The sequence below is a fragment of the Galbitalea sp. SE-J8 genome, assembly GCF_030345695.1.
In the GTDB taxonomy this organism is placed as follows: Bacteria; Actinomycetota; Actinomycetes; order Actinomycetales; family Microbacteriaceae; genus JAUASV01.
This window is the reverse complement of sequence record NZ_JAUASV010000003.1, coordinates 1-113,438: the sequence shown is the minus strand read 5'-3', so window position 1 is coordinate 113,438 and position 113,438 is coordinate 1. Positions and strand designations below refer to the sequence as shown.

The window sequence follows — 113,438 nt, the reverse complement described above, 5'->3', positions numbered from 1 at the left end:
TCGTCGCGCGCGGTGCCCTCGCCGGGTTCCCCGCGTTCGCCGCCGCGGCCGATACCCTGGGATGAGGATCGGTCCGCACGTCCGGTCGGTAGCCGAAGGGACACCGGTGAGCTCGTCGCCCTCGCAGCAGGAGCCGCTCTCGTTCGCGGACGTGCCGCGCGGCGACCTCGACCGGGCGCTCGACGAGCTCGTCGCGCAGGCCCAGCTCGTGCTGCGCACCCAGGGCCGGCTGCGCGCGCTGCTGCGCGCCAACCAGGCCGTCGTCGAGCAGCTCGAGCTCACCGCGGTGCTGCGTCGCATCGTCGACGCCGCCGTCGAACTCGTCGGCGCGCAGTACGGCGCGCTCGGCGTCATCTCCCCGCTCGGCGGCCTGGAGGAGTTCCTGCACGTCGGGATGAGCGACGAGCTCGCGGAGCGCATCGGCCACCTGCCCGAGGGGCACGGGCTGCTCGGCGCCCTGATCGACGATCCGTCGCCCATCCGCATCCGGCACCTCGCCGAGGACCCGCGCTCGGTGGGCTTCCCCCGCGACCACCCGCCCATGGACAGCTTCCTCGGCGTTCCCGTGCGGGTCGGCGAGGAGGTCTTCGGCAACCTGTACCTCACGAACCGCATCGGCGGCCCGTTCACCCCGGAGGACGAGCAGCTCGTCGCCTCCCTCGCCGCCACCGCGGGGTTCGCCATCGAGAACGCGCGGCTGTTCGCGGAGACCGAGCGGCGCCGGGCCTGGGCCGCGGCCGCCGCCGACGTGACCGCGGCGATGCTCTCCGCGGAGCAGGACGACGCGCTCGCGATCCTCACCGAGCACGTGCTCGAGCTCGCCGAGGCGGATACGGTCGCGGTCATCGTCGACGACGGCGCCGACCTGCGCGTCGCGGCGTCCGCGGGAGCGGGTGCCGACCTGGCGGGCGCGCGCGTGCCGCGGCAGGGGTCCCTCGCCGCCGAGCTCATCGCGGACGCCCGTCCGGCCCTCGTCGACGACGCGTCCGGGCGCGCGCGGCCGCTCGGCGACGGGCGGGCGATCGGACCGGTGCTCGGCGTGCCGTTCCACGCGGCGGGCTCGCCCGACGGCGTGCTCGTCGTGGCGCGCGCGAGCGGGCGCGCCCGGTTCGCGCGATCCGACCTGGAGATGGCCACCGACTTCGCCGGGCGGGCGAGCATCGCGCTCGAGCTGCTGCGGGCGAAGGCCGCGCAGCAGTCGATGCTGCTCGCCGAGGACCGCGGCCGCATCGCCCGCGACCTGCACGACCACGTCATCCAGCAGCTGTTCGGCAGCGGGCTGGAGCTGCAGAGCATCGCCGGGTCGATCGAGTCGACCGAGATCGCGCGCCGCCTCGTGCCGGTCGTGGGGCGGCTCGACGACGCCATCGCGCAGATCCGCACGGTGATCTTCGCGCTCACGCCGCCCACCCGGTCGAGCCGGGACGGCATCCGTCACCGGCTCATCGAGCTCGCGAGCGAGCTCGCGTCGGCGCTGCCCGCGGCGCCCTCGGTGTCGTTCGCGGGGCCGGTGGACCTCGCGATCGCCGGGGACCTCGCCGACACCGTGCTCGCGGTCGCGCGCGAGGCGCTCACGAACGCGGCCAAGCACGCCCGGGCCGACCACACGGCGCTCTCGCTCACGGTGACCGACGACGCCGTCGTGCTCGAGATCGCCGACGACGGCGTCGGCATCCGCAGCGACCGGCGCAGCGGGCTCGCGAACCTCGAGGAGCGGGCGGTGCGCCGCGGCGGCTCGCTCACCGTGGCGACCGGGGAGTCCGGCACGACCCTGACCTGGATCGTGCCGATCACGGAGGAGGACCAGTGACCGAGCCCATCCGCGTGTTCCTCGTCGACGATCACGAGATCGTGCGCCGGGGCATCTCCGAGCTGCTCGACGCGACGCCCGACCTCGAGGTCGTCGGCGAGGCGTCGACCGCGGCACAGGCCGTGTCGCGCATCGTCGCGACCGCCCCGGACGTCGCGCTGCTCGACGTGCGGCTGCCCGACGGCAGCGGCATCGACGTGTGCCGCGAGGTGCGGTCGCGGCTGACCGACGTGCGCTGCCTCATGCTCACCGCCTACGACGACGAGGAGGCGATGTCGTCGGCGATCGTCGCGGGCGCCGCCGGATACGTGCTCAAGGACATCCGCGGCGAGACGCTGCTCGACTCGATCCGCCGCGTGGCCGCGGGCGCGAGCCTGATGAACCCGGTGCTCACGCGCCGGCTCGTGGAACGGATGCGCGCCGACGTGCCCGCCGACGCCCGCCTCGGCGCACTGAGCGCCCGCGAGCACCAGATCCTCGAGCTCGTGGCGCGCGGGCTGACCAACCGGCAGATCGGCGAGGAGCTGCGCATCGCCGAGAAGACGGTCAAGAACTACGTGTCGTCGATCCTCGCGAAGCTCGGTCTCGAGCGGCGCACCCAGGCGGCCGCGGTGCAGCTCGGCGGCCGGCTCGACCGCGGCCGCTGACCCGGCCGGCCGGCGCGCACGCCCGGGACGCGGGACCAATGGCCCCCTCGGCGATCGAGACGCTCGCGACGCTTGACGGGTGACCACGAACTCCTCCCCCAGCGCATCGTCCGTCGGCGCCCGCCGCCTCGCATCCGCGGACCAGTGGGACTCGCTCAAGCGCGCCTACCGGATGCGCACCGCGCACGCCCGCTCCACCCCGGCCTCGGCCGGCCAGTCGACGTCGATCGGCGCCGCGAGCGACGAGGGCCCCGACGCCGCGTAGTGCCGGACGTCGGGACGTCGTCAGCTCACGTAGCACTTCTTCGCGACGTTGTAGGCCGGGTCGCCGCCGAAGTTCGACGCGACGCACTGCACCGACCCGGTGAACGTGCCGTAGTTGAACGACCCGTCCGCCCCGAACGCCACGCTCCGCGTGCCGCTGAACGTGCACGTGCCGAACTCGTTCGCGCACTCCGTGTACCCGGCCGGACCGCCCGACCCGCCCGAGATCGTGAACGTCGCCGACGCGACCGCCGAGTCCGTCGCGCCCGACTTCAGCGCGATCGCCTTGATCGTCGTCGTCGATGTCACCGCGATCGGCCCCGAGTACAGTGTCGACGACGACGACGGCGTCGACCCGTCCGTCGTGTACCGGATGCTCGCCCCGCTCGTCGACGACGACAGCGACACCGACTGCGCCGACGAGAACGTGCCCCCCGCCGGACTGAACGTCGGCGCCGCCACCGTCACCGGCGCCGAGCTCTGGTAGAAGCACTTCTTCTGCCGGTTCGGCGCCGGGTCCGTGCCGCCGAAGCTGGACGCGGCGCACTGCACCGACCCGGTGAACGTGCCGTAGTCGAACGACCCGTCCGCCCCGAACGCCACGCTCCGCGTGCCGCTGAACGTGCACGTGCCGAACTCGCCCGCGCAGTAGGTGTAGCCGCTCGGCCCTCCCGTGGTGTCCGTCACGTCCAGGTAGGCGACGGCCAGCGGCGAGTCGGCCACGCCGGACCGCACGGTGATCGCCTTGACGGTCGCCGTCGACGACACGGTGAACGAGCCGGTGTAGGTCGGCGACGACGTCGTCGGCAGGGTGCCGTCGATCGTGTAGTGCACGGTTCCCCCGCTCGCGGGCGCGGAGATCGTCACGGTCTTGGGCTCCGAGTACGCGCCCGATCCGGGAGCGATCACCGGCTTGTCGGCGCGCGCAATGCTCGACGGCACGTAGAAGCAGCGCTTCTGCGTGCCCGGTGCCGGGTCGCCGCCGAAGGTGCGGTCGTCGCACCGGGTGCGCCGATCGAACACCGCCGAGTAGTACGAGCCGTTCGCGCCGTAGTACACCGTCGCGATCCCGGGGAACGCGCACACCGCGTCCTGGAACCCGCACGATGTCGACCCGGCCGGCCCGTCCGCGGCGGACAGGATGCGATACAGGCGCTGTGCGGTGCCCGAGGCCGTGAGCCCGGCGGCGAACGCCTTGGCCTTGATCACGCGTGTCGAGCTCACGGTGAGCGGGCCGCCGTACAGCGGAGAGCTCGCGGTCGGCGTCGTGCCGTCGATCGTGTACCGGATGCTCGCGCCGCTCGTCGCGGTGCTGATGGTCACCGTGCGACTGCCCGCATAGGTGCCCTGCGCGAGATCGAACTCGGGCAGATCGACCGTGCCGGCCACGTGCGCCGGGTTCACGAGCACGAGCGCGATCCCCGAGACGGACGGATCGGCGGTGCTCGTCGCACGGATCGCGATGCGACGGGGCTCGGTCACGGTCGGCGCCGTGAACGCTCCGGCGCTCGTCACGCTGCCGTTCCCGGACCCGACGACGCTCCAGTCGACGCCCCCGCTGACGTCGATGACGGATGCGCCCAGCTGCACCGTCGAGCCGCTCGTGGTGGTCGCGCTCGTCGGGCTGACCGCGATCTGCCCCTGCGGCGCGAGCGTCGTGTACACGATGACGTTCCGCTGCGCGCTCACGCCGCCGTCGGTGAAGCTCGATCCCGTGCTGAAGCTGCCGGATGCGGCGGGCAGCAGCGCGTTCGGCTCGGGGGTGACGTCCTCGTTGTACACGAAGCGGCGGAACGTCTTGCCGACCGCGGTGCCGGAGAAGCCGACCGTGAGCGCGCGCGCATCCGTGCCCTCGTTCGTCTCGACGACGACCGTGTAGTCGCCGCCGGGAGTCGTGAAGGCCGCCGCGCGCACGTCATCCGAGTCCGTGCTCGTGGAGACCACCTGGCTGTGCGCGGGGATGTAGCGCTCGAGCAGTCCCGCCTCGTAGTACCGCGGGTTGGGGCTCGCCGCGGTGAGCAGGGTGTCCCACAGCGTGTACGTGTCGTTGGTGTCGGTCTCCTCCTGCGGATCCTCGAGCCACACGCCGTTGAGCTGCCAGACGAGCGCGGCCGACAGCCCCTCGTTGGCGCCCTTGATGACGTAGTTCGCGTAGCCGGCATCCCACCAGCTGTCGTAGGTGCCCTGGAAGCCGAACTCGCTGAGCACGAGCGGTTTGGAGCCGACCGCGTCGCGGCGGCTCGAGATCTCGGTGCTCAGACTCGAGTAGGTGCCGCCGTAGACGTGGAAGCTGTACGCGTCGAAGACGTCGTCGGCGTGATCGGCCATGTACTGCGTCCACGGCAGCGAGTTCCACTCCTCGGGACCCCAGATCTTCACGAGGTTCCGCCGCCCGTCGGCGACGAGCCGGTTGTGCACCGCCCGCGCCATCGACGCGTAGTAGCCCACCTCGTCGCTCGGCGCGGCGAAGTCCCACGAGCCGTTCGGCTCGTTGTAGAACGTGAGGTAGGCGATGTTGCTGTAGCCGCGCACCGTGATGAGCTGGTCGAGCAGTGCCGACGCGCCCGCCGCGAAGTCGGAGAGGTCGGCGGGTGCGCTGATGTCCGGCGGCACCCCCGGCAGGTCGTACCAGCTCTGGATGTCGCGGCCGACCTTCCAGCCGTAGTTGAGCTCGATCTCGGTGCCGGCCGCCTGGAGCGCGTCGAGATACTGGTAGAACGCCTGCATCTTCGTGGTGGTCCACGAGTAGGTGCCCTTCGCCGTCTCGAACCAGTCCGGCTGGAACCAGAGCCGCGCCACCTTCGGCTTGAGCGTCTGGATGCGCTTCTGGTCCATCTGCCAGTACGCGTCGTCGTAGCCGAGCGACCGGTTGTTCGGCATGAGCGCCGACGGGATGATGTCGACCCCGACGCCGTAGAAGTCGGGATTGACCACCTGGCTCGGCTGCACCGTGATGGTGCTCGCGGTCGCCGCCGACGCGGGCTGCGCCGGCGCGACCGCGGGGATCAGCGCGCCGCCCAGGAGGCCGACCGCGAGCAGGTGAGCCCAGCGGATGTTCTTCATCGAACCACATCCTCACGCGATGGATCAGGAGCGAGACAACGTTGGACTCACTGCTGCCGAGACTGTAGGCGTCGAACCGGGACGGCGTCAAGAGGTCCGGCTAGCGGGCCGGCGGCTCGACTGTGTACGGTGAGGCAACGTTGTCTCACCGGAGGTCGTCGTGCCCCTTTCCCCGTCCGCCCACCGCGATAGCGACGATCTGGCGACCCGCCTGGCGTACGCGCACGACGCGTCGCACTTCCGGCTCGTGCCGGCGCGGGTCGTCATCGCCGAGGACGCCGAAGACGTCGCGCGGGTGCTGAGGGCGAGCGCGGCCGACGGCCGCGCCGTCACGTTCCGCTCCGGCGGCACGAGCCTGTCCGGCCAGGCGAGCGGGCGCGGGACCATCGTCGACGTGCGCCGCGAGTTCCGCCGCATCGTGATCTCCCCCGACGGCGCGCGCGTCACGGCCCAGCCCGGCGCGACCGTGCGCCAGGTCAACGCGCGGCTCGCGAAGCACGCCCGCCGGCTCGGGCCGGATCCGGCGAGCGAGATCGCCTGCACGGTGGGCGGCGTCATCGCCAACAACTCGAGCGGCATGGCGTGCGGCACGCACGCGAACGCCTACGCGACGCTCGACTCGATGGTCGTCGTGCTCGCGAGCGGCACGATCATCGACTCGGCGGCCGACGACGCCGACGAGACGCTCCGCCGCGCGGAGCCCGCGCTGCACGCCGGCCTCGCCGACCTGCGCGCGCGGCTGCTCGCGCGCCCCGACCTCGTCGCCGAGGTGCGGCGGCAGTACGCCATCAAGAACACCATGGGCTACGGCCTGAACGCCCTCCTCGACCACGAGCGCCCGGTCGACATCCTGACCCACCTCCTCGTCGGCAGCGAGGGCACCCTCGGCTTCGTGGCGAGCGTCACGTTCCGCACCGTGCCGGCGCCGTCGCACGTCGCGACCGCGCTCCTCGTCTTCCCCGACCTGCGCAGCGCGGCCGGGGCGCTGCCCGCGCTCGTCGCCACCGGGCTCACCACCGTCGAGCTCATGGACGCGACCTCGCTCCGCGTCGCCGGGCGCTCGGACGCGCCCGCCGCGATCGCCGACCTCGAGGTGCACGAGCACGCGGCCCTGCTCATCGAGCACCAGCGCGAGTCCGCCGACGAGCTCGCGCGCGCGGTCACCGCGACCGAGCGGATGCTGGGCGCGCTCCCGCTGACGCAGCCGGTGGCGTTCACCGCCGACCCGGCCGAGCGCGCCGCCCTCTGGCACACCAGGAAGGGCCTGTACGCGACGATCGCCGGCGCGCGGCCGAGCGGCACCACCGCGCTGCTCGAGGACATCGCCGTCCCCGCCGACCAGCTGCTCGCCACCTGCGAGGGGCTCGTCGGGCTGTTCGAGCGCCACGGCTACCGGGACGCCGTGGTGTTCGGGCACGCCAAGGACGGCAACCTGCACTTCATGCTGACCGAGCGATTCGACGACCCGCTCGAGGTCGAGCGCTACCGCGGGTTCACCGAGGACCTCGTCGACCTTGTCCTCGGCCACGGCGGCTCGCTCAAGGCGGAGCACGGCACCGGACGGGTGATGGCCCCGTTCGTGCGCCGGCAGTTCGGCGACGAGCTCTACGCGCTCATGCGCGAGATCAAGTCCCTCGTCGACCCCGCGGCCGTGCTCAACCCGGGCGTGCTGCTCGACGACGACCCGGAGTCGTACCTGCGCGATCTCGACACGGCGTCGACCGTCGAGCCCGAGGTCGACCGGTGCGTCGAGTGCGGCTACTGCGAACCGGGCTGCCCGAGTCGCGACCTCACGCTCACGCCGCGCCAGCGGATCGTGCTGCGCCGCGAGCGCGCCGCGGCCGAGGGTCGCGGCGATCAGGCGACGGTGCGCGCGATCGACGCCTCGTACCGCTACGACGGCGTCGACACCTGCGCGGTCGACGGCATGTGCGCGGTCGCCTGCCCCGTGGGCATCAACACGGGCGACCTGGTGCGCCGCCTGCGCCACACGGCGCAGAAGCCCCTGGAAGAGACGGCCTGGGACGCCGCGGCGCGCGGCTGGGGCGCGGTGGTGCCCACGGCATCCCTCGCCCTGACCGTCGCCGACCGCGCACCGGCGCCGCTCGTCACCGCGGTGACGGACGTCGCGCGGAGCGTGCTCGGCGCCGACACCGTGCCGCGCTACGACGCCGGCCTGCCGCCCGGCGGGCCGCGCCGGCGGCCGACGACCGCTCACGACGCCCGCGCCGACGCCGCGAGCGCCGTGCTGCTGCCGGCGTGCGTGGGCAGCATGTTCGGCACCGAGGACGACACGCCCGGCGCGAGCGCGGCACTGCGCGCCCTCGCCGACCGGGCCGGCGTCGCGCTCGTGATCCCCGACGACGTCGCCGGCCTGTGCTGCGGCACGCCGTGGAAGTCCAAGGGCCACGACCGCGGCTACGAGCGGATGTCGTCCCGGGTCCGCGCGTCGCTCGCGCGCGCATCCGGGGGCGGCGCCATCCCGATCCTCACGGATGCGGCCTCGTGCACCGAGGGCCTCGTGACCATGCACGAGCGCGCCGGGGACGACGACGCCCGCATCCTCGACGCGGTCGAGTTCGCCGCGACCGTGCTGCTGCCCCGCCTCACGGTGCGGCGGCGCCTCGGCTCGCTCGCCCTGCATCCGACCTGCTCGACCACGAGACTGGGCGCCGACGGGGCGCTGCGGGCGCTCGCCGCGGCGATCGCCGACGAGGTGCACGTGCCGGCCGACTGGGGCTGCTGCGCGTTCGCGGGCGATCGCGGCCTGCTGCACCCGGAGCTCACGGCGTCGGCGACCCGGGCCGAGGCCGCCGAGGTCGGGGAGCGGTCGTTCGACGCCTACGCGTCGGCGAACCGCACCTGCGAGATCGGGATGCGCCGGGCGGCGGGCTCGCCGTACCGGCACATCCTCGAGCTCCTCGACGAGGCGACGCGCCCCTGACCCGGCGTCAGACCGGTGCGACCGCTCGTCCCTCGGCGTGCGCGCGCAGGGCGGCCCGCGCCATCCGGTGGCTCGCGAGCGCCTCGCGCGGCGACGCGCACGCGAAGCGGTCGGCGAGCTCCCCCGCCCACTCGGCCAGGAACGAGGCCCACATCTGCAGGATCGCGTCCGAGAACCCGGTGCCGAAGATGCCCCCGGTCACGGTCGGCCAGGCCGACTGACTGCCCACCTCGATGCGCTGCCAGCTCTGCTCCGACCCCGAGCCCGGCACGTCGATCACGCGGAACAGCTCGACGCCGATCGGGTCGGCGGTGGAGAAGCGCACGCCGCCGTCGAGCCCCTCGACCTCGAACAGCCAGGTGTTCTTGTTCCCGGGAGCGATGCGCTTCGTCTCCACGTCGAGCACGAACTCGCCGAGCTCGTGCTCGACCGGCCCGCGGAGCGCCGCGTTGTCCCAGGTGTCGCACGGCACGAGCGTGCCGTCGGGGCCGGGACGCTCGGGCACGATGTCCTGCAGCGCAGCGCTCAGCACGCGCGGCGTCCAGCCGAGGCGCAACGGCAGGTGCCAGGCGTGCAGGCCGAGATCGTTCATCACCCCGGCCTCGCCGCAGAACCGGGCCTGACGCTTCCAGTTGATCGGCTTCGTCACGTCGAGGTCGCTCGAGTGCAGGAAGGCGCTGCGGGCGCGGATGATGCGCCCGACCGCCCCGGAGGCGAGGTAGCGGAGCGCCGCCTGCGCGCCGGGGAAGAACGGCATCTCGCTCGAGCAGCGCACGAAGGCGCCGGTGTCGTCGATCGCCTCGACGATGCGCTCGGCCGTGCCCTCGTCGATGCCGAACGGCTTCTCGGCGAGCAGCGCCTTGCCCGCCCGCACGGTGTCGACGTAGAGCTGCTCGTGCAGGTCGTGGCGCACCGCGACGTAGACGACGTCGACGCGGTCGTCGGCGAGCAGGTCGTGGTAGTCGGTGACGAGCGACTCGACCGAGCCGATCTGCTCGAACCAGGGCAGCACGGCCGGGTTCAGGTCGCACACCGCGCGCAGCCGCGGGCGCACCGGGTGGTCGACGAGGGCCGGCCAGCGCTCGAGGGCCGCGGCGATCTCGCGGCCCATCAGGCCGCCGCCGATGATGCCGATGCCGACCTCGCGCGCGCTCACGCGGCCGCCCCCTCGACGATCGCGAGCGCGGAGTCGACGCTCGCGCCCTCGTGCAGGATCGCGAGCAGGGCGCGGGTGATCGCGGTGGGCGACGGATGCTGGATGATGTTGCGCCCGTAGACGATGCCGCGCGCGCCCTGGTCGAGCACCGCGACGGTGCGCTCGAGCAGCGTGCGGTCGTCGACCCGGCCGCCGCCGCGCACGAGCACCGGGGTGTCGCCCGCGACCTCGATGACGCGGTGGTAGTCCTCGATGTCGTCCGTCGGGTCGGCCTTGATCAGGTCGGCGCCGAGCTCGCGCGCCTGGCGCACGAGCGTCGTGATCTTCGCGGTGTCGCCGTCGACGAGGTATCCCCCGGCGTCGCCGCCGCGCATCACGAGCGGCTCGATCATGAGCGGGATGCCGTAGCGCGTGGCCTCCCGGCGCAGCGCCATGATCGACAGGATGCCGGCCTCGCGCACCTCGGGACGGTCCGGCAGCTGCATGAGGTTCACGCACACGGCGACGGCGTCGAGGCGCACCGCCTCCTCGATGGCGTGCGGGAGGTGGTGGCTGAACAGGTGCGGGTCGAGCGGTCGTCCGTAGACGTTCGCGACGTCCGTCCGCAGCACGAGCGCGGGCTTGTCCTTGCCGGGCACGCGCTGCAGCAGCCGCGCCTGGCCGGCGGTGAGCTGGATCGCGTCGGGGCCGGCGGCCACGAGCGCCGCGACCACGGCATCCATGTTCTCGATCCCGGTGAGGAACGAGGGCTCCCCGAAGAAGCCGTGGTCGACGGCGACGTCGAGAGCGCGGCCGGATCGGGGATCGAAGAGTCTGTTGAGGCGGAACGGCGTCATTGCGGTGGGGTCCTTCGTCGTACGGAATCGGACCTCGGCGGCCGTTCGCGATCACGAACGGTTTGCCGCCGGGCCGAATCCACACTAATCTCACTGAGACAACGTTGTCCAGTGGAGGGAACGCCGTGACCATCGTCATCGTCGCAGGCCACGTCTGCCTCGACCTCGCGCCCGATCTGCGCGACTCGCCCGCCGCGCCGGACGAGTCGTACCTGCGCCCCGGCCACCTCATCGAGGTCGGATCGATGGGCTGCAGCGCCGGCGGATCGGTCGCCAACACCGGCCGCGAGCTGCAGCGCCTGGGCGTCGCGGTGACGGCGGTCGGGCGCGTCGGCGACGACGCGCTCGCCGCGAGCCTGCGCGACGTGCTCGACGCGGACGGCATCGACGCCTCCGGCCTCGCGGTCGACGCCGACTCGTCCACCTCGTACTCGATCGTCGTCGAGCCGCCGGGGCGGGATCGCACGTTCTGGCACCACATCGGCGCCAACGCGCGGTTCACGGGCGACGAGGTCGATCCGCGCGGCGCGGCGCTCGTGCACCTCGGGTACCCCTCGCTGCTTCCCGCCACGCTCGCCCACGGCGGCGCCCCGATCGCCCGGCTGTTCGAGCGCGCCCGCCGGGCCGGCGCCACGACCTCGCTCGACCTCGCCGTCGTCGACTCCGAGTCGTCGGCGGCGCGCACCGACTGGCGCGCACTGCTCGCGTCGATCGCCCCGGTCACCGACATCCTCAGCCCGAGCTTCGACGACCTGTCGTCGGCGCTGCGCCTCGGCGAGCCCTACTCGCCCGCCCGGGCGGAGGCGCTCGTCGACGAGCTGCTGGCGGCCGGCGTCGGCGTGGTCGCGATCTCGGCGGGGGCCGGCGGACTGCACCTGGGCGCCGCATCCGTCGAACGCCTGCTCGCCGCCGGGCCCGTGCTCGCCGGCCTCGCTCACGACTGGGCGGGGCGGCGCCTGCACCGCCCCGCGGTGAGCGCTCCCGACGCACGATCGACGAACGGCGCCGGGGACGCCTCCACGGCGGGGCTGCTCGCGGCGATGCTGCGCGGCGAGAGCGCCGAGCGCGCCATGCGGCTCGCGCAGGACAGCGCCCTGCACGCCATGGGCGCGGTGAGCGGGGTGTCGGCATGAGCGCGTCGACGACGGATGTCGTGCTGCTGCCCTCGAACCGCCCGCCCGAGCGCTTCTACCGCGGCGGGGCCGGCATCGCCCGGTTCCGCGGCGAGCCGGACGCGGGCGAGCGCGTGCCCGAGGACTGGGTGGCCTCGACGACGACCCTCGCGGGCGAGGCGCGCCTCGGGCTCACGACGCTGCCCGACGGGCGCACGCTCGCCGCGGCGGTCGCCCAGCAGCCGGAGCGCTGGCTCGGTCCCGAGCACGTGGCCGCGTTCGGCGCCGACACCCGGCTGCTCGTGAAGCTGCTCGACGCGGGCGAGCGACTGCCGGTGCACGCCCACCCGGACGACGCGTTCGCCGCCCGCACCCTCGGCCGCGCCCACGGCAAGGCGGAGGCCTGGTACCTGCTGAGCGGCGGCGAGATCCACCTCGGCCTCGAGCACGAGCTGCCGCGCGCCGAGCTGGAGGCGCTCGTCGCGGCGCAGGACACCGAGGCGCTCCTGGCGCGGCTGCACCGGCGCCGCGTCGACGCCGGTGACGTCGTGTTCGTGCCGCCGGGCGTGCTGCACGCGATCGGCGCCGGCATCCTGCTCGTCGAGCTGCAGCAGCCCGAGGACCTGTCGATCCTCGTGGAGTGGCGCGACTTCGCGCTCGACGGGGCGCGCGACGGTCACCTCGGTCTCGGCTTCGACGTCGCGCTCGACGCGATCGAGCTGCGCGCCCGGTCCGCTGCGGAGCTCGACGAGCTGGTGCGCCCGGCCGGCGAGGGCGGCTCGGTGCTTCCCGCGGCATCCAACCGGTATTTCCGGCTCGAGCACCGGATCGGCCCCGACCCGGTGCTCGAGCCGGGATTCGCGGTCGTCGTCGTGCTGCGGGGCGCGTTCCGCCTCGGCGACGACGGGCCCGCGCTGCCCGCCGGCAGCACGGCGCTCGTGCCGTGGAGCGCGGGCCCCGCCCGCCTCGTCGGCGACGGCGAGGTGCTCGTCTGCCGCCCGCCCGCACCGCGCTGACGCGGCCCGGCTCGGGCCCGCTCGATACGATGGGGCGGATCGCGACGGCGCGGTCGAGGGATCGAGGGGGCACGGATGGCGCGGAGCGAGCGACCGACCATGGTCGACGTCGCCGCCGACGCGGGCGTGAGCCTCAAGACCGTGTCCCGCGTGATCAACCTGGTGCCCACGGTCGATCCGGCGCTCGCGGAGCGGGTGCAGGCGTCCATGGAACGCCTCGGCTTCCGGCGCAACATGGTCGCCGCGAACCTGCGCGCCGGCAAGTCCGACCTCATCGGGCTCGTCACCGCCGACCTGTCGAACGCGTTCTACACCACCATCGCGAGCGGCGTCTCGCGCGTCGCGGTCGAGAACGGCTACCAGGTGATGATGGCGAGCTCGGAGGAGAGCGCCGACACCGAGCGCACCCTCGCGCTCGACCTGTGCCAGCGCCGCGCCGGGGGGCTCCTCGTGGTGCCGACCCGCGCCGATCACGCCTATCTCGCGGCCGAGATCCGGCTCGGCACGCCCGTCGTCTTCATCGACCGCCCGGCCGAGGGCCTCGAGGCGGATGCGGTGCTCATCGACAACCGCGGCGGCGCGGCCGCGGCGATCGCCGACCTCGTCGCCCGCGGACACCGCCGGATCGGCCTGCTGCTCGATGCGCTCGCGATCTTCACGATGACCGAGCGGCTCGAGGGGGCGCGGGCCGCGTTCGCCGAGGCCGGCCTCGAGGCCGACATCATCGTCACCGACCTGCACCGTCCCGCGCAGGCCGCGGAAGCGGCATCCGCGCTGCTCGCGTCGGCGGACCCGCCGACCGCGCTGTTCTGCGCCAACAACCGCATCACGGTCGGCGCGGTCGAGGCCATCCTGCGGGCTGGCTCCGCGGTGGACGTCGCGGGCTTCGACGACTTCGAGGTGTCGCACCTGCTGCCGTTCGAGGTGCTCATCGTCGACTACGACACCCGGGCTCTCGGCGAGCGCGCGGCCGAGCTGCTGCTGCGCCGGATGGACGGCGACGACTCGCCGCTCGAGCGCGTGCTGCTGCCCACCGAGCTCGTGCGACGCGGCGGCGCCCTGGTCTGACGCCGACGGCCTTGCTGCGGCACCCCGGGCTCGGCTACTGTGATCCGAGTCCTACGTTGTCTCGCCGGGTTCCCGGCCCTCGTCGGGCGAGCGCGGCGCGGCGCCCACTCGTTCGGCGGACGCGATCCGGGACGGGTGGAGACGAGGACGATGACGACCGTGCGCATCGACACGCGCCGCGTGCTGCACCGGGACTTCCTCGGGGTGGGCGTCGACGTCATCCCCGTCGCGCTCATGCCCGCCAATCGCGCGCACGGCTACACCGAGGCGCACTGGGAGGTCGATCGCGATCGCATCGCGCGGCTGAGGCCCGCCGTGGCCCGGGTGTGGTTCCAGACCGACTGGATCGAGACGAGCCCGGGCGGGTACGACGCCGAATCGCCGGCGATGCGCGCGCTCTACCCGTATCTCGACGCCCTGCGCGACGCGGGCACGGAGGTCGTGCTCAACGTCGGCTGGAAGGTCGGCCGGGCGATCCAGCCCTGGTTCGCCCTCCCGGGCACCGAGGCGCGCATCAGCGCCCCGGCCGACCTCGACGGCTTCGCGGCGCTCGCCTCGCACCTGGTCGGGGAGCTCGTCGCGACCCGCGGGTACGCGAACGTGCGGTTCCTGGCCTTCTACAACGAGCCGAACGGCGACTGGGACTTCGACGCACCCGGCGACCAGCAGGCGTACTACGCCGCCATGGTGCGCGCCGTGCACGACCGGCTCGTCGCCGACGGCCGGCGCGGCCTCGTCGGCCTGTGGGGACCCGAGGAGGTCGACGCACCCGAGTGGACGGCCCGCATGGACGAGCTCGCCGGCGACGTGTTCGACGCGTACAGCTTCCACGTCTACGGCGGCGACCACGACTCCCTCGCGGGCGAGATCGCCGCGCGGCGCGATGTCGCGTCCGGGCATCCGCTCGTGCTCAGCGAGTTCGGCTTCCCGGGCGAGGGCGACAGCGGCTTCGCGGGCGGCTACACCGGGCACGTGATGACGGCGGCCGCCGAGGGGCTGCGCGCCGCGCTCGTCTGGCAGCTCAACGGGGTGTGGACCGAGGACCCCGACGAGTCCGTCGACACGAACGGCGCGTACACGCTGTGGGACTCGTCGGCGATCGCCGACGCTCCCCGCCCGCGCTACTACGAGGTGGGCCTGCTCACGCGCTTCGTGCCGCGGCACAGCGACGTGCTCGCGACCGCCACCGACTCCCCCGCGGTGCGCGCCGCCGCGTTCCGGGGGCCCGACGGCGAGATCGCCATCGTCGTCGAGTCGGCGGGCGGGGACGGCGCGGACGGCATCCGCGTCGAGGTCGACGGCGCACGCCTGCCCCGGATGCGGCTGCTCACCCACACGGATGCCGTCGCGCCCGATCCCGCGGCGCTGCTGCCCCGCCCGGTCGCCCGGTTCGAGCCGGGCGCGGCGCTCGGTCACACCGCCGGCCCGGGACGCGTCGTCGCGGTCTACACGAGCGCGCCCGAGGTTCCGCAAGCGGCGGTCGAGCCGGCTCGCGCCGAGCTGTCCGCGGGGCAGACGCTCGCCTTCCACGCCGAGCTGTTCGGCGCCGACCTCCCCGGGGACGCGGGCGCGATCGACTGGTCGGTGCCGGCCGGGCCGCACGGCATCGACACCGGCCCCATCGACGGCGCCCCCATCGACACCGGCGCGACCGACACGGGCGCCATCGGGGCCGACGGCGTGTTCCGCGCTCCGCGCGTCGACGCTCCCGTCTCGCTCGCGATCCGCGCCGCAGCGGCCGCCGATCCGGAGCGCACGGGCGCCGCGATCGTGCGCATCCGTGCCGTCCCGGTCACGCGCGTCCTGCTCGTCGGCGCGGGGTTCTGGGCCGGCTACCAGCTCGACGCCTGGCTGCAGACCGGCGCGGTGCACTGCGTCGGCGTGTGCGACCCCGATCCCGGGGCGGCGGCGCTCGCGGCCCGCTGCGGCGCACCGGTCTTCGCGACGCTCGATGCGGCCATCGCGGCCCTCGGACCCGACGCGATCGACCTCGTCGACATCGTGACGCCGCCCTCGACCCACCGCGCGCTCATCGAGCGCGCCGTCGCCGCGGGGATCCCGGTGGCCTGCCAGAAACCGCTCGCCGACGACCTCGACGACGTGCGGGCCATCGGCGCCCTGGCCGCCGCAGCCCCGACGCCCGTGCTCGTGCACGAGAACTGGCGCTGGCAGCGGCCGATCCGCGCGCTCGCCGCCGAGCTGCCGAGCATCGGCGAGCCGTTCCGCGGCCTCATCCGCTACAACTCGAGCTTCCCGGTCTTCGCCAACCAGCCGGCGCTGCGCCGCGAGCCCCGGTTCATCCTGCTCGACATGGGCCCGCACCTGTTCGACGTCGCGCGATTCCTGCTCGGCGATCCGAGCGAGGTGTACGCCCGCACCGCGAGCGTCGCGCCCGGCATCGCCGGGGAGGACGTCGCGACGGTCGTGCTCGGCTACGCCTCGGGCCTGACCGTCACGGTCGAGCTGAGCTACGCGAGCCGCGGGATCGCCGACCGCTTCCCCGAGACGCTCATCACGATCGAGGGCGACGCGGGCACGGTCGAGCTCGGCCCCGACCACACGGTGACGCGCACGACCGCCGCGGGACGGGTGACCCGGCGGCATCCGCCCGGACGCTACGCGTGGAGCGTCGACCCGTACACGCTCGTGCAGGATGCGATCGTCGCGTGCAACGGCCACCTCGCCGCGGCCGCCGCCGGACTGACGGCCGCCGAGACCCCCGCGGCCGACAACGCCCGCACGCTCGAGCTCGTCTTCGCGGCGTACGAATCGGCGCGCACGGGCGCCCCCGTGGCCGTGAGCCCGGAGGCGGTCGGATCGTGACCCGCCCGAGCATCGACCTCGCGTTCTACGGGGACGACTTCACCGGGTCCACCGACGTCATGGACGCGGGACGCCGCCGTCGCGGGCGTGCCGGCCGAGCGCCACGCCGAGCAGCATCCGGAGCTCGCGCGCGCTCGACCGGTTCGCGTGAGCGACCGTCCGGGCGGCCGTCCGGGTCAGCGGTACCAGAGCGTCGCGTTCGGCGGGACGACGCCGGCGTCCATCCCCGGGGCGGAGCCGAGGATGCGCTCGCCGATCTCGACGCTCACGGCAGCGTCGCCGAAGTTCGTGAAGCACCGCCATCCGTTCGGGTGCGCGAAGTGCAGCGCGCCCTCCGGGGCGTCGAGCCAGGCGATGTCGCCGCTCGGGTCGAGCAGGGCGCGGCAGCGGATCGCGGCGCGGTAGAGGTTGAGCGTGCTCTCCGGGTCGGCGTCCTGCGTCGCGACGGCGAGGTCGCGGAACGCCTCCGGCAGCGGCAGCCACGGCGTCGCGGTGCTGAAGCCGAGGTGCTCGCCCGTCGCATCCCAGGGCAGCGGAACCCGGGCGCCGTCGCGGCCCTTCTGCGCCCCGTCCGTGCGCAGCCAGATCGGGTCGTGGAGCTGCTCGGGGGCGAGGTCGGACACCTCCGGCAGCGCCAGCTCGTCGCCCTGGTAGACGTACACCGATCCGGGCAGCGCGAGCATGAGCAGCGCCGCGGCGCGGGCGCGGGCCGTGCCGAGGGCGCGATCGGGCGCGGGGTCCGCTCCCCCGCCGAGCAGCCACGCGTCGAGGTCGATGCCCGCGGGCAGCGCGTACCGCGTGGTGTGGCGCACGATGTCGTGGTTGGACAGCACCCAGGTCGTGGTCGCGGCCGTGCGGCGGGCCGACTCGAGCCCGTTCTCGATGACGGCGCGGAACTGGCCGGCATCCCAGGCAGCGGTGGACAGCTCGAAGTTGAACGCCTGGCCGAGGCTCGTGCTCCGCGCGTAGCGCCACACCCGCGCGGGCGGCGCCCACGACTCCGCGACGGCCATCAGCGGCGGCGAGTAGCTGTCGAAGAGCTCCCGCCACTCCCGGTAGATGTCGTCGAGCTCGTCCCGGTCATAGAGCGGGTCGGTGCCGTCCAGCGGCAGCGCGCGGTCGAGGTTCGGCTGGCTCCGCAGCGGCTCGCTGAGGTCCTTCGCGAGGCCGTGGGCGACGTCGACGCGGAAGCCGTCGACCCCGAGGTCCCCCCAGAACCGGAGCGTGCGGATGAGGTCGGCCCGCACCTCGGGATTGCCCCAGTTCAGGTCGGGCTGCTCCGGCGCGAACAGGTGCAGGTACCACTGACCGTCGGGCAGCCGGGCCCAGGCGCTGCCGCCGAAGTGCGATCGCCAGTCGGACGGCGGCTCGGCGCCGTCCGGCCCGGTGCCGTCGCGGAAGACGTACCGATCGCGCTCCGGCGACCCGGCCGGCGCGGCGAGCGCCCGCTGGAACCACTCGTGCTGGTCCGAGGTGTGGTTGGGCACGATGTCCACGATGATCTTCAACCCGCGGGCGTGGGCGCCCTCGATGAGCGCGCGGATGCCGTCGGTCGTGCCCAGGCGCGGGTCGACGGCACGGTGGTCGCTCACGTCGTAGCCGCCGTCGGCGAGCGGCGACGGGTAGAACGGGCTCAGCCAGATCGCGTCCACGCCGAGCTCGACGAGGTAGTCGAGCCGGGAGCGGATGCCGTCGATGTCGCCGAGACCGTCGCCGTCGCTGTCCGCGAAGCTGCGCGGGTAGATCTGGTAGACGACGGCGTGCCGCCACCAGTCGTCGGAACGCGTGCGGTCGGGCGTGGGCGCGGGCATGGTGTGGGTCATCCCTTGACGGATCCTTGGAGGAGAGCGCGGACGAAGTGGCGTTGCAGCACGAGGAAGACGACGATCGTCGGGACCATGATCAGCAGCGCCCCCGCATTGAGGAGCACCAGGTCCGAGCCGTACTTGCCGACGAAGCTCTGCAGCGCGACCGACGCCGTGCGCTTGTCCGGGTCGCGCACGAGCACGATCGCCAGCAGGAACTGGTTCCAGGTCGACAGGAACAGCAGGAGCGAGAGCGACGCGACGGCGGGGATCGCGAGCGGCAGCTGGATGCGCGTGAACGCGGTCCAGGGACCGGCGCCGTCCATGTTCGCGGCCTCCGACAGCTCACCGGGGATGCCCGCGAAGTGCGCCCGCATCCAGAACACCGCGAACGGCATGTTGATGCCGATGAGCGGCAGGATGAGCGCGAAGTAGCTGTCGAGCAGTCCCATCCCGCGGATCTGGTAGTAGAGCGGGATGACGATGACCTCGACCGGGAGGGTGAGCCCGATGAGCAGCAGGACGTAGAAGATCCGGCCGCCCGGGATGCGCAGTTGGGCGATCGCGTAGCCGGCCATCGTGGAGATGAGCACGGCGACGGGCACCACGCCGAACACGTAGATCGCGCTCGAGCTCAGCAGGTTCACGAAGTTCACGGCGGTGAACGCCGCGGCGAAGTTCTCCCAGTGCGGGTGGCTGGGCCAGCTGATCCCCTCCGGGATGGTGCCCTGCGGCTGCAGCGCCGCCGACAGCATGCTCACGATGGGGAAGACGCAGAACAGCATCGCGGCGAGGAGCAGCGCGACCCCGGGGATGCGCGCGCCGATCGAGGTCTTCATGAGCGCTCCCGGAACAGACGTTGGATGGGGCCGACGACGATGAGCACGAGCAGCATGAGCACGATGGCGAGCGCGGAGGCCAGCCCGACCCGGTTCTGCGTGAAGCCGAGCAGGTAGATCTCGACGCCCGGCACGGTCGTCGCCTTGCCCGGACCGCCCTGCGTGGCGAGGAACACGACGTCGAAGCTCGCGAGCGCGGCGATCGTCGTGATCGTGATGCACACGCCGATCTCGGCGCGCAGACCCGGCAGAGTGACGGAGAACAGCTCGCGCCACCAGCCGGCGCCGTCCAGGCGCACCGCCTCGTAGAGCGACGCGTCGATCTTGCCGATGCCCGCGAGCAGCAGCACGGTGCACAGCCCGAGGCTCAGCCAGGTCCCGATGATGCCGACCGCGGGCAGCGCCCAGTCGAAGTCGCCGAGCCAGGGCCGGGCGACGTCGCCGAGCCCGACGAACCGCAGGAACTGGTTGAGCGCGCCGTCGTTCGAGTAGATCCAGGTCCAGGCGACGGCGGCACCGGCCGCGGGGATGATCTGCGGCAGGAACAGGAACACGCGGGCGGTGGCGCTCACCGCCCTCGACCGGATGTCGCGGATCAGGGTCGCCGTGACGAGCCCGCCCGCGACGGGGATCAGGCTGAAGAAGATGATGAACACGAACGAGTGGATGACGGCGGCCAGCAGGTCCGGATCGGTGAACACGCGCACGTAGTTGCCGATGCCGACCCAGGTCGACGCGCCGATGCCGTTCCAGTCGTAGAACGAGTACTGGATGGTCGAGGCCAGCGGGGCGAGCACGAAGACCGCGTACATGATCGCCGCGGGCAGCGCGAACAGCCAGCCGAGCCACCGGAGTCCGAGGCTGCGGCCCCGCCGCCGGCGGCCGGGCCGGGCAGAGCGCTGCTCTGCCCGGCCCGCCGCGGCGGCGGCGACGATCTCGGAGGCGTTGCCGTCGATGGTGCTCATCGTCCGAGTTCGTCCTCGTAGGCCTTCTGGATGTTCGCAAGGAACTGCTTCGGGGTGATCTGGTCGCCGAACAGCGACTGGGTCTGCGGCACCCACGCGGAGTTGTTGATGCCGCTCGTCGCGTTCTGCACGAACGGCACCAGTCCGCCGTCGGCCGAGACGGCGTCGAAGACGCTGACGAGCGACTCGGTCACCGAGCCGGACTCGGTCGGCACCGAGCTGCCGGTGCTCAGCGGGATGTTGCCGTTCGCGAGCACGATCTCGCGGGCGGCGTCGCTGCGCAGCCAGTTGAGGAACGCGGCGGCCTCGTTCGGGTGCGCGCTCCGCGCCGAGATGCCGATCGTCGCGCTGTTGTAGACGGCGGTCTTGACGCCGTCGGCGCCGTCGGTGGGCGGGGCGATGAACCCGTAGGAGTCGGGCGCGGCGGCCTTCGCGAGGATCGGGTTGGCCCAGCTGCCCTGCATCATGAAGAGCGCCTCGCCGTCGGCGAACCGGGAGTAGGACGCGTCCTGCGTGGTCGAGTTCACGTCGGCGTTGAAGTAGCCGGCGTCGATCCAGGCCTTCAGCTTCTCGGCGGCGGTGAGCGCCGCGGGCGTGTCGATGCTCGCGTCGTCCGCGCGGTACACCCAGTCCGAGACCGGCTCCGCGCCCGCGTAGGCGTCGAGGAGGTTCTGGAAGGCGGCCGTGCCGAGGCCGAGCTGGCCGGCGGCGATGATCGGCGTGATGCCGGCGGCCTTGGCCTTCGCGAGCGCGGCCTCGAACTCGTCGATCGTGGCCGGGAGGGTGGTCAGCCCGATCTGGTCGGCGAGCTTCTTGTTGTAGTACACGCCGCTGAAGACGAAGCCGTAGGGCACGCCGTACAGCGACCCGGAGCCCTGCTTCAGGTCGTCGGAGACGCGCGCCGCGGCGAGCTGCGTGCCGAGGTCGTCCCACCCGTAGGCCTTCTCGTAGCCGTCGAGGTCGAGGAAGAGCCCGTCGGTGACCTCGTCGACGATGGAGGTGCTCTGCGCGAGGTCGGGGGCGTTGTCGCTCGACAGCGTGCGCGGCAGGTTCTGCGCGTGCACGTTGTCGGGGTCGTAGCTGCCGGTGATCGTGATGTTCGGGAAGTCCTTCTCGAACCCGGCGATGAGGGCGTCGTCGACGCCCTGCAGTCCCTGCCCGTCGTACAGGGTCAGCTCGACCTTGTCGGCGCCGACGTCGGTGCTGACCGGAACGGATGTGGTCGGTGCGCCACCGGACGATCCGGGGGCGCACCCCGCGAGACCGAGGACGGACCCGATGGCGATCGCCGTGACGGCGATGGCGGGGATGGTTCTAGCCGACGTGCCAGCCGGCCCACGACGCTGTGGCATTGCATGTACTCCTTTGTGCCGCTCTCCCCCGGTGCGGACTCGCACCGGCTTGGAAACGCTTCCGCATCATCATCCGAATATCGCGCCGCGATGTCAAGAAAACGCCGTGAGCGGCAACGAAAACGCTTCCATTCGCATCCGAGCGCCGTGGGATCGGGTACTCTCCGGGTCATGTCCATGGCGCGCCCCCCCGTGAACATGTCCGACGTCGCGGCGCGCGCGGGCGTGGGGATGGCGACGGTATCGCGGGCGCTCAAGGGCGCGCCGGGCGTGTCCGAGGCGACGCGCGAGCGGGTGCGCGCGATCGCGCAGGAGATCGGCTACGTGGTCTCCCCCGAGGCGTCCCGGCTCGCCCGTGGCGAGACCGGCCGGATCGCCGTCGTCGTGTCGCACCTGTCGCGCTGGTTCTTCGCGGAGATGCTCGACGCGATCGAGACGACGCTCCGGGCGGCGGAGCTCGACATCCTGCTCTACCAGGTGCCGGATGCGCGCAGCAGGCACGCGTTCTTCGAGGAGCTGCCGGCGCGGCGCAAGGTCGACGCCGTCATCGTGGTCGGGCTCCCCGTCGACCCGCGCGAGCAGCGACAGCTCGAGTCGATGGGCGTGCACATCGTGGCCGCCGGCGGCCAGACCGCCGGCTTCCCGTACGTGCGCATCGACGACGAGGAGGCGTCGCGGCTCGCGATCGACCACCTCATCGCGCTCGGCCACACGCGCATCGGCATGATCGAGGCGATCAACCCGGACACGCCGGACTGGCCGGTCCGGCTCGGCCGGTCGGAGGGCTACCACGCCGCGGTCCGCGAGGCGGGCATCGACGACGATCCGGACCTCGTCGTGCGCGTGCCCTGGGGCGGGGAGTTCGGGGCGGAGGCGATGGGAGCGCTGCTCGGGCTGCGGCATCCGCCCACGGCGGTCTACGCCCACTCCGACGAGATCGCCCTCGGCGCGATGCGCACCCTGCGCCGCCTCGGCCTGGACGTGCCCGGCGACCTGTCGATCGTGGGCATCGACGACCACCCGCTCGCCGAGCTCTGCGACCTCACGACGATCGGCCAGTCCGTCGCCGAGCAGGGGCGGATCGCGGCACGGATGACGCTCGACCTCGTGCACGGACGCGCGGTCGAGAGCGCGACGATCCCGGTCGCGCTGATCGTGAGGCGCAGCACGCGGCGCCTCTGACCCCGTGACGACCGAGCCCCGCGACGATCCGTCGTCGCACGGGGTCGGGCGTTCACGCGGCGATCTCGAGCACCCAGTCCTCGGTCGTGGGGGTCGCGCCGAGGGCGTCGCCGTGCAGCGTCCACGTGCCGTCGGCGACGCGGATCGAGAACTCGCGGACGACGCTGCCGCTCCCCGGGTCGACCCATCGCGCCGCGTGCGCACCGCCGCGCAGTCCGGAGACGGTGAGCGCGCTCGTGCCGCGACCCTCGGGATCGGTCGCGGGCGAGGGCAGGTACAGCACGACGGTCCCGTCCGGCGCCTCGGCGGCGAACACGGCTGCGCCCGTCGCCCGCACGCGATCGGGCGACGGGCGCAGCGGCCAGCGGCCGCGGTCGACGAGCGCGCGCGCCGCGCTGCCCAGCTGCGCGGCGCCGGGATATCCGGCGGCCTGCCGCCAGTCCCCGCGACCCCAGCGGCGACCGAGGTCGTCCGGGGCGCCGCGGTCGAAGCCCCACAGCCCCTGCGCGCCGTATCCGTGCCCCGCGGCACCCGACAGCAGGTGCGTCCAGAACAGCGCGCGCTGCACGTCCTGCCAGCTCGACCCCATGATCCCCTCGTAGCAGACCTCGTCGTTGAGCACGGGCAGCTCCGGGTGCTCGGCGCGCACCCGCTCGAGCACGCCGAGACTCGGCGCGATCGAGGGCACGCCGGCGTGCGAGGTCTGCAGCATGACGAAGTCGAGCAGCCCGGCATCCACCATGTCGGTCGAGGCGAGGTGGCCGACGCCGGCAGACGGATGCACCGTGAGCGGCCGGTGGTACGGATCGGCAGAACGGATGTCGCGCATCACCCGCTGCCATCCCTCGCGCAGGCGCGCGATGCTCTCGGGCACGCCGGCGGAGCCGAGCAGCGAGTAGTGCGGCATGAGCGCCTCTCCCGCGGCGCACCACACCACGGGCAGGTGCGCGAACCGGGCGACGAGTGCGCGCCAGTGCGCGAGCATGGCGTCCAGTCCGATCGTCTCGAGGTGGTATCCCCACGCGCCGAGCACGCACGGCACGAGGCCCGCGTCGACGAGCATCCGCAGACGACGCTCGGCGACGTCGAGGTAGCCGGGGTTCGTCGAGCCGTCGGCCCGGAACACCGGCCCGCCGGCGTTGCCCTGCCGCACGTCGTCGAGATCCGCGTCGCTGCCGGGGCCGACGACGAGCTGCACGACGGTGAAGCCCTGCGCTGCCCGCTGCCGGGCGAGCCGCTCGACGTCGTCGTCGCCGATGAGGCCGCTCGCACCCCACCACCAGGTGTCGGAGAGCCACAGGAACGGCGACCCGTCGTCGCGCACGAAGCGGTCCCCCGCGACGCGCACCGCGCGGGCCGGAACGGGGCCGTCGGCTGAGCTCGTCATCGGTCCGATCGTAGTCGAAGACAACGTAGGTCTGGACAACGTTGTCTTCTCTCATTACGCTGACGAAACCGTCCCCGATGCACGAACAACGAGGTTTCACGCATGACGCTCGTCCCCCTGCCGATCCTGCCGTCGGACACCGGCCGCGACGCCGACGAGGCGCCGGCGCCCGGTGCCGACCCGTCCGCCCGAGACCGGCGCTCGCCCGGTCAAGACCTGCACCGCCGCGACCGGAGCCTTCGCGACCGGAGCCGCGGCCGCCGCCGCACGCACATCGGCGTGCGGGCCCCGCTCTGGTTCCTGTTCCCGGCCCTGGCGCTGTACGCCTTCATCGTCGTGCTGCCGACGCTGCGCGGCGGCTTCTTCGCGTTCACGGACTGGAACGGGATCGCGAGCACCTGGCAGTTCGTGGGCGTGGACAACTTCTTCCAGGTCTGGGACGACCGCCGTGCCCGGGCATCCGTCGTCAACACCGTGATCCTCGCGGCGATCGTCACGATCGTGCAGAACGTGATCGCGCTCGGCCTCGCGCTCGCGCTCAACAACACGCTCAAGTCGCGCTCCGCCCTGCGCGTGGTCTTCTTCGCGCCCGTCGTGCTCACGCCGCTCGTCGCGGGCTACATCTGGAGCTACCTGCTCGCGCCGAACGGTGCCGTGAACGCGTTCCTCGACGGCGTCGGCCTGCACGCGCTGTCCCACGACTGGCTCGGCGACCCGTCCACCGCGCTGCTGTCGGTGTGCGCGGCCGTCATCTGGCAGTTCTCCGGCTACGCGATGGTGATCTACCTCGCCGGGCTGCAGGCCATCCCGGAGGAGATCCTCGAGGCGGCCACGATCGACGGCGCCGGGTCGTGGCGACGGTTCGTGAGCGTCATCCTGCCCCTGCTCAACGGGGCGATCCTGATCAACGTCATGCTCTCGCTGATCGGCTCGCTCAAGCAGTTCGACCAGGTGATGGCGATGACGGGGGGCGGCCCGGGCACCGCGACGGAGACGATCTCGACCGCGATCCTCAAGAACGCCTTCAGCTCGGGCGACTACCCGGTCTCGATCGCCCTCGCCGTCGTGATGACGGTGCTCATCGCGGTGCTGGCCGGCGTCCAGTACCGGCTCACCGCTCGGAAGGTCAACTGATGAACATCTACACCTGGCGCTCCGGACTGCGCGAGGCCGGCACGGTCGCGGTCGCGATCCTGTTCCTCATCCCGCTGTTCGCGCTCGTGAACATGGCGATCAAGCCCGCGAACTCGGCGACGACCGCGTTCCAGATCGACCCGAACGTCACGTTCGCCAACTTCGCGACCGCGTGGACTCAGGGCGCCCTCGGCCCCGCGCTCGTGAACAGCTTCATCGTCGCGATCGTCACGGTCGCCGGCAGCGTCGTGCTCTCCGCCCTCGCGTCCTACCCGCTCGCGCGTTTCACCCGCCGCTGGTCGCGCTGGACGTACTACCTGTTCATCGGCGGCCTGCTCATCCCGACGCAGCTCGGCCTGCTGCCGCTGTACACGACCATGCGCGACCTCGGCCTGCTCGGGTCGCTCGCGTCCATCATCCTGATCGGCATCGGCGGGCAGCTGCCGTTCTCGGTGTTCCTCTACACGACGTTCATGCGGGAGATGCCGCAGGACTACGAGGAGGCCGCCCTCATCGACGGATGCGGCCCGGTGCGCGCGTTCATCAGCGTCGTGTTCCCGCTGCTCAAGGCCGTCACGGGCACCGTCGTGATCCTCGACGCGGTCGGGATCTGGAACGACTTCTTCACCCCGCTGCTGTTCCTGTCGGGCAGCGGCAACGCGACCGCACCCGTCGCGATCTACAACTTCCACGGCCAGTTCCACACCCAGTGGCCGCTCATCTTCGCGGCGCTGTGCATCACGGTGCTGCCGATCCTCGTCCTGTACTTCCTGCTGCAGAAATACATCATCAGGGGCTTCGCGGGCGGCCTGAAGGGCTGACCGTGCGACACGATCCCGGCGCGCAGAGAGGCCGCCGGCACCAAGAAAACAAAGGAGCGACCATGCAATCCATCCTCGGGCGAACCCGAGCGATCGCACTCATCGCAGTCCCGGCGCTGGCCCTCGGCCTGGCCGGATGTTCCACCGGCGGCGCGAGCGCGGATCCCAACACCCTCACCATCGCGAGCGGCCAGAAGTCGGCGGTCGCACCGCTGATCGCGGCGTTCGAGAAGGCCAACCCGGGCGTCACCGTCAAGCCCACCTACGTCGAGGACGACGCCGCGTACACCGAGCAGCTGCGCACCCAGCTCTCGGCCGGCACCGCGCCGGACGTCTTCAAGACCTGGCCCGGCGGCGGCAGCACGGGCGGCACCTGGGCGCTCGCCAAGGACGGCCTGCTCGCATCGCTCGACGACGAGCCCTGGGCCTCGGACGTTCCCGACGCGCTGCGCAACGTCTCGTCGTGGGACGGCACGCTCTACTCGCTGCCCGCGAACGGAGGCGGCATCGGCGCGATCTACAACGACCAGGCCGTCGCCGCCGCGGGCGCCACCATCCCCACCACGTGGAGCGAGGTGCTCGACTTCTGCGCGACGGCGAAGGCCGCGGGCAAGGTCGCGTACGTTCTCGGCAACAAGGACTCCTGGACCGCGCAGATGATCCCGTACGCCCTCACGGCGACGCTCGTGTACGGCCCGGACCCCACGTTCGGCGACGAGCAGGCCGCCGGCACGGCGACGTTCTCCGACTCGAAGTGGAAGGACGCGCTCGAGAAGGTGGACGAGCTCAAGTCCGCCGGATGCTTCAACGAGGGTCCGAACGGCACGGGCTTCGACCAGCAGATGCACATGCTCGGCTTCGGCGACGCGCTCGCGACGGTGCAGGTGAGCCAGGCGCTGCCGGTGGACGAGAACGTGGCCCCGAACACCACGTTCACGCTCGCGCCGTTCCCGGCCACGGACAACGCCGCGGACACCTACGTGCCGGTCGCCGCCGGGGTCAGCTTCGCGATCAACGCCAAGGCGAAGAACGCGAAGCTCGCGAAGAAGTTCATCGACTACGTCGCCTCTCCCGAGGGCCAGACGCTGTTCGCCAAGCTGTCGAACAGCACGTCGACGCTGCCGGCGGATCCCGGCGAGCCCAACGCGGTGCTCGATCCGATCATCAAGGCCCAGGCCGACGGGCACGGCACCTCGTACCCGGACCAGGCGTGGCCGAACACCAAGGTGCAGGAGGAGTACCTGATCTCGCTGCAGGAGTTCTACAACGGCGATCTGACCATCCCGGACTTCCTCAAGCGGCTCGACGACGCCTACGCGGCCGGCTGAGCGAACCGGGCCGAACGCCAGAACGCCCCCTCCCGCGGGAGGGGGCGTTCCGCCGCCCGGATCAGACGACGACGGGCACGGCGACGAGGTCGTTCGCGCTGCGCAGCACGCGCGACGAGCAGAACGCGTCCGGGTCGAGTCCCGCGGGCGCCGTCACGTGGAAGACCGCGCTCTCGCCGGGCACGATCGTGACGAGCGCGCGGTCGACCACGGCATCCGGATGCACCTTGTCGGCGAGGATCGTCACGTCCTTCGCGAGGGCGGATGCGGTCACCGTGACGAGGTAGCCGTCCGGCACGACGGCCGCGGTCGCCGCGGGGCCGCCGCGCAGCGCGAGCGCCGTGTCCTCGGCGAAGTAGCCGAGCGCCTCGAGACCGTCGTCCGCGCGGGCGAGCAGGAACTCGCCGCTCGCGTCGCCCGCCCCGAACGCCTCCGGCAGCGGGATGCGGACCAGCCCGCGCGGCTCGACGTCGACCGGGAAGCGCTCCTCCGCGAGCACGACGCCCTCGAGGCTCGTGCGCGCCACGGCGAACCCGGCGCGATAGCGCTCCCGGCTCTCGTTGTGCACCACGAGGTCGACGCCGTCGTCGCGCACCTGCAGCGTCGCGAGCCGGTCGGCGTAGACCCGGCGCAGCGCGTACCAGAGCGGCTTGCGGTGGCGCAGGTAGTCGACGGCCGCCCACGAGATCGACGGCCAGATGTCGTTGAGCTGCCAGACGATCGCGCCGCGGTTCTCGGGCGAGAGCGAGCGGAAGTACTCGATCGCGAAGCCGATCGCGCGTGCCTGGTTGAGCTGCGTCGCCCAGTGCCAGTCCTCGAAGTCCGCCGGATACGGCAGGTGCTCGCCGAGGCCGCGCTGCAGCTTGGCGTTGCCGTCGTCGGCCTTCTGGTGCACGAGCATGCTCGGCCCGAACGGGTCACGCGGCTCGTCGTGCACGGCGTACTCGAGGGTCGAGAACGTGGGCGGGCCCTGGAAGCCGAACTCCGAGACGAATCGCGGACGGTACCTCCGGTAGCCGGTGTAGTCGACCTGGTTCCAGACGTCCCAGATGTGCATGCTGCCGTGCCGGTCGTCGTTCGGATGCACGTAGCGGCTGAACGAGAACGGGCTGCCCTCGACATAGGGCGTGCCCGGGGCGAGCTCGGCGACGATCGCGGGGAACAGCTCCGTGTAGTAGCGCTCGCCCCAGCTCAGCCCGCCGAGCCGGCTGCGCCAGTTCCAGTCGACGTAGCCCCAGATGTTCTCGTTGCAGCCGTTCCACAGCACGAGGCTCGGATGCGCGGCGAGGCGCGTCACGGCCTCGCGCGCCTCCGCCTCGAACTCCGACCACAGCGGCTCGTCCTCGGAGTAGGCCGCGCACGCGGTGAGGAAGTCCTGCCAGACGAGCAGCCCGTGCTCGTCGCACAGCTCGTAGAACTCCTCGGACTCGTACATGCCGCCGCCCCAGACGCGCAGCAGGTTCAGGTTCGCCTCGACGGCGTCGGTGATGCTGCGGCGCAGGGTGTCCTTCGTGATGCGCGGGAAGAACGTGTCATCCGGGATCCAGTTCGCGCCCCGGATGTAGACGTCCTCGCCGTTGACGCGGATCGCGAACGCGCTGCCGATCTCGTCGGGCGAGAGGTCGAGCTCGACCGTGCGGAACCCGATCCGGCGCTCCCAGCGCGCCGCCGCATCCGCTCCGGACAGCTCGACCGTGAGCGGATAGAGCGGCTGCGCTCCGTGCGAGCGCGGCCACCAGAGCTCGGCGTCGCATCCGTCGAGCGCGACCGTGACGGATGCCGTGCCCGGCTCGACGCTCACCCGCTCGGACCGTCCGGCGGCCGCGACGTCGAGCGACACCGGATGCTCGGTCCCGGCCTGCCACTCGAGATCGATGTGCGCGTCGAGCCCGCGTGCCGCGCCGTCGATCCGGGTGATCGGCCGCACCGCCGCGATGCGCGCGCCCGACCAGCTCTCGATGCCGATGCGCCTCCAGATGCCGGCCGTCGCGACGTCGATGCCCCAGTCCCAGCCGAAGTTGCACGCCGTCTTGCGGATGGTGTTGAACGGGTGCGCGTAGGAGTGCGGACGCTCGCCGAGGATCGCCTCCTGCTCGCGCGCGTACCGGGTCGGCGAGCGGAAGGCGACGACGAGCTCGTTCGCGCCCTCGCGCAGCCGCTCGCGCACGTCGGTCCGGTAGCCGCGGTGCTGATTCGCCGTACGCGCGACCACGACGCCGTTGAGCGTGACGGTCGCGACCGTGTCGAGGCCCTCGGCGACGAGGTCGTGGCGGGCCGCGCCGTCATCCGTCCAGTCGAAGGTCGTGCGGTACTCCCAGTCGGCGTCGCCGATCCAGTGCAGTCGCGACTCGGCGTCGTCGACGTAGGGGTCCTCGATGAGCCCGGCGCGGAGCAGGTCGAGGTGCACGACCCCGGGAACGGCGGCCGGGAAGCCGTCGTGCAGGGTGCGGGCGATCGGCGGGGGCGGATCGCCCTCCGTCAGCCTCGCGGTCCACCCGTCGGTCAGTTCGCGGTACATCCTTGTCCTCTCGCCAGTCGGTGTCGGTGCGATGCGCGACGGCGTGGGCCGGACGACGACATCGGCACGGCCCAATATACGGGGACGAGTCTTACGTTGTCTCGCTCCCGCGTCGGGTGCCATACTCGAGCCATGTCGGCCCCCAGCCCGACCGCTGCCGCACTGCTGCGCGACGGTCTCGTCGCGCGCATCGACGCGCTCGCCGAGGTCGCCGAGCACCTCGACCCGGCGGGTCGGCGGATCGTGTCGGTGCGGCTCGCGGGCGGATGGGCGTTCGACGTGCTCCCCGACCGCGGGCTCGACATCGGCTCCGCCTGGTGGGGCCGCACGCCGATCGCGTGGCGCTCGCCGCTCGCCGTCGATCCCGGTGCGGGCAGCACCTGGGAGCACCGCTTCCTCGGCGGGCTGCTCGCCACGTGCGGCACGGAGAACATCGGCCCGGCCCGCGACGACGCGGGCGAGCACGGGAGCCACCACCTGACGCCCGCGACCGACGTGCGCGTCGTCCGCGAGATCGAGGGCGACGCGCTGCGGGTCCGCGTGCTCGGCCGCGTCGAGAGCACGCGCCTGTACGGGCGGCGCATCGTCGTCGAGCGCGAGATCAGCGCGCGCACGGACGACGCCGCGATCACGGTCCGCGACACCGTGCGCAACGCCGGGGCCGCGGCCGAGCCCGTGGCCCTGCTCTACCACGTCAACATCGGCGCACCCGTGCTGCACCCGGGCACGACCGTGGACGTCGCGGCCGAGCGCTCCGTGCAGCGCGAGCCCGTCGCATCCGTCGACTCCCCGGGCCGCATGCCCGAGCCGAGCGACGTCCCGGATGCGGCCGTGTTCGAGCACGTCGGCGTCGCGACGGCCGACGGCACGAGCCGGGTCGTCGTGCGACCGCCCGGCGCCGCGCCGGCGCTCGCCGTCGAGTGGTCGTCCGGCGCCCTGCCGAGGCTCTTCGAGTGGATGTGGCCGTCCCGCGGCGCGTGGGCGCTCGGCATCGAGCCCGCGAACGCGCCGCTGTTCGGCCCGGAGCGTGCGAGCGCTCACGCGGGCGCGCCCCCGCTCGCGGCGGGCGCCTCGATCGCGACGGAGCTGCGCATCAGCGCCCTCGAGTGAACGCTCTCGAGCGGATGCCCCCGGGGTGAGCGGCTAGCATCGGGCCGTGGAGCCCGAGCCCTCGCGACGACGCGTCCGGCCGGCCGAGGAGCGCGCCGCCAGCGGGCGGGCGCGGCCGAACATCGCCGACATCGCCCGCCTCGCGAACGTCTCGACGACGGCGGTGTCCTTCGCCCTGAACGACCGTCCGGGACTGTCCGACCAGACCCGGGACCGCATCCTCTCGATCGCCCGGCAGGCGAACTGGCAGCCGAGCCGCGCCGCGCGGGCCATGAGCACCGATCGCGCCGGCTCGATCGGGGTGATCACCCGGCGCCGGCTGCGCCAGCCGCTGTGGTCCAACAACTTCGGCGCCCACTTCCTCGCCGGGGTGCAGAACGAGCTCGCGCGACGCGACCTCGTGCTCACCCTGCACTCCGTGCCCACGCTCTCGGTGGAGTGCGAGGCCTACCGTCGCTGGCTCGGCGAGCGTCGCGTCGACGGCGTGCTCGTGATCGACCCGGTCGTCGACGACGAGCGCATCGCGCTGCTCGCCGACCTCGACCTGCCGGCGGTCGTCGTCGGCGACCTCCGCGCGACCGCGTCGGCGCTGAGCTGCGTGTGGACGGATGACGCCCGGGCGACCGAGCTCGCCTGCGGCCACCTGGCGGCCCTCGGCCACCGCGGGGTGATCCGGATCGGCGGCCCCGGGCGGCTGCTGCACTCGTCGGTGCGCAAGCGGGCGCTGTCGGACATCGCGCCCCGGTTCGGCCTCTCGGTGTCGCACGGCTCCATCACCGCTCGCGAGGACCCGGAGGCGGCGCTCCGCGCGCTGCTCGCCGCGCATCCGGGGGCGACCGCCGTGCTCGTGGAGGATCTCGACCTCGCCGCCCGCGTGATCGCGACGCTCGGCCGCCTCGGCCACCGGGTGCCCGACGACATCTCGGTGCTCTCCTGGGACGACGGGGACGTGGCGACCCTGATCACGCCGACGATCTCGGTGCTCTCGCGCGACCTCGTCGGCTACGGCACGGCGGCCGCGAGCGCCCTCGCCGAGCTCGCCTCGACCGGCGAGACGACCCGGTCGCCCGGAACCCGCACGCGCCTCGTGGCCCGGGCGTCCACGGCGAGCGCGCCGACGGCGAGGGCGTCCTCGACGGGCGCGGGCGTCCGCTGAGCCGCGAGCGGCACGCGTCGCGGGGATCGCCGCTGCGGATGCGCCGTGCCGAGACAACGCTGTCTTGACTCCTTAAGGCGTTAAGTCCCATACTCAGCGCGTCGGCCGATGAAGGCCGGCGATCCCCATCTGAAACACCGGGAGCATCAATGCAACGAAGCATGATCGCCGTCGCCACCTCGGGAGCGCTCATCGCGCTCGCCGCGTTCGCGTCGACGGCACAACCGCCGGACCATTCCGCGGCATCCAGTCACCCGTCCTCGTCCTCGTCCGCGCCGGCATCCTCGCCGTCGTCCTCGCACGGCCGGGATCCGCTCGACTCGCCACCGCAGGCCGATCAGCCATCCCCCTCGGACGGCGGCGCGCTCGCCCCCGCGGCGAAGGCGCCGGCCCCGGCCCCGGCATCCGCCCTCGCGTCCGGGGCGCCGAGCCCGCTGCACGTCAGCGGCAACCGGATCGTCGACGCCCAGGGACACACGGTCGTGCTGCGCGGCGTCGCCCGGCCGAGCATGGAGTGGATGTGCGGGCAGAACCGCGGGATCTCGGAGGGACCGCTCGACGACGCATCCGTGCAGGCCATGCTCGCGTGGGACGTCAACGTCGTGCGGCTGCACCTCAACGAGCACTGCTGGCTCGGCGCCGAGGACATCCTGCCGCAGTACTCCGGTCAGAACTACCGGTCGGTCGTCACGGACTACGTCGACAAGCTGCAGGCCGCGGGCCTGTACGTGATCCTCGACATGCACTGGAGCGCGCCGGGCTACATGCCCAGCAACACCCAGCAGAAGATGGCGGATGCCGATCACGCGCTCGACTTCTGGACCTCGGTCGCCACGACGTTCAAGGACTATCCGTCGCTCATCTTCGACCTGTTCAACGAGCCGCAGGGCATCAGCGACGACTGCTGGCTGAACGGATGCGCGGTCGAGGTCAAGGAGCACGCACCGAACGGCTGGCAGGCGGTCGGCATGCAGCAGCTCGTCAGCACCGTGCGCGCCACCGGCGCGACCCAGCCCGTGCTGCTGCAGTGCAACGGCTGGGGCAACCACTGCGCGGGCGTCGACAAGGACGGCGACTCGCGGGGCAACCCCAAGAAGGGCTGGCTCGGACACGTGCCGAACGACCCGCTGCACAACATCATCGCCGGAGCGCACCTGTACGACTACACGGCGTGCAATGTGAAGAAGTGCTGGAACGACGAGGTCGCCCCCGTCGCCAAGAAGTACCCGGTGATCATCGGCGAGATGGGTGAGACCGACTGCAACAGCGACTGGATCCCCGGCATGACCGACTGGGCCGACGCCCGCGGGATCAGCTACGTCGCGTATGCGTGGTACGTCGGCAGCTGCTCGGGGACACCCGCCCTCATCACCGACTGGAGCGGCACGCCGTCGCACTTCGGCGTCGGCTACTACGAGCACCTCACGGGCCTCGATCCGGCACCGGATCCCGTGAAGGCGCCCGTGATCTCGCCCGCCGGCGGCGCCGTCAGCGCTCCCGTGCAGGTCACGATCAGCACGACGACCCCGAACGCCACGATCCACTACACGCTCGACGGGTCGCAGCCCACCGCGGCGTCCCCGGTGTACGGCGGGGCGTTCACGGTGAGCGCGACGACGACGGTGAAGGCGCTGGCCACGGCGACCGGGCTCGACCCGTCGATCGTGTCGTCGGCGACGTACACGTTCGTCAATCCCGACGGCAGCCCGATCGGCTACACGCTGTGCGCGGGCGAGTTCGGCACGTGCACGTTCACCGGCACGCGATCGGTCGCGTTCGGCGCGAGCGGCGCGTACTTCTACGGCACGTTCACCGACTCGGTGGTCTGCATCGGGGACAGCTTCGGCGGCGACCCGGCGTTCAACGTGGCGAAGTCCTGCTACGTGGCCGACGCCCCCTGACGGCCACGGCGTCGTGGTCCCGGCAGCCGGCCGGGACCACGACGCCCGCTCGGGGTCTCGACCGATCAGCCGAGCTCGGCGAGCAGCGCCCGCGCGTCGTCCTCGCTCAGGCTGAACCCCGGGAAGCGGATCATCCGGGCGAGCGGGATCGGCCGGAACAGCGGCGCCTCCGCCGGGTCGGCGAGCAGGCGGGCGTAGCGGCCCGTGACGAGCTCGCGCACCCGGGGGCCGAGCACCGGATGCTGCCACCAGTCGCCGGCCGGGGAGTCGAGCGTGAGCGGGGGCGACACCCGCTCGCCCTCGAGCGATACCGTGCTCGCGAGCCGGATGTCGCGCGAGGACCGCCCCACGCGCACCTCGAACGCGCCGCCCTCGACGACCCAGCGGTCGACCGACGGATGCCAGTACGCGAACGCGCGCTCGTCGAGCTCGATCCGGACGCGTCGCGCCTCGCCGGGGGCGAGCTCGAGCTTCGCGAAGCCCGTGAGCTCCTGGTCGGGACGCGCGACGGCGGCATCCGGATCGGAGACGTAGACCTGTACGACCTCGCTGCCCACCCGCTCCCCGGTGTTGCGCACGGTCACCGCGACCACGACGGCGTCCTCGCCCGGGACGACGTGGACGGCGAGGTCCTCGTACGCGAAGTCCGTGTAGCCCAGGCCGTGTCCGAACGGGTAGGCGACCGGCATCCGGTGCGCGTCGTACCAGCGGTAGCCGACGAGCAGGCGCTCGCCGTAGCGCACGGTGCCGAGCTCGCCGGGGAAGTTGCCGACCGTCGGGTTGTCGGCGAGCGCGATCGGGATGGTCTCGGCGAGCCGGCCCGACGGGGAGTGCACGCCGACCAGCAGCTCCGCGAGCGCGCCGCCGCCGGCCTCGCCGAGCAGCCAGCCCTCGAGCACGGCGTCCGCGTGCCGCTGCCAGGGCTCGACCTCGACGACGCCGCCGTTGGAGAGCACGACGACCGTGCGCGCGGCGAGGCCCGCGATTCGCTCGAGCAGGGCGAGCTGGGCATCCGGCAGGCGCAGGTGCGAGCGGTCGAACGACTCCGACTCGTCGTCGGGGGGCAGCCCGAGGAAGAGCACCGCGACGTCGGCGCCGGTGGCCGCCTCGACGGCCTCCGCCACGAGCGCGTCGTCCGGCCCGGTCGCCCCGATCCCGTACCCGGGCGCGAAGCGCAGCTCCCGCCCGACGAGCCCGCGCAGCGCGTCCAGGGCGCTGTCGACCCGGATGGATGCGACCTGCGACGAGCCCGCGCCCTGGTAGCGCGGCGTGCGGGCGAACTCCCCGATCACGGCGACGGGGCCGCCCTGATCCGGGTCGATCGGCAGCGCGGAGCGCTCGTTCTTGAGCAGCACGGCGCCCTCGAGCGCCGCATCGTGCGCGACCCGGCGCTGCGCCTCGACGCCGATCGGCGGCTCGCGGTCGACGGATGCCGCGTCGGTGACGCGATCGACGAGACGGAGCACGCGCTCCACGCCCCGGTCCACGGCGTCGAGTCCGATCTCGCCCGCGTCGAGGGCGCGCCGCAGCGTCGCCGCGCCCGCGCCGCTCGAGGAGGGCATCTCGAGGTCGAGCCCGGCCGCGAGCGCGCGGTCGCGCCGGTAGACCGCGCCCCAGTCGGAGACGACGAGGCCGTCGAAGCCCCACTCGTCGCGCAGCACGCGGGTGAGCAGCCACGGGTCCTCCGACGCGAAGACGCCGTTGATCCGGTTGTACGAGCACATCACCGCCCACGGGCGGGCGGAGCGGATGGCGCGCTCGAACCCGGCGAGGTACAGCTCGCGCAGCGTGCGCGCGTCCGCCTCGACCGAGATCGACATCCGCTCGGTCTCCTGGTTGTTGGCGGCGAAATGCTTGATCGCCGTGCCCACGCCGCGGGACTGCACGCCGTCGATGAGCGCGCCCGCGAGCTCGCCGGTGAGCAACGGGTCCTCGGAGTAGTACTCGAAGTTGCGCCCGCACAACGGCGAGCGCTTGAGGTTGATGCCCGGACCGAGCAGCACGGCGACGCCCGCGGCGCGCGCCGCGTCGCCGAGCGCGGCGCCGACCGCGCGCGCGACGTCCCGGTTCCAGGTCGAGGCGACGGCGACGGCCGGTGGGAAGCACACCGCCGGCTCGCTGCCCTCGACCCCGAGGTGGTCCGCCTCGTCGAACTGCACGCGCAGCCCGTGCGGCCCGTCGGAGAGCATGATCGCCGGCACGCCCGCGCGGGCGATCGCGGCGGTGTGCCAGAGGTCCGCTCCGTCGAGCAGCTCGAGCTTCTCGTCGAGCGACAGCCGGTCACGCCCGGCCGCGTGCCCGCTCACTTCACGGATCCCGCGTAGAGCCCGCGGATGAAGTACCGCTGGGCGAACACGAACAGCACGAGGATCGGGAGGGACATGATCACGACGCCCGCCATGATGTTGCCCCACTGCGCGAGGTACTGCTGCTTGAACGCGATGACGCCGGTGGTCAGCGTGCGCCGGCCGGGGTCGGTCATGAGCAGCAGCGGCGTCAGGTAGTCGTTCCAGATCTGCACGCCCTGCAGGATCCAGAACGTCACGATCGCCGGCCGCGCGAGCGGCAGGAAGATGCGGCGGAACATCGTGAAGTAGCCGCATCCGTCGAGCACGGCCGCCTCGACGATCTCGGCGGGCACCTGGCGCATGAACGCGGTCATCAGGAACACCCCGAACGGGATGCACGAGGCGACGTAGACGAGGATGACGCCGACGTAGCTGTTGAACAGGCCGAGCGTGAGGATGAGGCGGAACTGCGGGATGAGCGCGAGCTGCATCGGCAGGAAGATGCCGATCGCGAGCACGACGTACACCCACGAGGCCACGCGGCTCGTGGCGCGCGCGATCGCGTACGCGGCGAGCGCCGCGAGGAGCGTCGCGATCGCCATGCTCACGACGGTGAGGAAGATCGAGTTGGCGAACAGCGTGGCGAAGTTGCCCTGCACCCACGAGGTCGCGTAGTTCTCCAGGGTCGGGTTCCTCGGCAGCCCGATCGGGTTGACGAGCACCTCCTTGTTCGACTTGAGGCTCGTGCCGACCATAACCACGACGGGTCCCAGCATGAGCAGCGAGACGGCCAGGAGCACGAGTTGCAGCGGCAGCCGCTTGAGCGCCCTCAGCCAGCGCCGAGCCCGGTACGGGGTGCCCATCGGCACCGTCGCCGCGGTCATCGGACGCCCGCGACGACGCGGCGCGAGCGTCGCGCGGGGCGATCGTCGCGCCCGAGCCGCGACTGCAGGATGGCGACCGGGATGAGCACGAGCACGACGAGGATCGACATGGCCGACGAGAGGCCGAACTGCCGGTTCGAGAACGCCTTGTCGAACGCGAGGGTCATGTAGAGCTCCGTCTGGTTGCCGGGCCCGCCTCCGGTCATGAGGTAGACGGTGTCGAACGCGCGCAGCGCGCCGTTGACGGCGAGCACGGTCACGAGCCCGAACGTCGGCGTCATGAGCGGGATGGTGATGCGACGGAGCATCGCGATCGGACCCGCGCCGTCGATGCGCGCCGCCTCGACGACCTCGGCCGGGATGGTGCCGAGTCCCGCGATGAAGATCACGATGCTGTAGCCGATGTTGCGCCAGAGGTCGACGACGATGACGCTCAGCAGCGCGAGGTTGTAGTCGCCGAGCCAGTCGTGCGCGAGGGAGCCGAGGCCGAGCCCGCGGAGCACGCCGTTGATGGTGCCCGAGTTGGGGTCGTACATGAACGACCAGGTGTACGCCACGGCGACCGAGCTGATCACGACCGGCAGGAAGAACGCCGCGCGGTAGAACGCGGCCCCTCGGATGGCGCGCTCGAGCAGCACGGCGAGCAGGAACGCGATCGCGATCTGCACGACGACGTAGAAGAAGGAGTAGACGAGCGTGTGCCCGAGCGCGCCCAGGATGTGCTTGTCACCGCTGAAGATGCGCGCGTAGTTGTCGAGCCCCACGAACTTCGGCACGCCCACGAACCCGCTGTAGTCGGTGAAGCTGTAGTACACGACGCTCGCCATCGGCACGATGGTGAAGACGGCGAACACCGCGAGCGCGGGTCCGGCGGCGAGCCAGAATCGCGCGCCGTCGGTGCCCGTCGAGGCGAGGCTGCGGGTTCGGGTGCGGCGCGCGCGCAGCGCCGCTGCGCCGGGTATGGCTGTCATCGGTGACACTCCTCGTGGACGAGCGGATCATGGGGTCGGCGCGCTCGCCGACCCCATGATCGCGGATGGTGCGGTGCTACTGCGCGTCGGCGACCGCGTCGTCGAGCGCGGAGAGCACATCCTTCGCCGAGCTCTTTCCGGCGAGCAGATCCTGCAGCTGGGCGGTGAGCACGTCGCCGACGCCCGGCAGCCAGGTGTCGTTCGGCGATCCGTAGAAGGTGCGTCCCGCGTAGGCAGCCTGCGCCTCGGCGAAGATCGGGTCGGAGTCCGGTGCGGCGACGCCGTCGACGACCGGGAAGGCCGCCACGCCAGTGAGCAGCTGCGGGTAGACGTCGCTCTCGAACAGGTACGCGGCGAACTCCTCGGCCGCCTTCGTGTGCCCCGGGGTCGGGTTCACGCCGAACAGGTACGGGAAGTCGCCCCACATCGACGGCTCCTTCGGGTTCTCGGTGGTCGGGAACACGAACGCGCCGACGTTGAGGTCGGTGGTGCGCACGTCCGGCAGCACCCACGGCGCCGGGAACATCGCCGCCGAGCCGTCGAGGAACGCGGCCTTCGCGGCATCCGCCGAGGTGCCGAGCGGGTCGGGCAGGTAGTACGGCTCGAGGTCCTTGACCAGCTGCACGCTGCTCTCCCAGCCGGCGTCGCCGGAGAACGTCTTGTCGCCCGCCATGATCTCCGCGCCGTTGTCGGGGTCGTTCGGCAGCACCTGCTGCGCGGTGGCGTGGAACAGGATGAACTGCAGCCACCAGCTGTCCTTGCCGGACATCGCGATCGGCGTGACGCCCGCGTCGAGCAGCTTCTTGGCGTCATCCGTCAACTCGGACAGCGTCAGGGGCGGTGCCTCAATGCCGGCCTTGGCGAAGAGGTCCTTGTTGTAGACGACGTGGTTGCCGCTCTTCGCGATCGGGAAGGCGTACGCCGAGCCGTCCTGCACCGCGTTCGGCGCCTTCTGGGCCGCGGGCTCGAGGGCGGTGAACCAGGACTGGTCGTCGAGCGGGGTGAGGTAGCCGCCCGCGACGTAGTCCGGGATGCTCGCCGGTCGGACGAGGTAGAAGTCCGGTCCGTCGGCTCCCGCCGACAGTCGCGTCTCGACGGTCTTGTCGTAGTCGTCGCTCGAGAACTGCTCGATGTTGACCGTGATGCCGGTCTTCTTCTCGAAGCCCGCGGCGATGGTCTTGAACGCCGCGCTCCACTCCGGGCCGTTGTCGGTGAGCAGGAAGCTCAGCGACTGGGGGGTGGCGGCGCTCTCGTCGTCTCCGGCGGGCGTGCTCGACGAGCACGCCGCGAGTCCGGTGGCGAGTGCGATAGCCGCCACGCCTGCTGTGGCTTTCATCCACGTGGCCATGGATCTCTCCTTCATATCTCCGTTGATAGGGGGGTCTTGCTCGGTCGGGCCGGTGCTCGCCCGAACGTCGCGGATCGAGTTCAATCGATTCAAGATATTGATAGCATGTACCCTCGCCGTGCACAAGACAACGATGGACTTGGATGGCCGGAACCCCGATAATAAGGCGAGCAAGGGGCTGTGCCCGGCCCGTCGCATCCGATTTAATCGATTGAACCAGTGCTCCAAACAGCGACCGCAAGGACGAGGTCATGACCGTCACCATCACCGACGTGCGCGTCGAGCGCGAGCCGCGCCCGACGGTCATCGACGACGCCCCGCGCATCTCCTGGACGCTCACCGGCCCGCGCGGCGTCGCCGTCGAGGAGGCGCGCGTGCTCGTGCGCCGGGGCGAGGACGTCGTGTGGACCGCGCTGGCCTCCGGGAGCGCGCGCTACGGCGCCGGCATCGACTGCCCGGGCACGGTGCTCGTCTCCGACGCGCTCTACGTCGTGGACGTCGAGGTCGTGACCGACGCGGGCAGCGCGCGCGCGTCGGGGGCGTTCCGCACCGGACTGCTCAAGGACGACGCCTGGGCGGGCGCCCGGTGGATCACGGCGCCGCCGGAGGCCCGCGCACAGGGCGCGCCCCGCTTCCGGATCGAGTTCGACGGCGGCGAGAACGCGGCGCCCGCGCGGCTGTTCCTCGCGGCGGGCGGCATCGCGCACGCCGAGCTCAACGGCGTGCCGCTCGGCGACGAAGTGCTCGGGCCCGGGTTCACGGCGTACGACCGACGGGTGCAGTACCTGTCCTGGGATCTCGCGCCCGCGCTGCGCCCCGGGCCGAACGCCCTCACCATCGAGCTCGGCCGCGGGTTCTACGGCCAGGCGGAGCCGACGGTGTGGGAGTGGGAGCGCTCGCCGTGGGCCGACGAGCCGTGCGTGCGATTCGTGATCCGCTCGGGCGAGGGCGAGGGCGAGGGCGATGCCGGGGCCGGGAGCGCCGTCGCGCGCGTGCTCGCCCGGTCGGATGCCGCGGTGCGGTGCGCGGTCGGGCCGACGGTCTACGACGACGTGTTCGGCGGTGAGAGCTGGGACGGCCGTCGCGAGCTGCCGCGCCCGGCCCACCCGGGCATCGACGACTCCGCCTGGTCCGCCGCGCTCGAGTGCGACGGACCGGCGGGGCGGCTCGTCGGCCGCCGGCAGCCGCCCGTGCGCGCGCTGGGCGAGCTCGAGGGACGCGTGCTGGGCGGCGACGGCGACGTCGTCATCCTCGACTTCGGACGCGTGATCGCCGGCACCGCGCGCGTGCGGGTGCGCGGGCCCGAGGGAGCGACGATCGCGCTGCACTACGGGGAGCGGATCGACGACGCGGGGCGCGTGGACGTCGCCGACGCCCACGGCTACTACAACGGCCGGTTCCAGGTCGACCGCCTGACCCTCTCGGGCGGCGACGACGACTGGCAGGCCCGGTTCGGCTGGAAGGGCTTCCGCTACGTCGAGGTGATCGGCTGGCCGGAGGGCGTGCCGCTCACCACCGGGTCGGTCGTGGCCGTCGTCGAGCACGCCGACCTGGAGCGCACGGGCGCGTTCACGACGAGCGACGCGCTGCTCAGCACGATCCACGAGCTCACCGTGCGCACCGCGCTCAACAACCTCGGGAGCATCCCGACGGACACGCCGAGCCTCGAGAAGAACGGCTGGACCGCCGACGGCATGCTCGGCACCGAGCTGTTCCTGCTCAACGTCGACGCCCACGAGCTGCTCGCGAAGTGGGTCGACGACATCGCGGACTCGCGTGACGCCGACGGCGTGCCGCACGTCATCGCCCCGCACGGCGGCTGGAGCTGGGACTGGTCCCCCGCGCCGACCTGGCACTCCGCCTACGTCTTCGTGCCGTGGTGGCTGTACCGGTACACGGGCGATGAGCGGGTGCTCCGCACGCACGCCGACGGCATCCTCGCCTACCTCGACGCCGAGTACGCCAGGTCCCCGGGCGGCATCGCCACGACGACCCTCGGCGACTGGGTGAGCCCCGAGACCCCGGCCGACGGGGGCAATCCGCCCGAGGACCTGCGGGTCTCCGCGACGGCGTACCTGCACGGCATGCTCGCCACGGCCGCGGCGGCGATGCGCGTGCTCGGGCGCGCGACGGATGCGGACGCGCTCGACGACCGGGCCCGCACGGTCGCCGCGGCGTTCCGGCGCGAGTTCTACGACTCGCGCGCCGCCGTGGTGCGCGGGGTCGGCGACAACGGCTACCGCCAGGCCCACAACGTGCTCGCGATCGCGCACGGCCTCATCCCCGAGGAGGATCGCGCGGCCGTCGCCGACGGCATCGCCCGCGACGTGCGCGCCCGCGACACGCACCTCAACACGGGCGCGCTCGCCACGAAGTACCTGCTGCCGGTGCTCACCGAGCACGGTCACGCCGATCTCGCCCTCGAGCTCGCGCAGCAGACGAGCTACCCGAGCTGGGGGCACTGGATCGCCCAGGGCGCCACGTCGCTGTGGGAGCACTGGCGCGCCGACGCCCGCTCGCAGAACCACTACTTCCTCGGCACGGTCGACGAGTGGCTGTTCGCGTCCGTCGCCGGGCTCGCGATCGACGACGTGGCCGACGGCGTCATCCGGATGCGCCCGCGCTTCATCGGCGCGCTGTCGAGCGCGCGAGCCCGTGCGCGCACGCCGTTCGGCCCGACGGCGATCGCCTGGGAGGTGCTCGGCGACGAGTGCACCCTGGTCGCCGAGGTGCCCCCCGGCGCGCGCGCCCTGCTCGACCTGCCGGTCGCGAGCGCGTCGCTCGTCACGGAGTCGGGCGGCCCGCTGGGCGCGGGCGCCGGGGTGGGCGTCATCCGTCCGGATCGCGGGGCGCTCGGCCTCGAGCTGGGCGGCGGACGATTCGAGTTCCGCTTCCCCGTCGACCGCGCGGAACGCGCCACAATGGACGCGATCGGAGGGGAGGCCGTGTGGCTCGAGTGACACTCCGCGACGTCGCGGAGCACGCCGGGGTGTCGACCGCGACGGTCTCGAACGCGCTCAACCGGCCCGAGCTGCTGCACCGCCGCACGCTCCAGCGCGTGCAGGCCGCGATCGAGCGCACCGGCTACGTCTCCGACGAGAGCGCGAAGCAGCTGCGCAAGGGCGTGGGCCGCGCGATCGGCCTCATCGTGTTCGACACCGGCAACCCGTTCTTCGCCGAGCTCGCCCGCGGAGCGGAGGATGCGGCGGCTCGCCGCGGTCTGTACGTGCTGCTCGCGAACAGTCGCGGCAACCCCGAGCGCGAGACGGAGTACATCCGGTTCATGGGGTCGCAGCGCGTGCGCGGCCTGATCGTCGCACCCGCGGGCGACATCTCGCGCGCCGCGCACGACTTCGCGGACCGCGACGCGCCGTTCGTCATGCTCGGCGAGGCCGAGCGCGAGGTGCCGTTCCCGACCATCTCGGGAGACGACACGCGCGGCGGCATGATGGCCGCCCGGCACCTGCTCGACCTCGGGCGCCGCCGCATCGCGTGGGTCGGCGGGCCGCTCACCGTGTCGCAGCTCGCCCACCGCCTGGCCGGGGCCCGCGCGGCGGTCGCCGAGGTGCCGGATGCCGCGCTCAGCCACGTGCCGACCGAGACCCAGGACATCGAGGCCGGCATCGCCGCGGGCGAGCGCCTGCTCGCGCTGCCCGCCGGGGAGCGACCGGATGCCGTCCAGGCCGGCACCGACCTGCTCGCGCTCGGCGTCATCCAGGCGCTGCAGCGCGACGGCCGCCTGCGCGTGCCGGAGGACGTCGCGGTGATCGGCTACGACGACATGCCGTTCGCGGCCTCGGTGTCCGTGCCGCTCTCGACCGTTCGGCACCCGACGAGCCTCATGGGCAAGACCGCGATCGACCTGCTGCTCGACGAGACGCCGGCCGAGGACACCGCCCGTCGCCACCTGGTGTTCCTGCCGGAGATCGTCGTGCGTGCGAGCACCGCCCCGCCCCCACCCGCCTGAGGCGACGCGGATCGCTCCTCCAGCGCCCGTCGAACGATGACCTGCGTCGCCTCACGGGGTCAGTCGGCACGCTCCAGCGCGAAGACCCCGTGCCCGAAGCCGTCGACCCGCACCCGGTCGCCGTCGATCGCGACGCCCGTGCCCGCGAGGCGCCGAACGCGGGCGCCGGCCACGCCCTCGACCGGCGCCTCGACCGCATCCCGGTGCGGGTTGAGCGCCACGAGGTGCGTGTCGCCGCGCAGGAAGACGAACGGGTAGCCGGCCGCGAGCACGGTGCGCGAGGCGGCCGGGCCGAGTGCGGCGGTCGCCCTCCGCAGCCGCACGAGCTCGCGCACGAAGCGCAGCAGCGAGCCCGGGTCGTCGATCTGCGCCGCGACCGTCGGCCGGTCCGCCCCGGGATCCTGCGGCAGGTACAGCCGCGACGGGTCGGCGGTCGAGAACCCGTCGTTCGGCAGGCCGGCGTCCCACTGCATCGGGGTGCGGCATCCGGCCCGGTTGAATCGCGGATCCCAGATGCTGCCCTCGCGGTCGGGCAGGCCCGTGAGGTAGCGCATCCCGATCTCGTCGCCGTAGTAGACCGACGGGATGGTGCCCCAGGTGAGCAGCAGGGTGAACGCGGCCCGCAGCTGGTCGCCGGTGCGGGGCCCGCACGCGAGCCGGGAGAAGTCGTGGTCCGAGGAGGGCAGCACGAGCGCCCGCTCGGGGCCGACGAGCGCCTCCCGCGCGTCCCAGCGCGCGAGGAACGTCTCGAGCGCGCGCGTGCCGGCGGCGACGTCGCCGTCCGGGTCGAAGTAGCACGGCTCGACCGCGTGCTGCCACGGCAGGATGCCGGCGCCGCCGTTGTTGAACAGCGCGCTGTGCTCGGGGTGGATGACGAGCGCGAAGTCGGCGTCGAAGTCCGCGCGCTGCCCGGCATCCGGTGTCTGCGCCTCGTCGCTCTCCGGGATCAGCACGGCGTCCGGATGCGCGGTGCGCAGCCACGCCCGGAGGTCGCGCCAGAGCGCCGTCGTCGCCGCGAGGTCCGGGTCGTCCTTGACGAGCGAGAACGCCATGTCGACCCGGAACCCGGCGACGCCGCGCTCGACCCAGAACCCGATGATCTCCCGCAGTGCTCGCCGGTTGGCCCGTGGGCCGGGCGCATCCGGCGGCTCCCGCCACGGCTCGTCGGGGTCGAGCCGGGCGTATCCGAAGTTGAGCGCCGGCTGCTCGTCGAAGAAGTTCTTGAGGTACCACCCGGGCCGCGGCCCCGGACTCGCCACGAGCCGGCGGCCGGGCCGGTCGGCCCAGATGTAGCGGTCGTCGGCCGGGTCGGCGGCCGAGGCCGCGAACCACGGGTGATCGATCGAGGTGTGGCCGGCGACGAGATCGAGCAGCACGCGGATGCCGCGGGCTCGCGCCTCGGCGATCAGCTCGACCATGTCGTCGTTGCTGCCGTAGCGCGGGGCGATCCGGAGGTAGTCGGACACGTCGTACCCCGCGTCGCGGAACGGCGAGCGGAAGCACGGGTTGAACCAGATGACGTCGACGCCGAGCCAGTGCAGGTAGTCGAGCCTCTCGATCACGCCGCGCAGGTCGCCGATGCCGTCGCCGTCGCCGTCGCTGAACGACTGCGGATAGATCTCGTAGATCACGGCATCCGTCAGCCAGGCGGGGGGTGTGGTCATGGGCACCAGTCTCTCCCGCGGGCCGGCGCCGCTACGCCGTCGGCTCGCTGCTCGGTCAGCACCGCGCGGACGGCGTCGATGATCCGCGTCGCGCGATCGTCCTCCCCCGTCTCGAGCCGGTTCGTGATGAAGGCGAGGCCGGTGCGGGTGCCGGGGTCCGCGAGGGCGACCTGGCCGCCGGCACCGTCGTGGCCGAACGAGCCCGCCGACAGGTAGCGCCGCGCCCCGGAGTCGAGCTGGAAGCCCATCCCGCGCCGCGACCACGGCGGCGGGCGCCCGAACACGGGCCGTCCGGCGCTCACCGGGACGGTCGCGAGGCGCACCGCGGCCTCGTCGAGCAGCCGCACGCCGTCCGTGTCCACGACGGTCGCGGACATCGTCTTCGCGAGCGCTCGCGCGGTGGCGATGCCCCCGGCGCCGGGCACCTCGGCCGCCCGGATGCGCGGGTCGTTGAACCCCGTCCCCGCGCCCACGAGCTCCACCGGGAACGCCCCGCCGAGCGTGAGCGAGCGCACGCCCCAGTCCGGCGCGTCGGGGGTGCGCTGCGCGGCCGACTCCTCCGCTGAGTCGGGCCGGGCGACCACGAGGTCCGCGACGCGGCCGGCGGCGTCAGCGGGCAGCCCGATCCAGATGTCCCCGTGCAGCGGCTCGGCGATGCGCGCGCGGAGGGCCTCGCCGACCGAGACCCCGGTCACCCGGCGGATCAGCTCGCCGGCCAGCCAGCCGAAGGTCAGCGCGTGGTACTCGTGCCCGCTCCCGGGAGGCCAGAGCGGCTCCTGGCGCGCGAGGAGCGCGGTCATGGCACCCCAGTCGGCCACCCGCTCGACGCTCACGTCCTCCCGCGGCGCCGAGAGGCCCACGCGGTGCGCGAGGATGTCGCTCACCCGCGCGTGCTCCTTGCCGGCCCGGGCGAACTCGGGCCAGTAGTCGGCGACGAGCGCGTCGTAGTCGAGCGACCCCTCGCTCACGAGCTGCGCCGCGAGCACCGCCACGAGGGCCTTCGTGCAGGAGAAGATCACGGATGCGGTGTCCCGCTCCCACGGCACACCGCCCGCCGCGTCGCGGGTGCCGCCCCAGAGGTCGACCACGGCCTCCCCGTCGACCCACACCGAGAGCGCCGCGCCGCACGGCGCCCGACCCTCGAGCGCGCCCCGGAACGCGTCCCCCACCGCCTCGAACCCGGCCGCGGTCCGTCCCGCGACACCGGCGGACGCCGCCGGGGCGGGGCGCTCGGGGCTCATCGACGCAGTCGCGTCGGCGGTGGCGCCGCGGTGAGGTCCAGGCCGGGGAGCTGCTCCGCGAGCGCGGTGGCCCAGCGGTAGCCGGAGTCGAGCGTGCGGCCCGCGATGTGCGGGGTGTGCAGCACGTTCGCGCGCCCGAGCAGCGGGTCGCCGAGCGGCACCGGCTCCACGTCGAACACGTCCGCGGCGAGCGCGAGCTCGTCGCCGACCACCCGGCGGCGGAGCTCCTCGACGTCGCAGATCGCGGCGCGCGTGGCGAGCACGACGAGCGATCCGTCGGGGATCGAGCGGATCAGCTCGGCCGTGACGAGCCCGCGCGTCGCGTCGGTGAGCGGCACCATCGGCACGAAGATCTCCGCGTCGAGCGGGAGCCGCTCGAGCCGCCACTCGCGCCGGGCACCCGACCGGTGGAACGCCGGCTCGGCCGCGAACGGGTCCCAGGCCGCGACCTCCGCGCCGAGCATCGACACGAAGCTCGCGTACCGGCTCGCGATGTTGCCGGCGCCGACGATGCGCACGCGCTTGCCGTCCACCGTGCCGCTCGTGAAGCGCAGGTCGTCGCTCAGCTGCTCGGCCTCGTACTCCCACGCGGGGCCGGGGCCCGCGAGCACGCCTCGCGCGCGGCGGGTGATCCCGCGCAGCGCGTCGATCGTCAGCCCGAGGGCGAACTCCGACACCGACTGCGCCCAGTAGCCCTCCGACGGATGCCCGAGCCGGCGGATGCCGCGCGCCGCCAGGAGCGCGTCGGTCGCCGGATCCGAGGCGTAGCCGGTGGCCGTGAACGCCTCGCGCAGGGCGGGATACCCGTCGAGCTCGGCGGCGCCCGGCCCGCCGCCGAGCCAGAACAGCCGCTCGACCGCTGCGGAGCCGGCCGGCACCGCTCCGTCCTCGACCCGGATGAGCTCGACCTCCGCGGCCGGCTCGAGCAGCTCCCGCAGCCGGTCGGCGCTCACCGGCCAGATCTCGTCGAACCGGGGGAAGACGACGATTCTCGTGGTCATCCGTGCTCCTTCGCGAACGCGCTCCAGCGCGCGTCGATCTCGTCATCGGTCAGGTCCGCGCCGCCCACCACGACGCCGTAGCCGAACTCGCGCGAGGCGCCCGCGGCGAGCTCCCACGGACCGGCGATGCTCGGCGAGGGCCCGACGCCGAGCTGGTGGTCGATGCGCCACGGCACGGGATGCTCGAGGTTCTGCGGGTGGTCGAGGAGCGCGACGCGCGCGACGCGTCCCGTCTCCGGCAGCGGCATCGTCACCGCCACCCAGCGCGCCCGGTTCGCGGGTCCCGCGCTGCCCTCGCTGTCGATCGCGGATCCGCCGGCCCCGGGCCGGAACGGCATCCGCAGGAACAGCCCGCCGTAGTCGTACCGTCCGAAGGCGAGCGCGCGGTCCGCGGTCAGGGTCCACGCCAGGCGCAGCTCGAGCCGGCCGTCGTCCGACCGCAGGCTCCAGTGCTGGCGGTCGCGGAACATCCGCTCGCCTCCCGGGTCGAGGTAGTCGGTCGCCACGCTCCACGACGCGCGGCCCGCCGCCTCGTCCGCGTCGAGCACGCGCGACGCGAACGAGCCGTCCGTGGCGGCGTTGCCGGGCGCGAGGCCCTCCGACCAGAAGCCCACGCCGTTGACGTCGTTGAGCCCGATGTACAGGCCGTGCTGCCACGGGTGGTGGCCGGGCCGGTCCTCGGTGACGCTGCCCGCGCCATCCGGAGCCTCGATCGGGTGCAGGTACGGGCGCCCGTCCGCCGGTGCGGTGTGCACGAGGATCGGGCGCGCGGCCCGAGCGGCGTGCACGGCGACACGGTGCTCGTCGCTCTCGATGCGCAGCTCAGACACGGACGGCTCCTCGGAAATCGGGCAGGCGGACCTCCCGGCCCGTGACGGACGACTCGTGGGCGGCGATGCCCGCCGCCGTCCAGTTGGCCGAGGCGTACACGTCCGGGAACGGCGGGCGATCGTCGCGGACGGCGCTCACGAACTCGTGCGCGAGGTGCGGATGCGACCCGCCGTGCCCGCTGCCCTGCGTGAACGAGAGGTGCTTGTGCTCGTCGGCGTCGTACACGCCGTGCGCCGTGAACTCGCCGATCTCGGCCGGCAGCAGGTGGGCGAAGTCGGGGATGTCGACCCGATCGCCGCGCTCGCCGACGAACACGACGGGGCGCTCGCGCTCGAGCTGCTGCCACTCGTAGCTGCGGAGCGACCCGTAGACGTCGAAGCTCTCGATGTACTCCCGCGCGACGTCGTACAGCGAGCGCGTGACCTCCATCGCGAGGTCGGAGTCGCGCAGCCGGAACAGCGCGGTCTGCACCGCGAACGGCGGACCGGCCGACCCGTCGTCGCGGCGCACCCGCCCCGATCCGAGGCAGACGACGCTCTCCGCCTCGGCCCGGGCGAGCGCGAGCAGCGGCGACACGGCGTGGGTCGCGTAGTGCATCGGCGGCAGGTCGCGCCAGTACGCCGGCCAGCCGGCCATCTCCTGCAGGTGGGCCCCGCGCAGGAACTGGATGCGCCCGAGCTCGCCGCTCTCGACGAGCGACCGGGCGTAGAGGAACTCCCGCGTGTAGACCGCGGTCTCCATCATCATGTAGCGCCGGCCGGAGCGCTGCACGGCGTCGACGATGCGGGCGATGTCCTCGAGCGTCGTCGCCATCGGCACGGTGCACGCGACGTGCTTTCCGGCCTCGAGCGCGGCGATCGCCTGCTCGGCGTGCGCCCCGATCGGCGAGTTGATGTGGATCGCGTCGATCTCGTCGTCCTCGAGCATGGCGGCGAGGCTCGGGTAGCGGCGCTCGACCCCGAAGTGGTCGGCGACGCGCGCGAGCTGCTCCTCGGAGCGCTGGCAGACCGCGACGAGCTCCGCATCGGGGTGGGCCTGGTAGATCGGGATGAACTCGGCGCCGAAGCCGAGCCCGACGATGCCGATCCGCACGGTGCGGGTCATGGTGTCCTTTCGATGGCTGACGGATGCTGCGGTGCGCGATCCGGACGGGCGGGCGGGCGTCATCCCTTGACCCCGCTGCTCGCGAGGCCGGAGATGAAGCGGCGCTGCAGGGCGAGGAACAGGAGCACGAGCGGCGCGAGCAGGATGACGCCGGCCGCGTTCACGAGTCCGTAGTTCTGGGCGTAGCCCTGGCTGAAGTTGAGGAACGCCGTCGCCACCGGGAAGAGCTCGGGGTCGCTCAGGAAGGTCACGCAGAACAGCAGCTCGGAGTACGCGCCGAGGCCCGACAGCAGGCCGACGGTGAGGAATCCGGGCAGCGAGAGCGGCAGCACGATCCGGGTCGCGACGCGCCACTCGGACGCTCCGTCGATGCGCGCCGCCTCATCCAGGCTCCTCGGGATGCCGATCAGGAACGTGCGCAGCAGCAGCACCGAGAACGGGGTGTTGAGCGCGACGTAGATCACGATGAGCCCGAACAGCGTGTCGATGAGCCCGAGCTGCACCCAGAGGAAGAACAGCGGCACGATGAACATCTGCACGGGCAGCGAGATGACGAAGTACAGGTAGTTCTCGATGCCGCGGCGCAGCGGCAGGTCGAGCCGGGCCATGGCGTAGGCCGCGGGCCCCGCGCACAGCCACGTGCCGGCGATCGTGCCGCTCACCACGACGACCGTGTTGAGCAGGCCGCGGCCCATGTTCCCCTGCACCCAGGCCTCGACGAAGTTCGCGAACTCGAACGAGGTCGGGAAGCCGAGCGGGTTCGCCCCGATCTCGTAGTTCGACTTGAGCGAGTTGAACACCATGACGAGCACGGGCAACGCCGCGAACAGGGCGAGCAGCACGAGCACGAGGTACGACACCGGGGTGCGCCGCGAGCCGCCGGGATGCACGCGCTCGCGCGCCGGGGCGTCGGTGTGGATGGCCATCAGGACTCGTCCTCCCGCCGGCGCAGCACCGCGAACACGATGAGCAGGATGCCGCTGAGCCCGCTCAGCGTGATCGCCATCGCGGAGCCGTACCCCGCCTCGAGCGACTGGAACGCGGTGCGGTTGATGAGCAGCGCCGCGAGGTCGCTCGAGCCGGCGGGGCCGCCGCCGGTGAGGATGAAGCCGTAGTCGAAGGCGAGCAGCGAGCCGAGGGCGATCATCGTGAGGGCGAAGATGATGGTCGGACGGATGCCGGGCAGGGTGACGTGGCGGAACTCCTGGAGGGCGTTCGCGCCGTCGATGCGCGCCGCCTCGTACAGGTTGCCGTCGATGCCGCCCATCGCCGCGAGGAAGAGCACGACGAGGAAGCCCCAGAAGTGCCAGTTGTCGACGAACATGACGCTGCCGAGGGAGAGCGCCGGGTCGCCGAGGAAGTACACGTCGTCGAGCCAGTCGATCCCGATCCGGTGCAGACCCGCGGCGACGCCGGTGTTCGGGTCGAGCAGGTTCTTCCAGATCTGCGCGTTGACGACGCTCACCATGATGTACGGCAGGAAGAACAGCACGCGGAACAGGGCCGCACCGCGCCGGATCCGCGACAGCATGAACGCCCCGGCCAGCCCCATCCCGAGCGGCACGGTGAGGAACACGACGAGGTAGATCGCGTTGTGCGTGAGCGCGTTCCAGAACCGGTCGTCGCCGGCGAGGCGCACGAAGTTGTCGACCCCGATGAACCGCGGCGCCGAGATGCCGTTCCAGTCCGTGAAGGCGTAGACGATGCTGCTCACGCCGGGACCGGCGATCACGAGCAGGTTCACGAGCAGCGCGGGTGCGACGAAGAGCACCGCGACGATCCGGGACCGCCGTCGCAGGCTCCCCCGGCGGGGCGCGCGGGGCGTCGCCGCCGCGGGGGGCGCGGGGCGGACGAGTGTCGAGGTCATCGCACCGCCGTGCCGAACACGGGCGGGATGGTGCCCGCGTCGTAGTCCTTCTGGAACGCGGCATCCATCCCGGCGCAGAACGTCGCCGCCGAGAGCTCGCCCGTGAACAGCTTGTCCATGTTGTCCCAGATGTAGGTCTCGGCGCCCGACCCCCACGAGGTCCACGTCACGTAGCCGACCATGCCGGCATCCGAGGCCTCGTTGATCGCCGTGTACTGGGCGGCGTAGCGCGGGTCGATGTCGGCGGGCACGTCGGAGGGCTCGAACCGGATCGGGATCGGGTTGCCGCCCGTCTTGGCGACCGCCTTCCACATGTTCGCGGTGTCGGACAGGTACCAGGCCAGGTAGTCCTGGGCGACGTCCACGTCGCCCGCCTTCGCGTTCACGGAGAGCGTGTTGCCGACCGAGAGCGGATACACGTCGCTCGGCACGTCGGGCGCGAGCGGCGGCAGGGCGACCCAGTCCCAGTCGGAGGAGTTGCCGTTCACGCCGAAGTACTCGGGCAGGCTGCCCATCTCCCAGCTGCCGGAGAGCAGCATCCCGGCCTTGCCGTCGGCGAAGTTCGCGTAGACCTGCGGGAACGACAGCGTGAAGTACTGCTTCGTGCCTCCCGCGAAGTAGCCGCGCTCGAAGTAGTCCTGCACGAGCTTCACGGTGTCGACGAACGCCGGATCGGTCCAGGCGATCTCGTCGTTCAGCGCCTGATTGATGCGCCGCGGGCCCGCGACCTCGTTGAAGAACGAGGACAGGATCCACTCGCCGACGCCCTCGTAGTCGGCGGCGCCGTTGCCGAACGGCACGACGCCCGCGTCGATCATCTCGTCCGCGAGCTTCTCGAGCGAGGCCCGATCGGTCGGCGGCTGCCAGCCGTGCTTCTCGAAGAGCGTCGTGTTGTAGTAGAGCACCATCGACTCGTAGCCGGACGGGATCGCCTGCAGCTTGCCGTCGATGTAGCTCATGTCGAACGCCCAGGGCAGGATGCTGTCCTTCCAGTGCTCGCGCTCGGCGAGCGGCCCGAGGTCGAGGAAGTAGCCGGCCTCGGCGTACGGGATCGCGCTCGTCGAGCCCGCGGTCTCGATGATGTCCGGCCCGCGACCAGCCGCGAGCGAGGTCTTCACCTTGGTGGTGAAGTTCTTGTCGGTCAGCGGCGTCGTGTGCACGGTGACGTCCGGGTGCTGCGCCTCGAACGGATCGACGTACAGGGTCTGGTACTCCTGCACCTTGTCGGGGTCGGTCGACTCGAGGCCGTACCAGAGGTTGAGCGTGCCCTTGCCGCCGGGCGCGGAGGAGCCGCACGCCGCCGTCATCGCGGCGATCGCGATCACGCTCGCGACGGCGGCTGCGCGTCGGCCCCGCGAGCGGGCACGGATGCGAGAAACTCCGGATACGGCCATGGTCAACTCCCTTGTTGCAACACCTGGCTACTCCCGACGACGCTACGGGCCTCGCGCGATGCGATCCATGCGTAATCCCGCAGCATCCCGACGCTTTCCGGCCGGCGCTCTTGCCCCGCGCCGCGGCCCGGCGGGGATAATCGCGACATGCCCCTCGCCGATGAGCGCACGCGCCACGTCGCGCTCGTCATCGAGACGTCGAACGCCTACGCGCGAGGGCTGCTCGGCGGCGTTCGTCAGTACCTGGCCACGAGGCCGCGCTGGTCGATCTACATCGGCGAGCACAGTCGCCAGGACACCGACCTGTCCTGGCTCGAGGGCTGGCACGGCGACGGGGTGATCGCGCGGATCGAGAACCAGCTGACCGCGCGGCAGGTTCGGCGGCTCGGCCTCCCCGTGGTCGACGTCAGCGCCGCCGGACTCGCGCCGGAGTTCCCGATCGTCGAGACCGACGACGACGCCATGGCGCGGCTGGCCGTCCAGCACTTCGCCGAGCGCGGCATCCGCACCTTCGCGTTCGTCGGCGAGTCCCGGTTCGCCTGGTCGACCAAGCGACGCAACGGTTTCCGCGCGCACGCCGCCGCACGCGGCGCGCAGCCGCACGAGTTCCTGCTGCGCGCGACGGGGACCGCGGCCGTCAACCGCCGCGACCTGGTCGAGTGGCTCCGCGAGCTGCCCAAGCCGGTGGGCGTGCTCGCGAGCTACGACATCCACGGCCAGGAGGTGCTCGAGGCGTGCAAGATCGCCGCGATCCAGGTGCCCGAGGAGGTCGCGGTGCTCGGCGTCGACAACGACGAGCTGCTCTGCACCCTGACCTCGCCGCCGATGTCGAGCATCCAGCCGGACACCGCGCGCACCGGGCGGATGGCCGCCGAGCTGCTCGACGAGATGATGGCGGGCCGCGGCCGGGCGCCGATGCTGCACCTGGTCGAGCCGCTCGGCGTCGTGACCCGGGAGTCGAGCGACCTGCTCGCGGTCGACGACGTCGACGTGGCGCGGGCGCTGCGCTTCATCCGCGAGAACGCGCACCGGCCGATCCCGGTCGGCGAGGTCGCGCGGCACGCGGGGCTCGCGCGGCGCACCCTGGACTACCGCTTCGCCGCGACGCTCGGCCGCACGGCGCACGACGAGATCGCCCGCGTGCGCATGGAACGCGTCGCCGACCTGCTGCTGCACACCGACTGGACGCTGCCGCGCGTCGCCGAGCACCTCGGCTTCGCGCACGCGGAGTACATGGGCATCGCGTTCCGTCGCCGCTTCGGCGTGCCCCCGGGCGAGTTCCGCAAGAGACGCCCCTGATCCCCGACCGGTGGACTCGAGAGGGTCAGGAGCTCGTCGGATGCCGCCAGTCGCCGATCGCGCGATCGAGCGCCGTCCGCATGACGGCCAGGTCCGGGCGCACCCCGGTCCACAGCTCGACGTTGCGCGCGGCCTGCTGGGCGAGCATCCCCCGTCCGTCGAGCGTGCGCGCGCCGCGCTCGGCGGCCGCGCGCAGGAACGGCGTCACCGGCGGATTCGGGATGACGTCGCACACCACGACGCCGGCCCGGATCGTCTCGAGATCGACCGCGAGGCGCTCGTCGATGCGCGGCGCGAGCCCGACCGAGGTCGCGTTGACCACGACCGTGGCGTCCGCCGCGACCGCGTGATCGCCGAGCCACGCCTCGGCCCGGGCCGTGGCCGTTGTGCCCTCGACGATGACGTCGGCCAGGGCACGGGCCTTCTCCACGTCGCGGTTCACGATCGTCACGCTCGCCGCGCCCGCGAGGGCGAGCTCGACCGCGATCGCCCTGCCCGCGCCGCCCGCGCCGAGCACGACGACCCGCTGGCCCGCGGGATCGACGATCTCCCGCAGCGCCGCGACGAACCCCTGCCCGTCGGTGTTCTCGCCGACCCAGGCGCCATCGCGCTCGACGGCGCAGTTCACCGCGCCGATGAGCCGCGCGGACTGCGCGAGCTCGTCGAGCAGCGGGATGACGGCCTGCTTGTGCGGAAGGGAGCAGTTGAACCCGAGCCAGCCCATCGCCTTCGCTCCCGCCACCGCCGCCGCGAGCCCCGCGGGCCGCACCTCGGCGTTGACGTAGCGCGCGAGGATGCCGTGGTGCGCGTACGCCGCCTCGACCATCGCGCCGGTCGGGTTGCCGCCCGCGGGCGACGAGAACGAGCCGGTCAGGGACGGCATGAGCGGAGTCGGCTCGACCATGCTCAGACCTCCCCGGGGGACGGCACCGGCACGGCCGTGAGCCAGGTCAGCTGGGACGCGTCCTCGACGATGAGCGGTTCGAGCGCCGCGTTGAACACGGCGCCGTAGTCGGCGGTGATGTGCTCCTGGAACGCCGCCTCGTCGCGGTACACCTCGTAGACGAAGAACCGCTCGGTCGCGCCCTCGACCCGGAACGGCTCGAACGCGACGTTGCCGGGCTCAGCCCGCACCCGCTCGGCGAAGCCCGCGAGCAGGGCGGCGACGGTGTCCCCGATGCCGTCCGCGGCCGTGAACTCCGCGTACAGGACCCTGCGCGATCGGCTCATGCGACCGCGGCGCCGGTCATGATCGCGACGGCATCCGTCATCGAGTGCGACTGCGGCGTGATCGTCGCGGCGCGCTTGCCGAGCCGCTGGATGTGGATGCGGTCCGCCACGTCGAAGACGTGCGGCATGTTGTGGCTAATCAGGATGACCGGGATGCCCTTGTCGCGCAGGTTGCGCACGAGCTGGAGCACCTGGTTCGACTCGCGCACGCCGAGCGCCGCCGTCGGCTCATCGAGCACGACGACCTTGGACCCGAACGCGGCGGCCCGCGCGACCGCGACCGCCTGCCGCTGGCCGCCGGAGAGGTTCTCCACCGGCACCGTGACATCCTGCAGCGTCGAGATGCCGAGCTCGGTGAGCTCCGCGCGCGCGTTGCGCCGCATCCCGGCGGTGTCGAGCACGCGGAACAGGCTGCCGAGCACGCCCGCCTTGCGGATCTCCCGGCCGAGGTAGAGGTTCGCGGCGACGTCGAGGGCCGGCGAGACGGCCAGGTTCTGGTAGACCGTCTCGATGCCGGCGGCGCGGGCGTCCTGCGGCCGCTTGAACGACACCGGCTCGCCGTCGAGGAACAGCTCGCCCTGGTCCGGGATCTCGGCGCCCGTGAGGCACTTGATCAGGGTCGACTTGCCGGCGCCGTTGTCGCCGATGATCGCGAGCACCTCGCCCGGGTAGAGCACGAGGCTCACGCCGTCGAGGCCGACGACGCGGCCGAACGTCTTCACGAGCCGCTTCGCCTCGAGGATCGGCTTGCGCGTCGCGGCGGGCGCCGCCGCCGCTGCGGGGTCGTTGAGGAGAGTCACTTGCGTACCTTTCGAATCCACTGGTCGACCGAGACGGCGACGATGACGAGCACGCCGACGGCGAGGGTCTGGTAGAGCACGTCGAGCCCGGCGAGCGAGAGCCCGTTGCGGAACACCCCGACGATGAGCGCACCGAGCAGGGTGCCCCACACCGTGCCGCGGCCGCCGAACAGGCTCGTGCCGCCGATCACCACGGCGGTGATCGAGTCGAGGTTGAGGTCGGCGCCCGCGTTCGGGCTCGCGGCGTTCGAGCGGCCGATCTGGATCCACGCGCCGAGGGCGAGGATGGCGCCGGCGGCCAGGTAGACGCTCATCAGCACGCGGTTGACGCTGATGCCCGCGAGGCGGGCGGCCTCCTTGTCGTCACCCACCGCGTAGACGTGCCGGCCCCACGCGGTCTTGCCGAGGATGAGGGCGATGACGACGTAGAGCGCGAGCATGAGGACGACGCCGAAGCTGATGCGCACCCCGGCCACGGTGAAGGTCGTGCCGGTCCAGGGCAGCAGCGAGGGCATGTCCGTGCCGCGCACGCTCGAACCGCCCGAGTAGAGCAGCGTGAGCGCGACGAACACGTTGAGCGTGCCGAGCGTCACGATGAACGGGGGGAGCCGCAGCCGGGTGACGAGCAGCCCGTTCACCGCGCCGGCGACGAGGCCGATCACGAGGCCGAGCGCGAGCGCGAGGAGCGCGGGCACCCCGTTCTGCGTCGCGGTCTGCGCGATGACCATCGAGGTGAGCACCATGACGGCGCCGACCGACAGGTCGATGCCGGCCGTGAGGATGACGAGGGTCTGGGCAACGGCGAGGGTGCCGACGACGGCGACCTGCTGCGTGATGAGGGAGAGGTTGGCCGGGTTCAGGAACCGGTCGTTGAGCAGCCCGAAGACGATGATCGCGATGAGGAGCACGACGGCCGGGCTGATCGCGGGAAAGCGATGCAGCACGCCGCGCACGCGGTCGATCGGGGTGCGGTGGTCGAGGAACTCGTTCGCGAGGTCGAGTTTCGAGGTGGCCGGGTTGGTGTCAACCGTTTTCTGGCTCACGAGATGCTTTCTGATCGAGGAGCGGTTGGGCGGGTCGGGGACGCCCCGGAGGACGTCCCCGACCCGGTGCCTGTCAGGAGATCACTTGCCCCAGCAGACGGAGGCGCCGTCGGCCGAGCTGATGCTGTCGAGGCCGTCGACCGGCTTGTCCGTCACGAGCGCCGAGCCCGTGTCGAAGAAGTCGAGTCCGGCGGACGTGGAGGGCTTCGTGCCGTCCTTGGCGAGCTTCTCGATCGCCTCGACGCCGAGCTGCGCCATCTTCACGGGGTACTGCTGCGCCGTGGCGCCGATGATGCCCTCGGAGACGTTCTTCACGCCGGCGCAGCCGCCGTCGATCGAGACGAGCAGCACGTCCTTCTCCTTGCCCGCGGCCTGGAGCGCCTGGTAGGCGCCGTATGCGGCGGGCTCGTTGATCGTGTACACCACGTTGATGTCCGGGTTCTTCGACAGGAGCGTCTCCATGGCGGTGCGGCCGCCGTCCTCGGCGCCCTGGGTCGCCTCGCTGCCGACGATCTCGTAGTCACCGCCGTCGTACGTCCCGGTCTTCGCCTCGTCGCCGTTCTTCTCGGGGTCGACGGTGTCGATGCCCATTCCGGTGAGGAAGCCCTGGTCGCGGTTGTAGTCGACGGAGACGACCTTGTCGTCGAACAGGTCGAGGAGCGCGATGACGGCCTTCTTGCCGCCGAGCTGCGCCTTGGTCCACTCGCCGATCGACTTGCCGGCCGCGAAGTTGTCCGTCGCGAACGTGATGTCGACTGCGTCGGTGGGGTCCGGGGCGGTGTCGAGCGCGATCACGTAGAGGCCGGCGTCGCGCGCCTTCTGGATCGCGTCGATGACCGCGGGGCCGCTCGGGGTGATGAGGATGCCCTTGTCGCCCTTCGAGATGGCGTTCTCGATGGCCTGGATCTGGGTGTCCTCGTCGCCGTCCTCCTTGCCCGCGGCGAGCGTGAGGTCGACGCCGGCCTTCTTGGCCGCGTCCTTGGCACCGTCCTCCATCGCGACGAAGTACGGGTTGGACGTCGTCTTCACGATGAGCGTGACGCCGACGGCATCCGGATCCGATCCGGCGTTGGAACCGGAACATCCGGCGATCCCGAGCGCGGCGAGCACGGCGATGGAGCCGGTCGCGATGACGCGAGTGAGTGCTGAACGATTCTTCATTGAAGGTCCTCTTGGCTAGGGGAACCGTGGTCCCCGACAACGGTGTCAAAAGCAGTCCTAGTGCGTTCACCCCGCTATAGTCAAGCCAGAACCCAGAAAGCGAGACCAAGCCGTGACACCGATGTCAAGCAGTTGGCCAGCGCCCGACCCCCACCGACGACCGACGATGCGCAATGTCGCGAGCCTCGCCGGGGTGGGTCTCAAGACCGTGTCGCGCGTCATCAACGGCGAGCCCAACGTCGCGCCCGCGACCATGGAGCGGGTGCGCGCCGCGGCGGCCCAGCTCAACTACCAGCCCGACCTGCACGCCGGAAACCTGCGGCGCACGAACCGGCGCAGCGGCACGCTCGGCCTACTTGTGGGCAACGTCGCCAACCCGTTCTCGGCGTCGGTGCACCGCGGCGTCGAGGACGTCGCGAGCCCGCTCGGCGTCGCGGTGTTCGCGTCGAGCCTCGACGACGATCCGGAGCGCGAGCGCTCCGCCGTCGAGGCGTTCCTGCGCCGGCGGGTCGACGGCCTCATCCTCACCTCGATCGACACGAGCCAGGCCTACCTCGGCATCGAGATCGACCGCGGCACCCCGGTGGTGTTCGTCGACCGGATGCCGTCGGGCCTCGACGCGGACACCGTCGTCACCGACAACGCCGAGGGCACGGCGCGGGCCGTGCAGCACCTCGCCGCCGCCGGGCACCGCCGCATCGCCTACCTCGGCGACCGGTCGGACATCTGGACGGCGCGCGAGCGCCGCCGGGGATTCATCGACGAGCTGCGGCGGCTCGGGCTGACCGCGCGCCCGGAATGGATCGTCGACGGGATGACGGATGAGGTGCGCGCGGCCGACGCCGTCACGCGGCTGCTCACGCTCGACGAGCCGCCGACCGCGATCTTCAGCGCGCAGAACCTCGTCACGGTGGGCGCGGTCGTGGCCATGCGGGCCCTCGGCGCGCTCGACCGGGTCGCGCTCGTCGGCTTCGACGACTTCCCGCTCGCCGACCTGCTCACCCCGGCCGTCACGGTCATCGCGCAGGACCCGCTCGAGATCGGCCGGGTCGCCGCGGGGCGCGTGTTCGCGCGGCTCGACGGCGACCGCGGCCCGGTGGGCACGCTCACCGTGCCCACGCGGCTGATCGTCCGCGGCTCCGGGGAGGTGCGTCCGCATGACTGAGTCGACGGTCGTCGTGATCGGCGACGCGCTCATCGACGTGGTGCGCGTCGGCGAGAAGGACAGCTCGTTCGTGGGCGGCTCGGCGCTCAACGTCGCCGTCGGCCTCGCCGTGCTCGGCGTGCCCGTCACGCTCATCGCGATGGTCGGCGACGACGAGCACGGCGCCACGATCCGCGCCTTCCTGGCCGGCTACGGCGTCGGGCTGATCGCGACGCCCGCGCCGCTCGGCACCTCGGTCGCGACGAGCGATCGACGGCACGGCGAGCCGCGCTACGAGTTCAACGAGGCGGCGCTCGGGCGGCGCGTCGAGTTCGGCGACGCCGCGCTCGCCGCCATCGCGGCCGCCGCGCTCGTCGTGGTGAGCGGGTTCCCGTTCGACGACGACGAGCAGGCCGCCGGCCTCGCGCTCGCCCTCGCCGGCCACGAGCACCGGCTGCTGGTCGACCCGAACCCGCGCAGCGCGCTGCTGCGCGACCGCGCTCGGTTCCGCCGCAACTTCGAGGACCTCGTGCACGGCGCCCTGCTCGTCAAGGTCGGCGACGACGACGCCGGACTGCTCTACGCCACCGGCCTGGCGCCGGTTCGCGCGCTCCTCCGCGAGCGCGGCCCGCGCGCCGTGCTCGCGACCGCGGGGGCGGCCGGGGCGAGTCTCACGCTCGCCGACGGCACGCTCGTCGAGGTCGGGGTGCCGGCATCCGATCGTCCGGTGGTCGACACGATGGGCGCGGGCGACGCGTGCCTCGCCACGGCGACCGCGCACATCGCCCGCAACGGCGACCCGACGGATGCCGCGGACGCCCGGCGCCTGCTGGAGCGCGCGATGCTCATCGCGGGCGAGACCTGCCGCTCGGTCGGCGCGCTGCTGCGTCTTCCGGCGGCCGGGGTGCCGGCGGACGGCGTGCCGGTGGACGGGGTCGCGGCGGACTGAGCCCCGTGGCACGACCGCCGGTGGTGCTCCGGGCGGCGCGGGTCGAGAATGGCGGCGTACGGCACCGGCCGGAGGGAGCGTCGCGTGGCACATCGGGTCCGTAGGACGATCGCGCTCGTCGCGCACGACAACAAGAAGCCGGAGCTCATCCGCTGGGCGGCGTTCAACCGCGAGACGCTCGCGGCGCACCACCTCGTGGCGACGGGCACGACCGGCACGCTGCTGCAGTTCGAGCTCGGCCTGCCGGTGGAGCGGCTGCTCAGCGGACCCGTCGGCGGCGATCAGCAGATCGGCGCCCGCATCGCGGAGGGCGCGATCGACCTCCTGGTCTTCCTCTGGGATCCGCTCGAGCCGCAGCCGCACGACCCGGACGTGAAGGCGCTGCTGCGCGTCGCGGCGGTGTGGAACACCGCCGTCGCGTGCACCATCTCGAGCGCCGACCTGATGATCTCGTCGCCGCTGCTCTCGGGCGACTACGAGCTGGTCAGGCCGAACTTCGGCGACCGCCCGACGGACGAGTTCCGCGACGACTCCTGATATACCGCGGGATCCTGCCCCGCGAGGCGACCGTCCGCGCGCCCGAGGGCGGACGAGTTCCGCGACGACTCCTGAACCGGCTCAGAACTCCTGATATACCGCGGGATCCTGCCTCGCGAGGCGACCGTCCGCGCGCCCGAGCGCGGTGATCGCCGCGACCTCGGCATCCGTGAGCGCGATGTCCGCGGCGGCCAGGTTCTCGCGCTGCCGCTCGTCGGAGGCCGCCTTCGGCAGCGGGATCGCCCCGCGCGCGACCGCCCACGCGAGCACGACCTGCCCGGGCGTGGCGCCGTGCGCGCTCGCGACGGCGGCGATCGCCGGTTGAGACAGGAGGTCGTTGCCGCGACCGAGCGGGCTCCACGCCTGGGTGAGGATGCCGCGCGCCGCGTCGAACGCGAGCTGCTCGGCCTGCGGGAAGTACGGGTGCAGCTCGATCTGGTTCACGGCCGGCAGCACGCCGGTGCGCTCGTCGAGCGCGTCGAGGTGCTCGGGCAAGAAGTTGCACACGCCGATGTCGCGCACGAGACCTCGGTCGCGCGCCGCGATGAGCGCCTCCCAGGCCTCGACGTAGCGGCCCTCCTTCGGGTTCGGCCAGTGGATGAGGTAGAGGTCGAGGTAGTCCAGTCCCGAGCGGAAGACGCTCTCCTCGATCGTCGCGATCGCCTCGGCGTAGGCGTGGTGACGCCCGGGCAGCTTCGAGCTCACGATGAGGCTCTCCCGGGGCACGCTCGATCGGCGCACGGCGGCCCCCACCGCGCCCTCGTTCTCGTAGCCGACCGCCGTGTCGAGCAGGGTGTACCCGGCGTCGATCGCGCGGGCGACGGCATCCGCGCCCTCGTCGCCGGTGAGGCGGTAGGTGCCGAACCCGATGACGGGCAGCTCGAGTCCGGTGTGGGCGGTGACGGTGGGCAGCATGGTCGGTTCCTTCGTGTTCGGGAGGGGGTGGCGGGTCAGCGGATGCCGCGGCGCGACGGACTCCAGACGTCGGTCTCGCTGCCGCTGCCGTACCAGTGGCCGTTGGGCAGCGTCTGCAGCTCGATGATCGAGCCCCACGGCGCGAGCACGTAGATGCTCGCGTTGCCCGGGGTGTCCTCGTGCCGGGAGTTCGGATGCGGCGCGTCGAGCGCGCGTCCGCCCGCGGCCGTCGCGCGCGCGAGCACGGCGTCCAGGTCGTCGACGAGCAGCGACACGTGGCCCCAGCCGAGGTCGGCGAGGCCCGCCGCGGGCTGCGGATCGGTGTGCTCGAGCTCGAACACCTCCAGGCCCGGTCCGGTGCCGATCCGGATCATGCGCTGGGCGACGATCGCCGCTCCGGGCGGCAGGCCGAGCGCCCGCTCGATGTCGGGGCCGCGCCGCGGCTCGTCGTCGCGGGTGAGCCCGTCGTAGGCGACGCGGGCGCCGAACGCGGCGCGCAGGAACGCGGTGGCCTGATCGAGGTCGGGCACCGTGAGACCGATGTGGTTCACGCCGCGCGGCAGACTCGGGTCGGCGGGCGCCGGCTCGTCGTCGAGCGCCGCGTCGATCGCGATGAGAGCGAGGCCGGTCTGCGGGTCGATGCGCTTGACGAGGTGCGCGGGCGACTCGACGAGGGTGACCTCCATGGTCGGGAACACCTCGATCGCCCTCAGGTGACCGGCGAGTGCGGTGCCGTCGCGCCGGCCGAGCACCACGTGGGCGTGCAGCGCGGGCCCGTCGGCCCCCATGGCGATGTCGCCCACGCAGGAGGCGAGCTCGACCTGCTCGGAGCAGGTCGAGTAGACGTAGTCGCCGACGGCCGGGTCGAAGTAGCCGAGGGTCGCGCCGCGCGCGGCGCCGATCGCCGTGATGCTCGCGGCCCGGATCCCGCGATCCGCCGCGAACGCGGTGATCTCGGCGAACGCCTCGTCGCCCTCGTCCATGACGAGCACGTAGCGGCGCAGTCCGCCGTCCTCGTGGAGCAGTGCCGACTTCACCCGGCTCTCCGCTCCGCGGCGGCCACGACCGGGGCGGCGTGCTGGAACGCCCTCCACACCGCGGCGATGTCGTCGCCGGCGGCGCCCTCGTCGGCCGTCTCGCCGTACAGCCGCTCGAGGGCGTCGAGCAGCTCGGGGGCGATGCGCTCGGTCTCGGCGCGCGCGAGGCGCACGTCCTTGAGCAGACCCGCGACCTCGAACTGCGGCTCGAACCCGCCGGCGAGGATCGCCCGGCCCTTGAGCTGCGCGTACGGGCTGTCGGGCGCGGTGCCGTCGAGCGCCTCGAGCAGCAGGCCGGGGTCGACCCCGAGCCGGTCGGCGATCGTGAGCGACTGGGCGATGCCCGCCGTGATGGTCGCGATCCACGCGTTCGCGGCGAGCTTGAGACCGGATGCGGCGGGTGCCGCATCCCCGATCCGCACGGACTTCGACGCGACCGCGCGCACGACCGGCTCGAGCTCGGCGAGGTCGGTGTCCGCCCCCGCGAGCAGCGCCGTGAGCCGCCCCTGCTGCGCGGGCGCCTTCGTGCCGAGCATCGGCGCGTCGACGTAGCGCACGCCGGCTGCGCTCGCGCGTCGTGCGAGCTCGGCCGAGGCGAGAGTGCCGACCGTCGAGGACTGCATCCAGATCGCGCCGGGGCGCATCGCCGGGAGAGCCGTCGCCATCACGGCGCGTACCGCGTCCGCGTCGAAGAGCATCGTGAGCACGGCATCCGCGCCCTCGACCGCCTCCGCCGCGCTCGGCGCGACACGGGCGACGTCGCGCAGTGGCACGGTACGCTCGGGCGACCTGTTCCAGACGGTGACGTCGAAGCCCGCTCCCGCGATCCGCGCGGCCATCGCCGCGCCCATCGTCCCGAGCCCCAGAACCGTCACGCTTCTCACCGCAGACATCACATCCCTCTCGTCATCGCCGGACCCATATAATGTACGTCGTGTCCAGTAATTCAGGCACCCCGCAACCCCCTCGCGGCCGCGGCCGCCCACGAGATCCCCAGCTTCGGGACCGGATCCTCGCCGCCGCCGCCCGGCTCGCCGCCGAGGCGGGCGTCGACATCGGGTTCGACCGCATCGCGCAGGCGGCGGGGGCGAGCCGCACGACGCTGTACCGCTGGTGGCGCACGCCCGAGGAACTGCTGCTCGACGCGCTCCTGGGCTCGGTGCACGAATCGATCACGACGGATGCCGGCACGCCCGCGATCGAGGGACTGCGCGAGCAGATGACGCTCGCCGCCGACGTGCTGATCGACGCGCCGACGGGCGGCCCGCTGCGCGCGCTCGCCGCGGGCGCCCTCTCGCGGCGCGCCACCCACGCCGCGTTCGCGGAGCACTGGCTCGCCCCCCGCCGCGCGGCGGCGCGCGAGCTCGTGGCACGGGGCATCCGCGAGGGCACGATCGTCGACGAGGACCCCGAGCTGATCATCGACGCGCTGTTCGCGCCGATCTACCACCGCGCGTTCTTCACCGACGGCCCGCTCGACGCGGCCGTGATCGACGCCCTCCTGCGTCGCGTCGCGCGCTGAGCCGCCCGGGCCGGCTCGGCGGGTCGGGCCGGTGGGCTCGCCCACCGGGCCGGCGATCCCGGGTCAGGGCACGATCACGACCCGTTCGGCGGTCGCGGCATCCGTCCAGGCCGCCGTGACGTCGGCGAGCGGAACCGTCCGCGTGGCCACGGCGAACGTGCCCGCGGCGACCTCCGCGACGAGCGCGCCGAGCTCCGCGACGATGTCCGCGGTGGGCACCGAGCCCTGGCCCGAGCCGATCAGCTGCAGCCGGGCGGCGCGCAGCGCGGCCGAGGGGATGGGCGCCTCGAGGCCCGCGACGGACCCGATCTGGATCCAGGTCAGCGGCTGGGCGTCATCCGTGCGGTTCGGGATGATCGCGTACAGCGCGTCGGCCGTGGGCTTGCCCCACAGGTAGTCGAGCACGACGTCGACGTCGGCACCGGCCCGGCCGAGGTTCGCCGCGATGGTGTCGGCGTCGTCGTCGAGCGAGACGGTCACGTCGGCGTCGAGGGCCGCGAGACGCTCCGCGCCCCGGCCGACCGCGATGACGTGACCGGCGCCGAGCCGCCGGGCCACCCGCAGCGCCAGCTGCCCGGCGCTGCCCGTCGCGGCCAGCACCATGACGGACTGGCCCGCGCCGAGCTCGATCCGCCGGCGCAGCGCCACCCAGGACGACATGGCCGGGTTCATCACGGCCGCCACCTGCACGGGATCGGCCCCGTCGGGCAGTTCGACGCTGCGGCGCAGGTCGATCACGGTGCGCTCGGACATCGACCCGAACTGCGTGTCGCGCAGCACGAAGTAGCGCAGTCGGCCGTCGGCCGTGCGGCCCACGCCGTCCACCCCCGGGATCAGCGGGAGCTCATCGGTGCTCGTGTAGTGCGATCCGTCGGCCTGCGACTGCACCCGCGGGTGCAGTCCGACGGCGAGGACGTCGACGACGGCCTCGTGCGTGCCCGTGGCCTCGGGCTCGGTGAAGTCCTCGTACCTCGGCGGCTCGCCGAACGCGGTGACCAGTGCGGCTTTCATGGGCGCTATCCTTCCAATTGATTGGTAACGCCAACTATAATAGGTGGTACCACGAACTAGTCAAGGAGCACCCAGTGACCGATGCGTCCGACCCGACGACGACGGATGCCGCGCTCGTCGACGCCCTCGCCCAGCTGACGTTCACGGTGTGGGACACGATCGCCGACGTCGCGGCCGCACACGCGCTGTCGCCGACGCAGATGCGCCTGCTCGGCATCCTGCGCGACCACGAGCCGACGATGTCGGACCTCGCCCTGCACCTCGGACTCGACCGCTCCTCCGTCAGCGGCCTCATCGACCGCGCGGTGCGGCGCGGTCTCGTGCGGCGCGAACCGGATGCGAACGACCGGCGCTCCACGCGCGTCGCACTCACACCGGAGGGCGCCGCGGACGCGCGTGCGGTCGACGCGGATGCCGCCGCGCACATCCGTCCGCTCCTCGCCGGGCTCGGCGCGCGCGATCGGTCGCGACTGGCCGGCCTCCTGCAGCGCATGCTCCCGGTCGCGCCGGGTGCCGTGGGCGCGCCTGATGCAGCGGGCGCGGTAGGTGGAGTGGGCGCGGTGGACGACACGCCCGGTGCGCCGGCGGGGGCGGTTCGGGCCCGGGGGGCGCGCGGCGCCTGAGACGCGGCGCGGGGTCAGCCGCTGCGGCGGGAGAACAGCGCGGCGATGCGGTTCTGCCACGCGACGAGCACCCGCGGCGAGCGTGTGTGCGCGGCGACCGAGCCGTGGTGCGCGACCGTGCCGCGGCTCTGCAGCGACCGGTTCTGGGCGGGCCGGTTCTGGGCCGGCCGGTTCTGGGCCGGCCGGCCGTGCGGGTTCGCGCCCTGGTGCCCCTCCGGGCGGTCGCGGTGCTCGGGAATCCCCGGCATCCGGTGCGTCGCCTCGTGCAGCGCGTCGCGCACGGCGTGATCCTTCGACATGACGTCGACCCCTCTCAGTCGGGCGGCCGCGCGGCCGCCACTCTCTACCACTGATAGGGACCCTATCACTGATAGGGTGGCGTGGCTAGCGGGAGGCACGAGCTAGCGGATGCCGAGGAGCGCGGACGATGGCGGTGGACCGAGAGCGGGTCGTCTCCGAGGCCGTCGCCCTCCTCGACGCCGAGGGGCTCGACGGTGTGACGACGCGCAGGCTCGCGGCCCGCCTCGGCGTGCAGTCGCCGACGCTGTACTGGCACGTGCCGAACAAGGCCGCCCTGGTCACCGCGATCGCCGACGCGATCCTCGCCGACCTCGTGGAGCGGATGTCGCCGCCGGCGCCCGACGAGCCCTGGCCGGACTGGCTGACGGCTCTCGCCCACGGGCTGCGCGCCGCGCTCCTGGCGCATCCGGACGGAGCCCGCGTGATCTCCGCCGCGCAGCTGTCCGCCGCGATGAACGCCCTCTCCGAGCTCGCCATCAGCGCCCTCGTGGCGGCGGGCGTGCCGCTGCGCCACGCGCGCGTCATCACCCTCGCCACCGAGCGCTTCACCATCGGTTACGTGCTCGAAGAGCAGGCGCCGCGGCCCGACGCGGCCGCGCTGGGGACCTGGGACCTCGCCGAGTTCACCGCGGCCCACCCCACCCTGATCGCGGGCATCACCGACTATTTCGACGGCGACCGCACCCCCGACGACCTGTTCAGGGACTGCCTCCGCATCGTCGTCGACGGCGCCGCCGTGGCCGGCGGTCCGGGGCGCTCGTCACGCGACGACGACCCGCTGTAGCCGATTTGATCACGAGGATTCCCACGTTCTGACAGACTCAGGGTGGTCGCGCCGAGGAGGCGCGACCACCCGGATCTGTCGCGTTCGAGTGGAAGCGCGTCGAAGGGCTGGAACCCGTGTGGGAGCTGGCGAAGCGGGGTCTTGGGTCGTCGGGCGTCGTCATCGATTCGGCGCTCGCTGGTGCGGTGACGGAACCAACGAGACGGAGTCGAAAGCCTCTGACGGCCAACCAAATAGAAGCGATGCACACGGCCCGCGACAGCGGCGATAGTGTCATATCGATCGCCCGGCGGTTCGACGTCAGCCGGATGACGGTGTGGGAGAAAACTCACCCAGATGAATTGCGGCATGGAGGTCGCTACGGCAGGAGATCGAGCATCTGTGGGCGGGCCTTCATGGCGTGGATCACGAGTTCGTTTCCACTATCGAGGACCAGCACGACCGTCTCCAGCAGCCGACCGTGGGTGTCGAACCCGAGCCGTAGCAAGCTTCGCCGCGATGTGGCAGGCGGTTGCAGGCTCCACCGGGCTCCAGCCCGTCACCGTCAAGTCCTTCCTCGCCTTCGGCATGCTGTTGAACTCCGGCGCCGCGCTCGACGTGGACACGATCGACGAGCCCTGGGCCGAAGGCGTCCGCACCCGTGTCCGCCCCGGCCTGTTCGAGCACACCACCACCGAGACCAACCGATGACCACCACATCCGGCGTTGCCCCGCCGCGAGGTCTCGGGCCCGCGATCGTCACCATCGCGTTCCTCGGTGCGGTCATCGGCGGGGTCGGTGCACCGCTCATCACCCCTGTCGCCCTCGACCTCGACGTGCCATTGGACGCGGCCCAGTGGACGCTGACGGTCACACTGTTCGCCGGTGCGATCGCCGCGCCCGTCCTCGGCCGACTCGGCGCCGGGCCCCACCGCCGCGCCACGATCCTCCTCACCCTCGCCCTGGTCACGCTCGGTGGGCTGCTCACGACGATCCCGGCACCGTTCGGCGTGCTGCTGGCTGGCCGCGCCCTCCAGGGCCTCGGCCTCGGCGCGGTCGCGCTGCTGATGAGTGTGGCCCGCGACCATCTGCCCGAGGCGCGCGCACACGCCACGATTGCGACCGTCGCGGTCGCTTCCACCGTGGGCATCGGTGTCGCCTACCCGCTCATGGGCCTGATCGACCAGCTCGCCGGACTGCGCATCGCCTACGGCGCTGGCTTCCTGCTGTCCCTCGCCGCAGTCCTCATCGCCTGGCGCATCATCCCCAAGGACGGACCGCGCCCGGCCGTCAGCGTGGACGTTCCGGGCGCGGTCCTGCTCGGCATCGGCACCCTCGGGGTGCTGCTGGTCGTCGCCCAGCCCTCTGTTTGGAACCTGCCGTGGATCGGGGCGGCGATCCTGGCACTCGCGGTTGTGGCGCTCGGCGCATGGGTCGTGGTCGAACGACGTACCCCTGCAGCCCTGGTCGACCTCGGCCTGTTCATGCAGGGCGGCGTGCTCCGCGCCAATGCCGCGATGCTCACCTCCGGCGTCGGCATGTACCTGCTGTTCTCGCTGCTCACCCGCTACGTCCAGACCCCGGCGGACGCCGGGTACGGCTTCGGGCTCTCCGGGGTGCTCGCCGGTGCCGCCCTCATCCCGTTCTCCGTCCTCGGCTTTGTCGCGGGTCGACTCACCCCCTGGCTGGCCGGGCACGTGCCAGCCCGGTGGACGTTCGCGATTCACGCCGCCTTCGTCGTCCTCGCCGCTGCGCTGTTCGCCACCGCTCCCGGCTCGCTCATCGTGACTCTCATGGCGATGGCCGTCCTCGGGCTCGGCGTCGGCGGGGTCTCCGCGATCATGCCCCGGCTGGTGCTCGATGGCGTGCCCCGGCAGGAGACCTCCAGCGTCCTGTCGATCAACCAGATCGTCCGCAGCGTCGGCTTCAGCATCGGCAGTGCCCTTGCGAGCCTCCTCCTCGCCAGCGCCACCCCTGTCGGCGCAGTGTTCCCAGAGGAACACGGCTACCCGATCGCTGCACTCTGGGTACTCCCGCTCGCGCTGCTCAGCGTCGTCGCCGTTCTCTTCACCCCGACGCGACGCAGCTGACCACCAAGGGCGTCGATGTTCAACGGGACTAAGCGGGCGAGGTCGTGAACGCCGCCTTGTTTCCGAGCCGGTCCTGTGAGACGCGGTGCGCACCTACCTCTCAGGAGGTGCCGACGTCATGAGCGCGGTTACAGGAACACGCGATTCAAGGCCAGAGAGCGAGAGGCCAGAGGATTTCCGCACCAGTTCCTCGTCCCCTACAAAGGCGTCAACCACCCCGGCAACCACGAACCGTTGATCGACTTGGCCACCTGGCAACGGGTCCAGTCGATCCTCGACACCGCGAAGCAAGCTCGAGCACGGAAGCGCACCTACGACCACTGCCTCAAGGGATCTCTCTTCTGCGGAGCGTGCGGGTCCAGGTTGCAGCTCGACCTCCCGACGAACGAGCAAGGCATCCAGTACGCCTATTTCTCCCGCAGTGGCCGCCGCAACCGCAAGACCCGATGCACGCGCCGGGCAATCCCCGTTGCGGTCGCCGAGCAGCTCGTCGCCGACGGCTACGCCCGCATCTCGATCGACGAAGCCCAGTACGCCGATATCGACCGCCGCATCGCACACCGACGCGTACGGGAAGCGGCTCGCGAACCGGACCTTCACGACCGGCATCGACATCAACGAGGAGGAGGAAGCAACCCTCCGCCTCGCGGAGCCGTTCGCCGTCACGACAGGCGAAAACACCCATGTCAGGGGTTCGACTACGTCTGAAATTGTGGACCCTAGGAGATTCGAACTCCTGACCTCCTCGATGCGAACGAGGCGCGCTACCAACTGCGCCAAGGGCCCTTGCGACACACGACACTAGCACGCCCGCCGGACCCGCTCGAACCGTGCGTGCCCGCTCAACCCGCGGCGCGACGGCGGCGGAGCGCCTCGTCGATGTTCCTGCGTCCGAGCGCGCCGTCGTCGACGCGGCCCATGCCGGCGAACCGGCTCGCGGCTCGTCGCGCGACGGGCTCGGCAGCGACGGGCTCCGGTGCGGGACGCACGGGCAGCGGGGCGACCTCGGGCTCGACGTGGGCGGCACGCATCCGTTCCGCCGCTGCGGCCGCGGCAGCGGCGAGGCGCTGGCGGTCGTACGCCGGCTCCGGGGCCGCCGCGATCGTCGCACGGGACATGTAGAGCGGCTTGGGCACGGGCGCCGGGGTCCACTCGCGCCCGCGGCGCGGCTCGGCGGAGACCGCATCCGGCAGCGTCGCCGCCTCGCGGCTGGTGTGCTTGCGGAGTTCGGGTCGGGCGACCGCATCCGGGCGCGTCACGCGCGCGAGCCGGCGCAGCATCGCGAGCGAGGAGACGAGCGCGGTCACGGCGACGAAGACGATCCACGCGGTGACGATGCTCGCGCCGCCCACGCCGATCACGATGCCGGTCGCCGCGAGGGACAGCAGCGACGCCGCCATCACGAGGCTCGTCACGGCGCGGCTGCGACGGATGCGGCGGCCCGCCGTGGTGCGCGCGTCCACCCGGGCGTCGCGGATCGCCGCGGCCGCCATGGCGCGCGCCTCGAGCGCCCGGCGCCGTTCCTGGGCGCGGAGCACGCGGGCCTGGAGGGCGGCGTCGCGAGCGGTCGTCTCGGCGCGCACCGCGTCCGGCACCTCGGCCGTCTCGGCGAGCACCCGGAGGGTCTGCTGCAGCCGTACGGCGTTGCGCTCGGTCGCGTCGAACTCGCGGCGGCGCAGCCAGGTGGGCACGAGGTACACGAGCCAGAGCACGGCGGCGATCGCGAGCAGCACTCCGCTGCCGACCCCCGTGACCTCCATGCAGTGCAGGCTAAGCGCGGATGCCGTGGCCGCCTGGGAGGTCGTGCGGCGTTGCGCGGTGCCGACGCACGTCCATCCGAGCCACGCCGTGTGTGCCGTCCTGGCGCGGTGGAGTTCGTGCACCCGGCACACGGTGCCGACGCACGTCCATCCCGGCCGCGCGATGTGTGTCGTCCGGGCGCGGTGGAGTTCGTGCACCCGGTGCACGAACTCCACCAAGCGAAACGCGCATCCGTGTTGGCCCGGCCAGGTGTTGGCCCGGCCAGGTGCCGGCCCGGTCACGTGCCGGCCCGGTCGGGCGCGAAGCCGCCGGCCTCACGCGCCGGGCGTGACCGCCGCAGCCCGATCGGCGGCCGGCACGGCGCCCGTTCCGGCCGGTACGGCGCCGTCGAGCCACCGGCGCAGCACGCCCTGCGGCACCTCCTCGACCGTCAGCCCGAAGCCGAAGTGGTCACGCCAGGCGCCGTTGATGTGGATGTAGCGCCGCCGCAGCCCCTCGTAGCGGAAGCCGAGCTTCTCGACGACCCGCAGCGACGGCGCGTTCTCGGGCCGGATGCAGATCTCCATCCGGTGCAGGCCGACGCCGAAGAAGCAGTGGTCGGTCGCGAGCGCCACGGCGGTCGGCGTCGCTCCGCGGCCGGCGAACCGCTCCGACACCCAGTAGCCGATCGTCGCACTCGACAGCGAGCCGTAGCCGATGTTCGACACGTTCAGCTGCCCCGCGAGCTCGCCGTCGACCTCGACGACGAACGGCAGGCCGAAACCCTGGCGCGCGTTGGCCTGCAGCGCACGGATGCTGCCCCGCACGTCGAACGACATCGGACCGTACGGGTTGGTCGCCTCCCAGGGCCGCAGCCAGCCGCGGTTGTCGAGCAGCTCCCGTTCGAGCGCTCGCGCGTCGCGCAGCCGGATCGGCCGGACCGCGATGTCGCCCTCGCGCAGCGTCGGGATGATCACCGTCGTCGATCGTCAGTCGAGACCAGCGACGAACTCCTGCAGCCAGGGCTTGAGCCCGACGCCGAGGTCCTCCCGGTCGAGCGCGAGCTGCACGATCGCCTTGATGTAGTCGAGCCGGTCGCCGGTGTCGTACCGGCGGCCACGGAACACCACCCCGTACACCCCGCCCGCCTGACCGGTCCGCGCCAGCGTCTGCAACGCATCCGTCAACTGGATCTCGTCACCCTTGCCCGGCGGCGTCTGCTCCAGCACCTCGAAGATCTCCGGCTGCAGCACATACCGCCCGATCACCGCGAAGTTCGACGGCGCCGAACCGGTCGGCGGCTTCTCCACCAGACCCGTCACCCGCACCACATCATCCGTGCCGGTCTCCTCCACCGTCGCGATCCCGTACAGGTGCGCCGCCTCCGGCTCCACCTCCAGCAACGCGATCACCGTCGCCGTACGCGACTCCGCCTCCTCGATCATCCGCGACAGCAGCACATCCCGCGCATCGATCAGATCATCACCCAGCAGCACCGCGAACGGCTCATGCCCCACGTGCATCTTCGCCCGCAACACCGCGTGACCCAGACCCCGCGGATCGCCCTGACGCACGTAGTGCACGTCGGCCAGGGTGTTCGAGTACTCGACCTTCGAGAGCTTGTCGGTGTCGCCCTTCTGGGCGAGCGTCGACTCGAGCTCCGTCGCCCGGTCGAAGTGGTTCTCGAGCGCGTTCTTGTTGCGGCCCGTGATCATGAGCACGTCGGTGAGGCCGGCCGCGACCGCCTCCTCGACGACGTACTGGATGGCCGGCTTGTCGACGACCGGGAGCATCTCCTTCGGCATCGCCTTCGTCGCGGGCAGGAATCGAGTGCCGAGACCGGCAGCGGGAATGACCGCTTTCGTGATGTGGAACGCCATGACCCGATCGTACTGGCCGGGCAGGGGGCCGCCACCCCTGCCTAGACACCCCCCTGCCTAGAATCGTCCCCATGGGTGACGAGATCGGCGACGAGAAGCGCGCGTTGCGTGCTGAGCTCCGCGAGCGCCGACGCGTGCGCACCGCCACCGAGCGCACGGATGCCGAGGTCGCGATCACCGCGAACCTCATCGGCCTCGTCGAGGCCCAGTCCGTGCCCGTCCGCTCGCTCGCCGCCTACCTGTCCCTGCCCGACGAGCCGCCGACGCGGCCGTTCGTGCGCTGGGCGCATGACCGCGGCATCCGGGTGCTGCTGCCCGTCTCCCGGGCCGACGGACTGCTCGACTGGGCGCCGTACGAGGGCGGCGACGAGCTCGAGGACGCCCTGGGCATGCCGGCGCCGACCACCGACATCCTGAGCCCGATGGCGATCAACGACGTCGACCTCATCGTCGTGCCCGCGGCGGCCGTCGACCGCACCGGCATGCGGATGGGCTGGGGCCTCGGCTACTTCGACAAGACCATCGGCTCGATGAGCCGCTGCCCGCCCGTCTACGCTGTGCTGTTCGACGACGAGTACGTCGACGAGGTGCCCCGCGAGCGCCACGACGAGCCGGTGAACGGCGTCGTGACGCCGAGCGCCGTGATCACGATCTGACGGGAAACGAACCGTGCCCACCTATTCGTACCGCTGCGCCGACTGCGCGCACGCGTTCGACATCCACCAGGCCTTCACCGACGACACCCTCACCATCTGCCCGAACTGCGGCGGCTCGCTGCGCAAGGTCTTCTCCCCCGTCGGCGTGACGTTCAGCGGCTCGGGCTTCTACCGCACCGACAGCCGAGCGAAGCCGGCGGGCAGCGGATCGACGGATGCCGCCGGGGCCTCGACCTCGGGCACGGCGCCGTCGACGACGTCCACCCCGCCCGCCACGGCATCCTCCTCGTCCACCCAGAAGGCCCCATCCACCCAGAAGGCCCCATCCACCAAGAAGGAGTGACCATGCTCAAGGGATTCCGCGAGTTCATCCTGCGCGGCAACGTCATCGACCTGGCCGTCGCGGTCGTCATCGGCGCCGCGTTCACGGCGGTCGTCAACTCGATCGTCACGAACGTGATCAACCCGGCGATCGGCGCGATCTTCAACGCTGAGGACCTCAGCAAGACCCTCGACGTGACGGTCCCGACGACATCCGGCGGCGAAGCGCACATCGTGTTCGGTGCCGTGCTCGCCGCGCTGCTCAACTTCCTCATCGTCGCTGCGGTCGTCTACTTCGCCCTCGTGCTGCCGGTGAACTACCTGCTCAAGAAGGTGTTCGCGGCCCGCAACGAGCCGAAGACCGAGGAGCAGCCGTCCGCGCCCAGCGAGCTCGAGCTGCTCGGGCAGATCCGGGACCTGCTCGCCGCCGACCAGGCCGCGCACCACGGCAAGCACGCCGACGACGCCGAGCCCGCCGCTGCCCCCGACGGCGCGACGCCCGCCACGCCCGCGAGCACGTAGCGCACTACGCGGGCGCTGCTGCACAGGCGCTGCGCAGGCGCTGCAGGCGCTACGCGGGCGCTGAGGGGGCGCATTCTGTCGGAAAAGCCCCGGCTATTCCGACAGAATGCGTCCCCTCACCAAACGAGCGGCCAGGTGAGCGGTCTCAGTGGGTCTTGCCCCAGTGCGGCGGAACGTCCCCGCGCAGCCGGGCGTCGTTCTCCGCCGGCGCGTGGCGTTCCGGCTCGGCGACCGGATGCGGGTCGGAGCCCGGAGGCGGCGCCGTGGTGACCCGACGACCACCGCGGCGCTGCCCGCCCGGTGCGGCCGCGGCATCCGCTCGCTCCGATTCGGTCATCTGACGATGGTAGGCGACGACCCGGGCACTGCCCCCCGAGGGGGGTGGCGCCGTTCCCGCGAGACGTTGAAGCTGTCCTCATGTCGACAGGTCCTCGCCTGATCGCGGCTGCTGCGCTGATCGGCCTCACGCTTCTCACCCCCGGATGCGCCGGTCGGTCGGAGACCGCTGCGGTCCCGCCCGGCCCGGCCGCATCCTCTGCCCTCGGCAGAACCCGTCGACATCGCCGGCGCCGACTACGCCTACACCTACGTCGACGAGGGCGGCACCTCCGCGGTCGGCATCCGGTCCGGCCCCAACCGCCTCGACATGGACCTCACCACCGTCCCGGAGATCATCGACCACGCGAGCGACATGCTCCGCTACCGCGACGCCACCGTCGGATGACGACCACCGGACCGATGCTCCGACCCCGGCCGCGCCGGCTCGGTCACCCGACCGATGCTACGACGGGGATCTCCTCGGTCAGCGGGTGCGCGTCGGCGCCGAGCATCGTCACGATGCCCCGGGCAACCGCGTCGGGGTCGTTGAACAGCTCGAACGAGTGCACGCGCACGTAGTGCCAGCCGAGCCGGCGCAGCAGCTCGGGACGCAGCCGCAGCGATTCGCGCAGCGTCTGGGAGTGCAGCACCCCGTCGGTCTCGATCGCGACGCACATGCCGCCGTGGGCGGCGACGAGTCCGAGCTTGCCGCGGTGGCCGAGGGCGACGCGCAGGCCGCGGGCCTCGAGGCGGCGGGCCAGGTCGACGAGCATCGGGTCGCCGTCGTCCGGGATCGGGTCGGCGTCGGCCGCGAAGCGAGCGGTGACCTCGGCGAGGATCTCGGCCAGCGCGATCGCGCCGTGGCTCATCCGGCTGTCGTCGATGTCGTCGGGCCGGAAGCACGACACGATCGACATCGAGCGGCGGGCGCGCGTCATCGCGACGGCGAGCAGGCGCTCCCCGCCCGGGCGGCCGAGCACGCCGAAGTTCGACAGCACCTTGCCGTGCGGCGTGCGACCGAAGCCGATCGAGAAGATCACCCGGTCGCGGCTCTCCGCGACGGCCTGGTCGATCGTCATGACCGCGAACGGCTCCGCCCGGTCGCCGATGACGAAGTCGCCGAGCTCGGGCCGGTGCGTGATCGCGGTGAGCACGGCCTGCTGCACGCGCACGGCGTGCAGGGCGGATGCCGTGATGACCATGAGGGACTCGCGCGGACGCTGCGACGCGTGCGCGAGCACGAGGTCGACGACGCGCGACACCTCGGCATCCGTGCTCTCGACCGCGCCGGTGTAGCCGTCCGGCATGCCGGTGCCGTCGGGCACGTAGTCCATCGACAGGCTCGGGTGGCCGAGGAACGAGCCGGCCCACGGGAGCGACTCGATGCGTCCGCCGTAGAAGCGGCGGTTCACGAGCTCGGCGAGGTCCTCGCCGCCGGGCCGGTAGGAGCGCGTGAGAGCGAGCGTCGGCAGCAGGCCGGAGAGCCGCGCGAGCGCGGAGTCGTCGTGCAGGGCGGCGAGGCCCGCGTCATCCGCCTCGGGCTCCTCGGCGAGCACCTCGGGCTCGTCGATCGCGAGGCGGAACGCGCTCGGCGTCTGCGTCACCGGGTCGCCGAACGCGACGACCTGGCGCGCGCGCTTGATCGCGGCGGCGTTCTCGGCGATCGTCGTCGACCCGGCGTCGACGAGGATCACGGCGTCGAACGGCATCGTCTCGGGGATCGCGGGCACCTCGTAGGGCGACGCGAGCCAGACCGGCGCGATCGTGCGCGACAGGTGCGGCGCGGTGGTCTGCAGGTCGTACGGCGTGACGTTCGGCCGGCGCAGCAGGTTCTTGAGCAGGTCGGCCTCGTCGCGCCAGTCGACGATGCCGATCCGCCAGTTCTCGGCGAGCTGCCACGCGAGCAGCCCCGCGTTGCCGCCGGCGTGGGCCTCGTCGACGAGACGGAAGTCGGCCTCCAGCCGGTCGAGCACGGTCGTGTCCGCGCCGAGCAGCGCGCGGTCGGCGTCGAGCAGCGACTCGAGCGCGCTCGTCCACCAGGCGAGCTCGAGCTCGGCGGCGACCTGGTGCTCGGGCACGTGACGGATGGCGAGGTCGCGGGTGAGCGGATCGACGTCGAGGTCGCGCAGCTCGGCCATGAGCGCCGTGCGCTCCTGCAGGTTGTCGAGCGCGTCGGAGTCGGCGGCGAGGTCCTGCAGCCGGGCCAGCAGGGCGTCGACGGCGAGCGTGACGAGCGAGTCCTCGCCGAGCGCCGCGAGCGGGGCGTCGAGCGAGCGCAGATCCTGCTCGACCTGCTGGTACGCGACCTGCAGATCGGCGATGCCGACCGGTACCTCGGGCGGCACGCCGTCCATGGCGAAGCGCTGCCACAGCGAGCGCTGCTGCTGGATGCGCGTGAGCGCCTCGTTGAGGTCGCTCACGTGCACGCCCGGGCGCACGTACTCCCGCGCGAGCTTCTTCAGCCGGCGGCGGTTCGCGCTCGACATCTCCGGGCTGTCGCGCCGCGGGCTCGTGGCGACGATGAGCTCGTTGATCGAGCGGTCGAACACCGCGGGGGTGAACCGGTCGAGCGAGTCGCGCACGTCGACGAGCAGGCGCAGGTACACGCCGAGCTCGCGGATCGAGCCGTAGGGCCGCATCCGGGTCGTGCCGATGACGGCGTTCGCGCGCTCGACGAGGCGGGGCACGTCCTCGTTCCAGAGCCGCTTGGCGAGGTCGTGCGCGCGCAGCGCCTCGTCGCTCGTGCGGAACTGGGCGCCGTACCAGGGCGAGTCGCCCGGCCCGTAGCGGAACTCGCCGAGGTTCGCCGCGGCGACCATCGTGCCGGCGGCGGACGCGCGGTCGTGGGCGAGCGCCTCGATCGCCTTCCGGCTCAGGCGCGACGCGGTCGTCGGCGGGGTCGGCAGCAGCGCGAGGCGCGACAGCTCGGTGACGCAGTCGAGCACGCTCACGCCGAGTGCCGGGTCGGACTTCGCGAGCGCGCCGCGGTAGCCGACGAGCACGTTGCGCAGCCGCAGCAGTGCCTCGTCGACCTCGCTCGTGTCGGGTCGCCTGGCACGCTCGTTGCGCGTGATCGAACGGATGAGGTCCCGCCGCAGGGTGCGCGGCGCGACGGCGACACCCCCGAGTCCGATGTCGGCGAGGCGCTCGGCGAGACCGGTGAGCGAGGCGCGGCGCGCGCTCACCACGAGCACGCGCTTGTTCTGTCCGACGAGCGCGCCCACCGCGTTGACGATGGTCTGGGTGCCGCCCGTGCCGGGCAGGGTCTTCACGACGACCGAGTTGCCGGCCGCGATCTGCGCGATCACGTTCTCCTGCTCGGCGTCGGCGTCGAGCAGCAGCACGTCGGTCTGCGGCGAGCGCGCGTCGGCGCCCTCCGCCTGCACGGGCGCGTAGCCCTCCTTGACCGACCACTGCGCGGGCACGCTGCCGGCGACGGCGTCGAGCACCGGATGGTCGAGCGAGGCGACGTCCGCGCGCAGGGCGGGCGCGACATCCGCGAAGGTGGACACGACGAGCCGCGGCTGCACGTTGAACCACTCGAGGTGGCTCGTGAGCCCGCGCAGCCGGTCGATCACCTGGTTCGGCTTGAAGCTGCCGTCGTCGTCGGCGAGCGCCGCGAACGCGTGCGGATCGAGCTCGATGCCGAACTGCGCGGCGAGCGCGCGCGCAAGCTCGGGGTTGAGGAACGCCCCGCCGCGCAGCTTCACCTCGAAGTCGCGGCCGGCGCGACGGATGGCGAGCGGGCGCAGCAGGATCGGGGCGCGGTGGTCGTCGTCGCCGTACTGCCACTCGGCGATGCCGATGCCGAGGTGCGCCGCGTCGATGCCGCGGGTCGTCGCGAGCTCGAGGCCCTTCGCGGCGATGAGGCCGGCGGCGACCTTCGCGGTGCGCAGCGCGAGGTCGTCGCGGATGAGGTTCGACAGCAGGGTGGTGCGGCCGGTGATGAACTGGGCGAGTCCGCCGGGGTGCGTCGCCGACAGCTCGATGCGCGTGCGCGGGGTGTCCACGAAGTGCAGGAGCGCGGAGCGCCCGCCGATCGCGCCGAGCTGTGCGCGCCACGACATCCGGGTCACGTCGGCGTCGTCGCCGGGCGTGACGGCGCTGAGCTGCTGAGCGCCGAGCTGCCGCGCGCCGAGCTGCTCGCCGCCGTGCTCCGGGGCGCGCTCGTCGTCGGTCAGGGGCTTTGCATGCACGTCTGTGCTGCTCCGGTCGACACGCCACACGAGGGCCACCTTAAGGCTGGTCAGGGTGCGATCCGGGGAGGCTCACGGCTCGGCGCGCCGATCGACGCGAGCGGATAGGCTCTCGGATCGTGACCTCGCTCAGCGGCCGACAGTACGAGCTGTCCTCCGGACCCTATCGCGCGGCGATCGCGAGCGTCGGGGCGTCCCTGCGCGCGCTCACCGTCGACGGCCGCGACCTCGTCGTGCCGTACGACGCGGACGAGGTGCGGCCGGTGTACCGCGGCGCAACGCTCGCGCCGTGGCCGAACCGCGTCGTCGAGGGCCGGTACGCCTTCGGCGGCGTGCTGCACGAGCTCGCGCTCACCGAGCCGAAGCGCGGCCACGCCCTGCACGGCCTGGTGGCCTGGCTGGACTTCGCCGAGGTCGCGGTCGCGGCCGATTCGGTGGTGCTCGCGGCGTCGATCGTGCCCCAGGCCGGCTACCCGTTCGCGGTCGACGTTCTCGTCGCGTACGAGCTCGACGCCGACGGCCTGCACGAGACCGTGACGGCGACGAACGTCGGTCCGTCGCCCGCCCCCTGGGGCACCGGACCGCATCCGTACCTCGTCGCGGGCGACGGGCGCGTCGACGACTGGACGCTCGAGTCGAGTGCCACGCGCGTGCTGCAGGTCACCGACGACCGGCTCATCCCGGTCTCCCTCGACCCCGTGCCGCCGGCGTTCGACTTCCGTTCGCCGCGTCCGATCGGCGACACGTTCATCGACCACGCCTTCACGGGCTTCGCCTCGCGGTCGGTCACGATCACGGCGCCGAACGGCACGGGCGTGCGGGTGACGTGGGACGAGGCGTGCGGCTGGCTGCAGGTGCACACCGCCGACCGTCCCGACGCGCCGGAGCTCTCGCGCATCGGTCTCGCGGTCGAGCCGATGACCTGCCCGCCCGACGCGTTCAACAGCGGAACGGATGTCGTCGTGCTCGCGCCCGCCGCCTCGACGAGCGCGGGCTGGACGATCGCCGCGCTCTGACCTTCGCCGCGCACGGCGCGCGCCCGCGCACGGCAGCGCGCGCACGGCGAGCCCGTCCGCGCACGTCGAGCCCGTCCGCGGCGAGCGCCCGCGCGCTCAGCCCGCGGCGGGCGCGTCGGCGCGACGGATCCAGACCCGCATGGTCCCGGACGCCCGCTCCCCCCACTCGCTGTAGGGGACGAGCCGGATGTCCTGGTCGGTGCGCGGCGCCGGCGCAGCCGTCGGCCCGTACGGCCACGCGTGCTCGATCGGCGACTCGCGCCGGCCGTGCACGACGACCCCGTCGCGTCCCTTGCGACGGGCGGGGACGGAGGTGTCGACGAGCAGGTCGTCGATGCTCTCGTCGCTGCCCAGGTCGAACGACTCGGCGCAGTACACCAGCGGGCCCGCCTCGATCGCCACGGCGCCGCGGACGTCGTCGATGCGCGGATCGGGGTAGCTGAAGCGGGGCTCGGTCGGCAGCTCGAGGGTCACGCCCTCCCCGGCCCCGAGGGCACGGGGCAGCGTCACGTAGCCGCCGGCCGCCGCAGCGATCCGCGTGCCCGCGTCATCCGTGAGCGTCGCGCCCTCCGCCCACGCCGGCACGCGCAGCGAGAGCCGCCAGTCGCCCTCGGGCGCCGTCACGACGCGGATCCGCACCGCGCCGTCGTACGGGTAGTCGGTGCCGACCTCGAGCTCGACCGGGCCGGCGGCCAGATCGGCGCGGATGCTGCCCGCGGTGTACAGGTGCACCTGCACGGCGTCGTCCGTCGTGGTCGCGAGGTAGCAGCCGAGCGTCGCGAACGTGCGCGCCACGTTGGTCGGGCAGCACGACACCTCGTACCACGCCGAGCGCTGGCTCGACGCCGCGCGCCGGCTCTGCTTCGCGGGGTCGACCGGCGAGCCGGGCGTGCGCTGGTGCAGCGTGTTCGCGTAGAAGAAGGAGCGGCCGTCGCGGCCCGGCGAGGTCGCGATCACGTTGTGCAGCGTGCGCTCGATGAGGTCGGCGTAGCGCGCTCGACCGGTGGCGAGCAGCAGTCGCCAGCTCAGCATCACCGAGCCGACGCCGGCGCAGGTCTCGCAGTAGGCGCGCTCGCCCGGCAGTTCGAAGTCGGTGCCGAACGACTCGTCCTGGTGGTGCGAGCCCATGCCGCCGGTCAGGTAGGTGCGACGCGCGACCGTGTTCTCCCACTGCAGCTCGATCGCGGCCAGCAGGTCGGCGTCATCCGTCTCCACCGCGACGTCGACCGCGGCGGCGGCGAGGTACAGCGCGCGCACCGCGTGCCCGCGCAGCACGGTGGCGTCGCGCACCGGGATGTCGTCCTGGTAGTACTCGCGACCGAACTCGATCTCGGCGAGCCTGCCGTGCCCGCGCCGCTCGACGAACAGCGCCGCCTGATCGAGGTACCGGCGCTGGCCGGTGAGGCGCGCGAACTCGGCGAGCGCCACCTCGATCTCGGGGTGCCCGCACACCGAGTCGATGCCGTCGGGGCCGAACGTGTCGCACACGTGGTCGGCGACGCGCGTCGCGATCGCGAGCAGCTCGTCCTCCCCCGACGTGCGGCACCGGGCGACGGCGGCCTGCAGCAGGTGCCCGTAGCAGTACAGCTCGTGGCCCCACTCCAGATCGGAGTACCGCGGCGCCTGCCCGGGCCGGCCGAATCGGGTGTTGATGTAGCCGTCGGGCTCCTGCGCCCGGCCGACGATCGCGATGAGCTCGCGGATCTGCGCGTCGAGGTCGGGGTCGCCCGTGCGCCCGTGCTCCCAGCTCATCGCCTCGATGAGCTTGTACACGTCGGAGTCGGTGAACTCGCGACCGCGCCGCGCCTGCGGCAGCGTGCCGGCCGCGGCTGCCTCGAGGTTGCCGATCCAGCCGACGCGCTCCATCCAGTAGCGGCAGTGCTCGATCATCCGCTCCGTGTTGAGCCGCTGCCAGGTGCCCCAGTACCCCTCGGGGTGCAGCGACACGGCGTGGAGGTCGAGGGGTCGCAGCGTGCCGGCGCGCGGCTGGACGGGCAGGGCGGGTCCGGGCACGGATGCCGGGGTCGCGTGCGGCGCGTGGACCGTGCTGTCGATCGAGGTCATCCCTTCAGCGCTCCCGACATGAATCCCTTGATGTAGAAGCGCTGGAGCACGAGGAAGAGCACGACGCACGGCAGAGCGAGCACCACGACCCCCGCCTCGGTCACGCCGTAGTCGATCGCGCCCATCGCCTGCTGGCGCAGGTTGGCGATCGCGAGCGGGAGGGGCGCGAGCGACGAGTCGTTGATGAGGATGAGCGGCGCGATGAAGTCGTTCCAGGCGGCGAGGAAGGCGTAGAGCGCGATCGTCACGATCCCCGGCAGCACGGCCGGGGTCAGGATGTACCAGAGCGCTCCGAAGCTCGTCGTGCCGTCGACGAGCGCGGACTCCTCGAGCTCCGCGGGCACGGCCTCGAAGGAGATGCGCATCATGAAGATCGAGAACGGCAGCTGGTACATCGTGAGCACGAGCGCGAGGCCGAACAGCGAGTTGGAGAGGCCGACCGATCCGAGCAGCACGTACAGCGGGATGAGCAGCGAGGCCGACGGCACCATGAGGATGCCGAGCACGAGGATGAACAGCACGTTCTTGCCGATGAACGCGAAGCGCGCGAACGCGTAGCCGGCGAGCAGCGCCACCACGGTCGTCATGATCACGGTGAGTCCCGAGACGATGACGCTGTTGAGCACGTAGGTGCCGAGACCGGCGTCGTAGTTCAGCAGCTTGACGTAGTTGCCGATCCCGAATCCCTCGGCCTGCGCCGAGCCGCCGCGCGGGGCGACCGACGCGTAGGCGGCCCAGACGAGGGGGAACAGGAAGATGATCGCGATCCCGGCCGTCAGGACGTAGTACGGGGTGCGCGTCAGGCCGCGCAATGTGGTGCGGAGCATGCGGTCAGTCCTTTGCACGCAGGAGTCGGAACTGGATGAGGTTGATGACGAGCAGCGCGGCCAGCACGAGGAGCGACATCGCGCCCGCGACGCCGAGGTCGAAGTGCTGGAACGCCGCCCGGTAGATGAGCTGCACGATCGTCACGGTCGTGTTGTCGGGCCCGCCCTTCGTGAGGATGAAGAACTGGTCGAACGCGAGCAGCGACCCGGTGACGCTCAGCACCGTGGCGAGGGCGATGGAGGGCCGCAGCAGCGGCAGGGTGACGCTCCAGTAGGTGCGGATCCGGCCGGCGCCGTCGAGACGGGCGGCCTCGTAGACGTCGCCCGGGATGGCCTGCAGCCCGACCATGAGGATGAGCATGTAGAAGCCGGTGAAGCGCCAGACGATGAGGAACACCGTCGACCAGAGCGCGGCATCCGGGGTGCCGAGGAACGAGATCGGCTCGTCGATGATTCCGAGCCCCTGGAGGATCGGGTTGAGCGGGCCGATGTTCGGGCTGTACAGGCCCCAGAAGAGCAGCGACGAGCTCGCGAGCCCGAGCGCGCTCGGCACGAGCACCGCGGTGCGCAGCACGGAGTTCCAGCGCGTGCTCTCCTGCACGAGCAGCGCGAGCAGCATCGCCAGCACGAGAACGATGACGCCGACGATGACGGTGTACTCGAGCGTGAACGCCACGCTCGGCCACAGCAGCGGCTCGCGGAACACGTCGACGAAGTTGTCCGGCGCGTTGAGCCCCTTGTCGCCGCCGAGCAGCGACCAGTCGCTGACGGACATGCGGCTGACGGTGAGGAGCGGGAGCAGGAACAGCAGCACGACGAACGCCGCGGCCGGGGCCGCGTACGCCCAGCCGAGCAGTGCGCGCCGGCGGGACATCGGCATCCGTCGCCGCGGCCGGCGCGCGGCCGCCGCCGCGCGCGCCGACACAGAGTGGGTGGTCATCGTGGAACTCCAGACGGGGATGGTCGGGCGGGTGCCGGCGCGATGCCGGCACCCACCCGCTGGTCAACCGGCGAGGATCGCCGTGATCGCGTCGTTGTCGGCGTCGATCTTGCTCGCGTCGCCGAACACCGCGTCACGGAAGAGCACCGTCCACGGCCCGTTCGGGTCGTTCACGGCCGCGCCCATGTTCACGGCGAGCGGCGCCACGCCCTTGGCCGCGACCTCGTTGATGGTCACGAGCCGCGGGTCCTTCTCGGAGTACTTGTTCGAGGCGAGGTCGGTGCGGGCGACGACGTCGTTGTTCTTGGCGAGCACCTCGACCTGAGCCTCGTCGCCGAGCGACCACGCCAGGAAGTTCCAGGCCTGGTCGGCGTGCTTGCTGGATGCCGAGATGCCGATGGCGTCACCGCCGACGTACGTCGACTCGCCGCCGCCGAGGCCGGGGATCGGCGCGACTCCGGTCGAGGCCGGCATGTCGCCGAGCATGGTCGACGGCATCGGCATGACGCCGACCTTGCCGTCCGGGAACGGAGCGACCCAGGTCGCACCGGTCTCGTCCTTCGTGCCGGCTCCCGTGATGCCGTCGTCGTACAGCGAGCGGTAGAAGGCGTAGACCGCCTTCGCGTCGTCCGAGTTCAGCAGCGATGCGGTGCCGTCCTCGTTGAGCACCTGGCCGCCGGCCGCCCAGATCGAGGGCCACCAGGTGAAGGCGAGGCAGCCACCGCAGTTGCCGCCGAAGTACGTGCCGCTCACGTCGCCGCCGAGCTTGTTGACGGCACGCGCCTGCTCGCCGAACTCCTCGAGCGTCGTCGGCGGCTTGTCGGGGTCGAGCCCGGCCTGCGTGTAGAGGTCCTTGTTGTAGAACAGCACCGAGACGTCGATCGTGTGCGGAACGGCGTACTCCTTGCCCTCCCAGGTGCCCGCCTTGATGTGCGACTGGGCGAGGTCGTCGGCGAACGGGAGGGCGTCGATGCGGGACGTGATGTCCTGGAAGAGGCCCTGCGAGGTGTAGTTCGGCAGGTAGGCGACGTCCGACGCGAACAGGTCGGGGAGGCTGTTTGCCCCCGCCGCCGAGCCCACCTTGGCCTGGTAGTCGTCGGTCGGGATGATCGTGAGCTCGATCTGGTTCTTGTGCGACGCGTTGTACGCGTCGACGAACGCCTTGCTCTGCGTCTGCGTCGCGGCGCGCGTCCACATCGTGAGGCTCGTGCCGTCGTCGGTGCCGTCGGCCGTGGCGGTGGCGTCGGTGCCGCCGCCGGGGGTGGTGGTGCTCGGCGAGCAACCCGCCAGGAGCAGGCCGGCCGCGGCGAGCGACGCGACCGTCGCGAGCGCCTTCGGCGCGCGCGTGGAGCGATGTGCTGTGTACATCGGGAGGTGCCTTTCTTCTCATCGTTGAGGGGGAGCATCCGTGGGGCACCGGGCATCGCGGCCCGGGTGCGCCCACGCCTTTCGCACCACGGATGTGGAAAACTACGAAAAGCTTTTCCTAACTATAGGAACCGGCGCTTACACTTGTCAAGCGGATAGAGTTCCGCTCGAACCGCCGGTTCGAAGCACGGACGAGCAGAGGAGACTTCGGCGCCCATGTCATCGGGAATCAACGCGTCCACCGCTCGACGAGCAACGACCCTGCGCGATGTCGCCGAGCTCGCCGGCGTGTCGGTTGCAACGGTTTCCAAGGTGATGAACAACCGCGCCGGCATCAGCGACGGTACCCGGGCCACCGTGGAGGCGGCCGCGGAGACGTTGCAGTTCCGGCCGAACCCGATGGCCCAGAGCCTGCTGGCCGGCCGCACGAACACGGTCGGCCTGCTCACGAACGACCTTATCGGCCGGTTCTCGCTCCCGATCCTGATGGGCGCTGAGGACGCGCTCGGCGCGGGCAGCCTGTCGGTGTTCCTGTGCGACGCCCGGGGCGACGCGATCCGCGAGCAGCACCACCTGAACGCCCTGCTCAATCGCCGCGTCGACGGGCTCATCGTGGTGGCGGACAGCGCGGCTCCCCGGCCGTCCCTCGGGCGCGACCTGCCGGTGCCCGTCGTCTACGCCTACGGGGCGTCGTTCGACGACGACGACATGTCGGTGGTCACCGACAGCCGCCAGGCCGGCCGGGTCGGCGTCGAGCACCTGCTGTCCGTCGGGCGCACCCGGATCGCCTACGTCGGCGGCGATCGCCACTTCGCCGCGGCCCGGCAGCGGGCCGAGGGCGCCGGCTCGGCCCTCGCCGCGGCCGGGCTCGAGTTCGCCATCCCGCCGCTGTTCGGCCCGTGGTCGGAGCGCTGGGGCCGCCAGGCGACCCGGATGCTGATCGAGCGCGGCACGGACATCGACGCGGTCATGTGCGGCAGCGACCAGATCGCCCGGGGCGTCATGGACGCCCTGGCCGCCGCGGGACGCGCGGTGCCCGGCGACATCGCCGTGCTCGGCCACGACAACTGGGAGATCTTCGCCGCCGAGGCGACGCCGCCGCTGACCACGATCGACATGAACTTCCAGGAGGTCGGCCGCTTCGCGGCGCAGCTGCTCTCCGAGGCGATGGCCGGCAACCCGCGACCCGGGCAGCACGTCGTCGACTCCCGCGTCGTCGTGCGCGAGTCGACCTTCTAGAGACCGGGGTCTCAGGGAACGGGCGGCACCGGACCGGTGAGCGGCGCGAGCGCGCCGCGACCGGCGAACTCCGTGTCGCCGTCCGACTCGATCTCGAGCAGACGGTTCCACTTCGCGGTGCGCTCGCTGCGCATCGTCGAGCCGACCTTGATCTGCCCGGCACGCCATCCGGTGGCGAGGTCGGCGAGCCAGTGGTCCTCGGTGTCGCCGGAGCGGGCGCTCACCACGGCGGCGTATCCGGCGGCGCTCGCCGCGCGCACGACGCGTTCCGCGCGGGTCACGGTGCCCGCCTGGTTGACCTTGACGAGCACCGAGTTGGCGACGCCCTCGCGCACGCCGCGCGCGAGCCGCTCGGGATCGGTCACGAACAGGTCGTCGCCGAGCACCTGGATGCCGTCCAGCCGCTGCGACGCACCGCGCCAGGCCGGCCACTCGTCCTCGCCGAGCACGTCCTCGACCGACACGATCGGATAGCGCTGCACCCAGTCGGCGACCCGGTCGACCCACGCCGCGTTGTCGAGGAACACGCCCTCGCCGCGCAGGCGCACGCCGCCGTGCTCGGTGAGCTGGCTCGCCGCGACGTCGATCGCGATGCCGACGTCGTCCCCCGGCACGAACCCGGCGGCCTCGATGCCGTCGCCGAGGATGCGCAGCGCCTGCTCGTTCCCCGGCAGCCGGGCCGAGAGCCCGCCCTCGTCGGCGACGAGCGCGGACCAGCCGCCCGCGGCGTCCACGAGGCGTGCGCACGCCGCCCGCACGCGGTCCACCCACTCGATCGCCTCGGCGAAGCTCTCCGCGCCGAGCGGCACGGCGAGGAAGTCCTGGAGGTCCACGGCGCCGCCGGCGTGCGCGCCGCCGGAGAGGATGTTGACCATCGGCATCGGGATGAGCGGCCGCGCCGACGGGTCGAGCGTGCGCCACAGCTCGACGCTCTCGCCGTCGGCGTACGCCAGCGTCACGCCGAGCGAGACGGCGAGCGCCGCGTTGCCGCCGTAGCGCGCGAACCCGGGCTCGCCGTCGAGCGCCTCGAGGTCGTCGTCGATCGCCGCCCGGTCGCCCGCGTCGCGGCCGCGCACGGCAGGCCCGAGCACGTCGTTCACGGCGGCGACCGCGCGACGGACGCCGTACCCGCCGTAGCGGTCGCCGCCGTCGCGCACCTCGACGGCCTCGTGCGCCCCGCGGGACGCGCCGGACGGTGCGACGGCCCGGCCGACCCCGCCGCCCGCGAGCCGCACGCGGCACGCCACCGTGGGTCGGCCCCGCGAGTCCAGCGCCTCCCAGGCGTGCACCGACTCGATCGTCATCGATCCCATTCGCGGCTCCTCCGCTCACGCAGCTCGTTCAGGCTCCCGGCCCCGCCGGTCACGGCCGCCGCGCCGAGCGCGCGCACGACGTCCCGCTCCGGCGGCGACAGGTAGTCCGCCGGCGACTTGCCGACGACGCGCGCGAGCAGCAGGCAGCCGAGCTGCGGCAGCAGCGCGTCGTCGTCCGGTATCCGGCGGTGCTCGGCATAGCCGGCCAGGAAGGCGTCGGCCGCGGCGTCGTAGCGCGCCCGGTCAGCCCGGCGGTGCACGGCCTTCATCACCAGATGGGTGAGCATGAACGCGACGTCGAACGCCGGATCGCCGCGATGGGCGACCTCGAGGTCGATGAGCCACGCGTGCGGCGCGCCCCCCGGCAGCACGAGCACGTTCTTCGGCGACAGGTCGCCGTGCACGAGGCAGACGCGCTCGCGACGGATGCGGTCCGCGACCGCCCGCACCGCATCCGCGAGCTCCGGCAGCGCCCGCGCCACCGCCTCGTGGTACGGGTCGAGACGCAGCGCCTCGAACGCGGCCGGGTCGTCGGTGAGCTCGCGCGGCAGCGGCGCGCCCGCGGTCTCGGCGTGCATCCGGCCCACGAGCCGGCCGACGTGCCGGGCGAAGTCCGCGTCGATCTCACCCGCCATGAGCTTCCGCTTCCAGTCGTCGGTGCCCTCCGGCGCCATCTCCATGACGAGGAGCATGGTCTCGGGATCGATGTCGACGACGCGCGGCACGCTCGCCGGGTCGAGGGCGGCCGCGACGCGCAGCCCGGCGGCCTCGGCGAGGATGCGGCGGCGCGGGGCGAGCCATTCGGCCTCCACCCGCAGCCGCTCGAGCGACTGCTTCATCACGAGCCGCTGTCCGTCGGCCTCGACCGCGAGCACGACGTTGCTCACGCCGCCGCTCAGCTCGCGGATCCGCACGGGTCCGCGCACGAGGCCGCGCTGCCGCAGCAGCGCTTCGGCGGAGGTGGTGTCGAGCAGTGCGATCGGCACGATCACTCCCTCAGTACGTCGCCCGGCCGCCGGACACGTCGAACGTGAACCCGGTGGTGAAGCTGCAGGCCGGGGAGACGGCGAACGCGATCGTCGCCGCGACCTCGCTCGTCTCGCCCATCCGTCCCATCGGGATGCGCTGCAGCATGTAGTCGACGACCTCGCGCGGCTGCGAGTCGAGGAAGGGCGTGCGGATGACGGCCGGCGCGACGGCGTTGACGGTGACGCCGGTCTGGGCGTACTCCTTGCCCTGAGCCTTCACGAGACCGATGAGACCCGCCTTGCTCGCCGAGTAGGCGACCATGTTCGGGTTGCCCTCCTTGCCGCCGATGGACGCGACGTGCACGACGCGCCCGTAGCCGCGCTCGAGCAGGAACGGGATCACCTCCCGCGCGATCACGAGGCCCGCGGTGAGGTTGATGCGCACCGTGCGCTCGAAGTCGTCGATCTCGACCTCGTGGCTGGGGCGGCCGAGCGGCCCCTGCACCCCGGCGCTGTTCACGACGCCGTGCAGATCACCGTGTCCGTCGACCGCCGCGAGCACGGCGGAGCGAACGGATGCCGGGTCGGTGACGTCCGCGAGCGCCGCGAGCGCCGTGCCGCCGGCATCCCGGATCTCGGCGGCGACCCGCGCCGCGCCCTCCTCGTCGCGGTCGGCGACCGTCACCGCGACGCCGCGCTCGGCGAGGTGGAGGGCGGTCTGCCGGCCGATGCCGGCGGCGGCGCCGATCACGAGCACGCTGTATCCCTCGGGGAACTCGCTCATCGTCCCGCTCCCGCCGTCGTGAGGCGGGCGTCGGCCTCGGCCGATCCGGCGGCGATCAGCCGGTGGCGCTGGCGGCCGAGGCCCGCGATGGAGATCTCGACGACGTCGCCGGGTGCGAGGAAGCGCGGCGGCTCGAACCCCGAGCCGACCCCTTCGGGCGTTCCGGTGAGGATGACGTCCCCGGGGTGCAGGGTCATGAACTGGCTCGTGTACCAGACCAGGTGATCGACCGGGAAGATCATGTCGGCCGTGCTCGAGTCCTGCCGGACCTCGCCGTTGACCGCGGAGGTCAGCCGCAGCGCCTGCGGGTCGGGCACCTCGTCGGCCGTGACGAGGAACGGGCCGAGCGGCGAGAACGTCTCGCAGTTCTTGCCCTTGTCCCACTGGCCGCCGCGCTCGAGCTGGAACGCCCGCTCCGAGACGTCGTCGGCGAGCAGGTAGCCGGCGACGTGCTCCATCGCGGCCGCCGGGTCGCGCAGCGTGCGCGCGACCCGCCCGATCACGACGCCGAGCTCGACCTCGTAGTCGGTCTTGGTGCTGCCGCTCGGGATCACGACGTCGTCGTCCGGGCCGCCGACCGTGTCGGACGCCTTGAGGAAGAGGATGGGCTCGGCCGGCACCGGCATCCCGGCCTCCGCGGCGTGCCGTCGATAGTTGAGCCCGACGCACACGATCTTCCCGGGGACGAGCGGCGGACCCACCCGCACGCCGTCGAGGTCGATCGCGCGGGCCTCGTGCGGTGCGGCGAGCGCCCGGCGCGCCGCCTCGATCGTGCCGCGGGCGACGGCGAGCGACGGGTCCGCGGGGACGTCGAGCTCGAGCGCGTGGCCGTCGTCGACGGCCACGGCGAAGCGCTCCCGACCGGGCGCGCCGATGCGCAGGATCTTCACGGGTACTCCTTCAGTGGTGGTGGTTCACGCCGAGACCGGATCGGCGGACGCGGGCCGCGCCGGCGCGGTGCGCATCGCGATCCGCAGGTCGCGCTCCGACTGGTCGAGGTGGCGCCGCATGAGCAGCTCCGCGCGCGCGGCGTTCCGGTCACGCACGGCCGCGGCGATCTGCTCGTGGGCGCCGAGGTCGTCGTCGATCGTCCCGCCGCGCGCGAAGTGCCCGCGGGCGGAGACGGCGAAGCTCTCGTGCAGGCACGACGCGAGACTGTCGAGCACGAGCGCGAGCATGCGGTTGCCGCTCGCGAGCGCCACCGCGGCGTGGAACGCCATGTCGCTGCGGTGGTACCGCTCGAGGAGCGGCCCGTCGACCGCCCCGTCGAGCGCGGCGGCGGCGCCCGCCATGCCCTCGTACGCGGAGGCGACGGCCAGCAGCGCCGCATCCGTGCCGAGTCGAGCCGCATCGCCCACGCTGAGCACCTCGAGCGCGCGGCGCACGGCCGTGAGCTCGAGCAGACCCCGGGGATCGCGGCGCAGGGCGATGGCGAGGTAGTCGGAGAGCACGTCGCTCTGCACCGGGCGCACGACGGCGCGGCGCCCGCGCGCGATCTCGAGCAGGCCGCGTCCCGCGAGCACCTTGATCGCCTCGCGCACCGTGAGCCGCGACACCCCGATGGACTCGGCCAGCTCGGCCTCCGACGGCAGCTGATCACCGGGCGACAGCCGGTCGACGACGAGGTGCTGCACCTCGCCCACCGCCTCGTCGAGCGCGGTGGGCACCGCGCCATCGCTCGTGCTCATGCCGGCAAACATATCAGATACCCTGTCGGCATCCGTTCCGCTGTTTTCCGGCGGAGAGCAGTAGCAACGGATGCATCTCGCCGAAGAAGTCAGATAGAAAGGCTCGTATGCGCATCGCACGCGTCGAAACGTTCCTGGTGCCGCCACGCTGGCTCTTCCTCCGGATCGAGACCGACGACGGCCTCGTCGGCTGGGGCGAGCCCGTCGTCGAGGGCCGCGCCGCCACGGTCGCCGCCGCCGTGCGCGAGCTCGAGCCGCAGCTCGTCGGCGCCGACCCGCGGCGCATCGAGGACCTCTGGCAGCAGCTCACCCGATCGGGCTTCTATCGCGGCGGCCCGGTCTTCTCGAGCGCGATCGCGGGCATCGACCAGGCGCTGTGGGACCTCGCGGGCAAGCGGCTCGGCGTCCCCGTGCACGAGCTGCTCGGCGGCGCCGTGCGTGATCGCGTGCGGGTCTACGGATGGGTCGCGGGCGACGATCCCGCGAACGTGCGGGACGGGGTGGCGGCCCGACTCGCCCAGGGCCTCACCGCGGTCAAGATGAACGCCTCCGGCCCGCTCACCGCGATCGACTCGCCCGCCGCGGTCCGCGGCGTGGTCGAGCGCGCCGCTGCGGCGCGGGAGGCGCTCGGCGACGACGCCGACTTCGCCCTCGACTTCCACGGGCGCTTCTCGCCGGCGATGGCCAGGCGCACGCTGCCCCTGCTCGAGCCGCTCCTCCCGCTGTTCGTGGAGGAGCCCGTCGTGCCCGAGCTCGCCGCGAGCGCGCTCCCGGCGGTCACCGCCGCCACGAGCATCCCCATCGCCGCGGGCGAGCGGGCCTACTCACGGTGGGACTTCGCTGCCCTGTTCGCCGCCGGCATCGCCGTGGCCCAGCCCGACGTCTCGCACGCCGGCGGGATCTCCGAGACCCGGCGGATCGCCGCCCAGGCGGAGACCGTCGGCGCGAGCCTCGCGCCGCACTGCCCGCTCGGGCCGATCGCCCTCGCCGCGTGCGTGCAGGTCGACCTCGCGTCGACCAACTTCCTCATCCAGGAGCAGAGCCGCGGCATCCACTACAACTCCCAGTGGGACGTGCTCGACTACCTGGCGGACACCTCGGTGTTCGACCTCGTCGACGGCGGCATCCCGCGGCTCGAGGGACCCGGTCTCGGCATCGAGGTCGACGAGCAGGCGGTGCGCGCCGCCGCGGAACGCGGACATGATTGGCACGCGCCGATCTGGCGGCACGTCGACGGGAGCCTCGCGGAATGGTAGGTCGCTGGGAGAACAGGGTGGCGGTCGTCACCGGCGGCGCGCTCGGCATCGGCGCCGCGATCGTGCGCGCGGGAGCGCGCGAGGGGGCGCGCGTGTGGGCGCTCGACGTGGACGAGGAGAGCGGCCGGAAGCTCGCGGCGACGGCGGGCGACGCCGTGCGGTTCCGGCGCGTCGACGTGACCGACGAGGCGGCGATCGCGCGTGTCACGGACGAGATCGTGGCGGAGAGCGGCGCGATCGACATCCTCGTGAACTGCGCGAGCCGCGACTCGAACGCCGACGCGACGACGATGACCTCCGAGGCCTGGGACGCCCTCATGGCGCTCGATCTGCGCGCGCCCTGGCTGATGAGCCGCGCCGTGCTGCCCGGGATGATCGCCCGGGGCGGCGGCGCGATCGTCAACATCGGCTCGCTGCACGCGATCATGACCGCCGAGGGGGCGTTCCCCTACGGCGCCGCGAAGGCCGGGCTCGCCGGGCTCACCCGCTCGCTCGCGCTCGACATGGGACCGCACGGGGTGCGCGTCAACACCGTGACGCCCGGCTGGGTGCTGAGCGAGCGGGTCGCGGCGTCGTTCGACGGCGACGACGCGCGCCGGCGGGCGGTCGAGCAGACCCAGCCGCTGCGGCGGATGGGCACCCCGGATGAGATCGCGAGCGTGGTGGTGTTCGTCGCGTCCGACGAGGCGAGCTTCGTGACGGGCGCGAACTGGCTCGTCGACGGCGGCCTCGGGGCGCGCTTCGCATGACCGTGCCGACCTGGCCGGCGCGCTCCGTGGGCGATGCGCGGCTCGAGCTGGGCGAGTGCGCCCGCTGGGTGCCGGAGCTCGGCCGCGTCACGTGGGTCGACATCGAGAGCGGCACCGTGTTCGCCGCGTCGCCCGACCGGCTCGACGACCCGGCCGTGCTCGCGCGGGCGGACGGCTCGGTCGGATGCGCCCTGACCCGCGGCGACGAGCTCGTGCTCGCGAACGAGAACCGGGTCGTGCGCATCCGCGGGGAGGAGGAGCGGGTCTCGCGCGCGCTGTTCCCCGCGGACGGCGTCCGCCGGTTCAACGACGGATGCCTCGACCCGTCCGGCCGCCTGATCGCCGGCACGCTCTCCCGCGGCGTCGACTCGGGCACCGAACAGCTGCTGAGGATCGACGGCGACGGGGTCGAGGTGCTGCGCTCCGGGGTGCGCCTGTCGAACGGGGTCGCCTTCCACCCCGACGGCCGGCTGTTCCACGTCGACTCCTTCGCCCGCACGGTCTCCTGGTGCGGCGACCTCGACGGCGAGCGGCGCTGGCAGACGGCGTTCACCGTCGACGATCCGTCGGGCGGGCTGCCCGACGGGCTCCACATCGACGCGGGCGGCGCCCTGTGGCTGTGCGTCTGGGGCGCCGGCGAGGTGCGCCGGTACTCCGAGCACGGCGTGTTGCTCGGTCGGGTCGTCGTGCCCGCGCCGCGGGTGACCTCGTGCGCCCTGATCGGCACGGACGCCGACGTGCTCGTCATCACGACCGCGCGCGAGGGCATGGACGATCGGGCGCTCGCGCGCTCCCCCGGCTCCGGGGCGATGTTCGTCGCCGACGTGGGCTGAGGTTCCTCGCGGCGGTGGACCGACCAGCCCCCGCTCCCGGGTGCGTCAGGCGTTCGCGACCGCGAACGTCACGGAGCCGTTCTCGGCGACGTCCGCATCCAGCACCTTGTCGTCGAGCAGCAGGGCCGCGTTGGGCTCGAGGAACACGCGCGCGCCCGCGCTCTCGACGACCTGGTCGTCGGGCTGCGGCTCGGTGACGACGGCGAGGGTGAGCTCGGCGGCATCCGTGGCGTCGGCCGCGATGCGCAGGCCGACCTGGTCGGCCTCGGGTGCCTGATCGGCGATGGTCTTGACGACGGTGGCGGCGTTCTCGGTGAGGGTGAGCATGGCTGCTCCTTCCGTTCGGGGTCGGATGACCGTTCGGGGTCGGATGACGCGGGCCACGCTTCCGAGAACCCGACCCGAGCGCCAGCGCGCCCAGGGTTCTGGCACGCGACGCCCACCGGGCACGGAGGCGGCGCTCCGATCGCGCTGTCATCCGCCTCATATTTACTGCACAGAATGTGCTGTATATGGTGGCGGGCGAAACAGCGACCCCGGTCATGGGTCACGAGATCGCAGAGGAGTCGATCGGATGAGTTACACGGCGAGCGCCGCCTTCCTGGAGGAGCTTCAGGCGGCGGGCATCGAGCAGATCTTCGCGAACCTCGGGCACGACTATCCGCCCATCCTCGAGGCGTACGCCGAGGCGGAGGCGGCCGGACGGACGCTGCCCCGGTTCGTCGTGTCGCCGCACGAGTCGGTCGCGCTCAGCGCGGCGCACGGCTACACCCAGGTGACCGGCAAGCCGGCGGCCGTGTTCGTGCACGTCGACTGCGGCACGGAGAACCTCGGCGGTGCGGTGCACAACGCGTCGAAGGGCCGCATCCCGGTGCTGATCTTCGCCGGCGGCGTGCCGTTCACGCAGGAGGGCGAGCTCACCGGATCCCGCAACGAGCACATCCAGTACTTCCAGGACACGTTCCACCAGAGCGAGATCGTGCGCCAGTACGTGCGCTTCGAGTGGGAGCTGCGCACGGGCGTCAACATCCGTCAGATGACCGCTCGCGCGCTGCAGTTCGCGACGAGCGACCCGAAGGGGCCGGTGTACCTGGTGGGCGCCCGCGAGGTGATGGAGGAGGTCGTGCCGCGGGTCGAACTCGACCGGGCCGCCTGGCAGCCGGTGCACCCGGCCGCGCTCGCGTCAGACGACGTCGAGACCATCGCCGACGCCCTGAGGACCGCGCACCGGCCGCTCATCGTCACCTCCTACCTGGGCCGCAACCCCGACGCCGTGCCGAAGCTCGTCGAGCTCGCGGAGTCGCTCGGCATCGCCGTGCTCGAGTCCACCCCCGGCCAGGTCAACTTCCCGTGGACCAGTCCGCTGCACCAGGGGGTGCAGTGGAGCGAGCAGGCCGAGAACGCCGCGCTCGCGGAGGCCGACGTGGTGCTCGTGCTCGACTCCGACGTGCCCTGGATCCCGCTCGTGAACCGCCCGGCGCCGACGGCGCGCATCCTCCACGTCGACGTCGACCCGTTGAAGCAGGACGTGCCGGTGTTCTACATCGGTGCGCAGCTCGCGGCTCGAGCGGATGCCGCGACGGCGCTCGACCAGCTGAACGCCCGCGTCGCGGCATCCGCCCCCATCGACCCCGAGGTACGGGCGGATCGGATCGCGTACTGGTCGGAGCGGCACGACGCGCTGCTGGCCCGGCTCACGGCCGAGGCGGCGCTCCCGGCGGACGGCACCATGACCCCCGCGTTCGTGCTCGATCAGCTCCGCGCGCACGTCGACGAGAACACCATCATCGTCAACGAGGGGGTGTCCGCCTACGGCCTCGTCGGCAGCCACCTGCGCCAGAGCACGCCGGGCGGCTCGTTCACCCAGAACGGCGGGTCGCTCGGCTGGAACGGCGGCGCCGCGGTCGGCACCAAGCTCGCGGCGCCGGACAAGACGGTCGTCGCGATCACCGGCGACGGGTCGTTCCTGTTCTCGGTGCCGTCGAGCGTGCACTGGATGGCCCGGCGCTACGACACCCCCTTCGTGCAGCTCGTGCTCGACAACGGCGGCTGGCGCTCCCCGAAGCTCTCCCTCGAGTTCACGCACCCGGGCGGAACGGCGTTCCAGAACGCCGCCGAGCTGCCCATCACGTTCGAGCAGCCCGCCGACTACCCCGCCATCGCCGCGGCCGCGGGCGGCGCCTGGGGCACCACCGTGACGGATGCGACCGAGCTGGCCGCCGCGCTCGACGAGGCCTTCCGCGTCGTCCGCGACGAGCGCCGGTGCGCCGTCGTGGCCGTGCGCGTGCAGCACCTGTGAGCAGCACGTGCTGCTGACGATCGCCGAGGCCCTCGTGCCGATCCTGGTGACGATGGGCTTCGGCTACGGTGCCGCGTGGACGCGCCAGGCCGGCCCGCCGCAGGCCTCGGCCATCAACCAGATGGTGATGCAGTTCGCGCTGCCGCTCAGCCTGTTCGTCGGCATGACACAGGCCTCGCGCTCGCAGCTGCTCGGCAACCTCCCGGTCGCCGCGGTCATCCTCGTCGCCTCGTGCGCGGGGTACGGCGTCACGCTCGCGGTCACGCGGGGGTGGCTGCACTGGGACCTCGGCCGGGCGGCGATCGCGGCGCTCCTCGTGGGCGGATCCAGCTCGGCGTTCGTGGGCACGAGCGTGCTCGGCTTCTTCTTCGGCCCGGCGACCACGAGCGTGCTCGTGACCGCGTCGTCGACCGCGATGCAGCTCGTCCAGGGGCCGATCACCCTCGTGCTGCTGTCGATCGCCGCCGAACGCTCCCCCGCCGCGACGGATGCCGCCGACCCGGCGGATCCGGCCGATCATGCCGCACCCGGCGGAGCGGTCTCGACACGGCACGGCGCGGGCACCGCGATCACCACCGCACACCGCCCGTCGTCCACCCTCGGGCGCCACGTGATCGCCGCCGTGCGGCAGCCCGTCGTCTGGGCACCCCTGGTCGGCATGGCGTTCGTGCTGTCCGGTGTCACGATGCCGGAGATCGTCACGCGCACGTTCGGCGTGCTCGGCGCCGCCACCGCGGGCGCCTCCCTGTTCGCGGCGGGCATCATCCTGCGTGCCTACCGGATCACCCTCACGGTCCCGGTCGGCGCGGTGGTGCTGGCGAAGAACGTGCTGGTCCCGGCGGCGACGTGGGCGGCGCTCCTCGCCCTCGGCGCCTCGGCGGGCGCGGTGCGCGAATCGCTCCTCACGCTCGCCATCCCGACCGCGTCCTACGCGGTGATCGTCGCCCTGCAGTACCGGTCCAACGTGAGGGAGACGGCATCCGTGCTGTTCTGGAGCACCGTGCTCTCCTTCGGCACGATGGCGGCGTTCATCGCTCTCACCGGGTAGGCCGGCGGGCGAGCAGTCGCCGGATCGGCCGCGCGAGCCGGGACAGCACGATCGTGCGGCGGAAGAACGCGACGATCTGGCGGGGAGCGTCGTCGGTGAACATCATCGCGAGCGAGTCCCTCGAGTCCCGCGCCGATCTCGCCCCGCGCGCGAACATCCGTTTCTCGTACGCGGCGAGCGCCGCGTCCAGATCGTCGTGGCTGAGGATGGCCCGGGCCAGGTCCGCGCCATCGATGAGCGCGAGGTTGGCCCCCTCGCCGGCGAACGGCGACATCAGGTGGGCGGCGTCGCCGACGAGCGTGACGCCGGGCACCCGCTCCCAGGTGTGACCGACGGGGAGCGCGTAGATCGGGCGCGGCCAGATGGTGTCGTCGCAGTCGCGGATGAGGTCGGTCAACGGGGTGGCCCAGTCGGCGAACTCCCGCAGCAGCGCCTCGCGAGCACGGGCGGGGTCGTCCCAGTCGATGCCGCTCGTGCGGACCCAGTCCTCCGGAACGCGCAGGCCGAGGCCGAGGGCGATCTGGTCGCCGCCGTGGCCGCCGATGTACTTGTTGTCCGAGAGCGCGAACAGACTGCCCTGGCCGGTCACGGCGAGCGCCTCGGGATGCCGGGTCGCGGCATCCGCGAGGCGGATCTCGACGATGGTGATGCCCGAGTACTCCGGGCGGACCGGGGTGAGCGCGGCCCGCACCCGCGACCAGGCGCCGTCGGCTCCGACCACCAGGTCGGCGTGCGTCGTCGCGCCGTCGGCGAACTCGAGCTCGTGGCCCGTCGCCGCGGGCCGCACGGCGACGAGCTTCGATCCCCAGCGGATGGTGCTCGGCTCGAGCGAGTCGACGACGAGCTTGCGCAGCACCGTGCGGTCGATCTCGGGGCGCCCGTTGCCGCCCTCTGGCTCCTTCTCGTCGATGAAGACGTGCGCCGTCTTGTCGAGCACGCGGGTGGACTCGCCCTGCGGGTGGGTCTGCGCCCGGAACGCGTCGTACAGCCCGGCGCGCTCCAGGGCGACCTGGCCGGTGGCGCGGTGGATGTCGAGCGAGCCGCCCTGCTGACGGGCCGCCTCGGAGGGGTCGAGTTCGTACACCGTGACGGGGACGCCGTTCTGCTGCAGGATGCGCGCGCAGACCAGGCCGCTCAGTCCGGCACCGATGATGGCGATGGTGGGCCGGGACATCAGAACGCTTCCCCCTCCTCCGGCTGCGCTCTCCTCGGGAGCAGCCAGACCAGTCCGAGGCAGAGCACCGCGATCGAGGCGACGACGAGCACGCTGACGATCACGGCCCGGGTGCCGCCGTGCGCGGACGCCTGGCCGAAATACACGGTCGTCACGACGGCCGAGCCGATGGCGGCCGCGAGCTGCTGCACGGCGCTCAGCGAGCCGCTCGCGCTGCCGGCCTCCGCCGGTGCGACATCCCCGACGGCGACGTCGTAGATGCTGCTGAAGCACGTGCCCATCCCGAGCCCGAACACGAGGAGCGCGGGAACCGTGTTCAACGCGTTCACCCCGCCGCCGGCGAGCACCACGGTGAGCAGGATGCCGCCGGCACCGAGCACGGTGATCGCCAGCCCGATGACGACCAGGGTGCGACCGAGCTTCGGGATCAGCGGCCGGGCCACGAAGGAGGCGAGGATGATTCCGACGACGAGCGGGAGCAGTCCGAAGGCCGCCTGCATCGCCGTGAGTCGAAGCGTGAGCTGGAAGAACAGCGAGACGACGAAGGTGAATCCGTTCACGGCGGCGAAGAACACCAAACCCAGCAGCAGACCGGAGGTGAACCCGCGATTCGCGAGCAGGCTGGGCAGGATCAGCGGGTTCGCGGCCGTCCGCTGCCGAATCGCGAACAGCACGAACGCGACGGCCCCGGCCGAGAGGGAGAGGATCGGGATGGTCGTCCAGCCGCTCGTCGAGCCATCGATGAGCCCGTAGATGAGGCCGAGCATGCTGAGCCCGAGCAAGCCGGCACCGAGCCCGTCGATCCTCACGTCGCTCGTGTCCCGGTCTGCCGGGAGCACCCGGTAGGCGGCGACGAAGCCGATCCCGCCGAGCACGATGTTGATGAGGAACATCGGCCGCCAGGTCAGGCCCGCGAGGTTCGCGTTGATGATGAAACCCGCGGCGATCGGGCCGAGCACGGATGCGCCGCCGAGCACCGGCCCGAACACGCTGAACACCGTCGGCAGCTGCTGCCGAGTCAGCGATGTGAGCAGGATGCCGATGCCCTGCGGGATCAGCAGGGCCCCGAAGCCGCCCTGCACCAGTCGAGCCCCGACGAGCATGGCCGGGTCTATCGAGACGCCGGCCGCGAGCGAGGCCAGCGTGAACCCGGCGATGCCGATGAGGAAGAGGCGCCGCTTGCCGTACCGGTCGCCGAGCCGGCCGCCTACGACGAGCAGCACGCCGAGCGCGAGCGCGTAGCTCGCGCCCAGCCACTTCACCAGGGACTCACCACCGCCCAGCTCTCGGGCGATCGTCGGGGCGGCGATGGTCGTGATCGTCGAGTCGAGCAGATCGAGCACGTCAGCGATGATCACCACGAGCAGGAGGATGCGCAGTCGCGGGCCGAGGTGCGAGCTCGCGGTCGTTGTGGCATCCGTGCCGGTGTCGGTCACGACCGTTCACCCGTCGCGCTGCGGGGCGTGTCCAGGAGCCCGTTGAGCAGCACGTCGATGCCCCAGGCGAATCGCTCGATGCCCGTGCCCGAGAGCATCTCGTCGCCCAGCGCGACGATGCGAGGATAGGCCCCTCCGGGGGTGATCGCGATGTTCGCGGCGAGAAGCGACAGCGCATCCGTTCCCTCGCTGTCCGCGGCGCCGCCGTGCTCGACCGCCGTGGCGGTCACCGACGCGAGCAGCAGATCGACGCCCCACGCCGCAGACCGGTCGGGCACCCCGCCCTCGCCGAGGAGTCCGAGGATCGTCTCGACGAGTCGGAAGTAGTTGGCTCCGACCGGATGCGTCGTCATCGTCAACCGCGCGATCTGCGGGTGCGCGACGAGCACCGTGCCGTACTCGGCCAGGAGCCGGTGAAGCCGCTCGCGCCAGGATCCGCCGGTCGGGACCGGCGCCATCCCGCCCAGCAGTGCGTCGAGGATCTGCGCGTGGAGGTCCTCCGTGTTGCGGACGTAGACGTAGAGCGAGGCCGCGCCGGTGTCGAGTTCCGCGGCGATCCGGCGCATCGTGACCTTGCTCAGGCCGTCCCGCTCCAGGATCGCCAGGGCGACCTCGATGATGCCCTCGCGGGTCAGTGCCGCTTTCGCGGGTCGTTCGCGACGACTCCGGGGCGCCGGGTCCGCATCTCTCGTGCTCATGCGCCGACCATATCACGAACACGTTCGTTACGAACATGTTCGTCGCGCCGCGTAGTCGATGGAGATCGGCAACGCCCATCCCGCCGTGGGCGCTCCGGGTCCCGTGACCAGCCGCCGCACAACGGATTTCACGGAGATCCGCGGGGTCGACCCCACGACGAGCGGGCTCTACGCAGTGCCGGCGACGATTCTCCGTGAAATCCGTTGTGGCGAGACGGGGGGTGCGGCCGCCGCCGGGCTAGTCGCCCGTGACCAGGCGGGCAGCGGCGCGCGCGGCGAAGGCAGCCGAGATCTCGGCGATTCCGCGGAACAGGGCGGCCGTGCTGACGAAGGTGACGAGAACAAGCACGCTGTTCGCGAGTGACGACGATGCGAGATAGCCCAGGAGCACCTGAAGCACGCCGGAGATGAGGCGGAGCCACCAACCGGGCACGGTGCGGATGTCGAACAGACTCGCGACGATGTCGTACGTGCCCGTGAAGACGAAGTAGAAGCCTGTCACAAGGGCGAGCGATACGAACGCACCATCCGGATCGAGGAATACGCCGATTGCGGCGACGACGAGCACCACGGCGAAGATGACGTGGAACACGCGCCATCCACCCACCGTGATCGTCGCACTGAAGAGCTCCCCCGCGGCCGCGAGCAGCACCATGATGCCGAATACGACGGCCACGATCGCGATCGTCGATGCGTCGAATCGCAGCACCACGAAGCCGATGATCACCCAGGCGATGCCCGGGATCAGCAGCAGCCACCATCGTTTGCCCACCCGATCCGCGACGGCCTTCAATGGCTGGGCGAGCAGAGGGAATGCGGACGACGTGCTCATGCGAGGGTCCCTTCGGTGTGAGTGGTGGGATCGGAGATGGTGCGGTTCACGAAGTCGAGCGCGACCCGGGCGACGTCGACCCATCCGTGATCGATGGTGAGCGAGTGCCCGCGGCCCGGGACCTCGACGAGCTCGGTGATCCAGGGGTTGCGGCGCTGCGCGTCGTACATGGCACGCGTTATCGCGAGCGGCACGGTGTGATCCTTCTCACCCGCGATGATGAGCAGAGGACCGCGGTCGGGGTTGCGGGTGTCGACCTTGGCTTCGGTCCACGGGTTGAGATTCGCCGTGGCCGCCTGGAAGATCGGGGCGCCCGAGGCCGGCACGTGGAACGTGTCGTACAGCTCGCGGGCTTCCGCGGGGTCGAGGTTGTTCGCCCAGCCGTAGCTGAACTGCTCGAACGTCAGGGCAACGGCTCGGTCCGCGTTGGCGGGGTTGCCGAGCACCGCGGCGCTCGACCTGAGCGCGGACACGGGCAGGGGCAGTACGCCACGGAATGGCGCCGGATCGATGCCGACGGTGGTCGCTGAAACGCCTTCGCCGGCGATCTTCTGGGCGATGAGCCCGCCGAACGAGTGGCCGACGACGGCGGGCTTGGTCGTGATGCGGCTGATCGAGTCGAGGTAATGGTCGGCGACGACGCCGATCATCTTGTGGGCGAAGACCTCGGGATCGCGCTTCGCCTCCGCGACGGTGTCGGGATCGTCCGGCCACCCGGGAGCGATGGTCGCGTAGCCGTTGTGCTCGAACAGCTCGCGCCACCTGTCCCAGCTGCTCGAGAGCAGCCAGAGTCCGTGCACGAAAGCCACGACGGGCTTTCCGGAGGCGTTGGCGCGTTCGATCTCGTCCAGTTCGAGCGGCGTCAGTCCCGTCATCGTTCTCTCCCTGCGGTGCGTCCCTCGTGGTGCGTCCGGTTCGTCGCGGACGTCGTGTTCGTCACGCTATTGACGGGTCAGCACGGCGGTCTTGCGCGTTCGTGCACGGAAATCTCCATTCCGTGCACAGCACGTCGCTCGGCGCCGCACTGGCCCACGAGCCGGCCGGCCGGCCGCGGTTCGCTGCCGGCCGGTCGGTGGTTCAGACGTAGTACGGGTACACCGGGTAGACGTAGTCGTCGTACCAGTACGCCGGGTAGCCGTAGTAGTCGTAGACGCCCGCGTAGTAGACGTCGTCGTAGACGAGCTCGGGGTCGTACGCCGGCGAGCCCGCGATCTTGTCCTTGCCGTGGTCGACGACGACCTCGTCGGTGGTGATCCACTTGATCGCGTTGACGGGGATCACTGACGTGGTCTTCTCGAACAGGTGTCCGTGGGTGACGACCATGGCCAGCACCCGGTTCTCCGACTGGTCGATCAGCAAGTCGTGCACCTTCCCGAGGTCGTTGCCGTCGTTGTCCTTGATCTGACGGCCGCGGATGTCCTCACCCGGGTCGAGGACGGTCTCCGCGGTCTGGCTCAGGCGCACGAGCTCGTTGGGGTTGAAAGCGGTCATGTCGATGCTCCTTGAATCGGTGACGAGTTGTTGTCGGCGACGGACGCGGGGCTCGAACCGCTTCGGCCTCGGGCCTCACCGGCTGCTGCCTGGTCTCGCGCTCAAGCTAGAAACCGGGCGGATCGGTGGTCTTGAACGCACGCGCACACTGACCCGCCATTTCGTGCAGTGGTCGTCTCGTTCCGCACCGAGCGCCGGGCCGCCGCACGCCGATTCTCCATTTCGTGCACTCGTCTTCCGACTCAGCAGAGCGGCGTCCTAGTGTTCGAGCTGACGCCGGAGCTGCACGAGAAGGGAAGAGGCGATGGCTCTGAGATCCCTGGATGACGTACATCAGCGAGATCGTCTCGCGACCATGCGGGCGTGGTTCGGCGACGGCGACGTGCCGGTCGACTTCCGCGTCGCGCACGATCATGGCCTGGGCGGTCACCTCGGTGCCGCCTCGATCGGCTCGCTCGGTGTCACCGAGATGCTGGTCACCGGCGCAGACGGATCCCTCCACCGGCGCACCCGCACCGGCGCCAGCGACCCCGACCTCCTCCTGGTCAACGTGACCGATTCGGGCACGAGCGCAGTGCGGCAGAACGGCAGCCAGGCGGCCCTGCCGCCCGGGCGCCCCGTGTTGACCTCGACGCGCTATGACTTGGAAGCCCGGCAGTGGAGATCGAGCCATCGATTCTCGATCGTCGTCCCCTACGCCGTGCTCGGGCTTTCCGCGCGGATGATCGATCCGCTTCTCGCGACGCGGCTCCGCCTCGAGGAGGCGTTCTACACGACGGTGTCCGGCTTCTTGCTCCGAGTCGCGCGTCAGGCTGCGGCCGGCGACGGCGCGCTCGCACGGCTCGAGACCCCGATCGTAGACATGGTGCGCGGCGTGCTCGCGGCGGCGGCCGGCGACGATCGTGCTGCACGCGCGCCGCTCGCCGAGACCCTGTTCCCGCGGGTGATGGAATACGTGAGTCAGCGCGTGTTCGACCCACGTCTCTCTGCCGCCAGCATCGCGCACGCACACGGAATATCAGTGCGCTACCTGTACACCGTTCTCGCTCGTGAAGGGGTGTCACTCGGCGACCGGATCCGCGAGAAGCGCGCCGGTGAGGCCGCGCGATTGCTCGCGGATCCGAGTTGCACGCTGTCGATCGCGGAGATCGCCTACCGCACCGGGTACGCCGACCAGGCTCACTTCTCACGCTCGTTCAGGCGCTGGTACAGCACGACGCCGCGCGAGTGGCGCCGCCTTCACCAGGCTGGCGCGGTGCTTCACTAGTCTCGGTCCCGTGCCGACGAATGGAGCGCGCCACCCGCTCGCGGCGGCGACCTGACCATGAACGCCTTCGCCCTCCTGCTGCTCTACCTGGCCGCGTACTCGTTCCTGGGATGGGTTGCCGAGGTCGGCTTCGTGCTCGTCGTCGACGGCCGTCTTCAGAACCGCGGGTTCCTCACCGGGCCGTTCGTGCCGATCTACGGCTTCGGCGCGCTCGCCCTCGTCTACATCGTCTCGCCGTACATCACGAATCCGTTCCTGGTGTTCGTCGCGAGCGTCGTGATCTCGAGCGCGCTCGAATACGCGACGCACTTCGCGCTCGACAAGGCATTCCACATCCGGCTCTGGGACTACAGCAACGAGCGGCACAACCTCCACGGGCGAATCTGCCTGCGCAACTCCCTGCTGTTCGGAATGCTCGGGCTCCTGCTGCTGTACGTCATCCACCCGCTCGTCGCCTCGGTGCTGACGGCCCTTGCCCCGACCGCGGCGATCGCGATCGCGTTCACGCTGTTCGGCATCCTCCTCATCGATGCGGCGAACTCGATCCGCTCGCTCGCGAAGGTGCGCCCGGTGCTCGACAGGATCGACGGCACGCTCGCCCAGGCCCACGACCGGATCCAGGCGGCGGCGAGCGAGCGGCACCAGACCTCCGAGTCTCGGCGCGAGGCCGGCGACGCGGCGCACCGCGGCACGATCGCGCGGATCGCCCGGGCGTTCCCGGGCGCCCGGTCGAACGAGAAGGGCATCCCGGGCTGATCGACTCGGCCCGGCCGGTCCTGGCGTCACCGGCACGACGCGGGCACGACGCCGGCGCGACGCCGGCAGGCCACACTTTCCGCAGAAGATCAACGTTGTCTTTGCCGAACCGACTGCTCATAGTTGTCGTCGGTCGAAGGGACGGATGCGTGGACAATCGGGCAGACAGAGTCGAGCACGTTCGGGACGAGCAGCGGGCGATCGACGCGATGTACGAGCGCCTCGACGCCGATGTGATCGCCAAACGCGCCGCGCGGGAACGGGCGCTGACGGCGCCGGTCGAGGAGCCGGGCGATGTCTACGCCCGGGATCACGCGGTCGCGACGCTGGCCGACGGCATCCGGCAATTGCGATCGGCGGAGCACTCCCTGTGCTTCGGGCGGATAGACCGCTCCGAGCACGGGGACTCCCTGCACATCGGTCGCATCGGCATACGCGCCGAGTCCGGCGCGCCGCTGCTGATCGATTGGCGGGCCGAGGCGGCGCGGCCGTTCTACGCGGCCACCATGGCCTCCCCGATGGGCGTTCGCCGGCGCCGGCACGTGCGACTGGAGGGGCGGCGGGTCGTCGAGGTCAACGACGAGATCCTCGACGGCACATCGCCGACCGCCGACGACCTCGTCGGAGACGGCCCGCTCGTCTCCGCGCTGAGCGCAGCCCGAACGGGACGGATGCGCGAGGCCGCGGCGACACTCCAGGCGGAGCAGGACGCGGTGGTGCGATCGCCCCACCGCGGGGTCATGGTCGTCGACGGCGGCCCGGGCACCGGCAAGACGATCGTCGCCCTGCACCGCGCGGCATACGTGCTGTACGCCTTCCCCGCCATCGCCGACCGGGGCGTGCTCGTCTTCGGACCGAATCGGCGATTCCTCTCGTACATCTCCGGCGTGCTGCCGTCTCTCGGGGAGAACGGGGTGGATCGCGCCACCCTGCCTGACCTCGTCGGCGCGGAATCGACACGGGTCGAGCCCGACCACGTCGCACGGATCAAGGGACGCGCCGCTCTCGCCGAGGGCCTGTCGCGCTGGGTACAGCATCGCCAGCCCCACGGCGTGCCCCTTCGGGTGAGGACCGTCGACGAGACCGTCGTGCTCGACCCGGCGAGGGTCGACGCCGGTCGCCGTCATGCCGTGGACGGCGGTCCCGGGCACAACCGGGCTCGCGAGCTCTTCACCGAGTACGTCGTCGACGAGGTCGCGACCGAGGTGGAACGCCGCATCTCGAAGGAGCTCGTCGATTTCGAGGAGGAGCTCGAGGAGCTCCTGGGCGTCAACCTCGACCGCTACGCGGGCGGAGCCGATCACGATGCCGGCCGGGACGGAGCCGACGATCCGGCGGGCGGATGGGAATTCGATCGGGACAGCATCCGCGAACAGGTCCTCGACGATCCCGCGATCGACCGGGCGGTCGCGCGGGTCTGGCCCCGGCTGCGCGCTGAGGATGCCGTCCGGGATTTCCTGAACGACAGCGAGGCCCTGTCCGATGCGCTCCCGGACGTTCCGCCGAACGAGATCGCCCTCCTCGGCGCCGGGGTCCACGACGGATTCAGCAGCGCCGATCTCGCACTCCTCGACGAGGCACGCGTGCTGATCGACGGGCCGCCGGAGACGACCTACGGGCACATCGTCGTCGATGAGGCGCAGCAGCTGACCGAGATGCAGTGGCGGATGCTGGTGCGTCGGTGCCCGGGCCGCTCCATGACCGTCGTGGGGGACCTCGCTCAAGCGGGCCCGGCGACGACGCTCCGGACCTGGGATGAGGCGCTGAGTCCCTTCGTCGGCGACCGGTACGCCCACCACCGTCTCACGGTGAACTACCGCACGACGACCGAGATCCTCGCGGCGACCGAACCCCTGCTCGCCCGCATCGCTCCCGACCAGCGGCTCTCGCGGTCGATCCGGCACGGGGAGCCGCCGCGCATCCTCGACGTCACCGAGGAGGCCGTCGACGCCCGGCTCGACGCACTGATCGCCCGCACCGCTCGGGATCATGCCGGCGAGCTGATCGGGGTGATCGCCACCTCGGAGCGCTCTCGCGGACTGCGGGGCCGGATCCGCGAGAGCGACGCGACGGTCGTCGCAGCACCGGATGCGCGCGGCCTGGAGTTCGACACCGTGATCGTCGTCGACCCGGCCGGCATACAGGCCGCGAGCGAGTCGGGTCTGCGCGACCTGTACGTCGCGCAGACCCGCGCCACCAAGCGCCTCCTGAGCCTGCGGCTCGTCGCGGACGCCACGACGGATGCCGCGGCCGGGCGACCACGGCGCTAGCGACCGGCGGCGCTGGCGACCAGGGCGGTCGCGGCGAGGACGATGCGCAGCCGGTTGGCCCGGTGCCAGTGCGCGGCGAGACGAGCGCGCTCGTGAGGCTCGGACACCCGGCCGCTCGTCAGCGGCACGATGACCGCGCGCACGAGGTGCCCGGTGAGCATCGCGCCGGCGATCGTGCAGGCGGCCGCGGCCGTCAGGCGCGCGCGCGACCCGCCGCGCGGCGCTCGACGTGCCGCGACGACGGCGGCGCCGACCGTCAGCGGCGCGACCGGGAGGTAGTAGCGCACGGGGCTTCCCGGCCCGAGGAGCGGTTCGTCGGCTCCGAGCCGCTCGGGCATCTTCACCACCTCCTCGTAGAGGTTGCCGAAGAGCCAGTGCGCGATGCCGAGCTTCGCGAGGGCCGGCACGATCCTGACCATCGGCTATCACACTCCAATCAACTGATTGATTGAAGTGTACGCCTCGCATCGCTACGCTGTCCGCGTGCCCGGGTCCGAGAGTCATGCCGTCGTCGTCGGCGCCGGGATCGGCGGCCTCGCATCCGCTCTGGCGCTGCGCGACGCGGGCTGGAACGTCACCGTGCTCGAACGGCGGGCATCCGACAGCGAGGCCGGGTCGGGCATCAGCCTCTGGCCCAACGCGCTGCGCGCGCTCGCCGAGCTCGGCGTCGACCAGGCGGTGCTCGCCGGCGCGGCGCTCGGCGGCCGCAGCGGCGTGCGCACCCCGGCCGGCGCCTGGATCGCTCGCACCGACATCGGAGGCGCCATCGCCGATCGACACGGTCTGCCGCTCGTGCTGATCCACCGGCAGCGGCTCGTCGCAGCGCTGCGAGAGCGGCTGGGAGCAGAGCGCATCCGCTTCGAGACCCCGGTGCACGGCGTCGAGGGCTCGGCGACGGATGCCGTGGTCACGACGACCGACGGCGTGCTCCGGGCGGATCTCGTCGTCGCCGCGGACGGCGCCCGTTCGCGGCTGCGCCGGCAGCTGTTCCCCGAGCATCCCGGACTCCGCCACGCCGGCTACACGACGTGGCGGATGGTGGCGCCCCGCACCGACGGGATCGAGGCGTCCGAGACCTGGGGCTCGAACGGGCGCCGGTTCGCGCTCCTCCCGCTCGACGAGCACCGGCTCTACTGCTACGCCACCGCGAACGAGGACCCCGGGAGCGCCGCCCTCGATGAGCGGGACGCCCTGCGCGAGCGGTTCGGCTCGTGGCACGCGCCGATCCCCGACCTCATCGACTCCCTTGCGCCGGACGCGGTCATCCGCAGCGACGTGAACGAGCTCAGTGCGCCGCTCGCGGTTCTCCACCGCGACCGGACGGTCCTGGTCGGCGACGCCGCCCACGCCATGACGCCCGACCTCGGGCAGGGCGGATGCCAGGCGCTGGAGGATGCGGTCACCCTCGGCGCCGTCATGCGCGGCGATGCGCCGATCGGCCGCGCGCTGGAGCGGTACTCGGCCGTGCGAGCGCCGAGGGGCGCGGACCTCATCCGTCGCTCCCACGCGGCCGGCCGGATCTACCAGGCGCCACCGTGGGTCGCTCGAACGGTGGCCCGCGCGGCCGGGCGGCTGCCGCCGCGGCTCACCGTCCGCGCCCTCGATCCGGTGCTCGCCTGGCGCCCGCCCCAGTTCGGCCCCAGCTCGAGCGGGTGATGGTCGAAGGGATGAGCCCCGTTGCCACGACGGGATACGCTCTTGTGCGCCATGTCGGCCCGACGCAGAGCCCTCGATCAGCGGTGCTCGGCGTCGGCTGATCCGTTCACTTGGGAAGAGTCCGTCGGCGGCGATGCGATATTGACGGCGGGCATCGTTCGCTGGGAGGCTGGCGGGGATCTGGAGGTAGGAGTATGCCGAGTGGTGACTATGCCGGTCAGGCCGCTGTGTGTGTGCAGACCATGACCCGCGCGATCTGAGGCCAACCCGCACCGGTGGCGTGCGGTGTTTTTCTAGCGAGCGCGCGACCTCCGCGCCCGCGCCGCAAACTCATCGAGCGCATTCAATACCTCTCGCGCCTCATACGCGCGACCGCGTTCGCCGGCGCCGATCTGATGAAGGATACCGTCCTCGACCAGCCGGTCGATGCCGTTCTGCGCGTTGCGCGCGCTGAGCTGCAGCTCCGAGCTGGCGAGCCTCGCGTCGATGACCGGCTGCCGTTGCAGGACGTCGAGTAGCCGGCGTCCTGCGCTCCCGGCGCGCGCGCTCGTGGCGGACTCCCAGCGCGATCGGATCGCGGTCAAGTCCGCTACGAGATGTCGTCCGTTCGCGATCGCGTCCGAGGAGCCTTCGGCCAGGGCGCGGATGATCGGCTCGACGTCGCCGGCGCGGTACGCCGTCAGCGCGTCGAAGTAGCCGCGCGTGCTCCTCAGCAGCCCGGCCGATACTGGCACCGTCACGTTGCGCGTCACACCCAGGCGGTGGAGCATCGCCTGGATCAGAGCGCGCCCGGTGCGGCCGTTCCCGTCGGGGAACGGATGCACGGTCTCGAACTGGGCATGAGCGATCGCGATCTGCGGCAACGCTGGCAGGTCGGTGCGGCGCGCGAAGGCCACGAGGTCTTCCATCAGCTTCGGAACTCGGTCGTGATGCGGCGGGACGAACGACGCGGTATGCGGGCTGTTCGAGTAGTCACCGCCGATCCATACCTGCTGATCGCGCCATCGCCCGGTGTGCTCGGGCTGATCGTCACGCAGGATCTCCGCCTGCATCGCGATGATGGTCGAGGTGTCCAGATCCTCCGCCATGTCGATGGCCGCCTCCATCGCCCGGACGTTCCCGACGATCAACCTCGAGTTCGGCCCTGCCCTACGGCCCAGCTCGGCCAGAGCGATGTTCTTGGCGGATGCCGTCAATTGCTCGATCTCGGAGCTGGCGGCGCTCTCGCTGCGGAGCAGGATCGCGGAGAACGGCGCGGCGATCGCCCCGACCTCGCCGTCGAAGCGCCCTAGGTCGATCGCGGCGTCTTCCGCCGCGACGACGGTCTCGTCGTCGAGCTGCGGCAGCCGGAGCGTGCTGATCGACGGTGGGACGGCGGCCTCGTAGGGACCCCGGGCATTCAGCTCGGCGCGGCGGGACCTCCCGCTGTCGGCATCTCCATGCCACTGCCGCCTCTCAGAGCCGATCGGCGGCCACGCCGGTGCAGGGCCGCCTCGTTGGATATCCGTCGCCACAAATAGAGCTTACCGATGGTTATGGGTCTAACCAGCGGTTACCTCCAGAGCCAAGGGATCGACCGGCGGGTGCTGCGGCCGGGCGGGCACCTGCTGGCGTTCGACGGGTCGCGTACCTGGCACCGGCTCACCCGACGCGCCGTGGGGACCAGTGTCTCGGTCAGCGCAGTCGGTGTTCCGCGGGGCGGATGCGCCATACCTCATCGACGGGACGCAGACTGCTGAGGAGCCGTCGCAGGACGCGCTCACGGCGGGCCGGATCCGGTCGCAGGTCGAGGGAGTCGTCCGTGATGTCGATCGACGCCAGCAGGGTCATCAGGTCTTCGGCGGTGATGTCCTCGCTGAGGATGCCTGCCTTGCACAGACGGGCTGTGAGCGCGGTGAAGGCCGCTCGCGTCCGCTCTTTAGCGGCGATGAGGGCGCCGTCGAACTCAGCGTCGAGCGAGTGGGTGATCGAGCAGGTGACCTCGCGGATTCGTATGTAGTCGATGGCGAAGCTCTCAAAGCCAGACCAGGAAGCGCTGGTCTCGTCACTGTCAGCCTGCGCGTTGACCTCATCGAGCAGGTCGAGCACCGTCGCAGCGAGCAGGGTCTCCTTGCGCAGAGCGCGCCGGTAGAGGGTGCCCACCCCGACGCCGGCTCGTTCGGCGATCTGCGCGGCCGCCGGGTTCAGGTCGCCCGCTGTCACGAGCTCACGGGTCGCGCTCAGCAGCGCGTCGACGTTGCGCTCGGCATCGGCGCGAGGCGAACTGTCGCCGAGGAGGAGCCGGCGGGCCTGGGAAGCGACTGGCATGCCGCGATCATATCGAAATGGACGATGACCTTCCGCTTGTGTAGCGTTGCAAATCGGAAGATAATCGTCCGTTTAGGAGTGTTCGTGGGCAGCAACGATTCGCGCTCGCCGGGTCTCGTACTCGTCGCGTTGGCATCGGGGTTCGTCATGGCCTCGATCGACGCGACGGTGGTCAACGTCGCGGTCCCGGCGATAGCGGAGAGCTTCGGCAGCTCACTCGTGGAGCTGACCTGGGTCGTGGACGTCTACGTGCTGACGTTCGCGTCGCTGCTGCTGCTGCTGGGCGGCAGCCTGGCGACGTCCTTCGGGAGCCGGCGGCTGTACCTGATCGGCATGGGCGTGTTCCTCATGGCTTCCATCGCCTGTGCGTTCGCACCGACAGGCGGGGCGCTGATCGGTGCACGCGCCGTCGAAGGCGTCGGGGCCGCCCTGTTCATGCCAAGCTCGCTGTCCTTGCTCGTCCGAACCTTCACCGAGCCTGCTCGGCGTGCCAAGATGCTCGGCCTGTGGTCGGCGATGGTCGCCACGGCTGCCGCCGTCGGTCCCACGCTGGGCGGAGTGCTCGTCAGCACGTTCGGGTGGCGCAGCATCTTCCTGATCAATGTGCCGGTCGTCATCGTCGGCATGCTGCTGGCGGTCAGGGTCGTTCCCGCCGATGTCGGCAGCGGCGCACGAGTATCGACACTCGGGCATGTGCTGCTCTTCGCCACGGTCGCTTCCGGTGCCTATGTGCTCATCGAAGGCCACAGCGCCGGCGTCGTGGCGATCCCGGTCGTCCTCGCCCTCTCGTTCCTGATGCTCGGCGTCGCCGCCCTGCCGATCCAACAACGCCGGACACGGACACCCGTGATGCCGTGGCACCTCTTCGCCCGCGCGTCGTTTGCCGTTCCCAACATCGTCGGATTCCTCTACAGCGGCGCACTCTACGGAGCCCTCTACCTAATGGGGCTGTTCTTCCAGAACGCTCGCGGGCTGAGTGCATTGCATGCGGGACTGCTGCTGCTGCCCATGACGATGTTCTTCCCCGTTGGGAACGTCGTCTACACGCGCATCCACCACCGCGTCGGCAACGCGACGATCATGGCGACGTGCCTGCTCATCGCCGGGCTCGCCACATTGCTGCTGACCGGAGTCGAACCGAGCACACCGTATTGGTACATAGCCCTCGTGCTGGCCGCGGCCAGCAGCGGCGCCGGCTTGGTGACCGCGGCGATGACGGCGGCGACTGTGCAGGCGGCCGGTGACGAGAATGCCAACCACGCGGGCGCCGTCGTGAACACCAACCGGCAACTTGGTGTCCTGGTCGGCATCGCCGCGATCGGGCGCGTGCCGCAGACCACCGCGAGCTGGTACGACGGGCTGCACCTCGCGCTCGCCATCGTGGCCGCCGCCTATCTGGCGGCCGGCGCCGCCGCGCTCATCCTCGCCCGGCGCGGGTCAACATCCACGGCACCGCAGGCTCCCTCCCCATGCGGCGATTGTTCGACCTGATCCGGCCGCATGTCTCGGCCAATCCACGATCAAGGAGCAAAACCTGCGACGGCGTTCTCTCCGATCCTCGCTCGCACGTCGACACTGCATGCGCACGTGGTCCCCGTTGCCTATGACTGCGTGAAGCTGATCTTCGTCCGGTCGGGCTCGGCAATCCGGCTCTTCGCGGTCAAGTCCCGTGGGGTGGTGTCACTTTGTCGTTCCCTGTGGTGGGTGGTGGTCAGGCGGTGAGGTAGAGGTCGGGGCGTGCGGGCTCGGCGGTCTCGTGCAGGGTGTGGAGGAGTTTGCGCATCGAGACGTCGGAGAGATAGCGGCGTTCGCCGTATTGCCATTCCTCGTGCTGTTCGTGCAGGACGGCGCCGATGAGGCGGGTCACGCTGTCGCGGTCGGGGAAGATCTGGACGACGTCGGCGCGGCGTTTGATCTCGCGGTTGAGGCGTTCGATGGGGTTGTTCGACCAGACTTTCTGCCAGTGCTCGCGGGGCAGCGCCGCGAACCCGGTCAGGTCTGCCTCGGCGGCCTCGAGCATGACGGTGATCTCGGGGAAGGAGGAGCGGAGGCTGTCGGTGACGGCCTTGTATTGGGCGGTGACGGCTTCGGTCGTGGTCTGCGCGAAGACCGTCGAGATCAGCGCGTTGACCGGCTTGGATCGGGCGGAAACCGAGTTTCTGGGTGATGTTGCGGGCGAAGTGGACCCGACAACGTTGCCATCCGGCGCCGGGCAGGATCGCTTTGACTGCGGCTTTCAGGCCGGCGTGCGCGTCGCTGGTGACCAGGGCCACCCCGAGCGGGTCCGTGTCGGTGGCGACCTTCA

98 protein-coding genes, 1 tRNA gene and 2 pseudogenes (1 of these 101 running past the window's edge) are annotated in these 113,438 nt (G+C 72.1%); 43 read left to right on the top strand and 58 right to left on the bottom strand.

Annotation, left to right across the window (positions count from 1 at the left end):
* The 4 genes from QT381_RS03525 to QT381_RS03510 all read left to right on the top strand — a co-directional run.
* Window positions 1–65, top strand: partial view of a universal stress protein gene (locus QT381_RS03525; protein WP_289247348.1) — the end only. The gene continues 769 nt to the left of window position 1, outside the view; the window shows 65 of its 834 coding nt (coding positions 770–834); the start codon falls outside the window, past its left edge; its stop codon occupies window positions 63–65.
* A gap of 41 nt (window positions 66–106) precedes the next feature.
* The gene (locus tag QT381_RS03520; RefSeq protein ID WP_289247347.1) at window positions 107–1,810 is read left to right on the top strand and encodes a sensor histidine kinase; all 1,704 of its coding nucleotides are present in this window, start codon (window positions 107–109) and stop codon (window positions 1,808–1,810) included.
* Window positions 1,807–2,457 (top strand): response regulator, encoded by a 651-nt coding sequence (locus tag QT381_RS03515; protein WP_289247346.1) that lies wholly within the window; start codon window positions 1,807–1,809, stop codon window positions 2,455–2,457. Before QT381_RS03520 ends, QT381_RS03515 begins: the two co-directional genes overlap by 4 nt.
* A gap of 79 nt (window positions 2,458–2,536) precedes the next feature.
* Window positions 2,537–2,722, top strand: a complete 186-nt coding sequence (locus QT381_RS03510) for a hypothetical protein (RefSeq protein ID WP_289247345.1) — start codon at window positions 2,537–2,539, stop codon at window positions 2,720–2,722.
* A gap of 20 nt (window positions 2,723–2,742) precedes the next feature.
* Here the strand turns inward: QT381_RS03510 and QT381_RS03505 are convergent, their stop codons facing one another.
* Window positions 2,743–5,784 carry a chitobiase/beta-hexosaminidase C-terminal domain-containing protein gene (locus QT381_RS03505; protein WP_289247344.1) on the bottom strand — a complete coding sequence of 1,014 codons (3,042 nt, stop codon included), beginning with the start codon at window positions 5,782–5,784 and terminating at the stop codon, window positions 2,743–2,745.
* Between the two features lie 160 nt (window positions 5,785–5,944).
* Here QT381_RS03505 and QT381_RS03500 point away from each other — a divergent pair, with 160 nt between their 5' ends.
* The gene (locus tag QT381_RS03500) at window positions 5,945–8,728 is read left to right on the top strand and encodes an FAD-binding and (Fe-S)-binding domain-containing protein (RefSeq protein WP_289247343.1); all 2,784 of its coding nucleotides are present in this window, start codon (window positions 5,945–5,947) and stop codon (window positions 8,726–8,728) included.
* A gap of 7 nt (window positions 8,729–8,735) precedes the next feature.
* Here the strand turns inward: QT381_RS03500 and QT381_RS03495 are convergent, their stop codons facing one another.
* Window positions 8,736–9,884 carry a Gfo/Idh/MocA family protein gene (locus tag QT381_RS03495; RefSeq protein ID WP_289247342.1) on the bottom strand — a complete coding sequence of 383 codons (1,149 nt, stop codon included), beginning with the start codon at window positions 9,882–9,884 and terminating at the stop codon, window positions 8,736–8,738.
* Window positions 9,881–10,720: a class I fructose-bisphosphate aldolase gene (locus QT381_RS03490; RefSeq protein ID WP_289247341.1), complete on the bottom strand. Its 840-nt coding sequence runs from the start codon at window positions 10,718–10,720 to the stop codon at window positions 9,881–9,883. The genes QT381_RS03495 and QT381_RS03490 overlap by 4 nt, the downstream gene beginning before the upstream one ends.
* Before the next feature lie 125 nt (window positions 10,721–10,845).
* On the opposite strand from QT381_RS03490, the gene QT381_RS03485 reads away from it, so the two are divergent.
* The 4 genes from QT381_RS03485 to QT381_RS03470 all read left to right on the top strand — a co-directional run bounded on the left by QT381_RS03485 (window position 10,846) and on the right by QT381_RS03470 (window position 16,739).
* A complete protein-coding gene (locus QT381_RS03485) occupies window positions 10,846–11,853 on the top strand; it encodes a carbohydrate kinase family protein (RefSeq protein WP_289247340.1) in 1,008 nt (335 codons plus the stop codon).
* Window positions 11,850–12,848 (top strand): class I mannose-6-phosphate isomerase, encoded by a 999-nt coding sequence (locus QT381_RS03480; protein WP_289247339.1) that lies wholly within the window; start codon window positions 11,850–11,852, stop codon window positions 12,846–12,848. Before QT381_RS03485 ends, QT381_RS03480 begins: the two co-directional genes overlap by 4 nt.
* 75 nt (window positions 12,849–12,923) lie before the next feature.
* Entirely contained in the window at window positions 12,924–13,916 is a 993-nt protein-coding gene (locus QT381_RS03475; protein WP_289247338.1) for a LacI family DNA-binding transcriptional regulator, read from the top strand.
* A 150-nt stretch (window positions 13,917–14,066) separates the two neighbouring features.
* Window positions 14,067–16,739: a Gfo/Idh/MocA family oxidoreductase gene (locus QT381_RS03470; RefSeq protein ID WP_289247337.1), complete on the top strand. Its 2,673-nt coding sequence runs from the start codon at window positions 14,067–14,069 to the stop codon at window positions 16,737–16,739.
* A 176-nt stretch (window positions 16,740–16,915) separates the two neighbouring features.
* Here QT381_RS03470 and QT381_RS03465 read toward each other — a convergent pair whose 3' ends face one another.
* The 4 genes from QT381_RS03465 to QT381_RS03450 are packed head-to-tail and all read right to left on the bottom strand — an operon-like array spanning window position 16,916 to window position 21,700.
* The gene (locus QT381_RS03465) at window positions 16,916–18,562 is read right to left on the bottom strand and encodes a glycoside hydrolase family 13 protein (protein ID WP_289247336.1); all 1,647 of its coding nucleotides are present in this window, start codon (window positions 18,560–18,562) and stop codon (window positions 16,916–16,918) included.
* Window positions 18,559–19,383 (bottom strand): carbohydrate ABC transporter permease, encoded by an 825-nt coding sequence (locus QT381_RS03460; RefSeq protein ID WP_289247335.1) that lies wholly within the window; start codon window positions 19,381–19,383, stop codon window positions 18,559–18,561. The genes QT381_RS03465 and QT381_RS03460 overlap by 4 nt, the downstream gene beginning before the upstream one ends.
* Complete coding sequence (locus QT381_RS03455; protein ID WP_289247334.1) at window positions 19,380–20,348, bottom strand: carbohydrate ABC transporter permease; 969 nt, start codon at window positions 20,346–20,348, stop codon at window positions 19,380–19,382. Before QT381_RS03455 ends, QT381_RS03460 begins: the two co-directional genes overlap by 4 nt.
* Complete coding sequence (locus tag QT381_RS03450) at window positions 20,345–21,700, bottom strand: ABC transporter substrate-binding protein (RefSeq protein WP_289247333.1); 1,356 nt, start codon at window positions 21,698–21,700, stop codon at window positions 20,345–20,347. Before QT381_RS03450 ends, QT381_RS03455 begins: the two co-directional genes overlap by 4 nt.
* Window positions 21,701–21,877: 177 nt before the next feature.
* Here QT381_RS03450 and QT381_RS03445 point away from each other — a divergent pair, with 177 nt between their 5' ends.
* The gene (locus tag QT381_RS03445) at window positions 21,878–22,882 is read left to right on the top strand and encodes a LacI family DNA-binding transcriptional regulator (protein WP_289247332.1); all 1,005 of its coding nucleotides are present in this window, start codon (window positions 21,878–21,880) and stop codon (window positions 22,880–22,882) included.
* 52 nt (window positions 22,883–22,934) lie between these two features.
* Here the strand turns inward: QT381_RS03445 and QT381_RS03440 are convergent, their stop codons facing one another.
* Window positions 22,935–24,269 (bottom strand): apiosidase-like domain-containing protein, encoded by a 1,335-nt coding sequence (locus QT381_RS03440; protein WP_289247331.1) that lies wholly within the window; start codon window positions 24,267–24,269, stop codon window positions 22,935–22,937.
* Between the two features lie 102 nt (window positions 24,270–24,371).
* On the opposite strand from QT381_RS03440, the gene QT381_RS03435 reads away from it, so the two are divergent.
* The 3 genes from QT381_RS03435 to QT381_RS03425 all read left to right on the top strand — a co-directional run bounded on the left by QT381_RS03435 (window position 24,372) and on the right by QT381_RS03425 (window position 27,552).
* Window positions 24,372–25,403, top strand: coding sequence for a carbohydrate ABC transporter permease (locus tag QT381_RS03435; RefSeq protein WP_289247330.1), 1,032 nt, complete (start codon window positions 24,372–24,374; stop codon window positions 25,401–25,403).
* On the top strand, window positions 25,403–26,224 hold the full coding sequence (locus tag QT381_RS03430) for a carbohydrate ABC transporter permease (RefSeq protein ID WP_289247329.1): 822 nt from the start codon (window positions 25,403–25,405) through the stop codon (window positions 26,222–26,224). The genes QT381_RS03435 and QT381_RS03430 overlap by 1 nt, the downstream gene beginning before the upstream one ends.
* A 62-nt stretch (window positions 26,225–26,286) precedes the next feature.
* A complete protein-coding gene (locus QT381_RS03425) occupies window positions 26,287–27,552 on the top strand; it encodes an ABC transporter substrate-binding protein (RefSeq protein WP_289247328.1) in 1,266 nt (421 codons plus the stop codon).
* A gap of 61 nt (window positions 27,553–27,613) precedes the next feature.
* Here the strand turns inward: QT381_RS03425 and QT381_RS03420 are convergent, their stop codons facing one another.
* Window positions 27,614–30,070: a glycoside hydrolase family 2 protein gene (locus tag QT381_RS03420; protein WP_289247327.1), complete on the bottom strand. Its 2,457-nt coding sequence runs from the start codon at window positions 30,068–30,070 to the stop codon at window positions 27,614–27,616.
* A gap of 132 nt (window positions 30,071–30,202) precedes the next feature.
* Here QT381_RS03420 and QT381_RS03415 point away from each other — a divergent pair, with 132 nt between their 5' ends.
* From QT381_RS03415 to QT381_RS03405, 3 genes are all read left to right on the top strand, one after another.
* Window positions 30,203–31,180 (top strand): DUF4432 family protein, encoded by a 978-nt coding sequence (locus QT381_RS03415; RefSeq protein ID WP_289247326.1) that lies wholly within the window; start codon window positions 30,203–30,205, stop codon window positions 31,178–31,180.
* Between the two features lie 46 nt (window positions 31,181–31,226).
* Complete coding sequence (locus QT381_RS03410) at window positions 31,227–32,336, top strand: LacI family DNA-binding transcriptional regulator (RefSeq protein ID WP_289247325.1); 1,110 nt, start codon at window positions 31,227–31,229, stop codon at window positions 32,334–32,336.
* A 161-nt stretch (window positions 32,337–32,497) separates the two neighbouring features.
* A complete protein-coding gene (locus tag QT381_RS03405; RefSeq protein ID WP_289247324.1) occupies window positions 32,498–34,237 on the top strand; it encodes a cellulase family glycosylhydrolase in 1,740 nt (579 codons plus the stop codon).
* 65 nt (window positions 34,238–34,302) lie between these two features.
* On the opposite strand, the gene QT381_RS03400 is transcribed toward QT381_RS03405, so the two are convergent.
* The 4 genes from QT381_RS03400 to QT381_RS03385 all read right to left on the bottom strand — a co-directional run bounded on the left by QT381_RS03400 (window position 34,303) and on the right by QT381_RS03385 (window position 39,728).
* Window positions 34,303–36,543, bottom strand: a complete 2,241-nt coding sequence (locus QT381_RS03400; protein WP_289247323.1) for a glycoside hydrolase family 3 C-terminal domain-containing protein — start codon at window positions 36,541–36,543, stop codon at window positions 34,303–34,305.
* A complete protein-coding gene (locus QT381_RS03395; RefSeq protein WP_289247322.1) occupies window positions 36,540–37,409 on the bottom strand; it encodes a carbohydrate ABC transporter permease in 870 nt (289 codons plus the stop codon). Before QT381_RS03395 ends, QT381_RS03400 begins: the two co-directional genes overlap by 4 nt.
* Complete coding sequence (locus tag QT381_RS03390; RefSeq protein ID WP_289247321.1) at window positions 37,406–38,380, bottom strand: carbohydrate ABC transporter permease; 975 nt, start codon at window positions 38,378–38,380, stop codon at window positions 37,406–37,408. The genes QT381_RS03395 and QT381_RS03390 overlap by 4 nt, the downstream gene beginning before the upstream one ends.
* 76 nt (window positions 38,381–38,456) lie before the next feature.
* Window positions 38,457–39,728, bottom strand: coding sequence for an ABC transporter substrate-binding protein (locus QT381_RS03385; RefSeq protein WP_289247320.1), 1,272 nt, complete (start codon window positions 39,726–39,728; stop codon window positions 38,457–38,459).
* 251 nt (window positions 39,729–39,979) lie between these two features.
* On the opposite strand from QT381_RS03385, the gene QT381_RS03380 reads away from it, so the two are divergent.
* Window positions 39,980–42,688 carry an alpha-L-rhamnosidase gene (locus QT381_RS03380; protein WP_289247319.1) on the top strand — a complete coding sequence of 903 codons (2,709 nt, stop codon included), beginning with the start codon at window positions 39,980–39,982 and terminating at the stop codon, window positions 42,686–42,688.
* On the top strand, window positions 42,676–43,695 hold the full coding sequence (locus QT381_RS03375; RefSeq protein ID WP_289247318.1) for a LacI family DNA-binding transcriptional regulator: 1,020 nt from the start codon (window positions 42,676–42,678) through the stop codon (window positions 43,693–43,695). The genes QT381_RS03380 and QT381_RS03375 overlap by 13 nt, the downstream gene beginning before the upstream one ends.
* 59 nt (window positions 43,696–43,754) lie before the next feature.
* Here the strand turns inward: QT381_RS03375 and QT381_RS03370 are convergent, their stop codons facing one another.
* The 8 genes from QT381_RS03370 to QT381_RS03335 all read right to left on the bottom strand — a co-directional run bounded on the left by QT381_RS03370 (window position 43,755) and on the right by QT381_RS03335 (window position 52,797).
* Window positions 43,755–45,359, bottom strand: a complete 1,605-nt coding sequence (locus tag QT381_RS03370) for an alpha-amylase family glycosyl hydrolase (RefSeq protein WP_289247317.1) — start codon at window positions 45,357–45,359, stop codon at window positions 43,755–43,757.
* Complete coding sequence (locus QT381_RS03365) at window positions 45,356–46,600, bottom strand: serine hydrolase domain-containing protein (RefSeq protein WP_289247316.1); 1,245 nt, start codon at window positions 46,598–46,600, stop codon at window positions 45,356–45,358. Before QT381_RS03365 ends, QT381_RS03370 begins: the two co-directional genes overlap by 4 nt.
* Window positions 46,597–47,601 (bottom strand): NAD(P)-dependent oxidoreductase, encoded by a 1,005-nt coding sequence (locus QT381_RS03360; protein ID WP_289247315.1) that lies wholly within the window; start codon window positions 47,599–47,601, stop codon window positions 46,597–46,599. Before QT381_RS03360 ends, QT381_RS03365 begins: the two co-directional genes overlap by 4 nt.
* Window positions 47,598–48,431, bottom strand: coding sequence for a DUF6807 domain-containing protein (locus QT381_RS03355; protein ID WP_289247314.1), 834 nt, complete (start codon window positions 48,429–48,431; stop codon window positions 47,598–47,600). The genes QT381_RS03360 and QT381_RS03355 overlap by 4 nt, the downstream gene beginning before the upstream one ends.
* On the bottom strand, window positions 48,424–49,536 hold the full coding sequence (locus QT381_RS03350; RefSeq protein ID WP_289247313.1) for a Gfo/Idh/MocA family protein: 1,113 nt from the start codon (window positions 49,534–49,536) through the stop codon (window positions 48,424–48,426). The genes QT381_RS03355 and QT381_RS03350 overlap by 8 nt, the downstream gene beginning before the upstream one ends.
* Before the next feature lie 59 nt (window positions 49,537–49,595).
* Entirely contained in the window at window positions 49,596–50,462 is an 867-nt protein-coding gene (locus QT381_RS03345) for a carbohydrate ABC transporter permease (protein ID WP_289247312.1), read from the bottom strand.
* Complete coding sequence (locus QT381_RS03340; RefSeq protein ID WP_289247311.1) at window positions 50,462–51,307, bottom strand: carbohydrate ABC transporter permease; 846 nt, start codon at window positions 51,305–51,307, stop codon at window positions 50,462–50,464. Before QT381_RS03340 ends, QT381_RS03345 begins: the two co-directional genes overlap by 1 nt.
* Before the next feature lie 92 nt (window positions 51,308–51,399).
* A complete protein-coding gene (locus QT381_RS03335; protein WP_289247310.1) occupies window positions 51,400–52,797 on the bottom strand; it encodes an ABC transporter substrate-binding protein in 1,398 nt (465 codons plus the stop codon).
* A 147-nt stretch (window positions 52,798–52,944) separates the two neighbouring features.
* On the opposite strand from QT381_RS03335, the gene QT381_RS03330 reads away from it, so the two are divergent.
* Window positions 52,945–54,096, top strand: coding sequence for an AraC family transcriptional regulator (locus tag QT381_RS03330; RefSeq protein ID WP_289247309.1), 1,152 nt, complete (start codon window positions 52,945–52,947; stop codon window positions 54,094–54,096).
* Window positions 54,097–54,121: 25 nt separating this feature from the next.
* Here the strand turns inward: QT381_RS03330 and aroE are convergent, their stop codons facing one another.
* The 5 genes from aroE to QT381_RS03305 form a co-directional block, all read right to left on the bottom strand.
* Window positions 54,122–55,000, bottom strand: coding sequence for a shikimate dehydrogenase (aroE, locus tag QT381_RS03325; RefSeq protein ID WP_289247308.1), 879 nt, complete (start codon window positions 54,998–55,000; stop codon window positions 54,122–54,124).
* A gap of 2 nt (window positions 55,001–55,002) precedes the next feature.
* Window positions 55,003–55,326 (bottom strand): putative quinol monooxygenase, encoded by a 324-nt coding sequence (locus tag QT381_RS03320; RefSeq protein WP_289247307.1) that lies wholly within the window; start codon window positions 55,324–55,326, stop codon window positions 55,003–55,005.
* Window positions 55,323–56,126 (bottom strand): ATP-binding cassette domain-containing protein, encoded by an 804-nt coding sequence (locus QT381_RS03315; protein ID WP_289247306.1) that lies wholly within the window; start codon window positions 56,124–56,126, stop codon window positions 55,323–55,325. Before QT381_RS03315 ends, QT381_RS03320 begins: the two co-directional genes overlap by 4 nt.
* Window positions 56,123–57,169: an ABC transporter permease gene (locus tag QT381_RS03310; RefSeq protein ID WP_289247305.1), complete on the bottom strand. Its 1,047-nt coding sequence runs from the start codon at window positions 57,167–57,169 to the stop codon at window positions 56,123–56,125. Before QT381_RS03310 ends, QT381_RS03315 begins: the two co-directional genes overlap by 4 nt.
* An 81-nt stretch (window positions 57,170–57,250) precedes the next feature.
* Window positions 57,251–58,330: a substrate-binding domain-containing protein gene (locus QT381_RS03305; RefSeq protein ID WP_289247304.1), complete on the bottom strand. Its 1,080-nt coding sequence runs from the start codon at window positions 58,328–58,330 to the stop codon at window positions 57,251–57,253.
* A gap of 166 nt (window positions 58,331–58,496) precedes the next feature.
* Between QT381_RS03305 and QT381_RS03300 the strand changes: the two genes are divergently transcribed.
* The 3 genes from QT381_RS03300 (at window position 58,497) to QT381_RS03290 (ending at window position 60,960) form a co-directional block, all read left to right on the top strand.
* Complete coding sequence (locus tag QT381_RS03300) at window positions 58,497–59,495, top strand: LacI family DNA-binding transcriptional regulator (RefSeq protein WP_289247303.1); 999 nt, start codon at window positions 58,497–58,499, stop codon at window positions 59,493–59,495.
* On the top strand, window positions 59,488–60,423 hold the full coding sequence (locus QT381_RS03295) for a PfkB family carbohydrate kinase (RefSeq protein WP_289247302.1): 936 nt from the start codon (window positions 59,488–59,490) through the stop codon (window positions 60,421–60,423). The genes QT381_RS03300 and QT381_RS03295 overlap by 8 nt, the downstream gene beginning before the upstream one ends.
* Window positions 60,424–60,507: 84 nt before the next feature.
* A complete protein-coding gene (locus QT381_RS03290; protein WP_289247301.1) occupies window positions 60,508–60,960 on the top strand; it encodes a methylglyoxal synthase in 453 nt (150 codons plus the stop codon).
* An 81-nt stretch (window positions 60,961–61,041) separates the two neighbouring features.
* On the opposite strand, the gene QT381_RS03285 is transcribed toward QT381_RS03290, so the two are convergent.
* The 3 genes from QT381_RS03285 to QT381_RS03275 are packed head-to-tail and all read right to left on the bottom strand — an operon-like array spanning window position 61,042 to window position 63,805.
* Window positions 61,042–61,875: an aldo/keto reductase gene (locus QT381_RS03285; RefSeq protein ID WP_289247300.1), complete on the bottom strand. Its 834-nt coding sequence runs from the start codon at window positions 61,873–61,875 to the stop codon at window positions 61,042–61,044.
* Between the two features lie 35 nt (window positions 61,876–61,910).
* Window positions 61,911–62,912, bottom strand: a complete 1,002-nt coding sequence (locus tag QT381_RS03280) for a PCC domain-containing protein (RefSeq protein WP_289247299.1) — start codon at window positions 62,910–62,912, stop codon at window positions 61,911–61,913.
* On the bottom strand, window positions 62,909–63,805 hold the full coding sequence (locus QT381_RS03275; RefSeq protein ID WP_289247298.1) for an NAD(P)-dependent oxidoreductase: 897 nt from the start codon (window positions 63,803–63,805) through the stop codon (window positions 62,909–62,911). Before QT381_RS03275 ends, QT381_RS03280 begins: the two co-directional genes overlap by 4 nt.
* 41 nt (window positions 63,806–63,846) lie before the next feature.
* Here QT381_RS03275 and QT381_RS03270 point away from each other — a divergent pair, with 41 nt between their 5' ends.
* Window positions 63,847–64,434, top strand: coding sequence for a TetR-like C-terminal domain-containing protein (locus tag QT381_RS03270; protein WP_289247297.1), 588 nt, complete (start codon window positions 63,847–63,849; stop codon window positions 64,432–64,434).
* Between the two features lie 63 nt (window positions 64,435–64,497).
* Here the strand turns inward: QT381_RS03270 and QT381_RS03265 are convergent, their stop codons facing one another.
* Window positions 64,498–65,445: a quinone oxidoreductase family protein gene (locus QT381_RS03265; RefSeq protein WP_289247296.1), complete on the bottom strand. Its 948-nt coding sequence runs from the start codon at window positions 65,443–65,445 to the stop codon at window positions 64,498–64,500.
* Window positions 65,446–65,519: 74 nt separating this feature from the next.
* On the opposite strand from QT381_RS03265, the gene QT381_RS03260 reads away from it, so the two are divergent.
* Window positions 65,520–66,068 (top strand): MarR family winged helix-turn-helix transcriptional regulator, encoded by a 549-nt coding sequence (locus QT381_RS03260; protein ID WP_289247295.1) that lies wholly within the window; start codon window positions 65,520–65,522, stop codon window positions 66,066–66,068.
* 14 nt (window positions 66,069–66,082) lie between these two features.
* Here QT381_RS03260 and QT381_RS03255 read toward each other — a convergent pair whose 3' ends face one another.
* The gene (locus QT381_RS03255; RefSeq protein WP_289247294.1) at window positions 66,083–66,367 is read right to left on the bottom strand and encodes a hypothetical protein; all 285 of its coding nucleotides are present in this window, start codon (window positions 66,365–66,367) and stop codon (window positions 66,083–66,085) included.
* Window positions 66,368–66,495: 128 nt separating this feature from the next.
* Between QT381_RS03255 and QT381_RS03250 the strand changes: the two genes are divergently transcribed.
* Window positions 66,496–67,152: a TetR/AcrR family transcriptional regulator C-terminal domain-containing protein gene (locus tag QT381_RS03250; RefSeq protein WP_289247293.1), complete on the top strand. Its 657-nt coding sequence runs from the start codon at window positions 66,496–66,498 to the stop codon at window positions 67,150–67,152.
* 358 nt (window positions 67,153–67,510) lie between these two features.
* Here QT381_RS03250 and QT381_RS03245 read toward each other — a convergent pair.
* Window positions 67,511–67,636: pseudogene (locus QT381_RS03245) on the bottom strand (toxin); the annotation flags it as partial.
* Window positions 67,637–67,650: 14 nt separating this feature from the next.
* On the opposite strand from QT381_RS03245, the gene QT381_RS03240 reads away from it, so the two are divergent.
* The 3 genes from QT381_RS03240 (at window position 67,651) to QT381_RS15735 (ending at window position 69,929) form a co-directional block, all read left to right on the top strand.
* Window positions 67,651–67,842, top strand: a complete 192-nt coding sequence (locus tag QT381_RS03240; RefSeq protein WP_289247292.1) for a hypothetical protein — start codon at window positions 67,651–67,653, stop codon at window positions 67,840–67,842.
* The gene (locus QT381_RS03235) at window positions 67,839–69,221 is read left to right on the top strand and encodes an MFS transporter (RefSeq protein WP_289247291.1); all 1,383 of its coding nucleotides are present in this window, start codon (window positions 67,839–67,841) and stop codon (window positions 69,219–69,221) included. The genes QT381_RS03240 and QT381_RS03235 overlap by 4 nt, the downstream gene beginning before the upstream one ends.
* Before the next feature lie 75 nt (window positions 69,222–69,296).
* Window positions 69,297–69,929, top strand: a complete 633-nt coding sequence (locus QT381_RS15735; RefSeq protein ID WP_353889750.1) for a recombinase zinc ribbon domain-containing protein — start codon at window positions 69,297–69,299, stop codon at window positions 69,927–69,929.
* A 5-nt stretch (window positions 69,930–69,934) separates the two neighbouring features.
* Here QT381_RS15735 and QT381_RS03225 read toward each other — a convergent pair.
* The 4 genes from QT381_RS03225 to galU form a co-directional block, all read right to left on the bottom strand.
* Window positions 69,935–70,007 (bottom strand) — tRNA-Ala (locus QT381_RS03225).
* A 56-nt stretch (window positions 70,008–70,063) separates the two neighbouring features.
* On the bottom strand, window positions 70,064–70,981 hold the full coding sequence (locus tag QT381_RS03220) for a hypothetical protein (protein WP_289247289.1): 918 nt from the start codon (window positions 70,979–70,981) through the stop codon (window positions 70,064–70,066).
* A 315-nt stretch (window positions 70,982–71,296) separates the two neighbouring features.
* Window positions 71,297–71,938 (bottom strand): GNAT family N-acetyltransferase, encoded by a 642-nt coding sequence (locus QT381_RS03215; protein ID WP_289247288.1) that lies wholly within the window; start codon window positions 71,936–71,938, stop codon window positions 71,297–71,299.
* Window positions 71,939–71,950: 12 nt separating this feature from the next.
* Complete coding sequence (gene galU, locus QT381_RS03210; RefSeq protein WP_289247287.1) at window positions 71,951–72,841, bottom strand: UTP--glucose-1-phosphate uridylyltransferase GalU; 891 nt, start codon at window positions 72,839–72,841, stop codon at window positions 71,951–71,953.
* A 71-nt stretch (window positions 72,842–72,912) separates the two neighbouring features.
* Here galU and QT381_RS03205 point away from each other — a divergent pair, with 71 nt between their 5' ends.
* Genes QT381_RS03205 through mscL form a run of 3 tightly spaced genes read left to right on the top strand, consistent with a single transcriptional unit; the run spans window position 72,913 to window position 74,340 of the window.
* Window positions 72,913–73,497, top strand: coding sequence for a 5-formyltetrahydrofolate cyclo-ligase (locus QT381_RS03205; RefSeq protein ID WP_289247286.1), 585 nt, complete (start codon window positions 72,913–72,915; stop codon window positions 73,495–73,497).
* A 13-nt stretch (window positions 73,498–73,510) separates the two neighbouring features.
* Window positions 73,511–73,840: an FmdB family zinc ribbon protein gene (locus QT381_RS03200; RefSeq protein ID WP_289247285.1), complete on the top strand. Its 330-nt coding sequence runs from the start codon at window positions 73,511–73,513 to the stop codon at window positions 73,838–73,840.
* Window positions 73,841–73,842: 2 nt separating this feature from the next.
* Complete coding sequence (gene mscL / locus QT381_RS03195) at window positions 73,843–74,340, top strand: large conductance mechanosensitive channel protein MscL (protein ID WP_289247284.1); 498 nt, start codon at window positions 73,843–73,845, stop codon at window positions 74,338–74,340.
* Between the two features lie 145 nt (window positions 74,341–74,485).
* Here mscL and QT381_RS03190 read toward each other — a convergent pair whose 3' ends face one another.
* The gene (locus QT381_RS03190) at window positions 74,486–74,677 is read right to left on the bottom strand and encodes a hypothetical protein (RefSeq protein WP_289247283.1); all 192 of its coding nucleotides are present in this window, start codon (window positions 74,675–74,677) and stop codon (window positions 74,486–74,488) included.
* Between the two features lie 430 nt (window positions 74,678–75,107).
* Window positions 75,108–78,884: a DEAD/DEAH box helicase gene (locus QT381_RS03185; protein WP_502877421.1), complete on the bottom strand. Its 3,777-nt coding sequence runs from the start codon at window positions 78,882–78,884 to the stop codon at window positions 75,108–75,110.
* 86 nt (window positions 78,885–78,970) lie between these two features.
* On the opposite strand from QT381_RS03185, the gene QT381_RS03180 reads away from it, so the two are divergent.
* Window positions 78,971–79,870 (top strand): aldose 1-epimerase family protein, encoded by a 900-nt coding sequence (locus tag QT381_RS03180; protein ID WP_289247442.1) that lies wholly within the window; start codon window positions 78,971–78,973, stop codon window positions 79,868–79,870.
* A 96-nt stretch (window positions 79,871–79,966) separates the two neighbouring features.
* Here the strand turns inward: QT381_RS03180 and QT381_RS03175 are convergent, their stop codons facing one another.
* The 4 genes from QT381_RS03175 to QT381_RS03160 form a co-directional block, all read right to left on the bottom strand.
* Window positions 79,967–81,934, bottom strand: coding sequence for a glycoside hydrolase family 127 protein (locus QT381_RS03175; RefSeq protein ID WP_289247281.1), 1,968 nt, complete (start codon window positions 81,932–81,934; stop codon window positions 79,967–79,969).
* The gene (locus tag QT381_RS03170; RefSeq protein WP_289247280.1) at window positions 81,931–82,761 is read right to left on the bottom strand and encodes a carbohydrate ABC transporter permease; all 831 of its coding nucleotides are present in this window, start codon (window positions 82,759–82,761) and stop codon (window positions 81,931–81,933) included. The genes QT381_RS03175 and QT381_RS03170 overlap by 4 nt, the downstream gene beginning before the upstream one ends.
* 4 nt (window positions 82,762–82,765) lie before the next feature.
* Window positions 82,766–83,701, bottom strand: a complete 936-nt coding sequence (locus QT381_RS03165; RefSeq protein ID WP_289247279.1) for a carbohydrate ABC transporter permease — start codon at window positions 83,699–83,701, stop codon at window positions 82,766–82,768.
* 63 nt (window positions 83,702–83,764) lie between these two features.
* Window positions 83,765–85,069: an ABC transporter substrate-binding protein gene (locus tag QT381_RS03160; protein WP_289247278.1), complete on the bottom strand. Its 1,305-nt coding sequence runs from the start codon at window positions 85,067–85,069 to the stop codon at window positions 83,765–83,767.
* A gap of 216 nt (window positions 85,070–85,285) precedes the next feature.
* Between QT381_RS03160 and QT381_RS03155 the strand changes: the two genes are divergently transcribed.
* Window positions 85,286–86,308: a LacI family DNA-binding transcriptional regulator gene (locus QT381_RS03155; protein WP_289247277.1), complete on the top strand. Its 1,023-nt coding sequence runs from the start codon at window positions 85,286–85,288 to the stop codon at window positions 86,306–86,308.
* An 11-nt stretch (window positions 86,309–86,319) separates the two neighbouring features.
* Here the strand turns inward: QT381_RS03155 and eno are convergent, their stop codons facing one another.
* The 5 genes from eno to QT381_RS03130 are packed head-to-tail and all read right to left on the bottom strand — an operon-like array spanning window position 86,320 to window position 91,061.
* A complete protein-coding gene (gene eno / locus QT381_RS03150) occupies window positions 86,320–87,621 on the bottom strand; it encodes a phosphopyruvate hydratase (protein ID WP_289247276.1) in 1,302 nt (433 codons plus the stop codon).
* The gene (locus tag QT381_RS03145) at window positions 87,609–88,607 is read right to left on the bottom strand and encodes a phosphotransferase family protein (protein ID WP_289247275.1); all 999 of its coding nucleotides are present in this window, start codon (window positions 88,605–88,607) and stop codon (window positions 87,609–87,611) included. The genes eno and QT381_RS03145 overlap by 13 nt, the downstream gene beginning before the upstream one ends.
* 10 nt (window positions 88,608–88,617) lie before the next feature.
* Window positions 88,618–89,373: an SDR family NAD(P)-dependent oxidoreductase gene (locus QT381_RS03140; protein ID WP_289247274.1), complete on the bottom strand. Its 756-nt coding sequence runs from the start codon at window positions 89,371–89,373 to the stop codon at window positions 88,618–88,620.
* Window positions 89,370–90,263, bottom strand: coding sequence for a fumarylacetoacetate hydrolase family protein (locus tag QT381_RS03135; protein ID WP_289247273.1), 894 nt, complete (start codon window positions 90,261–90,263; stop codon window positions 89,370–89,372). The genes QT381_RS03140 and QT381_RS03135 overlap by 4 nt, the downstream gene beginning before the upstream one ends.
* Before the next feature lie 24 nt (window positions 90,264–90,287).
* Window positions 90,288–91,061, bottom strand: coding sequence for a FadR/GntR family transcriptional regulator (locus QT381_RS03130; RefSeq protein ID WP_289247272.1), 774 nt, complete (start codon window positions 91,059–91,061; stop codon window positions 90,288–90,290).
* 107 nt (window positions 91,062–91,168) lie between these two features.
* Here QT381_RS03130 and dgoD point away from each other — a divergent pair, with 107 nt between their 5' ends.
* The 3 genes from dgoD to QT381_RS03115 are packed head-to-tail and all read left to right on the top strand — an operon-like array spanning window position 91,169 to window position 93,899.
* Window positions 91,169–92,317, top strand: coding sequence for a galactonate dehydratase (gene dgoD, locus QT381_RS03125; protein ID WP_289247271.1), 1,149 nt, complete (start codon window positions 91,169–91,171; stop codon window positions 92,315–92,317).
* Between the two features lie 17 nt (window positions 92,318–92,334).
* The gene (locus QT381_RS03120) at window positions 92,335–93,066 is read left to right on the top strand and encodes an SDR family NAD(P)-dependent oxidoreductase (protein WP_289247270.1); all 732 of its coding nucleotides are present in this window, start codon (window positions 92,335–92,337) and stop codon (window positions 93,064–93,066) included.
* Entirely contained in the window at window positions 93,063–93,899 is an 837-nt protein-coding gene (locus QT381_RS03115; RefSeq protein ID WP_289247269.1) for an SMP-30/gluconolactonase/LRE family protein, read from the top strand. The genes QT381_RS03120 and QT381_RS03115 overlap by 4 nt, the downstream gene beginning before the upstream one ends.
* A 45-nt stretch (window positions 93,900–93,944) precedes the next feature.
* Here QT381_RS03115 and QT381_RS03110 read toward each other — a convergent pair whose 3' ends face one another.
* Window positions 93,945–94,226, bottom strand: a complete 282-nt coding sequence (locus QT381_RS03110) for a HesB/IscA family protein (protein ID WP_289247268.1) — start codon at window positions 94,224–94,226, stop codon at window positions 93,945–93,947.
* 247 nt (window positions 94,227–94,473) lie between these two features.
* Between QT381_RS03110 and QT381_RS03105 the strand changes: the two genes are divergently transcribed.
* Together QT381_RS03105 and QT381_RS03100 are read left to right on the top strand one after the other, a co-directional pair.
* Window positions 94,474–96,198 carry a thiamine pyrophosphate-requiring protein gene (locus QT381_RS03105; RefSeq protein ID WP_289247267.1) on the top strand — a complete coding sequence of 575 codons (1,725 nt, stop codon included), beginning with the start codon at window positions 94,474–94,476 and terminating at the stop codon, window positions 96,196–96,198.
* A 7-nt stretch (window positions 96,199–96,205) separates the two neighbouring features.
* Window positions 96,206–97,246, top strand: a complete 1,041-nt coding sequence (locus tag QT381_RS03100) for an AEC family transporter (protein ID WP_289247266.1) — start codon at window positions 96,206–96,208, stop codon at window positions 97,244–97,246.
* Here the strand turns inward: QT381_RS03100 and QT381_RS03095 are convergent.
* The 6 genes from QT381_RS03095 to QT381_RS03070 form a co-directional block, all read right to left on the bottom strand.
* Entirely contained in the window at window positions 97,236–98,420 is a 1,185-nt protein-coding gene (locus QT381_RS03095) for an FAD-dependent oxidoreductase (protein WP_289247265.1), read from the bottom strand. The two genes, QT381_RS03100 and QT381_RS03095, sit on opposite strands and share 11 nt — an antisense overlap.
* Window positions 98,420–99,856 (bottom strand): MFS transporter, encoded by a 1,437-nt coding sequence (locus QT381_RS03090; protein WP_289247264.1) that lies wholly within the window; start codon window positions 99,854–99,856, stop codon window positions 98,420–98,422. The genes QT381_RS03095 and QT381_RS03090 overlap by 1 nt, the downstream gene beginning before the upstream one ends.
* The gene (locus tag QT381_RS03085) at window positions 99,853–100,554 is read right to left on the bottom strand and encodes a TetR/AcrR family transcriptional regulator (RefSeq protein ID WP_289247263.1); all 702 of its coding nucleotides are present in this window, start codon (window positions 100,552–100,554) and stop codon (window positions 99,853–99,855) included. Before QT381_RS03085 ends, QT381_RS03090 begins: the two co-directional genes overlap by 4 nt.
* A gap of 238 nt (window positions 100,555–100,792) precedes the next feature.
* Window positions 100,793–101,386 (bottom strand): HdeD family acid-resistance protein, encoded by a 594-nt coding sequence (locus tag QT381_RS03080; protein ID WP_289247262.1) that lies wholly within the window; start codon window positions 101,384–101,386, stop codon window positions 100,793–100,795.
* Window positions 101,383–102,261: an alpha/beta hydrolase gene (locus QT381_RS03075; RefSeq protein WP_289247261.1), complete on the bottom strand. Its 879-nt coding sequence runs from the start codon at window positions 102,259–102,261 to the stop codon at window positions 101,383–101,385. The genes QT381_RS03080 and QT381_RS03075 overlap by 4 nt, the downstream gene beginning before the upstream one ends.
* A 202-nt stretch (window positions 102,262–102,463) precedes the next feature.
* The gene (locus tag QT381_RS03070) at window positions 102,464–102,877 is read right to left on the bottom strand and encodes a PRC-barrel domain-containing protein (RefSeq protein WP_289247260.1); all 414 of its coding nucleotides are present in this window, start codon (window positions 102,875–102,877) and stop codon (window positions 102,464–102,466) included.
* A 304-nt stretch (window positions 102,878–103,181) separates the two neighbouring features.
* On the opposite strand from QT381_RS03070, the gene QT381_RS03065 reads away from it, so the two are divergent.
* The 3 genes from QT381_RS03065 (at window position 103,182) to QT381_RS03055 (ending at window position 107,170) form a co-directional block, all read left to right on the top strand.
* Window positions 103,182–104,144: an AraC family transcriptional regulator gene (locus QT381_RS03065; RefSeq protein WP_289247259.1), complete on the top strand. Its 963-nt coding sequence runs from the start codon at window positions 103,182–103,184 to the stop codon at window positions 104,142–104,144.
* 57 nt (window positions 104,145–104,201) lie between these two features.
* Window positions 104,202–104,900 carry a putative ABC transporter permease gene (locus QT381_RS03060; protein WP_289247258.1) on the top strand — a complete coding sequence of 233 codons (699 nt, stop codon included), beginning with the start codon at window positions 104,202–104,204 and terminating at the stop codon, window positions 104,898–104,900.
* Window positions 104,901–105,049: 149 nt separating this feature from the next.
* Window positions 105,050–107,170 carry a HelD family protein gene (locus tag QT381_RS03055; protein WP_289247257.1) on the top strand — a complete coding sequence of 707 codons (2,121 nt, stop codon included), beginning with the start codon at window positions 105,050–105,052 and terminating at the stop codon, window positions 107,168–107,170.
* On the opposite strand, the gene QT381_RS03050 is transcribed toward QT381_RS03055, so the two are convergent.
* Window positions 107,167–107,589: a DUF1772 domain-containing protein gene (locus tag QT381_RS03050; protein ID WP_289247256.1), complete on the bottom strand. Its 423-nt coding sequence runs from the start codon at window positions 107,587–107,589 to the stop codon at window positions 107,167–107,169. The genes QT381_RS03055 and QT381_RS03050 overlap by 4 nt on opposite strands.
* A 64-nt stretch (window positions 107,590–107,653) precedes the next feature.
* Here QT381_RS03050 and QT381_RS03045 point away from each other — a divergent pair, with 64 nt between their 5' ends.
* Window positions 107,654–108,826, top strand: coding sequence for an FAD-dependent oxidoreductase (locus QT381_RS03045; RefSeq protein WP_289247255.1), 1,173 nt, complete (start codon window positions 107,654–107,656; stop codon window positions 108,824–108,826).
* A 293-nt stretch (window positions 108,827–109,119) separates the two neighbouring features.
* Here QT381_RS03045 and QT381_RS03040 read toward each other — a convergent pair whose 3' ends face one another.
* Both QT381_RS03040 and QT381_RS03035 read right to left on the bottom strand, forming a co-directional pair.
* Window positions 109,120–110,340: a Fic family protein gene (locus tag QT381_RS03040; protein WP_289247254.1), complete on the bottom strand. Its 1,221-nt coding sequence runs from the start codon at window positions 110,338–110,340 to the stop codon at window positions 109,120–109,122.
* Window positions 110,341–110,500: 160 nt separating this feature from the next.
* A complete protein-coding gene (locus QT381_RS03035; protein ID WP_289247253.1) occupies window positions 110,501–111,133 on the bottom strand; it encodes a TetR/AcrR family transcriptional regulator in 633 nt (210 codons plus the stop codon).
* Between the two features lie 84 nt (window positions 111,134–111,217).
* Between QT381_RS03035 and QT381_RS03030 the strand changes: the two genes are divergently transcribed.
* A complete protein-coding gene (locus QT381_RS03030; RefSeq protein ID WP_289247252.1) occupies window positions 111,218–112,624 on the top strand; it encodes an MFS transporter in 1,407 nt (468 codons plus the stop codon).
* A gap of 220 nt (window positions 112,625–112,844) precedes the next feature.
* Here QT381_RS03030 and QT381_RS03025 read toward each other — a convergent pair.
* Window positions 112,845–113,438, bottom strand: a pseudogene (locus QT381_RS03025) (transposase); the annotation flags it as partial.

What these genes read in the sequence shown, in the direction of transcription:
- QT381_RS03130 (WP_289247272.1), bottom strand. Translation starts at nt 91,061, where the DNA reads ATGAGCACGAGCGATGGCGCGGTGCCCACCGCGCTCGACGAGGCGGTG.
- QT381_RS03060 (WP_289247258.1), top strand. Translation starts at nt 104,202, where the DNA reads ATGAACGCCTTCGCCCTCCTGCTGCTCTACCTGGCCGCGTACTCGTTC.
- QT381_RS03250 (WP_289247293.1), top strand. Translation starts at nt 66,496, where the DNA reads ATGGCGGTGGACCGAGAGCGGGTCGTCTCCGAGGCCGTCGCCCTCCTC.
- QT381_RS03505 (WP_289247344.1), bottom strand. Translation starts at nt 5,784, where the DNA reads ATGAAGAACATCCGCTGGGCTCACCTGCTCGCGGTCGGCCTCCTGGGC.
- QT381_RS03455 (WP_289247334.1), bottom strand. Translation starts at nt 20,348, where the DNA reads ATGAGCACCATCGACGGCAACGCCTCCGAGATCGTCGCCGCCGCCGCG.
- QT381_RS03335 (WP_289247310.1), bottom strand. Translation starts at nt 52,797, where the DNA reads ATGGCCGTATCCGGAGTTTCTCGCATCCGTGCCCGCTCGCGGGGCCGA.
- QT381_RS03165 (WP_289247279.1), bottom strand. Translation starts at nt 83,701, where the DNA reads ATGACCACCCACTCTGTGTCGGCGCGCGCGGCGGCGGCCGCGCGCCGG.
- QT381_RS03445 (WP_289247332.1), top strand. Translation starts at nt 21,878, where the DNA reads ATGGCGCGCCCCCCCGTGAACATGTCCGACGTCGCGGCGCGCGCGGGC.
- QT381_RS03440 (WP_289247331.1), bottom strand. Translation starts at nt 24,269, where the DNA reads ATGACGAGCTCAGCCGACGGCCCCGTTCCGGCCCGCGCGGTGCGCGTC.
- QT381_RS03065 (WP_289247259.1), top strand. Translation starts at nt 103,182, where the DNA reads ATGGCTCTGAGATCCCTGGATGACGTACATCAGCGAGATCGTCTCGCG.
- QT381_RS03190 (WP_289247283.1), bottom strand. Translation starts at nt 74,677, where the DNA reads ATGACCGAATCGGAGCGAGCGGATGCCGCGGCCGCACCGGGCGGGCAG.
- galU (WP_289247287.1), bottom strand. Translation starts at nt 72,841, where the DNA reads ATGGCGTTCCACATCACGAAAGCGGTCATTCCCGCTGCCGGTCTCGGC.
- QT381_RS03140 (WP_289247274.1), bottom strand. Translation starts at nt 89,373, where the DNA reads ATGAGCGAGTTCCCCGAGGGATACAGCGTGCTCGTGATCGGCGCCGCC.
- QT381_RS03350 (WP_289247313.1), bottom strand. Translation starts at nt 49,536, where the DNA reads ATGACCCGCACCGTGCGGATCGGCATCGTCGGGCTCGGCTTCGGCGCC.
- QT381_RS03115 (WP_289247269.1), top strand. Translation starts at nt 93,063, where the DNA reads ATGACCGTGCCGACCTGGCCGGCGCGCTCCGTGGGCGATGCGCGGCTC.
- QT381_RS03070 (WP_289247260.1), bottom strand. Translation starts at nt 102,877, where the DNA reads ATGACCGCTTTCAACCCCAACGAGCTCGTGCGCCTGAGCCAGACCGCG.
- QT381_RS03320 (WP_289247307.1), bottom strand. Translation starts at nt 55,326, where the DNA reads ATGAGCCGATCGCGCAGGGTCCTGTACGCGGAGTTCACGGCCGCGGAC.
- QT381_RS03370 (WP_289247317.1), bottom strand. Translation starts at nt 45,359, where the DNA reads ATGACCACACCCCCCGCCTGGCTGACGGATGCCGTGATCTACGAGATC.
- QT381_RS03220 (WP_289247289.1), bottom strand. Translation starts at nt 70,981, where the DNA reads ATGGAGGTCACGGGGGTCGGCAGCGGAGTGCTGCTCGCGATCGCCGCC.
- QT381_RS03175 (WP_289247281.1), bottom strand. Translation starts at nt 81,934, where the DNA reads ATGACCTCGATCGACAGCACGGTCCACGCGCCGCACGCGACCCCGGCA.
- QT381_RS03480 (WP_289247339.1), top strand. Translation starts at nt 11,850, where the DNA reads ATGAGCGCGTCGACGACGGATGTCGTGCTGCTGCCCTCGAACCGCCCG.
- QT381_RS03035 (WP_289247253.1), bottom strand. Translation starts at nt 111,133, where the DNA reads ATGCCAGTCGCTTCCCAGGCCCGCCGGCTCCTCCTCGGCGACAGTTCG.
- QT381_RS03300 (WP_289247303.1), top strand. Translation starts at nt 58,497, where the DNA reads ATGCGCAATGTCGCGAGCCTCGCCGGGGTGGGTCTCAAGACCGTGTCG.
- QT381_RS03265 (WP_289247296.1), bottom strand. Translation starts at nt 65,445, where the DNA reads ATGAAAGCCGCACTGGTCACCGCGTTCGGCGAGCCGCCGAGGTACGAG.
- QT381_RS03390 (WP_289247321.1), bottom strand. Translation starts at nt 38,380, where the DNA reads ATGACAGCCATACCCGGCGCAGCGGCGCTGCGCGCGCGCCGCACCCGA.
- QT381_RS03425 (WP_289247328.1), top strand. Translation starts at nt 26,287, where the DNA reads ATGCAATCCATCCTCGGGCGAACCCGAGCGATCGCACTCATCGCAGTC.
- dgoD (WP_289247271.1), top strand. Translation starts at nt 91,169, where the DNA reads ATGCGCATCGCACGCGTCGAAACGTTCCTGGTGCCGCCACGCTGGCTC.
- QT381_RS03205 (WP_289247286.1), top strand. Translation starts at nt 72,913, where the DNA reads ATGGGTGACGAGATCGGCGACGAGAAGCGCGCGTTGCGTGCTGAGCTC.
- QT381_RS03430 (WP_289247329.1), top strand. Translation starts at nt 25,403, where the DNA reads ATGAACATCTACACCTGGCGCTCCGGACTGCGCGAGGCCGGCACGGTC.
- QT381_RS03050 (WP_289247256.1), bottom strand. Translation starts at nt 107,589, where the DNA reads ATGGTCAGGATCGTGCCGGCCCTCGCGAAGCTCGGCATCGCGCACTGG.
- QT381_RS03255 (WP_289247294.1), bottom strand. Translation starts at nt 66,367, where the DNA reads ATGTCGAAGGATCACGCCGTGCGCGACGCGCTGCACGAGGCGACGCAC.
- QT381_RS03110 (WP_289247268.1), bottom strand. Translation starts at nt 94,226, where the DNA reads ATGCTCACCCTCACCGAGAACGCCGCCACCGTCGTCAAGACCATCGCC.
- QT381_RS03380 (WP_289247319.1), top strand. Translation starts at nt 39,980, where the DNA reads ATGACCGTCACCATCACCGACGTGCGCGTCGAGCGCGAGCCGCGCCCG.
- QT381_RS03395 (WP_289247322.1), bottom strand. Translation starts at nt 37,409, where the DNA reads ATGACCGCGGCGACGGTGCCGATGGGCACCCCGTACCGGGCTCGGCGC.
- eno (WP_289247276.1), bottom strand. Translation starts at nt 87,621, where the DNA reads ATGGGATCGATGACGATCGAGTCGGTGCACGCCTGGGAGGCGCTGGAC.
- QT381_RS03435 (WP_289247330.1), top strand. Translation starts at nt 24,372, where the DNA reads ATGACGCTCGTCCCCCTGCCGATCCTGCCGTCGGACACCGGCCGCGAC.
- QT381_RS03460 (WP_289247335.1), bottom strand. Translation starts at nt 19,383, where the DNA reads ATGAAGACCTCGATCGGCGCGCGCATCCCCGGGGTCGCGCTGCTCCTC.
- QT381_RS03095 (WP_289247265.1), bottom strand. Translation starts at nt 98,420, where the DNA reads ATGTCCCGGCCCACCATCGCCATCATCGGTGCCGGACTGAGCGGCCTG.
- QT381_RS03235 (WP_289247291.1), top strand. Translation starts at nt 67,839, where the DNA reads ATGACCACCACATCCGGCGTTGCCCCGCCGCGAGGTCTCGGGCCCGCG.
- QT381_RS03275 (WP_289247298.1), bottom strand. Translation starts at nt 63,805, where the DNA reads ATGTCTGCGGTGAGAAGCGTGACGGTTCTGGGGCTCGGGACGATGGGC.
- QT381_RS03305 (WP_289247304.1), bottom strand. Translation starts at nt 58,330, where the DNA reads ATGAAGAATCGTTCAGCACTCACTCGCGTCATCGCGACCGGCTCCATC.
- QT381_RS03170 (WP_289247280.1), bottom strand. Translation starts at nt 82,761, where the DNA reads ATGCTCCGCACCACATTGCGCGGCCTGACGCGCACCCCGTACTACGTC.
- QT381_RS03075 (WP_289247261.1), bottom strand. Translation starts at nt 102,261, where the DNA reads ATGACGGGACTGACGCCGCTCGAACTGGACGAGATCGAACGCGCCAAC.
- QT381_RS03160 (WP_289247278.1), bottom strand. Translation starts at nt 85,069, where the DNA reads ATGTACACAGCACATCGCTCCACGCGCGCGCCGAAGGCGCTCGCGACG.
- QT381_RS03365 (WP_289247316.1), bottom strand. Translation starts at nt 46,600, where the DNA reads ATGAGCCCCGAGCGCCCCGCCCCGGCGGCGTCCGCCGGTGTCGCGGGA.
- QT381_RS03345 (WP_289247312.1), bottom strand. Translation starts at nt 50,462, where the DNA reads ATGGCCATCCACACCGACGCCCCGGCGCGCGAGCGCGTGCATCCCGGC.
- QT381_RS03285 (WP_289247300.1), bottom strand. Translation starts at nt 61,875, where the DNA reads ATGCTGCCCACCGTCACCGCCCACACCGGACTCGAGCTGCCCGTCATC.
- QT381_RS03420 (WP_289247327.1), bottom strand. Translation starts at nt 30,070, where the DNA reads ATGTACCGCGAACTGACCGACGGGTGGACCGCGAGGCTGACGGAGGGC.
- QT381_RS03415 (WP_289247326.1), top strand. Translation starts at nt 30,203, where the DNA reads ATGTCGGCCCCCAGCCCGACCGCTGCCGCACTGCTGCGCGACGGTCTC.
- QT381_RS03080 (WP_289247262.1), bottom strand. Translation starts at nt 101,386, where the DNA reads ATGAGCACGTCGTCCGCATTCCCTCTGCTCGCCCAGCCATTGAAGGCC.
- QT381_RS03450 (WP_289247333.1), bottom strand. Translation starts at nt 21,700, where the DNA reads ATGCCACAGCGTCGTGGGCCGGCTGGCACGTCGGCTAGAACCATCCCC.
- QT381_RS03465 (WP_289247336.1), bottom strand. Translation starts at nt 18,562, where the DNA reads ATGACCCACACCATGCCCGCGCCCACGCCCGACCGCACGCGTTCCGAC.
- QT381_RS03385 (WP_289247320.1), bottom strand. Translation starts at nt 39,728, where the DNA reads ATGGCCACGTGGATGAAAGCCACAGCAGGCGTGGCGGCTATCGCACTC.
- QT381_RS03105 (WP_289247267.1), top strand. Translation starts at nt 94,474, where the DNA reads ATGAGTTACACGGCGAGCGCCGCCTTCCTGGAGGAGCTTCAGGCGGCG.
- QT381_RS03360 (WP_289247315.1), bottom strand. Translation starts at nt 47,601, where the DNA reads ATGACCACGAGAATCGTCGTCTTCCCCCGGTTCGACGAGATCTGGCCG.
- QT381_RS03470 (WP_289247337.1), top strand. Translation starts at nt 14,067, where the DNA reads ATGACGACCGTGCGCATCGACACGCGCCGCGTGCTGCACCGGGACTTC.
- QT381_RS03155 (WP_289247277.1), top strand. Translation starts at nt 85,286, where the DNA reads ATGTCATCGGGAATCAACGCGTCCACCGCTCGACGAGCAACGACCCTG.
- QT381_RS03085 (WP_289247263.1), bottom strand. Translation starts at nt 100,554, where the DNA reads ATGAGCACGAGAGATGCGGACCCGGCGCCCCGGAGTCGTCGCGAACGA.
- QT381_RS03240 (WP_289247292.1), top strand. Translation starts at nt 67,651, where the DNA reads ATGTGGCAGGCGGTTGCAGGCTCCACCGGGCTCCAGCCCGTCACCGTC.
- mscL (WP_289247284.1), top strand. Translation starts at nt 73,843, where the DNA reads ATGCTCAAGGGATTCCGCGAGTTCATCCTGCGCGGCAACGTCATCGAC.
- QT381_RS03295 (WP_289247302.1), top strand. Translation starts at nt 59,488, where the DNA reads ATGACTGAGTCGACGGTCGTCGTGATCGGCGACGCGCTCATCGACGTG.
- QT381_RS03330 (WP_289247309.1), top strand. Translation starts at nt 52,945, where the DNA reads ATGCCCCTCGCCGATGAGCGCACGCGCCACGTCGCGCTCGTCATCGAG.
- aroE (WP_289247308.1), bottom strand. Translation starts at nt 55,000, where the DNA reads ATGGTCGAGCCGACTCCGCTCATGCCGTCCCTGACCGGCTCGTTCTCG.
- QT381_RS03475 (WP_289247338.1), top strand. Translation starts at nt 12,924, where the DNA reads ATGGCGCGGAGCGAGCGACCGACCATGGTCGACGTCGCCGCCGACGCG.
- QT381_RS03490 (WP_289247341.1), bottom strand. Translation starts at nt 10,720, where the DNA reads ATGACGCCGTTCCGCCTCAACAGACTCTTCGATCCCCGATCCGGCCGC.
- QT381_RS03405 (WP_289247324.1), top strand. Translation starts at nt 32,498, where the DNA reads ATGATCGCCGTCGCCACCTCGGGAGCGCTCATCGCGCTCGCCGCGTTC.